This is a genomic window from Staphylococcus felis (assembly GCF_003012915.1).
GTDB lineage: Bacteria > Bacillota > Bacilli > Staphylococcales > Staphylococcaceae > Staphylococcus > Staphylococcus felis.
On sequence record NZ_CP027770.1, the window covers coordinates 2306856 to 2422198 of the forward strand.

The 115343-nt window shown below is 36.4% G+C and carries 117 protein-coding genes, 25 tRNA genes and 3 rRNA genes (2 of these 145 cut by a window edge); 28 read left to right on the top strand and 117 right to left on the bottom strand.

The genetic code is table 11. From position 1 onward, the window contains the following. The 3 genes in view from C7J90_RS10855 to C7J90_RS10865 are tightly spaced (at most 15 nt apart) and all read right to left on the bottom strand, a layout consistent with a single transcriptional unit that may run on beyond the window. Positions 1-911 carry the 5' portion of a phage portal protein gene (locus C7J90_RS10855; RefSeq protein WP_103207924.1) on the bottom strand. Its footprint begins 682 nt before the window's first position, so the window shows 911 of its 1593 coding nt (coding positions 1-911); its start codon is at positions 909-911; its stop codon lies off the left edge, out of view. A gap of 15 nt (positions 912-926) precedes the next feature. Continuing rightward, entirely contained in the window at positions 927-2726 is a 1800-nt protein-coding gene (terL, locus tag C7J90_RS10860) for a phage terminase large subunit (protein ID WP_103207926.1), read from the bottom strand. Then, a complete protein-coding gene (locus tag C7J90_RS10865; protein WP_158701927.1) occupies positions 2719-3201 on the bottom strand; it encodes a phBC6A51 family helix-turn-helix protein in 483 nt (160 codons plus the stop codon). Before C7J90_RS10865 ends, terL begins: the two co-directional genes overlap by 8 nt. Positions 3202-4472: 1271 nt before the next feature. Here C7J90_RS10865 and C7J90_RS10870 point away from each other — a divergent pair. Continuing rightward, on the top strand, positions 4473-5066 hold the full coding sequence (locus C7J90_RS10870; RefSeq protein WP_106465147.1) for a hypothetical protein: 594 nt from the start codon (positions 4473-4475) through the stop codon (positions 5064-5066). Next, positions 5059-5691 carry a hypothetical protein gene (locus C7J90_RS10875; protein ID WP_103207930.1) on the top strand — a complete coding sequence of 211 codons (633 nt, stop codon included), beginning with the start codon at positions 5059-5061 and terminating at the stop codon, positions 5689-5691. The genes C7J90_RS10870 and C7J90_RS10875 overlap by 8 nt, the downstream gene beginning before the upstream one ends. A 1659-nt stretch (positions 5692-7350) precedes the next feature. Here the strand turns inward: C7J90_RS10875 and C7J90_RS10880 are convergent. After that, complete coding sequence (locus C7J90_RS10880) at positions 7351-7887, bottom strand: hypothetical protein (RefSeq protein WP_103207931.1); 537 nt, start codon at positions 7885-7887, stop codon at positions 7351-7353. Between the two features lies 1 nt (position 7888). Beyond that, complete coding sequence (locus C7J90_RS10885; RefSeq protein WP_103207933.1) at positions 7889-8128, bottom strand: hypothetical protein; 240 nt, start codon at positions 8126-8128, stop codon at positions 7889-7891. A gap of 282 nt (positions 8129-8410) precedes the next feature. Between C7J90_RS10885 and C7J90_RS10890 the strand changes: the two genes are divergently transcribed. Then, a protein-coding gene (locus C7J90_RS10890; RefSeq protein WP_103209691.1) for an IS3 family transposase occupies positions 8411-9555 on the top strand; the annotation gives its coding sequence in 2 pieces (ribosomal slippage) (positions 8411-8657 and positions 8657-9555; 1146 coding nt in all). Here C7J90_RS10890 and C7J90_RS10895 read toward each other — a convergent pair. The 6 genes from C7J90_RS10895 to C7J90_RS10920 form a co-directional block, all read right to left on the bottom strand. Continuing rightward, positions 9528-9842, bottom strand: a complete 315-nt coding sequence (locus tag C7J90_RS10895) for a hypothetical protein (RefSeq protein WP_103208606.1) — start codon at positions 9840-9842, stop codon at positions 9528-9530. The genes C7J90_RS10890 and C7J90_RS10895 overlap by 28 nt on opposite strands. 93 nt (positions 9843-9935) lie before the next feature. Then, positions 9936-10460: an antirestriction protein ArdA gene (locus tag C7J90_RS10900; protein ID WP_103208604.1), complete on the bottom strand. Its 525-nt coding sequence runs from the start codon at positions 10458-10460 to the stop codon at positions 9936-9938. A 98-nt stretch (positions 10461-10558) separates the two neighbouring features. Further along, complete coding sequence (locus tag C7J90_RS10905; RefSeq protein ID WP_103208601.1) at positions 10559-10762, bottom strand: helix-turn-helix domain-containing protein; 204 nt, start codon at positions 10760-10762, stop codon at positions 10559-10561. 1193 nt (positions 10763-11955) lie between these two features. Further along, a complete protein-coding gene (locus C7J90_RS10910; protein WP_103208598.1) occupies positions 11956-12393 on the bottom strand; it encodes a hypothetical protein in 438 nt (145 codons plus the stop codon). Positions 12394-12395: 2 nt separating this feature from the next. After that, a complete protein-coding gene (locus tag C7J90_RS10915; protein ID WP_103208594.1) occupies positions 12396-12749 on the bottom strand; it encodes a hypothetical protein in 354 nt (117 codons plus the stop codon). 20 nt (positions 12750-12769) lie between these two features. Continuing rightward, positions 12770-13246, bottom strand: a complete 477-nt coding sequence (locus tag C7J90_RS10920; protein WP_103208592.1) for a DNA N-6-adenine-methyltransferase — start codon at positions 13244-13246, stop codon at positions 12770-12772. 232 nt (positions 13247-13478) lie between these two features. On the opposite strand from C7J90_RS10920, the gene C7J90_RS10925 reads away from it, so the two are divergent. Continuing rightward, a complete protein-coding gene (locus C7J90_RS10925) occupies positions 13479-13859 on the top strand; it encodes a hypothetical protein (RefSeq protein WP_103208590.1) in 381 nt (126 codons plus the stop codon). Here the strand turns inward: C7J90_RS10925 and dcm are convergent. The 26 genes from dcm to C7J90_RS11050 all read right to left on the bottom strand — a co-directional run bounded on the left by dcm (position 13856) and on the right by C7J90_RS11050 (position 31065). After that, complete coding sequence (dcm, locus tag C7J90_RS10930) at positions 13856-15139, bottom strand: DNA (cytosine-5-)-methyltransferase (RefSeq protein ID WP_232618824.1); 1284 nt, start codon at positions 15137-15139, stop codon at positions 13856-13858. The two genes, C7J90_RS10925 and dcm, sit on opposite strands and share 4 nt — an antisense overlap. 56 nt (positions 15140-15195) lie before the next feature. Further along, positions 15196-15837, bottom strand: a complete 642-nt coding sequence (locus C7J90_RS12215; RefSeq protein ID WP_232618822.1) for a DUF3310 domain-containing protein — start codon at positions 15835-15837, stop codon at positions 15196-15198. Next, entirely contained in the window at positions 15821-16027 is a 207-nt protein-coding gene (locus tag C7J90_RS10940; RefSeq protein ID WP_103208589.1) for a hypothetical protein, read from the bottom strand. The genes C7J90_RS12215 and C7J90_RS10940 overlap by 17 nt, the downstream gene beginning before the upstream one ends. Beyond that, positions 16020-16790 carry a nucleoside 2-deoxyribosyltransferase gene (locus tag C7J90_RS10945; RefSeq protein ID WP_198456228.1) on the bottom strand — a complete coding sequence of 257 codons (771 nt, stop codon included), beginning with the start codon at positions 16788-16790 and terminating at the stop codon, positions 16020-16022. The genes C7J90_RS10940 and C7J90_RS10945 overlap by 8 nt, the downstream gene beginning before the upstream one ends. Next, positions 16790-17026: a hypothetical protein gene (locus C7J90_RS10950; RefSeq protein WP_103208586.1), complete on the bottom strand. Its 237-nt coding sequence runs from the start codon at positions 17024-17026 to the stop codon at positions 16790-16792. Before C7J90_RS10950 ends, C7J90_RS10945 begins: the two co-directional genes overlap by 1 nt. Then, positions 17023-17280, bottom strand: coding sequence for a glutaredoxin family protein (locus C7J90_RS10955; protein WP_103208583.1), 258 nt, complete (start codon positions 17278-17280; stop codon positions 17023-17025). Before C7J90_RS10955 ends, C7J90_RS10950 begins: the two co-directional genes overlap by 4 nt. Before the next feature lie 24 nt (positions 17281-17304). Further along, a complete protein-coding gene (locus tag C7J90_RS12020) occupies positions 17305-17463 on the bottom strand; it encodes a hypothetical protein (protein WP_167389001.1) in 159 nt (52 codons plus the stop codon). Positions 17464-17480: 17 nt separating this feature from the next. Continuing rightward, positions 17481-17699: a hypothetical protein gene (locus tag C7J90_RS10960; protein ID WP_103208581.1), complete on the bottom strand. Its 219-nt coding sequence runs from the start codon at positions 17697-17699 to the stop codon at positions 17481-17483. A 72-nt stretch (positions 17700-17771) separates the two neighbouring features. Beyond that, positions 17772-18719 carry a class 1b ribonucleoside-diphosphate reductase subunit beta gene (gene nrdF / locus C7J90_RS10965; RefSeq protein WP_103208578.1) on the bottom strand — a complete coding sequence of 316 codons (948 nt, stop codon included), beginning with the start codon at positions 18717-18719 and terminating at the stop codon, positions 17772-17774. 35 nt (positions 18720-18754) lie between these two features. Then, the gene (gene nrdE / locus C7J90_RS10970) at positions 18755-20869 is read right to left on the bottom strand and encodes a class 1b ribonucleoside-diphosphate reductase subunit alpha (protein ID WP_103208576.1); all 2115 of its coding nucleotides are present in this window, start codon (positions 20867-20869) and stop codon (positions 18755-18757) included. Further along, positions 20866-21087 (bottom strand): hypothetical protein, encoded by a 222-nt coding sequence (locus tag C7J90_RS10975; protein WP_142380704.1) that lies wholly within the window; start codon positions 21085-21087, stop codon positions 20866-20868. The genes nrdE and C7J90_RS10975 overlap by 4 nt, the downstream gene beginning before the upstream one ends. After that, on the bottom strand, positions 21084-21449 hold the full coding sequence (gene nrdI / locus C7J90_RS10980) for a class Ib ribonucleoside-diphosphate reductase assembly flavoprotein NrdI (protein ID WP_103208572.1): 366 nt from the start codon (positions 21447-21449) through the stop codon (positions 21084-21086). Before nrdI ends, C7J90_RS10975 begins: the two co-directional genes overlap by 4 nt. Beyond that, the gene (locus tag C7J90_RS10985) at positions 21446-21706 is read right to left on the bottom strand and encodes a hypothetical protein (protein WP_103208569.1); all 261 of its coding nucleotides are present in this window, start codon (positions 21704-21706) and stop codon (positions 21446-21448) included. Before C7J90_RS10985 ends, nrdI begins: the two co-directional genes overlap by 4 nt. Then, a complete protein-coding gene (locus tag C7J90_RS10990; protein ID WP_103208566.1) occupies positions 21696-22223 on the bottom strand; it encodes a crossover junction endodeoxyribonuclease RuvC in 528 nt (175 codons plus the stop codon). The genes C7J90_RS10985 and C7J90_RS10990 overlap by 11 nt, the downstream gene beginning before the upstream one ends. A 127-nt stretch (positions 22224-22350) precedes the next feature. After that, positions 22351-22617: a hypothetical protein gene (locus C7J90_RS10995; RefSeq protein ID WP_103208564.1), complete on the bottom strand. Its 267-nt coding sequence runs from the start codon at positions 22615-22617 to the stop codon at positions 22351-22353. Further along, positions 22617-23612 (bottom strand): PD-(D/E)XK nuclease family protein, encoded by a 996-nt coding sequence (locus tag C7J90_RS11000; RefSeq protein WP_103208562.1) that lies wholly within the window; start codon positions 23610-23612, stop codon positions 22617-22619. Before C7J90_RS11000 ends, C7J90_RS10995 begins: the two co-directional genes overlap by 1 nt. 1 nt (position 23613) lies before the next feature. Then, a complete protein-coding gene (locus C7J90_RS11005; protein ID WP_103208560.1) occupies positions 23614-23871 on the bottom strand; it encodes a hypothetical protein in 258 nt (85 codons plus the stop codon). 30 nt (positions 23872-23901) lie between these two features. Next, entirely contained in the window at positions 23902-24990 is a 1089-nt protein-coding gene (locus tag C7J90_RS11010; RefSeq protein WP_103208559.1) for an AAA family ATPase, read from the bottom strand. 269 nt (positions 24991-25259) lie between these two features. Next, positions 25260-25529 carry a hypothetical protein gene (locus tag C7J90_RS11020; protein WP_103208555.1) on the bottom strand — a complete coding sequence of 90 codons (270 nt, stop codon included), beginning with the start codon at positions 25527-25529 and terminating at the stop codon, positions 25260-25262. Beyond that, positions 25530-27755 (bottom strand): DNA polymerase, encoded by a 2226-nt coding sequence (locus C7J90_RS11025; protein ID WP_103208554.1) that lies wholly within the window; start codon positions 27753-27755, stop codon positions 25530-25532. Positions 27756-27767: 12 nt separating this feature from the next. Beyond that, a complete protein-coding gene (locus C7J90_RS11030) occupies positions 27768-28325 on the bottom strand; it encodes a hypothetical protein (protein ID WP_103208552.1) in 558 nt (185 codons plus the stop codon). Between the two features lie 42 nt (positions 28326-28367). Continuing rightward, complete coding sequence (locus C7J90_RS11920; protein ID WP_158701928.1) at positions 28368-28514, bottom strand: hypothetical protein; 147 nt, start codon at positions 28512-28514, stop codon at positions 28368-28370. Further along, the gene (locus tag C7J90_RS11035; protein WP_103208550.1) at positions 28501-28899 is read right to left on the bottom strand and encodes a group I intron-associated PD-(D/E)XK endonuclease; all 399 of its coding nucleotides are present in this window, start codon (positions 28897-28899) and stop codon (positions 28501-28503) included. Before C7J90_RS11035 ends, C7J90_RS11920 begins: the two co-directional genes overlap by 14 nt. Positions 28900-28914: 15 nt before the next feature. Then, on the bottom strand, positions 28915-29652 hold the full coding sequence (locus C7J90_RS11040; RefSeq protein WP_103208549.1) for a hypothetical protein: 738 nt from the start codon (positions 29650-29652) through the stop codon (positions 28915-28917). Between the two features lie 125 nt (positions 29653-29777). Beyond that, entirely contained in the window at positions 29778-30263 is a 486-nt protein-coding gene (locus tag C7J90_RS11045; RefSeq protein ID WP_103208548.1) for a hypothetical protein, read from the bottom strand. 262 nt (positions 30264-30525) lie between these two features. Then, positions 30526-31065, bottom strand: coding sequence for a hypothetical protein (locus C7J90_RS11050; RefSeq protein WP_103208546.1), 540 nt, complete (start codon positions 31063-31065; stop codon positions 30526-30528). A 142-nt stretch (positions 31066-31207) separates the two neighbouring features. Between C7J90_RS11050 and C7J90_RS11055 the strand changes: the two genes are divergently transcribed. Then, complete coding sequence (locus tag C7J90_RS11055; RefSeq protein ID WP_103208544.1) at positions 31208-31438, top strand: helix-turn-helix domain-containing protein; 231 nt, start codon at positions 31208-31210, stop codon at positions 31436-31438. An 11-nt stretch (positions 31439-31449) separates the two neighbouring features. Here the strand turns inward: C7J90_RS11055 and C7J90_RS11060 are convergent, their stop codons facing one another. Genes C7J90_RS11060 through C7J90_RS11075 form a run of 4 tightly spaced genes read right to left on the bottom strand, consistent with a single transcriptional unit; the run spans position 31450 to position 34984 of the window. Continuing rightward, on the bottom strand, positions 31450-31914 hold the full coding sequence (locus C7J90_RS11060) for a hypothetical protein (protein WP_103208543.1): 465 nt from the start codon (positions 31912-31914) through the stop codon (positions 31450-31452). Positions 31915-31926: 12 nt separating this feature from the next. Then, positions 31927-32892: a toprim domain-containing protein gene (locus C7J90_RS11065; RefSeq protein ID WP_103208541.1), complete on the bottom strand. Its 966-nt coding sequence runs from the start codon at positions 32890-32892 to the stop codon at positions 31927-31929. A 14-nt stretch (positions 32893-32906) separates the two neighbouring features. Continuing rightward, positions 32907-34262 (bottom strand): DnaB-like helicase C-terminal domain-containing protein, encoded by a 1356-nt coding sequence (locus C7J90_RS11070; RefSeq protein ID WP_103208539.1) that lies wholly within the window; start codon positions 34260-34262, stop codon positions 32907-32909. Further along, the gene (locus tag C7J90_RS11075; RefSeq protein ID WP_103208537.1) at positions 34262-34984 is read right to left on the bottom strand and encodes an ATP-binding protein; all 723 of its coding nucleotides are present in this window, start codon (positions 34982-34984) and stop codon (positions 34262-34264) included. The genes C7J90_RS11070 and C7J90_RS11075 overlap by 1 nt, the downstream gene beginning before the upstream one ends. Before the next feature lie 217 nt (positions 34985-35201). On the opposite strand from C7J90_RS11075, the gene C7J90_RS11080 reads away from it, so the two are divergent. Continuing rightward, a protein-coding gene (locus C7J90_RS11080) for an IS3 family transposase (RefSeq protein ID WP_103209691.1) occupies positions 35202-36346 on the top strand; the annotation gives its coding sequence in 2 pieces (ribosomal slippage) (positions 35202-35448 and positions 35448-36346; 1146 coding nt in all). Between the two features lie 288 nt (positions 36347-36634). Here C7J90_RS11080 and C7J90_RS11085 read toward each other — a convergent pair. The 35 genes from C7J90_RS11085 to bcp all read right to left on the bottom strand — a co-directional run bounded on the left by C7J90_RS11085 (position 36635) and on the right by bcp (position 49615). Continuing rightward, the gene (locus C7J90_RS11085) at positions 36635-36880 is read right to left on the bottom strand and encodes a hypothetical protein (RefSeq protein WP_103210286.1); all 246 of its coding nucleotides are present in this window, start codon (positions 36878-36880) and stop codon (positions 36635-36637) included. Between the two features lie 386 nt (positions 36881-37266). After that, a complete protein-coding gene (locus tag C7J90_RS11095; RefSeq protein ID WP_103210282.1) occupies positions 37267-37665 on the bottom strand; it encodes a hypothetical protein in 399 nt (132 codons plus the stop codon). Between the two features lie 283 nt (positions 37666-37948). After that, on the bottom strand, positions 37949-38239 hold the full coding sequence (locus tag C7J90_RS11100; RefSeq protein ID WP_103210281.1) for a winged helix-turn-helix transcriptional regulator: 291 nt from the start codon (positions 38237-38239) through the stop codon (positions 37949-37951). Between the two features lie 101 nt (positions 38240-38340). Then, positions 38341-39309, bottom strand: coding sequence for a tyrosine-type recombinase/integrase (locus C7J90_RS11105; RefSeq protein WP_158701929.1), 969 nt, complete (start codon positions 39307-39309; stop codon positions 38341-38343). A 204-nt stretch (positions 39310-39513) separates the two neighbouring features. After that, positions 39514-39588: transfer RNA gene (locus tag C7J90_RS11110), tRNA-Gly, on the bottom strand. A gap of 26 nt (positions 39589-39614) precedes the next feature. Further along, positions 39615-39688: transfer RNA gene (locus C7J90_RS11925), tRNA-Gly, on the bottom strand. A gap of 13 nt (positions 39689-39701) precedes the next feature. Continuing rightward, positions 39702-39776: transfer RNA gene (locus C7J90_RS11115), tRNA-Cys, on the bottom strand. Between the two features lie 8 nt (positions 39777-39784). Beyond that, positions 39785-39856: transfer RNA gene (locus tag C7J90_RS11120), tRNA-Gln, on the bottom strand. Positions 39857-39872: 16 nt separating this feature from the next. Further along, positions 39873-39945: transfer RNA gene (locus C7J90_RS11125), tRNA-His, on the bottom strand. 2 nt (positions 39946-39947) lie between these two features. Next, positions 39948-40021, bottom strand: a tRNA-Trp gene (locus C7J90_RS11130). 7 nt (positions 40022-40028) lie between these two features. After that, positions 40029-40112: transfer RNA gene (locus C7J90_RS11135), tRNA-Tyr, on the bottom strand. A gap of 6 nt (positions 40113-40118) precedes the next feature. Then, positions 40119-40191 (bottom strand) — tRNA-Thr (locus C7J90_RS11140). Between the two features lie 8 nt (positions 40192-40199). After that, positions 40200-40275: transfer RNA gene (locus C7J90_RS11145), tRNA-Phe, on the bottom strand. 9 nt (positions 40276-40284) lie between these two features. Beyond that, positions 40285-40361 (bottom strand) — tRNA-Asp (locus C7J90_RS11150). An 8-nt stretch (positions 40362-40369) separates the two neighbouring features. Further along, positions 40370-40443, bottom strand: a tRNA-Met gene (locus tag C7J90_RS11155). Positions 40444-40461: 18 nt separating this feature from the next. Further along, positions 40462-40554: transfer RNA gene (locus C7J90_RS11160), tRNA-Ser, on the bottom strand. 6 nt (positions 40555-40560) lie between these two features. Then, positions 40561-40634: transfer RNA gene (locus tag C7J90_RS11165), tRNA-Ile, on the bottom strand. 26 nt (positions 40635-40660) lie between these two features. Continuing rightward, a tRNA-Met gene (locus C7J90_RS11170) sits at positions 40661-40734 on the bottom strand. 29 nt (positions 40735-40763) lie between these two features. Beyond that, a tRNA-Ala gene (locus tag C7J90_RS11175) sits at positions 40764-40839 on the bottom strand. A 17-nt stretch (positions 40840-40856) separates the two neighbouring features. Continuing rightward, a tRNA-Pro gene (locus tag C7J90_RS11180) sits at positions 40857-40930 on the bottom strand. Between the two features lie 15 nt (positions 40931-40945). Beyond that, positions 40946-41019 (bottom strand) — tRNA-Arg (locus C7J90_RS11185). Between the two features lie 6 nt (positions 41020-41025). Continuing rightward, positions 41026-41114: transfer RNA gene (locus C7J90_RS11190), tRNA-Leu, on the bottom strand. 8 nt (positions 41115-41122) lie between these two features. Next, a tRNA-Gly gene (locus tag C7J90_RS11195) sits at positions 41123-41197 on the bottom strand. Positions 41198-41200: 3 nt separating this feature from the next. Next, positions 41201-41282, bottom strand: a tRNA-Leu gene (locus C7J90_RS11200). Between the two features lie 12 nt (positions 41283-41294). Further along, positions 41295-41370, bottom strand: a tRNA-Lys gene (locus tag C7J90_RS11205). A gap of 4 nt (positions 41371-41374) precedes the next feature. Then, positions 41375-41450, bottom strand: a tRNA-Thr gene (locus C7J90_RS11210). A gap of 14 nt (positions 41451-41464) precedes the next feature. Next, positions 41465-41540, bottom strand: a tRNA-Val gene (locus C7J90_RS11215). A 12-nt stretch (positions 41541-41552) separates the two neighbouring features. Further along, positions 41553-41667 (bottom strand): 5S ribosomal RNA (gene rrf, locus C7J90_RS11220). A 72-nt stretch (positions 41668-41739) separates the two neighbouring features. After that, a 23S ribosomal RNA gene (locus tag C7J90_RS11225) occupies positions 41740-44661 on the bottom strand. A gap of 302 nt (positions 44662-44963) precedes the next feature. Next, positions 44964-45039: transfer RNA gene (locus C7J90_RS11230), tRNA-Ala, on the bottom strand. A 31-nt stretch (positions 45040-45070) separates the two neighbouring features. Beyond that, a tRNA-Ile gene (locus C7J90_RS11235) sits at positions 45071-45147 on the bottom strand. Between the two features lie 90 nt (positions 45148-45237). Further along, positions 45238-46788: ribosomal RNA gene (locus C7J90_RS11240) — 16S ribosomal RNA — on the bottom strand. Together the 16S, 23S and 5S rRNA genes with 25 tRNA genes alongside form the textbook arrangement of a ribosomal RNA operon. 872 nt (positions 46789-47660) lie before the next feature. After that, entirely contained in the window at positions 47661-48116 is a 456-nt protein-coding gene (gene perR / locus C7J90_RS11245) for a peroxide-responsive transcriptional repressor PerR (protein ID WP_103207653.1), read from the bottom strand. A gap of 84 nt (positions 48117-48200) precedes the next feature. Beyond that, a complete protein-coding gene (locus C7J90_RS11250) occupies positions 48201-49151 on the bottom strand; it encodes a phosphoglycerate dehydrogenase (RefSeq protein WP_103207652.1) in 951 nt (316 codons plus the stop codon). A 5-nt stretch (positions 49152-49156) separates the two neighbouring features. Next, positions 49157-49615, bottom strand: coding sequence for a thioredoxin-dependent thiol peroxidase (gene bcp / locus C7J90_RS11255; RefSeq protein WP_103207650.1), 459 nt, complete (start codon positions 49613-49615; stop codon positions 49157-49159). Between the two features lie 91 nt (positions 49616-49706). Between bcp and C7J90_RS11260 the strand changes: the two genes are divergently transcribed. Both C7J90_RS11260 and C7J90_RS11265 read left to right on the top strand, forming a co-directional pair. Then, complete coding sequence (locus C7J90_RS11260) at positions 49707-50993, top strand: glutamate-1-semialdehyde 2,1-aminomutase (RefSeq protein ID WP_103207648.1); 1287 nt, start codon at positions 49707-49709, stop codon at positions 50991-50993. A gap of 94 nt (positions 50994-51087) precedes the next feature. Further along, positions 51088-52182 (top strand): FUSC family protein, encoded by a 1095-nt coding sequence (locus C7J90_RS11265; RefSeq protein WP_103207646.1) that lies wholly within the window; start codon positions 51088-51090, stop codon positions 52180-52182. A 349-nt stretch (positions 52183-52531) separates the two neighbouring features. Here the strand turns inward: C7J90_RS11265 and C7J90_RS11270 are convergent, their stop codons facing one another. From C7J90_RS11270 to mutY, 4 genes are all read right to left on the bottom strand, one after another. After that, positions 52532-54109: an FMN-binding glutamate synthase family protein gene (locus tag C7J90_RS11270; protein WP_103207644.1), complete on the bottom strand. Its 1578-nt coding sequence runs from the start codon at positions 54107-54109 to the stop codon at positions 52532-52534. Between the two features lie 177 nt (positions 54110-54286). Then, complete coding sequence (locus tag C7J90_RS11275; protein ID WP_103207642.1) at positions 54287-56026, bottom strand: ABC transporter ATP-binding protein; 1740 nt, start codon at positions 56024-56026, stop codon at positions 54287-54289. 165 nt (positions 56027-56191) lie between these two features. After that, positions 56192-56734, bottom strand: coding sequence for a nucleoside tri-diphosphate phosphatase (ntdP, locus tag C7J90_RS11280; protein ID WP_103207640.1), 543 nt, complete (start codon positions 56732-56734; stop codon positions 56192-56194). Between the two features lie 71 nt (positions 56735-56805). After that, complete coding sequence (mutY, locus tag C7J90_RS11285) at positions 56806-57843, bottom strand: A/G-specific adenine glycosylase (protein WP_103207638.1); 1038 nt, start codon at positions 57841-57843, stop codon at positions 56806-56808. A gap of 92 nt (positions 57844-57935) precedes the next feature. On the opposite strand from mutY, the gene C7J90_RS11290 reads away from it, so the two are divergent. Continuing rightward, complete coding sequence (locus C7J90_RS11290) at positions 57936-58913, top strand: metal-dependent hydrolase (protein WP_103207636.1); 978 nt, start codon at positions 57936-57938, stop codon at positions 58911-58913. A gap of 90 nt (positions 58914-59003) precedes the next feature. Here the strand turns inward: C7J90_RS11290 and C7J90_RS11295 are convergent, their stop codons facing one another. The 5 genes from C7J90_RS11295 to sgtB form a co-directional block, all read right to left on the bottom strand. Beyond that, positions 59004-59720, bottom strand: coding sequence for a teichoic acid translocation permease (locus tag C7J90_RS11295; protein ID WP_238615229.1), 717 nt, complete (start codon positions 59718-59720; stop codon positions 59004-59006). Positions 59721-59801: 81 nt separating this feature from the next. After that, a complete protein-coding gene (locus C7J90_RS11300; protein ID WP_103207633.1) occupies positions 59802-61328 on the bottom strand; it encodes an ATP-binding cassette domain-containing protein in 1527 nt (508 codons plus the stop codon). Between the two features lie 13 nt (positions 61329-61341). After that, positions 61342-61656, bottom strand: a complete 315-nt coding sequence (locus tag C7J90_RS11305) for a YfhH family protein (protein WP_103207631.1) — start codon at positions 61654-61656, stop codon at positions 61342-61344. Continuing rightward, the gene (gene recX / locus C7J90_RS11310; RefSeq protein WP_103207629.1) at positions 61649-62452 is read right to left on the bottom strand and encodes a recombination regulator RecX; all 804 of its coding nucleotides are present in this window, start codon (positions 62450-62452) and stop codon (positions 61649-61651) included. Before recX ends, C7J90_RS11305 begins: the two co-directional genes overlap by 8 nt. 89 nt (positions 62453-62541) lie before the next feature. Continuing rightward, complete coding sequence (gene sgtB / locus C7J90_RS11315) at positions 62542-63342, bottom strand: monofunctional peptidoglycan glycosyltransferase SgtB (protein ID WP_103207627.1); 801 nt, start codon at positions 63340-63342, stop codon at positions 62542-62544. Between the two features lie 244 nt (positions 63343-63586). On the opposite strand from sgtB, the gene C7J90_RS11320 reads away from it, so the two are divergent. After that, complete coding sequence (locus C7J90_RS11320; RefSeq protein ID WP_103207625.1) at positions 63587-65332, top strand: pyruvate oxidase; 1746 nt, start codon at positions 63587-63589, stop codon at positions 65330-65332. Between the two features lie 267 nt (positions 65333-65599). After that, entirely contained in the window at positions 65600-66823 is a 1224-nt protein-coding gene (locus C7J90_RS11325; RefSeq protein ID WP_103207622.1) for an aminoacyltransferase, read from the top strand. Between the two features lie 148 nt (positions 66824-66971). Here the strand turns inward: C7J90_RS11325 and C7J90_RS11330 are convergent, their stop codons facing one another. Then, entirely contained in the window at positions 66972-67490 is a 519-nt protein-coding gene (locus tag C7J90_RS11330) for a type 1 glutamine amidotransferase domain-containing protein (RefSeq protein ID WP_103207621.1), read from the bottom strand. 102 nt (positions 67491-67592) lie between these two features. Next, positions 67593-67754: an SE1561 family protein gene (locus C7J90_RS12025; protein ID WP_167389002.1), complete on the bottom strand. Its 162-nt coding sequence runs from the start codon at positions 67752-67754 to the stop codon at positions 67593-67595. A gap of 113 nt (positions 67755-67867) precedes the next feature. Between C7J90_RS12025 and yfkAB the strand changes: the two genes are divergently transcribed. After that, complete coding sequence (gene yfkAB, locus C7J90_RS11335; RefSeq protein ID WP_103207618.1) at positions 67868-69016, top strand: radical SAM/CxCxxxxC motif protein YfkAB; 1149 nt, start codon at positions 67868-67870, stop codon at positions 69014-69016. 330 nt (positions 69017-69346) lie between these two features. Here the strand turns inward: yfkAB and C7J90_RS11340 are convergent, their stop codons facing one another. From C7J90_RS11340 to C7J90_RS11350, 3 genes are read right to left on the bottom strand one after another with little or no spacing between them, the layout of a single operon-like run. Continuing rightward, positions 69347-69868, bottom strand: coding sequence for an acyl-CoA thioesterase (locus C7J90_RS11340; RefSeq protein WP_103207616.1), 522 nt, complete (start codon positions 69866-69868; stop codon positions 69347-69349). A 13-nt stretch (positions 69869-69881) separates the two neighbouring features. Beyond that, positions 69882-71123, bottom strand: coding sequence for an aminopeptidase (locus C7J90_RS11345; protein WP_103207614.1), 1242 nt, complete (start codon positions 71121-71123; stop codon positions 69882-69884). A gap of 17 nt (positions 71124-71140) precedes the next feature. Next, positions 71141-71326: a DUF1128 family protein gene (locus tag C7J90_RS11350; RefSeq protein ID WP_103207656.1), complete on the bottom strand. Its 186-nt coding sequence runs from the start codon at positions 71324-71326 to the stop codon at positions 71141-71143. Positions 71327-71484: 158 nt separating this feature from the next. Between C7J90_RS11350 and C7J90_RS11355 the strand changes: the two genes are divergently transcribed. The 4 genes from C7J90_RS11355 to C7J90_RS11370 all read left to right on the top strand — a co-directional run bounded on the left by C7J90_RS11355 (position 71485) and on the right by C7J90_RS11370 (position 74427). After that, positions 71485-71949 (top strand): low molecular weight protein-tyrosine-phosphatase, encoded by a 465-nt coding sequence (locus C7J90_RS11355; RefSeq protein WP_103207612.1) that lies wholly within the window; start codon positions 71485-71487, stop codon positions 71947-71949. Between the two features lies 1 nt (position 71950). Then, positions 71951-72238: a YtxH domain-containing protein gene (locus C7J90_RS11360; protein ID WP_103207611.1), complete on the top strand. Its 288-nt coding sequence runs from the start codon at positions 71951-71953 to the stop codon at positions 72236-72238. Positions 72239-72600: 362 nt separating this feature from the next. Further along, positions 72601-73824 carry a YihY/virulence factor BrkB family protein gene (locus C7J90_RS11365; protein ID WP_103207609.1) on the top strand — a complete coding sequence of 408 codons (1224 nt, stop codon included), beginning with the start codon at positions 72601-72603 and terminating at the stop codon, positions 73822-73824. 30 nt (positions 73825-73854) lie between these two features. Continuing rightward, complete coding sequence (locus C7J90_RS11370; protein ID WP_103207607.1) at positions 73855-74427, top strand: beta-class carbonic anhydrase; 573 nt, start codon at positions 73855-73857, stop codon at positions 74425-74427. A gap of 86 nt (positions 74428-74513) precedes the next feature. Here the strand turns inward: C7J90_RS11370 and vraR are convergent, their stop codons facing one another. The 5 genes from vraR to map form a co-directional block, all read right to left on the bottom strand. Beyond that, entirely contained in the window at positions 74514-75143 is a 630-nt protein-coding gene (gene vraR / locus C7J90_RS11375; protein WP_103207605.1) for a response regulator transcription factor VraR, read from the bottom strand. Further along, positions 75133-76176, bottom strand: a complete 1044-nt coding sequence (vraS, locus tag C7J90_RS11380) for a sensor histidine kinase VraS (protein ID WP_103207603.1) — start codon at positions 76174-76176, stop codon at positions 75133-75135. The genes vraR and vraS overlap by 11 nt, the downstream gene beginning before the upstream one ends. Further along, a complete protein-coding gene (vraT, locus tag C7J90_RS11385) occupies positions 76173-76874 on the bottom strand; it encodes a cell wall-active antibiotics response protein VraT (protein WP_103207601.1) in 702 nt (233 codons plus the stop codon). The genes vraS and vraT overlap by 4 nt, the downstream gene beginning before the upstream one ends. 12 nt (positions 76875-76886) lie before the next feature. Further along, positions 76887-77276, bottom strand: coding sequence for a hypothetical protein (locus C7J90_RS11390; RefSeq protein WP_103207599.1), 390 nt, complete (start codon positions 77274-77276; stop codon positions 76887-76889). 94 nt (positions 77277-77370) lie between these two features. Further along, positions 77371-78132 (bottom strand): type I methionyl aminopeptidase, encoded by a 762-nt coding sequence (gene map / locus C7J90_RS11395; protein WP_103207598.1) that lies wholly within the window; start codon positions 78130-78132, stop codon positions 77371-77373. A 96-nt stretch (positions 78133-78228) separates the two neighbouring features. On the opposite strand from map, the gene C7J90_RS11400 reads away from it, so the two are divergent. Further along, complete coding sequence (locus tag C7J90_RS11400; RefSeq protein WP_103207596.1) at positions 78229-79227, top strand: FUSC family protein; 999 nt, start codon at positions 78229-78231, stop codon at positions 79225-79227. Between the two features lie 79 nt (positions 79228-79306). Here C7J90_RS11400 and gatD read toward each other — a convergent pair whose 3' ends face one another. Together gatD and murT are read right to left on the bottom strand one after the other, a co-directional pair. Next, positions 79307-80032, bottom strand: coding sequence for a lipid II isoglutaminyl synthase subunit GatD (gene gatD / locus C7J90_RS11405; RefSeq protein WP_103207595.1), 726 nt, complete (start codon positions 80030-80032; stop codon positions 79307-79309). Positions 80033-80034: 2 nt separating this feature from the next. Continuing rightward, positions 80035-81345, bottom strand: coding sequence for a lipid II isoglutaminyl synthase subunit MurT (gene murT / locus C7J90_RS11410; protein WP_103207593.1), 1311 nt, complete (start codon positions 81343-81345; stop codon positions 80035-80037). 163 nt (positions 81346-81508) lie between these two features. On the opposite strand from murT, the gene C7J90_RS11415 reads away from it, so the two are divergent. Together C7J90_RS11415 and C7J90_RS11420 are read left to right on the top strand one after the other, a co-directional pair. After that, positions 81509-82012: a ferritin gene (locus tag C7J90_RS11415; protein ID WP_103207591.1), complete on the top strand. Its 504-nt coding sequence runs from the start codon at positions 81509-81511 to the stop codon at positions 82010-82012. 189 nt (positions 82013-82201) lie between these two features. Beyond that, positions 82202-82762 carry a 3'-5' exonuclease gene (locus C7J90_RS11420; protein WP_103207589.1) on the top strand — a complete coding sequence of 187 codons (561 nt, stop codon included), beginning with the start codon at positions 82202-82204 and terminating at the stop codon, positions 82760-82762. On the opposite strand, the gene dinB is transcribed toward C7J90_RS11420, so the two are convergent. The 6 genes from dinB to gatC all read right to left on the bottom strand — a co-directional run bounded on the left by dinB (position 82757) and on the right by gatC (position 89915). Continuing rightward, positions 82757-83827, bottom strand: coding sequence for a DNA polymerase IV (gene dinB, locus C7J90_RS11425; protein ID WP_103207587.1), 1071 nt, complete (start codon positions 83825-83827; stop codon positions 82757-82759). The genes C7J90_RS11420 and dinB overlap by 6 nt on opposite strands. A 179-nt stretch (positions 83828-84006) precedes the next feature. Next, a complete protein-coding gene (rlmD, locus tag C7J90_RS11430) occupies positions 84007-85368 on the bottom strand; it encodes a 23S rRNA (uracil(1939)-C(5))-methyltransferase RlmD (RefSeq protein ID WP_103207586.1) in 1362 nt (453 codons plus the stop codon). A gap of 142 nt (positions 85369-85510) precedes the next feature. After that, positions 85511-86446: a diacylglycerol kinase gene (locus tag C7J90_RS11435; RefSeq protein ID WP_103207584.1), complete on the bottom strand. Its 936-nt coding sequence runs from the start codon at positions 86444-86446 to the stop codon at positions 85511-85513. A 262-nt stretch (positions 86447-86708) separates the two neighbouring features. Continuing rightward, positions 86709-88136, bottom strand: a complete 1428-nt coding sequence (gatB, locus tag C7J90_RS11440) for an Asp-tRNA(Asn)/Glu-tRNA(Gln) amidotransferase subunit GatB (RefSeq protein ID WP_103207582.1) — start codon at positions 88134-88136, stop codon at positions 86709-86711. 13 nt (positions 88137-88149) lie between these two features. Beyond that, positions 88150-89610, bottom strand: a complete 1461-nt coding sequence (gatA, locus tag C7J90_RS11445; protein WP_103207580.1) for an Asp-tRNA(Asn)/Glu-tRNA(Gln) amidotransferase subunit GatA — start codon at positions 89608-89610, stop codon at positions 88150-88152. A gap of 2 nt (positions 89611-89612) precedes the next feature. Next, entirely contained in the window at positions 89613-89915 is a 303-nt protein-coding gene (gatC, locus tag C7J90_RS11450) for an Asp-tRNA(Asn)/Glu-tRNA(Gln) amidotransferase subunit GatC (RefSeq protein ID WP_103207578.1), read from the bottom strand. 376 nt (positions 89916-90291) lie between these two features. Here gatC and putP point away from each other — a divergent pair, with 376 nt between their 5' ends. Then, entirely contained in the window at positions 90292-91779 is a 1488-nt protein-coding gene (gene putP, locus C7J90_RS11455) for a sodium/proline symporter PutP (protein ID WP_167389016.1), read from the top strand. A 371-nt stretch (positions 91780-92150) separates the two neighbouring features. Here putP and C7J90_RS11460 read toward each other — a convergent pair whose 3' ends face one another. The 10 genes from C7J90_RS11460 to C7J90_RS11505 all read right to left on the bottom strand — a co-directional run bounded on the left by C7J90_RS11460 (position 92151) and on the right by C7J90_RS11505 (position 104443). Beyond that, positions 92151-93347, bottom strand: a complete 1197-nt coding sequence (locus tag C7J90_RS11460; protein ID WP_103207575.1) for a CamS family sex pheromone protein — start codon at positions 93345-93347, stop codon at positions 92151-92153. 15 nt (positions 93348-93362) lie between these two features. Continuing rightward, entirely contained in the window at positions 93363-95363 is a 2001-nt protein-coding gene (gene ligA, locus C7J90_RS11465) for an NAD-dependent DNA ligase LigA (RefSeq protein ID WP_103207573.1), read from the bottom strand. Further along, positions 95364-97556, bottom strand: coding sequence for a DNA helicase PcrA (gene pcrA / locus C7J90_RS11470; RefSeq protein WP_103207571.1), 2193 nt, complete (start codon positions 97554-97556; stop codon positions 95364-95366). Then, positions 97556-98245, bottom strand: coding sequence for a heptaprenylglyceryl phosphate synthase (pcrB, locus tag C7J90_RS11475; protein ID WP_103207569.1), 690 nt, complete (start codon positions 98243-98245; stop codon positions 97556-97558). Before pcrB ends, pcrA begins: the two co-directional genes overlap by 1 nt. A gap of 833 nt (positions 98246-99078) precedes the next feature. Beyond that, on the bottom strand, positions 99079-99381 hold the full coding sequence (locus tag C7J90_RS11480; RefSeq protein WP_103207567.1) for a YerC/YecD family TrpR-related protein: 303 nt from the start codon (positions 99379-99381) through the stop codon (positions 99079-99081). Between the two features lie 67 nt (positions 99382-99448). Then, a complete protein-coding gene (gene purB / locus C7J90_RS11485) occupies positions 99449-100744 on the bottom strand; it encodes an adenylosuccinate lyase (RefSeq protein WP_103207565.1) in 1296 nt (431 codons plus the stop codon). A gap of 569 nt (positions 100745-101313) precedes the next feature. Beyond that, positions 101314-101490, bottom strand: a complete 177-nt coding sequence (locus C7J90_RS11490; protein WP_103207563.1) for an NETI motif-containing protein — start codon at positions 101488-101490, stop codon at positions 101314-101316. Continuing rightward, a complete protein-coding gene (locus C7J90_RS11495) occupies positions 101480-102049 on the bottom strand; it encodes a DUF2179 domain-containing protein (RefSeq protein ID WP_103207561.1) in 570 nt (189 codons plus the stop codon). The genes C7J90_RS11490 and C7J90_RS11495 overlap by 11 nt, the downstream gene beginning before the upstream one ends. Positions 102050-102159: 110 nt before the next feature. Beyond that, the gene (nadE, locus tag C7J90_RS11500) at positions 102160-102981 is read right to left on the bottom strand and encodes an NAD(+) synthase (RefSeq protein WP_103207559.1); all 822 of its coding nucleotides are present in this window, start codon (positions 102979-102981) and stop codon (positions 102160-102162) included. After that, positions 102974-104443, bottom strand: coding sequence for a nicotinate phosphoribosyltransferase (locus C7J90_RS11505; RefSeq protein WP_103207557.1), 1470 nt, complete (start codon positions 104441-104443; stop codon positions 102974-102976). The genes nadE and C7J90_RS11505 overlap by 8 nt, the downstream gene beginning before the upstream one ends. A gap of 171 nt (positions 104444-104614) precedes the next feature. On the opposite strand from C7J90_RS11505, the gene C7J90_RS11510 reads away from it, so the two are divergent. Both C7J90_RS11510 and C7J90_RS11515 read left to right on the top strand, forming a co-directional pair. Beyond that, entirely contained in the window at positions 104615-105685 is a 1071-nt protein-coding gene (locus C7J90_RS11510; protein ID WP_103207555.1) for a nitric oxide synthase oxygenase, read from the top strand. Positions 105686-105724: 39 nt separating this feature from the next. After that, positions 105725-106534, top strand: a complete 810-nt coding sequence (locus C7J90_RS11515) for a prephenate dehydratase (protein WP_103207553.1) — start codon at positions 105725-105727, stop codon at positions 106532-106534. Between the two features lie 102 nt (positions 106535-106636). Here the strand turns inward: C7J90_RS11515 and C7J90_RS11520 are convergent, their stop codons facing one another. Continuing rightward, complete coding sequence (locus C7J90_RS11520) at positions 106637-107740, bottom strand: glycosyl hydrolase family 28-related protein (RefSeq protein ID WP_416060869.1); 1104 nt, start codon at positions 107738-107740, stop codon at positions 106637-106639. Between the two features lie 87 nt (positions 107741-107827). On the opposite strand from C7J90_RS11520, the gene C7J90_RS11525 reads away from it, so the two are divergent. The 4 genes from C7J90_RS11525 (at position 107828) to C7J90_RS11540 (ending at position 111212) form a co-directional block, all read left to right on the top strand. Next, entirely contained in the window at positions 107828-108379 is a 552-nt protein-coding gene (locus C7J90_RS11525; protein ID WP_103207551.1) for a cysteine hydrolase family protein, read from the top strand. Positions 108380-108436: 57 nt separating this feature from the next. Beyond that, positions 108437-109363 (top strand): manganese-dependent inorganic pyrophosphatase, encoded by a 927-nt coding sequence (locus C7J90_RS11530; protein WP_174688371.1) that lies wholly within the window; start codon positions 108437-108439, stop codon positions 109361-109363. 34 nt (positions 109364-109397) lie between these two features. Continuing rightward, entirely contained in the window at positions 109398-109679 is a 282-nt protein-coding gene (locus tag C7J90_RS11535; protein ID WP_103207548.1) for a GNAT family N-acetyltransferase, read from the top strand. Positions 109680-109832: 153 nt separating this feature from the next. After that, positions 109833-111212 carry an aldehyde dehydrogenase gene (locus tag C7J90_RS11540; protein ID WP_103207546.1) on the top strand — a complete coding sequence of 460 codons (1380 nt, stop codon included), beginning with the start codon at positions 109833-109835 and terminating at the stop codon, positions 111210-111212. Positions 111213-111498: 286 nt separating this feature from the next. On the opposite strand, the gene pglS is transcribed toward C7J90_RS11540, so the two are convergent. The 3 genes from pglS to C7J90_RS12030 all read right to left on the bottom strand — a co-directional run bounded on the left by pglS (position 111499) and on the right by C7J90_RS12030 (position 113468). Beyond that, positions 111499-112536 (bottom strand): 6-phosphogluconolactonase, encoded by a 1038-nt coding sequence (gene pglS, locus C7J90_RS11545; RefSeq protein WP_103207544.1) that lies wholly within the window; start codon positions 112534-112536, stop codon positions 111499-111501. A gap of 63 nt (positions 112537-112599) precedes the next feature. Then, a complete protein-coding gene (locus C7J90_RS11550; protein WP_103207542.1) occupies positions 112600-113169 on the bottom strand; it encodes a hypothetical protein in 570 nt (189 codons plus the stop codon). Positions 113170-113297: 128 nt separating this feature from the next. Beyond that, the gene (locus C7J90_RS12030; RefSeq protein WP_167389003.1) at positions 113298-113468 is read right to left on the bottom strand and encodes a hypothetical protein; all 171 of its coding nucleotides are present in this window, start codon (positions 113466-113468) and stop codon (positions 113298-113300) included. Between the two features lie 169 nt (positions 113469-113637). Here C7J90_RS12030 and C7J90_RS11555 point away from each other — a divergent pair, with 169 nt between their 5' ends. Beyond that, positions 113638-114027 carry a hypothetical protein gene (locus C7J90_RS11555; RefSeq protein ID WP_103207540.1) on the top strand — a complete coding sequence of 130 codons (390 nt, stop codon included), beginning with the start codon at positions 113638-113640 and terminating at the stop codon, positions 114025-114027. A 288-nt stretch (positions 114028-114315) separates the two neighbouring features. Beyond that, positions 114316-115343 carry the 5' portion of a C45 family autoproteolytic acyltransferase/hydrolase gene (locus C7J90_RS11560; RefSeq protein ID WP_103207538.1) on the top strand. Its footprint extends 16 nt past the window's final position, so only the first 1028 of its 1044 coding nucleotides appear in the window; its start codon is at positions 114316-114318; its stop codon lies off the right edge, out of view.

The following is a 115343-nucleotide window of genomic DNA, read 5'->3' on the forward strand; positions in this document are numbered from 1 at the left end:
TCTTCCGATTCGGGAATCTCGGCGTTTTTTACAACTGTCATTCCAAACATTTCGAATTTAAGTGAATCGTTGGCGTCCTCCATCATGTTGTTTAATATTCGTGTTAATATCTTCATGTCTTCTAAATCGTCAAAATGAGTCGTTTCAGTTTTTAACGCATCTACATTGAAGATAACAATCGGAACAAAATCGAACCCAAGATATGTCTTTTTCGTCAATACGGTTTTAATTTCTAGCTTTTCATCGTACACGATTTCACTAAACCAACAATCGCTATAATCCTCTTCCAATCTAAACGACTGCCTCACGTACTCCGTCTTTTCTGGATCGTCCGAATCTTCTCTCGGAATGATAATATCGCAACCAATTAATTCGTCGAAGCCATCTCGTGAGTATATTGGGAATACCTCTGTTGCTTTATGCCATATCCAATGAACTCGCCCAGTACGCTTATTAAACGCTAGCTTAACTGCTATGCTTCCTGCAATCAGTCTATCACGAGCAATTTGCATTTTCTTAGCGTTCATGTCATTATCGTTCCACAACTGATGTAGAAGTCGTTCAGTATCTTGTGCTAGTTTTACATCTTTATCGTTGTCAGATGCAGGTTCAACATCTATTCCATGATCGCCAGCCATCTGCCAACGTGATTTACGCTTGATGAACGCTTTAAAGTAGTTCGTCCAGTATTTAGTTGGATCATAATCTAAGTCGCTAGGTTTCTTTTTATCGGTGGAGTAAATATAATTACCATCGTCGTCCAACTCTTGTTTACCGTTATAGTAATCGTAATTACCTCTTATCTTCTTTATACGTTCAATTTCCCGTTTTCCGGTCGAACCGCTTGGAGAATCTTCAAGTATCTTATCGATAACTTGCGGAGTCATAATATCGTAATTATTCATAGCCAATCGTTTTCCCCTCCTTTATCTAGCACGTTGTAACATACGTCCATACTTAGCGTATTTAAGTGTTCTCGTTTCGTCTAAGCCACTTCCATAATAATAGTTTCCGATAACAGAAACTTCTCCAGACAAACGCTTTGTAGCGATGTTATAGGCCATTTCACAAGCGTCTATCATATCGTCGTTAGGACTCATCGGGTACATTTCATATTGATCGATTAAGTCCGTTTGATCCTTCTTAAACCTTACTCTTCCGTTATTAACGTCAGGAGACATTGCCTCAATACGTAACGATTTTCTTGTTCTCTGCTTAACCGATACAAGTCTCAAATGTGCCGGATAACCAATGTCGATTAATTTATCGGACAACGTATCTGCAAAAAACTCTTGCGCCATTTGTGTCTCAACTGCAATGTTTTCGTATTGGTAATATTTCACTCGCTCGACTATAGCTTTGATAAAGTCTTTCGGATGTACCCTCTCGTTGTATACATCAACGACGTAACAAACGTCGCTTTCAGTATTTCTCGCCAGTGTGATTATCGAACTAAAATCGCCTTTTTCTTTTCCCATCGCAAAATCAATGCCGCAATAATATTCAAGATTCTTACCGTTAAGTTCGGATTCGTCATAGTAAGCGAATTGATCAACTTTGAATATTTGACGTTCCTCGTCTGTAGGCTCATTTTGATACTCTTGGTTGAACGATTTAGCACCCATGTTCGTCATTTGAATAACGAACCAATAGTAGTCGTAATATTCCGCCCACAATAACTTGACGCCTTTATCCATTTCAGCTTTGTTATCTTCGTAGAATGCTTCTGCTTTCTGCGTTGCGTCTGGCTCATCAGCTAAGTATATCTCACGCCATTTTGACCATAACTCCGTATTATCTGGAAAAGACTCAACCGCTCTATATCTCCGACTTTCAAATCGTTTATCTTTGCGGAGTGTTTTATCAAGCAAACTATCGTAACAAAGAACCGTTCCTAAGTATATGGCAGACCCATTCTTAGCTAAAGCCGGCAATGCAGCTTCGTTAAACCATGATTGAGTCTTACGCATTTGTTCTGGCGTTGATACGTTCTCCGCACCCTCTAAGTCGTCAAATACCATAAGTTCCGGACGACTTTTTCCGTACCTCATACCACGCATTTGTCCTCCAGCGCCTCGTGCCATTATTTTCACACCATTAAGCGTTACATACTCTTGCTTGTTATCAAGTTCGTTTTTCGAGGGACTTTCATGTAACAATCGTCCGAAATCATTTATCAGCTTCTCGTTGAATTTAAATTGGCGATTACCCCACGTAATAAAAGTTCCTGCCATGTCAGCCGTTTCTGAAACGATAACCATGAATTGTCGATGCTTATACACAGCTTGATGTACCGGGAAAATATTCGAACCATAAGCTGTTTTTGCATGTCGTCGAGGGCATGCCCAAGCGATGTTATCCTTTTTCTCTCCGCTTGCTACTTTCGATAACATTCCCGTCAATTCCTTATGGAACTGTGACATGTTATCGTAATTACTGCCGTTAGGGATTAAATTTTCATCATTTTCAGGGTTACCGTCGTCCGAAAAGTATTCTACCGAAAACCTTGCGACATCATATTCACAATCATTTATTCGGTGCAGCTGCTTTAATTGCTCGTCAACGATAAAGAAGCGCTCAACTTGACGCGTAGTAGCCGTTCCCTTCTCGACTAATTGCATAAGTAGTGTTAGTTCTTCCGTAAGCACCTCAACAAGTTTCAACCGCTCTTCCCGAGTCTTTAGGAATCCTTGATCGTTTAGCGCTACGTTTTGAACATTACTCATGTTTATGCTCCTCAACGTTTACTAATCGTCTTTCGCTAGGTATATAAGGAACTTCTTCGACTTGTTTAAGCTGTCTGACACGTTCTTGGGCATCACTAAGGTTAAAAGTTACATTGACGGAATCTTTGCTTGCAGAGCCTTGATCGCCAAGCACTCCTGATACCTTGGCATATAGGTCAAGCATCTTCGTGGATGGGTTTCGTTTGACTAGGTTAGCAATTAACGACGCAGCAAACTTCGGCATGTGTTTATTTAAGTGACGTATAGACAACGTGGCTACGTAGTCGAGGTATCTGTCGTCTTGATTCCACCGATAATATGTTGTTCTATTAACGCCTATCTCGTCCGCTATTTCTTGTGTTTTTAATCTCGGCACTTCTTCCGGGTCGAGCTGGCTTTCGATTAAGTTTTCTACGTACAGCTCGGCTGCTTTCTTCTGTTGTTCAGACAAGTCATCGAAATTGTCTTTTGCCACGCCGTCTGCCTCCTTTCGTTTTTGAATTACTTAGTTATGTATATCATCCGAAACATGGACCGCCTTGCTTATAGTGTCGACAGTTGTCTCGGACGAATTCGGCACAACCGAACATACTTCGATGCTTAACCCCTCCGTATGTTTGTGTTTTACCGATATGTATTTTAGTACTATTCCGAATATGTTATTTTTAAAATGTATATTTGGACAATACTTACTTCGTTATATAAAATATTACCGATAAGTAAGTAGGTACATGAGTGAACTTTAGTTCACGAATGTTTGTCGATAGACAAGTATATATCCGTCTATATATCGATAGACATATCTATCCTTAAACCTAAAATCTTTAATTTCGAGCAAGTCGAAATTGCGAGTAATTCTTAAACCGTTTAATTACTTTATCGAAGGAATATCTTTAACGTGTTAGATATGAACGAAATTAGCTTTAAAGCCAATTACGAATATATAACGTAAAGCCTCTAAAAAAGAGGTTTACTTTTCCGTATAAATGCACAAACTTTTTTCGGTAAAATTTTACACCACAGTCAAACTTCAACTCTCCCAACCAGTTTAGGACTTTTTAAAATAAAATTTAGGTTAACCTAAACTGTGCATAACTTTTTACACACCTTCAAAACAACTTTACAAATAACTCCAATGATTACATATTATCACTTTTATAGTAGCAGATTTAGGGTGCTCGAACTTCTAAAATTCAAATAAAACATCACAAAAAGTCGAGGAACTTTATTAAATATGTCTAAAATATGACGATTGTTTACGAATTTTCCTTTTTAAGATTAAGTTTTCATTACATTTTTATTAAAATTTATTCACAATTATTTGTGCAACATTTTGCCAACCATTCGGCATTAGATTTCCGTTCCGAACATACCTATGTATATTCGGAGAAAATCAATGCCAACGTTATCGGAACAACATTTGACGCAATCTTTATTGACCCATAAGCGCTTATAAAAAACGGACATTACTCTCCGTAACAAAACCTACCGAAATCTATTTTCGTTGCATAATAAGTCGAATTTTCATGTTTAAATACGTTAATTTACACAGAAATATGACCCCGAGTTATAGAAATTTACCGAAAATTTTTACCGTTAGGGAAGTTAAAGAGCTTTTTTCATCTTTTAATTTACGTTGGATTAAGCTAATCTTATTGATAAGGAGGGAGCAAAAGTGATAATTAGTGAATTTTTAAATATAGGGATGTGTTTAAGATAAGAATACGAGATAAAATTGACGATTTCATGCGTGAAAAAATACATTTAGCCATCTTTACCATGTTTTTCGGAGTAGTTTTCTTTATCGCCTATCATATTTTATATGGCAATATATCAATAGATGATTTAATCGCTTATTTACTGTCGCTAGTAAGCCTTATTTTTATACTTTATGTTCAATTTTTGCACTCTAACGATAAAGTGGTCGCTAGACAGCGTGAAATCCTCCGATTAGAGCGTAAATTCGAGCTCGAAAAACATAAAGAAGAGCGGATTCTACTTATTTTTGACGTATATACAGCTGTATTACGTTCAAATTTCGAAGAATTTGACGGTAAAAAGAGCGGAATTCCTCGTCTTTACGATGATATTTCCGATTATATTAGTGTGATACAGGATAATTTTACTGATGCAGTTATCGAATCTGACTCTACAAAAGTTTTTTCTATCGTTCAAAGACTTAATTTAGCTTTTTTATGCCGTAGTATAGCCGTTACAGCGCTTAAAAACTCCGATAACAATGAACTTTACTTCGAAAAAATACGTGAAGTTAAGACGATTCTACAAGAATTAGCAACACCGTTGAAGGAAAAGCGTGAGAGCAGGGAAAAAGATGATTAAAAAGCGCATAATATTCGCATTTGTAACCACGTTTCTTCTCATAGTAGTTCTTTCGGCATATTTTAGCTCTTTCTTAGTCGGTATTGTCGCTACATGGCTAACTGCTTTCGGAACTATTGGCGCAGTTATTCTAGCACTATGGCAGTCGCAGAAAGCAGAACGACGTGCTATCGAAGAGAAAGATCGTTTAGATAGGGACACAATTATGTTAATAGATACTATTTTAGCGTCTAAAGCAGATTATTTAATTGGAATAAAGCTACAAAGAGATAATATGCCTAATAGTACAGAACCATACAATAAGGCTTTATTCATAATTGAATGTGAGAAAAATCAATTTGTTAAGCGTTTAGAAGACTATAGCGATGAGTTAGTGTCACTATCGCGTACTTTCGGAAACAATTTAAATTCAAATAGCATTGCTAAAACCGCTACTATTCTCACGATGATCCAAAACGCTAAGCTATCGTTTTATAATGCCTTAGAGGCTATTGGCGATTTTAGATGCCAAGAAATAACAGACACTGAATTAATTAAGGAGCTTGATTATGATATTCAAATAATATCAAAGTCTTTAGAGCTCATAGACGAAGGACTACACAGAACTTCGCCCAAATCTCGATAAAACCATTTGATTTTCGTTATATTTTCGTTTATAATAACGTTAATGAAGACGATAATCTAACTACGACTGTTGTTTTTCGCATAAATTACAGCGAAATAAACTCGGTATAGGGTTAATTATATCGTAATCATACTATTTCGCCTGTATTTTTAACGATAATTGTATGTCGAGTGGATAGTTATCGGATAATTTACAACGAAATAAGTATGTGTCGATAGTATTTTACGCATATTAACTAACGTTTGACACGCATAGTCTCTGTCGATTATTGATTTTCGATATAATTTAACGAGATAGTATGTATTGATGAGGTTTTATCGTTTATTTATTCGGTATTTTATTGCATGCGGTAGTGGTTTGGCGTAGATTAGTGCGATATTTTTCCTTCGGTTTTGAAAATTGGCGGAAAATTTTACGGGTCAGGCGGCATGGTAGCGAAGACATCCCCCGCCCCCGTCCCGCTTGTATATTGCCGAATAATTATTCATAAATAACTTCCGATAAGATACATTATGTAAACTAAAATGAAATAGGAAATCGCATTATATCAATTATTAATGCTATTCGTTAACATTAACGCATATACATTCATTATACATTGTTGATATATCAACGTTTACATATATCTAAAAGTTATAAACGTTAGTGAATAATGTATATTGATGTCGTGTTAGTCTAACGTTAGACCCTTAGTTTTTAACGGTCGCACATCATAGACGCTTGACTTGATTCGACAAACACTATCGACACACACAAACGACAAACCCTAACATCACACACACACACAACGCTATACCTTCGCATACATACACCGTTGGTCCTTACGATACCCTAAACACAACGCAACTTACTAACGATACATACACACAACGAATACATCTAACGACATACACACAACGATAACTATAAACGATTAAATATACTAGCGATTAATGCACATAATCGATATAAACTATAAACGATATAAACACTCTATCGTTAGCACCATAAGCGCCAGCACCCTTAACGCCACATAAAATACGCCTCTAATAACGCCGTATATATCCGCTCATATATAGACAGCAATGCGTACGCAGCACATAACCGAAGCATACTATCGTACATATATAAATCAGCGATATAAAGGCGAAGTTATAAACGTTTAACACTTATAGCCATAATAAACGTCTATGATAAAACGTCGTATATAAACGCCATTATTAAATCGCTTTATAGAAACGCCATAAACATAGCGCCTTAAATAAACGCTATAGACAAGGCGCGTCAAATAGACGTGTAGGCTTAGCCGCATTAGTTTTTGGTGTGGATCGTGTACAGTATACGCTATGATTAACTATGCGATCTATTCTTTTACACGCTTATTCGTGATATAATTTAAACGATTATACTCTATGATTACGATTTCTGATGCATATCAGAAAGCTGATAACAAGCGTTAGGTAATTTTGCGAAAACTGCACAAAGATATTTTCACGAAGACTTAGAAAGTCTTTACGACGTTTTAGGGACGTCAGAGGAAATCGAGACAGACAGAAAAATGTTGAACGTTTATAGAAAGCTATTTCAAGATATCGCTTTGAGGAACGGTGGAGCACTGGAACTATTCCGTGAATATGAAAAAGGCGGTCAAAATTTATGACCACCTTATATATATATATATTAAGGGTATTCTATAACATCGACTAAATCTCTATACGAAGTAACTCCGTTAGCGTTTAAAACTGCTATTAATCCTTGTGCACTATCGACATAATCGACAATGAAGAAAGGCTGATCATAATTAACGTCAGGATAATCCTGTGCTAATTTTTCGATATAATCAGGCTCAAATTCCGAGTTATCCTCCACAAAGATAATGTCGTACTTATCAATATCGCTAACTTTGCGTATTTCGCTGTTAACGATTTGAAGGGCTGTCAAACGCATTTCTTCATGAGTTTCTGGCTCATCTTCGAGTAGCCCCGACGACTTTATTAAGTCGAACAAAGTATGTGTGTCATACTTATCGAATGAGTCGATGTCTACGTCGCAAATAGCCCCATTTTGCAGCTCATACTCAAAATCACTTAAATTTCTAAGCGTTAGCAAGTCCTTAAACTCGAATGAGCTTACCTCTAAACCGTCGTATGATTTATATACGACTTCGTAGTCAAAACCGTTTTTTCTAATCTGTATATATTTTTTAACGTTTTCCATTTTAATTACCTCCAAGTTTTTTATAAAACACTGATTTAGTCGCTTTTAAAAACGTTATATTCTGGCGATATTCATTTAGAACTTTTTCCCATCGTTCTAACTCCTTCGTGTGAATATCTATAACATCAACACAATCAACGCCGTTTTTTAAATACTCTCTGAACTGTTTTATTACGACTCTTGAGTAATTAACGTTTCCTCGTATTGCTATTAAGTTTAAAGTTGTCGTTATTTTCTTCATATTAAGTTCCTCTGGTCAAAATAGTTGTCTCATCGATATAAACTATATCGTCAGGCATAGTTACGTTAAAATAAATTAACGCAATCATAGCTAATATTATTAATATCGTTAACACTATGCGATAACTCATAAGCTTACCTCCAACTCTTCTATATATGTGAAGTCGTCAAAGTCTTCGCCATCTTCATGAACGATAAGAAATAGAGAATTGAATCGTCTACACTTAGTTGGACAAATTCTATGAGAATAGATATTGTTAAATTAAGAAAGTAGGCGATTTTTATGACAAGAGAAAGAAGAACTTTTAGTCCTGAATTTAAATTACAAATGGTAAAGCTTTATGAAAATGGTAAGCCTAGAAATGAAATTGCTCGTGAATATGATTTAACACCTTCGGCGTTAGGGAAATGGATTAAGCAACATCAAAATACTGGTTCATTTAACCATCAAGATAACTTAACTAATGAAGAAAAAGAACTAAGAAAATTACGTAAAGAAAATCAACAATTGAAAATGGAAAATGATATTTTAAAGCAAGCAGCGCTGATCATGGGACGAAAATAGATGTCATTCGAAAGAATGCCAATAAATATTCAGTATCAGCAATGTGCAAAGTCCTGCAAATCTCTAGAAGTAGTTACTATTACGAAATTAACAAATCACCCAACGTTGAAAAAGATGATCGAGATAAGGAAATTAGCGATAAAATTATCGAGATTTTCAATTCTAATCGCAAATGTTTTGGAACAAGAAGGATTAAAAATGAACTTATCAAAAATGGTTTAAATGTCTCAAGACGACGTATAGGACGCATTATGAAAGCAAATAAATTAGTATCTTCTTATACGACATCGAAGTATAAATCATTTCCTTCTCGCTCAAGTGAACGCGAAATCAATAATGAATTAAATCAAAGTTTCAATAGAAAAGAACCATTGGAAGTTCTTGTCAGTGATTTGACATATGTAAAAGTGGCTGGAAAATGGCATTACATATGTTTATTTATTGATCTTTTTAACCGTGAGATTGTTGGGCATAGCGCAGGCTCAAAGAAAGATAGCACGCTTGTATCCAAGGCACTTAGTAGCATTAGACACGATTTAAGAGACGTACAAATGTTTCACACTGACAGAGGAAAAGAGTTTGATAATCACATGATTGATGATGTACTAGATACCTTTGGTATCAAAAGATCTTTAAGCATGAAAGGATGTCCATATGACAACGCAGTAGCTGAAAGTACATTTAAAGCGTTAAAAACTGAATTCATTAAACAGTATGATTTTAAATCTATTAATCACTTAAAACTCGAATTGTTTGATTATGTTAATTGGTATAACAACATTCGACCTCATAGTGCATTAAATTATCTGACGCCGAAAGCGTACAAAGATAGTTTCTATAAAAACTGTCTAGAAATCTGTTGACATACCAAATCGTTATGCGCTAACTCTGTGTATTCATCGCAAGATAATGATGCGACGCTAGGCACAACATATACATACTCAAATAATCTGCTTATGTCGTCCTCATCGATTAGATCAGCATTATCGAAGTGAGACGCAACATCCTCGAATTTGAACCCGTTTGCGGACAGATATCCGACAAGTTCAAGCGCAGCATATTCTAGCGCTTGAACGTCTGTTACTTCTAGCAGATTTTCTTCGAAGTAATCGACAGCCTTTTTTAGTTCTTCTTCTTTTAATTTTTGCATTTTAGCAACCTCCGTTTTTTCGTTTTAATTTCGTTTGAATGTGTTTAACATTCTATCGAACGCACGACCGCAACGTCATGCGTTCTAACAACGTTAAACGTGTCTGACATAGATGTGTTCTAAATCGTTATTTTTTCCGGCATAAGAGTATCCCCCGCTTAGAATCGTATCATACCCAAATTGTTCTGTGTCGAAGTATCGATATACTATAGACGATAAGTCATACCCTAACGCATCTAGCTCATGCTCTCCTAGAGCTTGATATTCGTTTAACAAGCCATCTTCGCTTGAAATTAAAAGAAGAGAACTCTCTTCGATGATTGCTTTAATGTCACAGTTGCATGACGTCCAGTTTTTCAAAAGATTTGCAACATCCGTACCATATTCAAAGCCTTTAATATACTGTGCTAGCTCTTCTAACTCGTCTAGCACCATGTATTCACTTATATGAAATAAGTCACTCTCATGATCCGCTATAAACCATTCTGATTCAAGTGTATTAACATAGTCTGATAACTCGTCAAACTCCGCCAAAACATCGAACCAGTCCCCTTTCAGAGACCCTTTCACGTATTCCTCCAAGTTTGCTATATAAACATTTAATTTTACGTTATTCATAATAAATACCTCCAAAAATTTAGTTTTAATTTCGTTTTAAAAGTTAAACGTTGACACTAAAAACCTTTTAACCGCTTCTACTAAGTAATATAATAATCTTAGTTGCTGATGCGGTCATAAAGTTGCGCTAACTTTTCGACTGTTTCTAGTCGAAGGTTATCAATTGAGCGATAACCGTTTACTATACGACTAACTGTCGAACGGCTAACGCCTGACTCCTTTTCGATAAAGTAAGTAGTGAGATCAGCGTTATCGAAAAGAGCGATAACTTTTTCCCTCAATATTAAGTTTTCGTTTTTCATTTAAGTACCTCCGTCTTAATTTCGTTTTTTTCTAACTGACATAACTATATCATGATGCGTTATAAAACGTCAACACTTTTTAACGAAAAAATAACGAAATATTTACGCTTCATATAATACGTGTATGCGCGCATACAAAGAGCTATGCAAGGACGCCTAAGACAGCCGTCATATAATCAAAGGAGACCTCGTAAAATGCATATTCAGACGGACTTAAAGGCGGATCTCTTTAACGTATTCGGAGTTTGTGACATGCACTATAATAGCGACACAAAAATCGCTATATGCCCTTTAACGTATTCAGCGACTTCGGCATGTACTACGCGCACGTATGACGTACTCGCGAGAGTATTGAACGAGCATCTTTGAGTCAAAGTCCTTTAACGTATTCAGCAATCGTGACATGCATTACACGTGCGAGCGCGTGTGAGCCGTACATACTTACCATGCGTACGCACAAGCGAGCGTTATTTTTTTTTCATCTTATTATATTTCCGATAGACGCTATGTAATAAATTAGCCGATTGTAATTTCGGCATGTTGTACTCGAACTATGTAGTCATTTTGTATTATAATCAGTAAATAAGAGCCGAATTAGCTACGTCATATGTATTATCGTATAAAATAAGATAATTAAAGCTCTGTCAAGTCGATTCTCGTGCGTCGAGAGTTATTTTTACGGGTAAATATACGATAGCCACAATATAGACACCTGTATAGATTGACATGAGTCGTCAGTATGTGATATCGTTGACCCACCGTTATCAAAGCGATAGTTTCAGACGTGGAGCAATCGTTATTATGATACTCGGTACAATCCGTACGGAGATTCGTTACCTCCGTTTTAATTTCGTTTAGGCGTACGATTATGATCGTACGTCTTTTTTTATAACGAGTGGTGTGTAAGCCGCTAAATAAACCGCGCTTCCATCGCAGATAGGAGCGACTGCCTGACGTCCCCTCCCTATCCGTAAAAATAAACGCCGTAATATACCGTAATTCAAATGGTCATATCCCCCGCCGTCAAAAATAAACGTGCAGTACTTCCGGAATAAAAACGCCCACACCTCCCCCGTCAAAAAAAAATGCAACCTTTATTTCGAAATAAAACGCTAAGGGCCACCCCCATTTATGTAGACGAAAAAAATGACGGGATTCTCTCGGTAATAAATCCGATGAACCCCGCCCCATTTTTAAATACCTTTATTCGATTGTTCATGTTCGTTTAAACGCCATTTCTTAACATTCAACGCTTCCTCGACTTCTAACCGCTTTTTACGTGTCTTTGGCGATTGTGATCGGGATAATGTGTCGTGATTTTGTGCGAACTCTAATGACGTTTCTTTGCTATGAGCCATGCGTAATTGATAATCGGTTTGATATGGGTACTCATCCGTAAAATAAGATGAGCGATATCCTTTATCTAGACCACGATATAACAAATATTCGGCTATGCCGTCTCGTTCTTCATTTGGTAAGGGACATCCGGTAATATCGAAAAACCAACGCTCTAGCAAAGCACTATTGCCGACTCTTACCTCGTCTGTTACTTCTTTATCATTTATCGTTCTACACTTCCATAAAATATCAATAACTGATTTCGCTATACTTATAGCTTGTGCATAAATCATCGCTACATCCTTTCGTCGTAATTACGCAATTTTATATCTTCAAAACTATACAAGTTCGTTGTTAATTCGTTTAGGATACCTGCTAAAGCACGCCTAACGCCTCTCTCTACCGTATATCTAGACGTCCCATACTTTTTAGCGATACTTTTAAAGTCGTAGTAATTATCGAGTATGTAACACTCTTGTAAGTACCGCATATCTCTAGCCGTTATGTCTGCTCCCTGTATAGCGTCGTTTATATCGACCCATATTTCAACATATGATGGATCTCCTTTTTCGACGTATGATAGGAACTCGTGATAATTTTCAAAGAAATTCCGTACAATCATTGGCGTGTAATTCATCTGGAAAGACATTTGTTTGCCTCCTTACGCTGTTAGTTTATAACGTCCATTGCATCCAAAATCGGTGTGTGCGTGTGTGTGTGTGCCGGTTTAAACTCGACTATAGCAGACGGAAATGGGGCTGAATTTTTACCGTCTCCAAATTTCACACGCCCTTTTATCAACGTTATTTTATTCGCTTTCATACAGTAATCGTGCCAATATTTCGTATCAGTTCTTGACGGAATTAAAGCAATAACAGTTGCCCCTTTCTGTGACTCTCCATACGCTTTTTTAATCCAATCTTTTATCGCCCTGCCGTATGGCGGATTCATGAATACAATTTCGTTAGACCAATCTTGCGATAACCCATCATCCTTTTCAGTAAAATATTTAGAACACTTGGCGTTGATTCCATCGCTACATGGATCTAACGTAAACCCATAAATATCGTTTAGATAATCGAAGAGCTCCTGTGGTGTAGTCCATTCGTTTGATACACTACTATAATGTACCGATAAGTTTGTCATACCATTATCACTCCGTTCTAATTTCGTTTGAAATATTTTAAGGTACTTAAATTCGCCTGTATTATATGGGCTTGTTTACCGTATCTTCAAAGAAGTTTACCGCTAGTCGAGTCTCTCTTCAATCCTCTTGGTAGAACGTTATAATACTCCATATCATAACCCCATTCCGTTTGTAATTCGTTTTAAAATTTCGTATAATTATTACACAAATAAAAATAAGGAGGTAATCCTCGTGAATAATTCGTTTCAAAACAGCACCAACGATGATTGGCGTCAAAACTTGCCAGAAGGATATATGCCGATTTACAAGTATAGTAGACCGACAATATCGTTTGACGCCAAGCACAATCGATTCTATATGTCTAGTTCGTTATTAAAAGCAATAGGGCTTCGAAAGGGGTCTCGTGTAGGGATGGCGTATAACAAGGCAGAGGATTCACTAATAATCGTCACTAAAGGTGGCTCAATGTTTATCGACAAATCGTCATATATTACAAGCCGTCATTTTGCGGAAGAGACCGGTTATAAATCCGGACAGCACTATTACGAATACATCGAAGAAGAGTCGTCCGATGAATATAAAATGTTCCGAAAAGCATCATCAAAATATTAGTCAAGATATTTAAGCAATCGCTTGGTAATAGCGTATACAACATTAACAGTAACGGCGTTCCCAGCTTGCTTGTATCGCTGACTATTTGATACTCCAGCGTTCTCAACTGCGTCATGCTGTGCGTCAGAAAAACCTTGTAGCCTCCAACACTCTTTCGGAGTTAACTTTCGAATCCTGACACCATATCTCGATTTACTACTGCGTGATGCAGATGAGACCTCTGTATTATCATAAATGCTATCAAAACTCTGTGTATCATCCGTTATAATCCCATGTCTATCTTGTGCCGTAAGTGTAAACATCGGTTCTCCATCCTTCTTGAAGCGACGCCCATTTTGACTTTTGTTTACTCGGTCAGGCGATAATATTGGTATGGCTATCATCGGCTCTCTCCCACCACCCTGCATCGTGTCTAACGTCGGACTAACGCCTGCCGTGTCGTAAACAGACCCCGCTTGAGATTTTCCGTACATTCCGGCTATCTTGTTTGGGTTACCTAGCCTTATCGTTGAGCTTTCTCGTTCTTTCAATTGCGTGACTAACTTCGCTATTTTTTCTTCACTTAGGAAAAACCGTTCGTTAACTTCTTTTTCTAAGAAATCGGCAAGACTTTCCGAAATAGTAGTATTCGTTGGGTAGTCGAAGTTAAACGTTTTAACGCCGTCATATTGAGAAATTCGTTTCTTTCCTTTCGCTACTACATTCGTTCCTCTAATAATCCAATCGTCATTATCGACTAGATCTTCTCGAATGCATACAATAAATACACGCTCTCTATTCTGCGGGACACCGAAATATTTCGAGTTTAGAACCTCGAAGTCCAATCGATAACCGGCGTCATTGATTATTCTCATTATTGTATCTAGCGTTCTTCCCTTATCGTGACTTATTAATCCTTTTACATTCTCGAGAAGCAATACGCTAGGCTGCTTCACGGAAGCAATGCGTACAACATCGTATATCAATGTTCCACGGGTATCCTCAAAGCCTCCTCTTTTACCTGCTACGCTAAAACTTTGGCACGGAAATCCGCCGACTAGAACATCGTGATTTGGTATATCTTCTGCACGAATCTTTGTAATATCTCCTGACGGCTTCTGTCCGTATAGAGCTTCGTACGCTTTACGGGCAAATTTGTCGATCTCACTAGCAAAAACGCACTCGCCTCCTAACGCGTTTAGCGCTGTTTCAAACCCACCTATACCGGAAAATAATGAGGCATACTTAAATCTCTTAGTTACTAATCCGTTATTTATAATCTTATTGATATATTTGTCCAAATGAAACCTCCGTTTTATTTTCGTTTTAAAACTGCGAAATAACCCCTTATATATTATTAGCTAATGTCTTTCTCTTTTTCGATATAATTCAAGGCAAACTCTAAATACTTAGACGCCTTCTTTAAGTCGATAGAGCTATCGTCATGCTTGAACGGGCTTCTCGCTAGATATTTAATCGCATTACCAACGCACAAAGCTACAAAGCCATCGTCATAACCTTTCGTAATTTCCTCGATAATTTCTATTGTTTCTATATTACCGTTGGTATAATGCGACGGGTGTTCAACTTCAATCGTTTTATTTTCGTTATCAAACGGCTTAAAATCAAGCTGCTTATCGGTAATTCCTATACCATAATCAGCCGCAGTCTTTGTAGATTTATTTGCGTACTCGTTGGAAATAGCTTTCGTCATTCTTTCGTAAACAGTGTCTTCTGTTTCTAATAGTCCGTCATTGTTCATGACATATAAGTCGTTGCCTCCAAATAGCGTTACTTTCCTCATCGTAAGCCACACCTCCGATTGTACATACTTTAAAGATTTAATATTTTTATACGGTATGACATGATCATAAGCCGGGACATAAATCAAGTCATTTAACTCCTCGGAGGGTTCATAGTCAACGACGATATATTTATCGCCACAAAATTCAGTTGTAAATAACAATGCGTATCGTCTATCATCAATAGATAACGTCATTCCTTAGCGTCTCCTTTCGAATACCTATATCGCTTAAATAATTCGCTATATTAGACTCACTAACGTAGCACTGTTCGTTCTCGTCATAATATACATCCTCGTTTTCGAGCAAAGGGTCGCCATAAAAATCTTTGGCGATTACCTCCGCATCTCCAAAACGCCTTTCGAACTGTTCACTAAATCTACTCATTCGATCCGCTTCCTAAATCACTATATATCTCGTCTAACTCGTAGAACCCTTTTCCGTCAGTTAAATCGAGCGCCACACCGTACACATATTGATTGACGCCAAACTCTCGTCGGTCTCCTTGCTGTTCTGCAGTATTTTGCCGACGTATATCCGTGTTATGCGGGTATACCTTTTTCGACTTAATCTCTTCGCATACTTCTAATACTGCATCTACAACGGAATCATCAAATCCCGTATAAGTTTCGATTATTCGCTCTACCAAAGTTGCCATATCTCGCATTCCTTTTATTTGTCCTAGCTCAACTAACGTTCCTTTTCCGTTTTCATTACAATCAATAACAATTGCGTTGGATTTCATTATCCCATCCGTATCATTTTCTACAATTCTTTCAGCAAGTCTCTCATTATCAACATTTGCTTTATCGTTAATCGATTCGTCCTCGTGCGGCACATATAACTCTAAACCACGTTTACGAAGTTCTGCCGCCTCTTTCTTTCGTTGTAACTGTGCTCCGTAACTAAGCATATCTCCCGCAAGATAAATCATATTTACGTCATCGGAAGCTCTTTTGATGAACTCAACCTCGTCCTCGGTCGTGTTAATTGTATTAGCACCGTATATTTCAGGATATATCCCAAAAACTGTGTCGCTAAAAACGGCTGTTATCGTAGCTTCAACCGGATTAAATAATCTTACGTAGTCACGATTTTCTACTGTGTGAACGCCTTTTACTAATACTCTATCCCAAACATTAAACGCCATTATTTCGACACTCCTTTTCCACTCTTAAATTCGTTAGAGTACTTTCTCTTATACTCACTCTTTAAGATAACGTATAAATCTAACGCCGAAAATACCAACAATACCGTAATGAAATTATCGATAAGGAATATCGTCGGCACTAGATGACCGCTAAATACAGATATTTTCAACGCTAATAGTAATACTACAATTAACGTTAACTCGACGTTTTTCATTAATTTCGATAGATAGTTCATCGTCTTACCTCCGCCAAAATATCATCAATTTGTTTCTCTTTATATCCATCTACCCTACCTGCGATCGCCCCGTGTTCATCTAATAACATTAAAACTGGCACAGACATGATGCCGTAGTGTCCAGCGACAACCATGCCGCTATCGGTGGTTACGTCATATTCCTCATAATCAACTCCGTCTAATTTTCCGCTTAAATATCTAGTTACCATTCCACATGGCATACAATTCGGCTTTTTCAATGCGACTAATTTCATTCGTCTATAACCTCCGTTTTTTTTTTAATTTTCTAGTACCGATATAGATAAAACGTCTGACTCGAAGGGGATTTCCATCATAGCTGTATCCTGTGCTAAATCGTAAGCCTCTTCCGCTGTTTCTGCTTCAATAGGGATTTCTATCATCCCGTAATATTCAATTTCTACGCTATACTCTTTCATTCTATATCCCTCCGTTTTTAATGAACTTCTAAAGTTACGTTTTTACCGATGTGCGCCGACATAATAGGATCTTTTTCATACCCTAAGATAAGTGTTCTCTCTCCATCTAAACACTCTATTTCAAACATTGAATAGTTTATGTCAGTGTGAATAGTATCGACATTCATATAGGTCTCTTTCGACCATGCCCTATCAATTATTACCTCACGCGGTCCTATCGAGATTTCTGTTCTCAACGCCTATCCCTCCTAATATTAGATTCTAATCCATTAATATTTCTGTATAGTAATGCTTCTATTTCAAGTAGTTTATTCAAAAATAAAGTCATCATCAGAAATGGCCTCTACTGTCGCTTTTTTATACGTGGATGACTTCTCGCTAAAGAAATCGTGAGAATCTTGTCCAACATTTAACCCATTCAACACAATCGAACTTACCTTATCGTGTTCATAGCGATTCTCAAACCCAAGATTATTTAGCGCTTTGTTTGCGTTATACTTAACAAAATCGACAACCTCTAGTGTTAACCCAATATTGTCGTATATCTCACGAGTATACGCAATTTCGTTCTCCAACAACTCATCAAATAGTCCGAAAACAAAGTCTGACATATCCTCGCCCAAGTCATCAGCTAACTTACGGGCTAACAATCCGACGTATGTTCCGTGTATGCTCTCATCACGAATAATAAGTTGAATAATATTACCGCTTGCACGCAACTTTCCTTGTCCAGCAAGATATAACGGATAGAAGAACCCGCTATAAAACAAAAATGATTCCAAAGCAACTGATGCTACCATCGCCTTATATAACGATTTCTTGTCCGAAATATTATTATAAAATTCGTCAATCATTTCCGCTTTTTTCTGCAATCTGCCATTACGTTCCAGCCACTCGAATACACCGTCAATTTCCGCTTGACTGGCTAATGTCAAGAAAATATTCGAATAACTGCGTGCATGTACAGCGTTTTCCATACCACCCATAAACGTAAGAACTGCCTTTTGTTGATGACTCTCGACATGTTGCGCTATTTGACTCATTCCGTCATTACCTTGCAACGTATCTAGGAGCGTTAGCCCTCCTAAAACACGCATATAGACTTTTTGCTCTTCTTTCGACAACTCTTCCCACGTAAGAATATCGCTTGCTAATGCGACTTCTTCCGGTAACCAAAATTGCTTTAGGTTTTGTAGGATAAACATTTCCGAATAGTCATCATCTTTAACAGACCAATTTCCAGCTGTATAAGCCATACTTCAATCTCCTTTGTCGTTTTAATTTCGTTTGTTTAAACCGCACAACTTACGCACTCTTCGTTACTTGTGTCTTTTTGTCGGACATAATATAACGTTTTAATACCTTTATAATGCGCGTAAAGCTGAATTCGTGTTAAATCTCTCGTTGTAACAGCATCAGTGACAAACACTGTAAAAGAAATCCCTTGATCGACGTGCTTCTGTATCGTCGCTATTAAATCAATGACTTTCATCATATCCATGCTATACGCTTCTTTATAGAAGAACCAATTTCGGTTATCTAAATTCGGCATAGGATAGAACGTCTTACTATTTCCGTAAGTACGAACTTCGAGTTTCTCCATTATCGGCATTACACTTGCTGTTGCCGATTGTACATACGAAATAGATCCCGTAGGAGCAATTGCCAATGTCAACGAATTGTATAGTCCGTACTTCTCAACGTCTTTTTGAAGTTGTCTCCAATCACTTTTTGTTGGTAACTTAATACCGTTAAACAAGGCAGATACTTTCTCCGACGTAAAATTTCGTGGTAATTTATTCTCGACATAATCGTCGAAGAATGTCCCATCACTATAACCGCTATTCTCGAAGTCCATAAATGTCAACCCCGTTTTTTTAGCTGTTTCCATGGAACGTTTTAAAGCATAGAACCTTACCGAACTAAAGAAATGGTCTACAAATTCGATAGCCTCTTTCGACTCATACGATATTGAATTATTCGCCAAATAACCATGAAGATTCATAGCGCCTAACCCAACACTTCTCATTAGATCGTTCGCTTTTTTAACTCCGGGAGCATTTTTTACATCGCTAGTATTCGACACTCTATTAAGGGCATCGATTGATAGCGACACAGTGTTTTCGATGTCTCCACTTTCCATAGTATTAGCTATGTTAATCGAACCTAAGTTACACGAAATGTCCAATCCGATTTTATCATTGTCATCTCCATAATCTCCAAATTTTGAAACAATGCTCGGTTGCAAAATTTCGCTACATAGATTCGAAAATTTTATGTTACTAATGTTCGACAATTGATTTTCATTATTTACGTTATCATAAAACATAATATACGGGTAGCCAGACTCGATTTGCGTTATAGCTATTCGCTCTAATAAACCTCTAGGGTCAATCTTCTTTAAGCGCAATTCCGGATTAGTGATGAACTCATCATATCTTTCGGTCAAATTTACCTCGTCTAAATGCTCTCCTATAACATCGTAGAAGTTCTTCGGATAAAATAAATACATCGGCTCATTATTTCGAGCTAGCTCTATCATTTTATCCGGAATAACCACCCCAATATTCAAAGTCGGTGTCCTAACGTCATCATCAGCACTAATCTTTTTTGTTGCTAAAAAATCATAAATATCCGCATGAAACACATTTAAGTACGTACTTGCACTTCCTTGACGCTGTCCCATCTGATTAATGTGACGGAACGATTGGTCAAGGTTTTTCATGATTGGCACAACCCCGCTAGTCACTCCCTCGTAACCTTTGAGTGATTCGCCTTTCGCTCTTGTTTTTGTTAGATTGATAGAGACACCGCCACCAATTTTCGACAATTGTCTAGCAGTACTATTCATCTGATTAATATCGTTTAATGAGTCTCCGCATTCTAGAAGGAAACATGAAATAAACGCTCCTCGTCTTGCCTTACCGGCGTTTAAAAACGTTGGTGTTGCCGGTTGGTACTTTTGGCTCATCATTAGTTCAACAAAACGTAATGCGGACTCAAAATCTCCATTTCCGAAGAACAATGCCACAATACTCACTCGATCTTCGTATCGCTCTAGGTATGACTTTTTATCATTCGATTTCATAGCGTAGTTGTTGTAAAACTTAAACGCCGACATATAGGACGGGAATCGAAACTTAAAGCTATATGCTCGCTTAAATACCGTCTTTATTTCATCAAAAGTGTATTGCGATATTAATTCAATATCCCAATAATCATTGTCTACTAAATAATCAACCTTCTCTTTCAGGTTATGAAACCAACGCATATTAACGTTTACATGATCTATAAAATACGCTTTAACCGCTTCGGCATCCTTTTCAACATTAATTGTTGGATTACCATTCTCATCGTACTCCATAACCTCGTTATTTAGCTCAATGTGTGATTTCGGTTTACTCATTCGAAATAGTCCTCCTCAAACTCCTTTATTTTATCTTCTATATAATCTTCATCGTAGCCGTGGAGCAACTTCCTTAATTCTGATGCGCTACTTGCTACCCCTTTGAACATGTCACTGTCGCCACAAACCTCGCAGAACTCTAAATGTCTCTCATCGTAATGGTTATCAAAATAAATTCCGCCAGTGTGGCTACAGTATACGTAAACGGTGGGCATCATCTCAGCCTCCTTAACGACTCAATTATTCTATCCACGCTTTCGACATCTTCGTCAGTACCCCGAAGTTCAACTTTTGTTAAAACAGGCACTCCGAAACTTTCGCTTATTATGTCAGCTGCACGTCCGAAATATTTAGAACCCCAGTTTCGATTACCAAACCCGATAACTCCTATTAGTTTTAACTCATTCCGAGACAACCAATCGTCAACTTCTTCCGGAACTTGTCCAAAAAAGTATGTTGGTGTGAGTAATACGAACTGGTTATCAGGTTCTTTATCTGTAATCGAAAGACAGTCCGTCGAAAGTCTTTTAGCAAAAGACTCCGTATTCCCTGTTTTCGAAAAATAGAAGACGTCAATCATTGTTCGTCCTCCATGAAATCTATTTTTGTTTTGTTTGCGTCAGTAATATTTAGTACACGCTCAAAAAATCGAAATACTCCGTCTATCGTAAGAGTCAATAAAACCGCTAAAGTATATGTCTTTAATGAGAAGCTATATTCAGTAAGCATTACTACTGCTGTGAAAATGAAAAACGCTTTAATCATAGTCCACGCAAGCATAGCAAAGCCGTATTTCACATAATCGAATTTCGATGGTCCTGTAATTTCAATCTTCACTTTCATTCACTCCCTTTTCGATAATCTCTTCGCGTTCTAGAAACGCAGTTACACATGCAATAGCGTCGCCTATGTCGTCGATATATTTCCCCCTAGGCGTGTATAAGCCATCAACAGTGCCGTACTTTCTCTCGACAGCTTCTCCCACCATCTTCTTATCGTTATCCTTGACGTTAAGAACATTCCTAGCCCACTTCTTAATTGATGCGTTATGAAAATCGAATAGTTTATACCGACTATACATTCGAAGCTCATACGCACCGTGCGTCTTTAACACAGGCATAGCTGTAGACGATCTCCCTACTACCGATGCTTCTTTCACAATGACGTCTGGACGATATTGTGAAGCAAGAAAATCGATAGCTATCACATTGTACTCAATACGTTCCTGCTCCGTTTGATTTGGATCGTTTTTAATCAAGCCATAGTCCAGTAATTTCGGCTTGCCGTTTATAACTTCGACTACGGCATAACCGGTTTTAGCAAACGATAAATCTAATCCTATATAAATGCTCATCGCTTACCTCCCAAATTATCGTACGTACCGACATGAAGTTTAATTATAGTTGTTCCAATTGCGTACCAAACGGCTATTCGACCATCATCAAGCCACTTTACTTTTGCTTTAGTAAGAGAATCGTTCATCAAACCACCGATCCCTTTCTATGAAAAGTATCGAACGATTTACTATACGGATCAATGAAATCGTATTGGCCGACAATCATATACCCATCATCGAAAATGAGTAAATCAGTATTAAAAGGAACGATAATGCTGTTGTAATATCCCGATTTAAGTTCGATATGAAGCCCGTAGTCCTCAAAATCATGTAATCTAAGAGGTTCTGTCCATAAGTTCTCGTCATAATAGCTTTGGATATCTCTGTAACGCACATGCAATGGCTTACCCATTATATAATCCCCTTTCGCCTTTTTATGTCTACTAAAGCACTTTCCATGCTTCGCTTCATCCACGCCATATTTGTCGAAGGCTTAAACAATGATAGATGAATCTCGAGTTGATTAATCTCATCATCAGTGAGTGTCTTTGCTATCGCGCTTTTGTAGTCGTTAAACTGCCATTTCGCAAGATGCGGCAATGGAGGGCATTCGTCTAATACTGCTTTGGTTATGTCTGCGAAATAACTAAAAACATTTATTTTCATTTCTCCCGTAATGTCAACATCAAAGGCTCTTATATCAGGTGTTTTAGCTAACGTTTCTTCGTCCGCAAACCATTTCGGCTTGGCAGTATTAACATAGACTATAATTGCTTTGTCAACGCCATACATTTCCGAATAACACGTTACTTGATTGATGTGGTCAATCTTCGGCTCTTTCATCTGTGTATAATTCGTCTTAGCTGGCGTTTCTTGCTTCGACTTAATCTCTAGGATGACTCTCTCTCCGGTATGAGTGTCGATAAGAATTCCATCTGTTGTTCCATTGAGATTAAACTTCTGTCCGTCAAAATCTACCTCGTGAGAAACGTAAGCGAAATCTTCCATACGGGGCATTTTGTCTTCGGTTTTATCGAAAATAAATCTAGGTTTTTCTCCTGTGAATGCTTCGTAATGACGTTCCATCAGAAGTATTTCGTATTGCAACCAATCGCCAATTTTCGTCCCTTGAGCCGTTACTCGTCGTTGATGTGGTCTCCACTCCCGAGAATCTTTTCGGAATAACGGATAGCCTTTCTTATTACGGAGTGCTTTCGTATACAGTTCCCTAGGACATTTTGACGCTGATGATGGAGCGAAAAATGGCTTCGACCAGTCAACTTTTTTTTCTTGGCGGAGATATTTCGCTAGCCCCTCCGATATGTGAATATTTAATTCATCGTCGTACGGCTCTGGAAATGTGTGGAACTTGTTCAACTGTTCTAAAAACGCCTGTGCTAATGACATATTAGGACTCGCCTCCGTCAAAATTTTCTGCTACCGTAACTAGTCTTATTGCATTTTCAACTATTTCTCGAAGCTCATCAGAATGTAGCAGAAGTGTAGCTAATCCCGAAATTGATCCTCTGAATTGACAGGCTATTTCTTCGCTGTTATTGATTGCTATAAATGCTAAGTCAGTTGAATCATCGCTCTCCATCTTTCGATGCCTCTCTAGTATTTCCTCTACTAATTCTTCTAAAGTGTATTCTCTTAGCTCTTTCATTATATCAACTACCTTCGTTTTAATTTCGTTTTAAATAGCGTTGAAACTGTAGTTTCGGGGAGCTGTTTTTATAATCTCTAAGTCTCCAGCTTCTAAAGAGTTGTCGACGCCCTTAATACCTTCTGATACTCTCTCTACATCAATGTTTTCCGACTTAACAACCATTTTGCCTCCGATGTATTCTATACATGAAGATGAAAATGTCATATTAAAATATCCAAGATCAACATTGTGTATCCTTATTGTTGTTTCTTCGGTAAACAAGTCTAGTGGTTTTTCATAACTTTTAAGCGTTGCAAAAACTTCTTCCTCATTCTCGATGTATAGTGGAAGACTTATGTCATAATAGTTATCGTCTACATTGATAATATTTAAGTCTTTGATAGCCTCTTTAAATGCTAAACCATTTTCTATCTCGAAAGAAATCGCTCTTAAACAATCGTAATTTAACCCAACTCTTGCCCCGAATGCAGTCACTGCTTTTATTTCTCCGTGATACTCTTCGCTGACCTTATCCTTCATGTATTCTGTTATCTCGTACTCATTTAAGTGCCCGAACCTAATATGATAATGAAATCTACCGGGACGATTAATCATATATTCACTTACTCTATAGATATTGTTTACGGTTATAACAAACATTTTTTTCTTCTGCGACACACCGTCAAGAAGCCCAAGTAACTTGTCTTGCGATTCTTCGGCATCTTCGTTGAAAACCTTCTCAAACTCATCGAACATAACTAAAACCTCTTGATCGATACTTTCGATAAATTCTGCAATACCCGGAAATGCCTCGTCTACTATAATTACCGGTTTATGCTCCACGAACTTTTCTGCAAGCAATTGAACGAAAATAGACTTTCCTACTCCCTTATCCCCGCTTAGCATTACGCCAAGGCTGCGGTTAACTTTGTCGTAGGTTCTCAATACTTTGCTGACCTTCTTCGAATGATCGCCGTAAATCTTAGGCTCTTTTCGCTTGAAATTATCGACTTTCATTAATGAGAAGCCTGAAAAAGAATTAAATCGAATTTTATAGGTAGCCGCTGGAAGTTCCTCGTACGTTCTTAAATCATCGGGATAAATCTCATACCTGCTCCCTGTTCCAATAACTTTCATATCATAATACCTCCGTTTTATTTTCGTTTATAATGGTAATATATCCACACTTTTATATACCGTTTCAGGCTTATATCGGACAACCTATCGTAAAATTTTTTCTTGATTTTTGTAGAACTCCTCTTCCGAAATTGTTGGGAAGATATTTGGGTACTTCGATTTATACTCATCGAAGCTATATCGATAAATATTGTCTACTACTACCGCTTTCTCTTGCAATGGATAAGCATCGTCTGTGAACTCATCGATAGTTTCTGAAATACCAAACACTAAAGATCGCCCCTATCCAATGCCTCTAAATCGACAACACCCTCGTTCTCATAGCTAAGGATATACAAAACGTTATTGTCTGCTCTATATAGAACAGAATTTACCTCTCCATAATTTAGACCAATCTCTTCCGGAGTTTCGATGCTTCGACTTAGCAAAAATTCTCGTGCTAAAGCCTCGCTGTTAAACGTTAGGCATCCAATTTCATCTGACCCGTCCAGTCTACGAACATAAACACGGTGCTGTCTCCCTACAAATTTACTTCTCATCTAACCAACCTCCTCGCTCTCCCTAGAAAACCAGTCCTGCGGCGTCAATCCCTCTCCCCATCGGTTCATAAATTCTAAGTCAGTTTTATTATCTACTGAATCTCCCCATCTATAAGAATTAATCATTACATTCTCCAACTCACGAGTCTGATCCTTTGTAATCGAATCAGGAACTTCAACTAGAACCTCATCATGAACTGTACACCATAGTCTCCACCCGTCGTATCGATTGCACAACTCATGGAGTTTCAACATCGTCACTTTAGTTTGAATAGCCGAAGCACCCTGAACACACGCGTTAGGAGCTTGTCGCATAGCCTTATTTACTTTAGCGTTATGCGTTCTCTCTTTAGAGTATTGTGGGGCATTATACTTTCCGTATGGTATACCATACTTACGCATTGTCGCTTCCGGTAATCGTCGCTTACGCTGCTGTTTATCCAGCCACACGAAGCCGTGTCTCTGCGCAAACTCCTTCGTCTCATCAATCCACGCCTTTAACTTCGGCATGCTATCAAATAAGTCATCTTGCAACTTTATAGCTTCGTTCTTTTTAACTCCTAGCATCTCCGCTAAAGACATAGGACTCATACCGTATAAAGTCGCTAACCAAACAACTTTCATTTCCTTACGTTCTGCAGTATCGCTACCGTCAGAGTTTTTATACACTTCTTCATATGGCTTCCCGTAGAAGTTACTTGCCATCATAGCGTACGGATCGCGTTGTTTTTCAAAAGCGTTTATAAGTACTGGCTCTCCCGATAAATAAGCTACGCATCTAATCTCTTGTGCCGAAAAGTCTGCTCCGACTATGACTTTGCCTTTAGGCGCTATGAACAGCTTTCTTGCCTCATAAGGCTGATTTTGAAGATTAACAGACCCATTACCCGAACTAAACCGTCCAGTCTTCGCGCCATTCTGATTAAAGTTAGCATGTAATTTACCGTCATACTCGCTTACAAGCGTTGGTAATGTCTTTACGTACGTAGAGTACAATTTTACGTACTCCTTGTACAGAAGTAACTTCTCAACAACTACCCACGTTTTAGCCAATGGCTTCAACGTTTTCTTGGCGTCTGTGTTAGGTAGCTCTTTTCCGACATGTGCAGATAGCACCGCTTTGAGTTGCTGCGAGCTATTAAGGTTTAGTTCTTTCGACGCATCATCCCGTATTTTGATAAACGTTGGATAAAGTTCATCTAGTATCTCGTTCTTTAGACGAGCAATATCTTCTGTTAACTGCTCTCCATACTTTTCGGCATGATCCTTGTCGATAATGAACCCGGTTTTCTCCATATCGACAATAACTTTTATCAATGGCATTTCCACTTCTTCGCAATACTGTAGCATCTCCGGATATTGCGATAAGTGTTTCTTTTGGAATTCGTAAAGTTTAAACGTTATGTCTCCGTCTTTAGCTGCGTAACTCAACGCTACTTGAAGATCGTCAACTTCCCCGAATGATTTTTGGCCAAATAAATCTCCGTAAGTATGAGATTCGATTTTAAGGAACTTGGTTGCTAGTTTCTTTAAGGCATACGTCGGCTCATTCTCGTTAAGCAAACGCATTGCTTCCATCGTGTCCCACAGTCTCCCTTTAAGACAAATACCATCGCGATCGAGCATGTGGATGTCAAACTTGGAATTATGCGCTATATAAAGAACATCCTTACGCTCATACACTTTCTTTAATTTCTCTGTAACGAAGTCGTGATTTAACTGCTTTACGAGGGTGCTATGCCTCGTCGGAACATAATAATGCTTATCCGCTTTTGTTGCTGATAGTACATGTCCGACAATTTTGTCAGACCAGACGTCAGTACCAGTCGTCTCAACATCAAAGACTATCTTATTTTCAAGCAATAATTCGCTTACCATGTCGAATAATTGCTCCTCCGTAGTAACTAGCGCGTAGTTACTTGGCATGTTTTTTACCATGTCGCTCAAGATACGCTCTTGCTCTACTTCTTTAACTGAATTGTATAGACGCATTACTTCGGCTTTCGTTAATTTCTTGCCGTTATCAACGGCTTTCTGCTCCCTGCCGATTATGCCGTTATTCATAGCTTTTTCAACGGCTTTAATCCGCTTAATATCAGGATCGCTATTCTTCATCGAGTAAATTCTAGCGAAAGCGTCGGCAAGTGTTTCGCCAACGCCCGCATATTTACGTTTTGCAATAGCGTCTGACAAGTTATTTTGGCTATCGTTTAGACGCAAAGCCATTACGTTTCCCTCCTAATCTATACTTTTTGAAACGATTTGTAGCTTATCACTTTCATTAAAGTTCACATACACAGACGGCTCACGGACGTTCCACTTAACTATTATGATGCCAACGTCTTTTCTAACGTCTATTACTTGCCCGAAGTACCCCTCAATAAATCGATCGCCAGAGTTATCTAAGATAGTCTCTTTAGCTAAGACAATGTCCCCCTCATGAAATCCACTATCATATTTTTCTGTGATTTTCACTCCACGTAGATAACCAAAGTTAGCAGACCATAATGCTACCCCCCTATCGTCTTCTACCTCTCCGTCAGCTATAACCTCATACACTTTTCCGGGTGTAAATTCGAAAAGAACCCCATCAAAACCTTCTACCGTAAACTTATCCCCAACAGACAACGTTTCTGGGTCATCATATTCCTTTTCATGTTCCTCTTCTATCTTGTCGTATTCCATATTTGATTCCCCATCTTCGGTTATTAACATAAATTTTGTCGCTTCTTCCACCGTATCGAACTCAACTACGGTTTCATTTCCTTGTACTTTCGTTGTAATTTTAACTGTCATATCATAATACCTCCGCTTTAATTTCGTTTTATTCTTTCGATATTACTCATCGAACTTAATGTCGTTTATCATATGCAGAGAGCCGTCAGACGCAATTATAAAAGGCTCAACGACGCCGAAAACATACAATAATCGACCATCACTGGTCGTAAACTCCTTTCCAAGAAGTTCGTCCTTATGCGTCGCCATAAATATCGCCTCCTAACCGAAGCTCTGTCCACTTCCTCGAAGCTGTTTCGAAGTCTTTAGCCCAATACTCTTTCTGCTCCGTGTTTTCTATTAAATAGCCGATTCCAGCGTCGATGTTAATCGCTAGAATATAATCAACATCCGATTTCGAATATATTTGCGATTTACTTGTTGTTGCTTTAACGACTAAGGCGTTTTCGCGATCTGTTCTTACACGCAACGTCTTGACCTGTATTCTAAAACTATTTCTCGTCCCATTCTCATGCGCTACTAAGTCATAGGGTTCGTCCACTAGTGGGATATGCACCGAATAACCTTTGGCGATGAGGAGGGATTGAGCGATTAGTTCACTCGCCATCCCTTTCGCACTTGCAAAATTGGCCATTATATTTCCTCCCGATTAAAAGCTCTTCGTTGGATCTTCTTCCGCTTCATTATTTTTCGGAGGATCTATACCAAAATCCGAGAGATTATAGCCGATAGACACTAAATCTTTCTTCATTTCATCGTCAGACTTTTCGTAATATAGCCCGCTAAATGACTCGATCGGGAACTCTTTCGGAGCATTCTCTGCATTCTTAGCTTGCTCATCCGTTTCTTCTCCCGGAAAAACAACATCAAGCGCCACCTTTGTGTCCTTGCCTTTACCGGTTTTAGACAGTTTAAAAATACGCTGGTCAAGTTTTCCGCTATGCTTTTCGATTGTCTCATACAACGTCTTTGCTTGTGTCGCTGTAACATCAATCACAATAGGTTCGTTAGCCTCCAAATCAAAGAACCCAAAAGCGAATCTTGATTTACGTGCTAACTGTCCTGCTGCTTGGTGGTCATCGTCGAACTTTTTCTTCGAGCGTTCATATAACGCTTTAGAGATGATATCCCATGGTGTAGGATTCTCGTACACAAATTCCCCATCTTTTTTATAAATATTTGATGGATTTTGTGCCGTAAATGTAGCGATTTTTGGATTCTGGAAATGCGAATAAGTTTTCGCTTCCATAACATCCGCAGTTCCTAAAACTTTTACCGTGTATTCGGACCCGCTACCGAACTTTGAAAACTTATTGTCGGCAGTAGCATCAGCTGTACCTCCTGTGAAACGTTTTAATGCGTCTGCCCCTAATGCGTAATTACTCATACAATTACCTCCGTTAATTTCGTTTTACCAACTCGGAAACCCAAAATCGGTATTTGAACGCTTATGCGCTCAATCGAATACACCCTAACAAATGTACTCGATTGAAAGCCCGCTGTTGCGGACGTTCAAGTGAGTCCAAATTTCTTACTTACGTCTTTAGCTTGACGTAATTTGTCGTTAATGTTTGAAATCTCCGTCTTAATAAAATCGATTTTATTTTGTATAATCGACTGTGTTTCAGGATTAAAAACTTTTAACTTACGAATTTCAGCTTCATGCATTTCTATAAGTAAGGAACGTTTCTTACCGTTTAAATAGCGTTCTTCCTTATAGACTTCTCGTTTGACAATTTCGATAATATTCTCAAATAAATCGCAATCATCAAATCTAGTCTTGCGATATACAGTTAGTACATTGTAGCCATCTTCGGATACAACAATTGCCAATCCTTTAGCGTAATATGTTGTCTTACCAGTTTCATCTATTGAACGTTCTTTAGCTGTCGAAACCAACTGTGACAATTTATTCGCTGCTTCATGACGTTTTGACGAATCGGACACTCTCTCTAAATATCGCTGGTAGGCGTGGTTAGTTAGATTTAACTGACGCATATAATCGCCTCCAAACTTACGTAGTCCATCGGGTCGTCGTCTGACTTAAATCCTCCGTTGTATACTATGTCAGTATGTCGCTCATCTATTAGGGCGACTGTCTCGTTCAAACTTTCTATTTCGATATACATTTTAAACACTCTCTTTCGTTTTTTTATGTTTTAATTTCGTTTATTTCGGGTATATATTAATACGTTAATTGATAAATTATAATATATTGACGAAAATTACCTTTGTTGGTAACATTAAAAATGGAGTATAGCTATGCTGAAAGGCATTCCCTATAATCTCCGAACTGTTCGAAAGTATAATTACGCTTCAAGCGCTTTATACTTCTCTCAACAGTTTTGCTCGATAATCCTAATATTCGCCCGACTAAAGCGTAGCTAGGTTTATCGCATTCAAGCCACGATTGAACAATTGCCGTTGTTCTTTCGTCAGCTCCGTCAAGCAATCCTATAATCAGTTGCCGCTGATTGGAAAGCTTGGCGGACGCTTTTTCGTTGTAATCGTCATAAGGGATTACATCTATTAACATCGATTCGTCTCCCTCGAGATCATTCTTAGTTTTCGAGTTTAAGCTCGTGGGAGATATAGACTGCCAAGTCGCTAAATTTCGATACTCTTTTCTATCGTCAGAAAAGAATTTTAACGTTCGAAACTTAGCCGCTTTGTACTCGCGACCTTTTGCACTAGGGTCAAGGAGTACATCATGCGCTATTGTTTGCGCTATATCCGTATCCTTTATTCCTAAGAATTTTACGTAATTCGTTAGTTTTAATATTAAGTTTTGATTTAACATGAAGTACCTCCTACTTATTTATACCGGTCAGTTTAGAAATCGGACAAATAATATTTAATTAGTTATCGAATTGCCGTTCGAATAACTGATTATTACTATAAAGGACATTTTTGTCCGTTTCAATAACAGAGGTGTTACATTAATGTTACAAGAAGATTACAAAGAAAATTTAGTTGCCCGCTTATCTGACTTACTCGATGACTCTGGAATCACTCAAAAAGAACTTTCGGAAAAGATTAATGTTTCTTCTAAAACAATTCAAAGAGCTGTTAATAGCGGCGATCTCACGAATATACATACACTGATAGAAATCGCCAACTACTTCGATGTAACTGTCAGCTATCTGATAGGCGAATCAGACGAGCGCAATTAGCGCTCTTTTTTTTATTCTGTAAACTCTTTTATCGACTGTGGTTTTTCAGTGTCTAACCTTCCAGGATTATAATGACGTCTAATAAGCATCACGGTATCATCATCGTCAAACATATTCGAATAGTATGATTCGACAGCATTTCCAACGTTGTCCTTAGACGCCTCAATCGCTCCATCAATATCTTTTATCCCACGCAAAGCATCTTCATAAAATACTTTGCTATCATTCGACAACTCGTCCATATTTATGTCTGACTTGAATGCATCTACATACGGCTCTAACTGCGCAAACATACGCGTGTTTATCTCATCTTCACTTCTAATGACGTTAGATTTAACCGCATAATAATCAACCGCTTTTTCAAGTTCAAGCGAATATGTTTCTAGCTTCTCGTCCTCATTATTGTACTGACTACCGCATGCCGAAAGTAACACAGACGACAAAAACACAGTCGATATTATTTTTCGCTTCCTCATATTAGCACCTCGTTAAATGATTAATTCTTTAACAATTGGAATAGACTCGAATTCCAACCGCTTAACATTAATCGTACCAAACTCATTGACATCTTTGAACGGTATTTTGTCGGAATCTTTTATCTTTTTTATTGAGGGTATGTACATACGCAGTTTTTCGTATGCTATACTATTAAATCTCTCTCCAGCTTCGTCAAAATCTCCGCCCAGAATAACTTCATCGACACCACTTGACGCGATTAATTGCGCTTGAATATCGTTCAAGCTTGCTCCTCCTACTGCTACGGCAAAGATTCCAGCACTTTGCCATGTCATCGCATCGATTTCCGCTTCACACAACACAATACGTTTTAGATCACGATCCACGACGTGATTGATACCGTACACTAAACGATTAACAGGCGTTGCTTCTTTTTCGTACCAAAATATTTTGGACTGTTTATGGCGGTATTTTATCGTTGCTATTCTCCCGTTAATGTCCCTCCAAACAATACCTATGCTATTGCCATTATCAAATACGCCATTTAGTTCGACAATCTTCGGATGAATCCCACGACTATCTAAATACGTCTTATCTAATGGCTTTTTCGAAATTAAACTTTCGTCTAATGTAACGATACTTTTTCGAATATATAGGGGCTCTATGTCTAGCGATAACGAAGTGTCCATATACTCGTAGTCATATTTCGCTAGTAAATAGTCAACAGTTTCTTCATACGACTCGTTACGCAAAAACGATAACAATTTTTGAAAGTTACCACTTGCGTACTCGTCATCGTATGCACCGCTGTCTTTCCATGTTCCAGCGTAATCTCCTTCTTCTACATTCAAGAAAAACGACGGTGTACTATCATAACGAAAAGGAGAGCAAGCAGTCATTTTATCGCCTCTCCACGTAACCTTATCGAACTCAAACATTTCTATTTCTTCTCGAAGATTTACGTCTACTAGACGTCCTTTTATTTTTATTTTCGCCATGAAAGTCCCTCCGTTCAAAAATCTCCGAACATATCGCCATTAATGTTCATCTCTTTCACGATACCAACGTTAGGAATATATACGAATTCTTTTGTCGTACCCTCCCCACCGTTACGTCCTTTGTTGATGCCGATAACACCAGCTTTTTGACGGTAGTCAGTGTCTAAAGCTATTAATACGCTTGCGTCCTCTAATAACGATTTAGTCTTTTTTACTTCTCTTCTTTTCGGTAGTTTAAGCGCTCGACTTTCATCTTTATCTTGCTCCTTATCGTCTTCTTCGGCTTGGGTAATAGCGAATACAACAACGTCTTTTTGACCAGCTAATCGACGTAACTTTTTAGATGTTTCGGCTGCGTCCCCTCCTGCCGTCTTGCTTTTGTTCGCTTCATAATCTAGGTAGTAAAATGGATCGATAACAACGACATCTGCATTAACTGATTCAATATCTGACTCTAGTTGCCGTAAATTTCTCTCATAGAAGTCCTCGTCATCTACAGAACGTATAAATATGTTTCCTTTCATTGAAGAATTTAATTCATCTAACATATTCATGAAATCAGTCTCCATATCATCACTTAGTGAGCCATTTCTGATCAAGTCCGCACTATAGCCACTTTCATATTCTTCTAATGTCTCATCGTCGGTATATAAAGTTTTTCCCTCTAACGCAGACATGAATGTGAACATCCGAGTCATTACCTCGTAAGCCGACATTTCTAACGTCCAAAGCAGAACGTTTGCCCCTTCACGTGCTAAATGAACAGCGTCGTATGTTGTAATAACAGATTTACCTCTACCGCTTCGAGCATAGAATACGTAAACACTTCCACTCGACCACCCCCCTACTTCTTCGTTAATATAGCTGAATGAGCTATTCCAAACTTTTACTGAACCGCCTATCTTACGTTTCATGTACTCTGACTTAAATCTACCAACATCATGCTTGAGGTTTTTTCCGAACGTTTGTTCGTGTCTATTGTTATTATTAATCATTTGCAACTCATCTGTCAAGGAATCAATAAGATTTTGCATATTATTTTTTCCGCTATCAAAATTAGATTGTAGGCTATCAACAAAATCTTTGAATTCGAATTGAGCCTTCCGATTCTTAACCTCTTTCGCTAGATACTCAAAAGAATCGATAACACCAGGTACATACGTGAACCTATCGCCGAACTTATCAACAATAGTTGCATATGAAGGAACTTGTCCTCGATTATGTTCAGCGTATTCGATTAAAAATCTGTAGACGTCCTTATCTCCTTTATTTACGAACGTTCGTTCTGATACTCCGTTCTTATGCAACTCCGAAAGTGATTCGACATCGATAGCTTTCGACAGCATCATCGCTCCAAAATTATTACTCATTACCTGCGCCCCCTCTTACTTTCTCCATCGAATGGCATTTCGATACATTGGTCACGAACTCTGTCGTATAACCTAGAGTCAAAAATATTAGCCAGTTCTTTCATCGACACATTACTTGTAAAAACTGTGGGTCTACCGTTAGCTACTCTAGTGTTAATAATCGTATGAACATAGCCTCTAAAGGCTTCTGTCGATGATCGAACGCCAATATCATCGATAACTAGAAATTCTATACCTGAATATCGAATAATGTCGTCCTTTATACTTTCCATTGCATCTCCATCTTTCGACATAGTAGCGAGATTGTATTTATTTTGCCACTCCGTTAAGTCGAGAAATAACGCTAATTCCTGTGGCACTTCCAGCTTTTGTTTTACGTAATACATGAATCGTCGGCGTATATATTCATTGATTAAAGCAGCAGCCGTTGTCGTCTTACCAGTTCCCGGACTATCCGATACTAGATAAAGATTTTTAACTCGTACATTGTTCATCGTAAAAGATTTAACATAAATTCCTAATCTATCGTAAATATGCGATTGCTCTTCTTTTGCTGGCGAATTTGACAATGTTATGTTCTGATAATCAATCGGCAATCCTGTCGATGTATATCGCCTAGTAATAGCTATATATGGCGTGCACTGCGTTGTGCATTGAGGCAACTTCCCCGCTTGATTGCAAACGCTAGATAGCGGACATTTAGTTTCGTTAGTCTGTATCATCAGTTACTCCTTTTCGTTTTTATTTCGTTTAGAAAGTTATAACCTAGTGTCGTCATATTAACGAGCTTCTAACTTTCTTCAAGTGCTACAATTTTACTAGCTTCTAATAAGCCCTAACATCCTCAATCACTCCTTGTTGAGTACTGAATCGTCTACACTTAGTTGGACAAATTCTATGAGAATAGATATTGTTAAATTAAGAAAGTAGGCGATTTTTATGACAAGAGAAAGAAGAACTTTTAGTCCTGAATTTAAATTACAAATGGTAAAGCTTTATGAAAATGGTAAGCCTAGAAATGAAATTGCTCGTGAATATGATTTAACACCTTCGGCGTTAGGGAAATGGATTAAGCAACATCAAAATACTGGTTCATTTAACCATCAAGATAACTTAACTAATGAAGAAAAAGAACTAAGAAAATTACGTAAAGAAAATCAACAATTGAAAATGGAAAATGATATTTTAAAGCAAGCAGCGCTGATCATGGGACGAAAATAGATGTCATTCGAAAGAATGCCAATAAATATTCAGTATCAGCAATGTGCAAAGTCCTGCAAATCTCTAGAAGTAGTTACTATTACGAAATTAACAAATCACCCAACGTTGAAAAAGATGATCGAGATAAGGAAATTAGCGATAAAATTATCGAGATTTTCAATTCTAATCGCAAATGTTTTGGAACAAGAAGGATTAAAAATGAACTTATCAAAAATGGTTTAAATGTCTCAAGACGACGTATAGGACGCATTATGAAAGCAAATAAATTAGTATCTTCTTATACGACATCGAAGTATAAATCATTTCCTTCTCGCTCAAGTGAACGCGAAATCAATAATGAATTAAATCAAAGTTTCAATAGAAAAGAACCATTGGAAGTTCTTGTCAGTGATTTGACATATGTAAAAGTGGCTGGAAAATGGCATTACATATGTTTATTTATTGATCTTTTTAACCGTGAGATTGTTGGGCATAGCGCAGGCTCAAAGAAAGATAGCACGCTTGTATCCAAGGCACTTAGTAGCATTAGACACGATTTAAGAGACGTACAAATGTTTCACACTGACAGAGGAAAAGAGTTTGATAATCACATGATTGATGATGTACTAGATACCTTTGGTATCAAAAGATCTTTAAGCATGAAAGGATGTCCATATGACAACGCAGTAGCTGAAAGTACATTTAAAGCGTTAAAAACTGAATTCATTAAACAGTATGATTTTAAATCTATTAATCACTTAAAACTCGAATTGTTTGATTATGTTAATTGGTATAACAACATTCGACCTCATAGTGCATTAAATTATCTGACGCCGAAAGCGTACAAAGATAGTTTCTATAAAAACTGTCTAGAAATCTGTTGACATACCATTCTTTAAGAGTACGCCTATAAGACTCTATATCGCCTTCAAGTTCAAATATTCTATTCTTTTCATGTTTGCTTAAATTCATTTAACTACCTCCTAACTACCTTTCACTTAGTTCAGTATTTGCGTAATTTATTTACTCTTTCTATAAACTCTATTGTTTTCATAGCACCATCTCTTCCAATTTAGTAATTAAATCTTTTTGAGACCTGAAAGAGATGTCTGTATATTCCTTCAAATTCTGTACTTTTCATCTAATCTCCTTTTCTAAATAAAAGTTTAATTTTATTCAAATGGTTCATTTATTCCGTATCTTTTACAATCTTCAATAAATTCGTTTTGTACCTCATCATAATATTTTGACGCTTGCTCTTGATAATATCTATAAGTTGCTAAAGTTTCTTTAGCTGTGATATAGCCATACTCATGAAAATTTGACATTATTTCTTCGTACCTCTCACGCCATTCATATTCTGATTCTTGTAGTGTTTTATTTTCAATATGACACTTCTTTCTTTTCTCTTTTTCCATGTTATCCTCCGTACTTAGCTTCTCGAGCTCTAACACCCAAGTGGTTTTAAATTTATTCGTTCATTTTCATTATAAAAGCCTCTCTAAACACGTTCTATTTTCGTTTAAATTTCGTTTTAATGTTTATACCCTAAAATGAATTATCGGCGGTTATACATCGTCTATGTCGTTTTCAGGGTATTCTCGCTATTATATCTGGAATCTTTTAAATAAAGTCCTACTTCGATCGCTTTTAAGCGCTTAGAAATCTCCCTTGTCGATAAAATTATAACGAAAATTAAATACGCTTCGAACATCGATAGTCCAGAAACTCTTAATGTGACGAATAGCAAAAACATAACGCCAAAATCAACTATCCAATTTTTCATTTACGCTCTTCCTCCTGATTATGATAAAAACCAATCGTCAAGATCATTCGAATTATCATTCGAAATTAGCTCACGACTTTTTGACGCTTCTGCAACACTTCGAAGTTGTTTTTGAGCTCTCTGTAAATCTGATTGCCTATACGTCCATAAGAACCCGAAAGTAGGTGCTGGATATTGTTCCGTTGCCTTATACTCCGAAAATGTCAAGTCAATAAATGCTTTTATTAAGCGTCTTTCATGCGATCCTTGTTTCTTTTTAGTACCGACAATATTACCAATTAAACCTCTTTCGAAATTCCAAGACCGCATAGGTGCGTAATTAACCCCGAATTTCTTATCGGTTAAATCGTCCATATACCCAAAAAAATGGTTAACGTTCCACTCATCTACCGATATTTCATAATACTGCTTAGCCAATTCACTTACCTCCGTTATTAGTATTTATTTCGTTATATTAACTACGATAATAATAACGTCTTTAATATCGATATATTGAGACCGTTAATAGAAAACCTTTTCGGCTTTTCTTTTACAAGAACGCCGAACTTGACTATGGGTCAATTGAGAATCTTTAGATTCGAAATTAAGGTTTATTATTAATTATCGTTATTATTAATCGTTATTATTATTAATATATGTCCGTGGAATGAACATAGGGTACTACTCACTGACGACCATACCCCACTATCCAATGATGAAATTACACGTCATTTAGCGTGTACCTATTTGTAATTTTACAGCCGTCTTTTTTATCGAATCTTTGCTCGATTTTAATATAATTTTTGCGTTCGAGAATTTTCAAATGTCTCCCTAATGTTGAATTACTCACGCCTGCCAGTTCCGCTATTTTCTTACGAGACGGTCTACCGCTCTTAGTTTGATCATTACAGAGTAACGCTAAACAAAGATAAATGCCTTTCGTTTTACTGTCCACTGACGAGTCTCCAGCAAGCGTTTTTGGTATCATTACAAATGGCTTTCTTTCATTCACGTTATAACACCTCCCAATTCAACATACCGGTCATTTATATAAATCGGACACTTTTTCGTTAATTTTTTTTGAACAAAAAAAAGACGCTAATAAATAGCGCCTTAAATGTGTCCTAACGGATTATGTTTTCGGTGGTCATCATATAGATCTTTCGAAAATAAGCGAACATATACACGAACCATTTCCAACGTTTGGTGTCCGAGAATATCTTGTAAAACGAATATATTTCCGCCACTTCGCAAATACATTTTAGCGAAAGTATGCCTAAATGTATGAGGAGAAACGCGTACTTTATCGATACTTGCCCGTCTGCCATAAATAGATAGTCGATCTTGTATTGACCTTCTTTGGAATCGTCTATCTAAACTCGATATAAAAAGAGCATCCGTAGAACTTATGCCTCTTACTTTTACATATTTCTTTAGTGTCGGTTTTAGTTGAACCGATAGCGGGACATTTCTTAGATGGCCGTTCTTGCCTTTAACCGAAATGAAATTATCGGAGAAATTAACATCGTCTACATTTAGTGAAACTAATTCTCGTATCCTAATTCCGGTATCAAGCAACGTTAGAATTATTACATAATCACGCAAACCAACAAAGGTTTTAACGTTTGGCTGTGCTAATAGCTTTTTGACATCCGTAGAGCTAAACGTAACAATCGACTTTGTCTTAGGCTTTCGGATAACATAATCATCAAAAGCATTTTCACTTTCGATGCCTTCTTTTACGAGAAAAATTGAGTATGCTTTAAGCGCTCTAAGGAGCGGTTGTATACCCGATAACTTATTCTGACGTGTTAAGGTATGGAACGATACTAAATCGTCTATATGCTTGCGTAAAACTGCTCTTGGAGGGTATCTTCCGTAAATATCTTTAAATCGATTTTTATAATTCGAAAATCTTTCACGGTAAAATTTAATCGTTTCTGGAGAAATGTCTCGCGATCGTCTATCCGCGAGAAATCTTTCGACACAATCATCGAAAGTTAAATCTGTGGATTGTTCGGATTTTATATCATCACGACGAACTATGACGTCATCATCCGAAAGAAGTGTTCGTCTTTTCAAAATAAATAACCGTCCTTCTATGCACGGGATTTTTTGTCGTTGGCATATCGGTTCGGTTTACGTTCTATAAATAGCGTCATGACGGGATTTTGCTTGCGAAACCTCTAAAAACGATTTTGAGTCCCGCGCGTCTGCCAATTCCGCCACACCGGCAAATGTATATAAAAAAACTTCCAACTATTCAATACTATAAGGAAGTAAAAATGGAGCGGAAGATAGGGCTTGCACCTATATCTCTTTCCGGGAAGGAAAGTGTTCTAGGAATTGAACTACTCCCGCATATTATAAACTTATATAATTTAAAATGGAGCGGAAGATAGGACTTACACCTATACCTCTTTTCAGGAAGAAAAGTGTTCTAAAATTGAACTACTCCCGCATAAGAATATCAATGGAGGCGGCAACCGGATTTGAACCGGTGAATAGAGGTTTTGCAGACCTCGGCCTTACCACTTGGCTATGCCGCCAAAAGTAACTGGGCTAGCTGGATTCGAACCAGCGAGTGACGGAGTCAAAGTCCGTTGCCTTACCGCTTGGCTATAGCCCATTAATTTTAAATAAAGGGCGGTTGATGGGAATCGAACCCACGAATGTCGGAACCACAATCCGATGCGTTAACCACTTCGCCACAACCGCCATGGCAGGGGCAGTAGGAATCGAACCCACATCAAAGGTTTTGGAGACCTCTATTCTACCGTTGAACTATGCCCCTATTGATATGGTGGAGGGGGGCAGATTCGAACTGCCGAACCCGAAGGAGCGGATTTACAGTCCGCCGCGTTTAGCCACTTCGCTACCCCTCCAAATGATGCCGGCCAGAGGACTTGAACCCCCAACCTACTGATTACAAGTCAGTTGCTCTACCAATTGAGCTAGGCCGGCAAACACAATGGTGGTTCAGGACGGAATCGAACCGCCGACACAAGGATTTTCAGTCCTTTGCTCTACCGACTGAGCTACTGAACCATAAAATAATGGCGGTCCCGACGGGAATCGAACCCGCGATCTCCTGCGTGACAGGCAGGCGTGTTAAACCGCTCCACTACGGGACCTACTAAAATTGCGGGAGGCGGATTTGAACCACCGACCTCCGGGTTATGAGCCCGACGAGCTACCGAACTGCTCTATCCCGCGCTAATATTAATTAATAAATGGCGGAGGAAGAGGGATTCGAACCCCCGCGAGCCGTTAAGCCCCTGTCGGTTTTCAAGACCGATCCCTTCAGCCAGACTTGGGTATTCCTCCATAAAATGGACCTTGCAGGACTCGAACCTGCGACCGAACGGTTATGAGCCGTTAGCTCTAACCAACTGAGCTAAAGGTCCTAAAGTAAGTTTTATTAATTAAATAGTGGCGGCGGAGGGGATCGAACCCCCGACCTCACGGGTATGAACCGTACGCTCTAGCCAGCTGAGCTACGCCGCCATATTTTGATACATACTATTAAATTTTAATGGTGGAGACTAGCGGGATCGAACCGCTGACCTCCTGCGTGCAAAGCAGGCGCTCTCCCAGCTGAGCTAAGCCCCCATTTGATTATTAAGATATCGGGAAGACAGGATTTGAACCTACGACCCCTTGGTCCCAAACCAAGTGCTCTACCAAGCTGAGCTACTTCCCGTAAGGTAACAAGTAACGCGCCCGATAGGAGTCGAACCCATAACCTTTTGATCCGTAGTCAAACGCTCTATCCAGTTGAGCTACGGGCGCATATAATGGTGCCGAGGACCGGAATCGAACCGGTACGGTGATCTCTCACCGCAGGATTTTAAGTCCTGTGCGTCTGCCAGTTCCGCCACCCCGGCATTATTAATGGAGCAGAAGACGGGATTCGAACCCGCGACCCCAACCTTGGCAAGGTTGTATTCTACCGCTGAACTACTTCTGCATATGCGGGTGAAGGGAGTCGAACCCCCACGCCGTAAGGCGCTAGATCCTAAGTCTAGTGCGTCTGCCAATTCCGCCACACCCGCGAATATTTATCATGGTGAGCCATAGAGGATTCGAACCTCTGACCCTCTGATTAAAAGTCAGATGCTCTACCAACTGAGCTAATGGCTCAAAATGGTGCCGGCCAGAGGACTTGAACCCCCAACCTACTGATTACAAGTCAGTTGCTCTACCAGTTGAGCTAGGCCGGCTATTCAATTAAAAATGGTGGAGAATGACGGGTTCGAACCGCCGACCCTCTGCTTGTAAGGCAGATGCTCTCCCAGCTGAGCTAATTCTCCAATTATGTATTTACCTGGCACCGTCCTACTCTTGCGGAACGTAAGTCCGACTACCATCGGCGCTAAAGAGCTTAACTTCTGTGTTCGGCATGGGAACAGGTGTGACCTCTTTGCCATTGGCACCAGATAAACATTTGAATGCTTATACATTCAAAACTAGATAGTAAGTAACATCTCACAAGCAAACCTTGTTATGAATTTGATTAAGTCTTCGATCGATTAGTATTCGTCAGCTCCACGTATCGCTACGCTTCCACCTCGAACCTATTTACCTCATCATCTTTGAGGGATCTTATAACCGAAGTTGGGAAATCTCATCTCGAGGGGGGCTTCATGCTTAGATGCTTTCAGCACTTATCCCGTCCATACATAGCTACCCAGCTATGCCGTTGGCACGACAACTGGTACACCAGAGGTATGTCCATCCCGGTCCTCTCGTACTAAGGACAGCTCCTCTCAAATTTCCTACGCCCACGACGGATAGGGACCGAACCGTCTCACGACGTTCTGAACCCAGCTCGCGTACCGCTTTAATGGGCGAACAGCCCAACCCTTGGGACCGACTACAGCCCCAGGATGCGATGAGCCGACATCGAGGTGCCAAACCTCCCCGTCGATGTGAACTCTTGGGGGAGATAAGCCTGTTATCCCCGGGGTAGCTTTTATCCGTTGAGCGATGGCCCTTCCATGCGGAACCACCGGATCACTAAGTCCGTCTTTCGACCCTGCTCGACTTGTAGGTCTCGCAGTCAAGCTCCCTTATGCCTTTACACTCTATGAATGATTTCCAACCATTCTGAGGGAACCTTTGAGCGCCTCCGTTACACTTTAGGAGGCGACCGCCCCAGTCAAACTGCCCGCCTGACACTGTCTTCCAGCACGATAAGTGCTGCGAGTTAGAAATCCAATACAATTAGGGTAGTATCCCACCAATGCCTCCACGTAAGCTAGCGCTCACGCTTCAATGGCTCCTACCTATCCTGTACAAACTGTACCGAATTTCAATATCAGGCTACAGTAAAGCTCCACGGGGTCTTTCCGTCCTGTCGCGGGTAACCGGCATCTTCACCGGTACTATGATTTCACCGAGTCTCTCGTTGAGACAGTGCCCAAATCGTTACGCCTTTCGTGCGGGTCGGAACTTACCCGACAAGGAATTTCGCTACCTTAGGACCGTTATAGTTACGGCCGCCGTTTACTGGGGCTTCGATTCGTAGCTTCGCTGAAGCTAACCACTCCTCTTAACCTTCCAGCACCGGGCAGGCGTCAGCCCCTATACGTCACCTTACGGTTTAGCAGAGACCTGTGTTTTTGATAAACAGTCGCTTGGGCCTATTCACTGCGGCTCTTCAGAGCGTGAACCCTAAAGAGCACCCCTTCTCCCGAAGTTACGGGGTCATTTTGCCGAGTTCCTTAACGAGAGTTCGCTCGCTCACCTTAGAATTCTCATCTTGACTACCTGTGTCGGTTTGCGGTACGGGCACCAACTTTCTAGCTAGAGGCTTTTCTCGGCAGTGTGAAATCAACGACTCGAGGAAGCAATTTCCTCTCCCCATCACAGCTTGACCTTTTGAGTGCCGGATTTGCCTAACACTCAGTCTCACTGCTTGGACGTGCACTCCAACAGCACGCTTCGCCTATCCTACTGCGTCCCCCCATCGCTTAAAACGATTGTTGGTGGTACAGGAATATCAACCTGTTATCCATCGCCTACGCCTGTCGGCCTCAGCTTAGGACCCGACTAACCCAGAGCGGACGAGCCTTCCTCTGGAAACCTTAGTCAATCGGTGGACGGGATTCTCACCCGTCTTTCGCTACTCACACCGGCATTCTCACTTCTAAGCGCTCCACATGTCCTTGCGATCATGCTTCAACGCCCTTAGAACGCTCTCCTACCATTGTCCAAAGGACAATCCACAGCTTCGGTAATATGTTTAGCCCCGGTACATTTTCGGCGCAGTGTCACTCGACTAGTGAGCTATTACGCACTCTTTAAATGATGGCTGCTTCTAAGCCAACATCCTAGTTGTCTGGGCAACGCCACATCCTTTTCCACTTAACATATATTTTGGGACCTTAGCTGGTGGTCTGGGCTGTTTCCCTTTCGAACATGGACCTTATCACCCACGTTCTGACTCCCAAGTTAAATTATTTGGCATTCGGAGTTTGTCTGAATTCGGTAACCCGAGAGGGGCCCCTCGTCCAAACAGTGCTCTACCTCCAATAATCATCACTTGAGGCTAGCCCTAAAGCTATTTCGGAGAGAACCAGCTATCTCCAAGTTCGATTGGAATTTCTCCGCTACCCTCAGTTCATCCGCTCACTTTTCAACGTAAGTCGGTTCGGTCCTCCATTCAGTGTTACCTGAACTTCAACCTGACCAAGGGTAGATCACCTGGTTTCGGGTCTACGACCAAATACTCATTCGCCCTATTCAGACTCGCTTTCGCTACGGCTCCACATTTCCTGCTTAACCTTGCATCAGATCGTAACTCGCCGGTTCATTCTACAAAAGGCACGCCATCACCCCTTAACGGGCTCTGACTACTTGTAAGCACACGGTTTCAAGTTCTCTTTCACTCCCCTTCCGGGGTACTTTTCACCTTTCCCTCACGGTACTGGTTCACTATCGGTCACTAGAGAGTATTTAGCCTTAGGAGATGGTCCTCCCAGATTCCGACGGAATTTCACGTGCTCCGTCGTACTCAGGATCCACTCAAGAGAGAATCAGTTTTCGACTACAGGATTATTACCTTCTCTGATTAACCTTTCCAGGTTATTCGTCTAACTCATTCTTTTGTAACTCCATAAGAGTGTCCTACAACCCCAACAAGCAAGCTTGTTGGTTTGGGCTCTTCCCGTTTCGCTCGCCGCTACTCAGGGAATCGATTTTTCTTTCTCTTCCTCCGGGTACTAAGATGTTTCAGTTCTCCGGGTCTACCTTCTCACATGCTATGTATTCACATGCGGATAACACGACATAACTCGTGCTGGGTTCCCCCATTCGGAAATCTCTGGATCAAAGCTTACTTACAGCTCCCCAAAGCATATCGTCGTTAGTAACGTCCTTCATCGGCTTCTAGTGCCAAGGCATCCACCGTGCGCCCTTAATAACTTAATCTAGACGTGCTAATAAGCGCTCGCATTCTATCTCATTTCTTTCTTCGCTTGCTCATTTACAAGACGTAAACTTCGCTACACTCATCAAGAAATTCGCTGACTGACAAACGCTTTCATCACGTCAACGACGCAATTACATTTGTCTTGTCAATGCTTTCACACTTATCATCACCAGTTATTAATTATGTGAGTCGTCTGTTGACGACTAGCGATAATTGTTTGTTTCAAGCTTTTCGCTTGTTACTCGGTTTTGCTTGGTAAAATCTATTACTTACTTATCTAGTTTTCAATGTACAATTTAAATGGTGGAGACTAGCGGGATCGAACCGCTGACCTCCTGCGTGCAAAGCAGGCGCTCTCCCAGCTGAGCTAAGCCCCCATGTTATATTATTGCTGATGTTCAATTTAAATGGTGGGCCTAAGTGGACTCGAACCACCGACCTCACGCTTATCAGGCGTGCGCTCTAACCAGCTGAGCTATAGGCCCCTATGCTTAAAATGAGCATTCAAAACTGAATACAATATGTCACGTTAATCCGTCTATCACCTATGGTGATATTCCGTATATTATCCTTAGAAAGGAGGTGATCCAGCCGCACCTTCCGATACGGCTACCTTGTTACGACTTCACCCCAATCATTTGTCCCACCTTCGACGGCTAGCTCCAAATGGTTACTCCACCGGCTTCGGGTGTTACAAACTCTCGTGGTGTGACGGGCGGTGTGTACAAGACCCGGGAACGTATTCACCGTAGCATGCTGATCTACGATTACTAGCGATTCCAGCTTCATGTAGTCGAGTTGCAGACTACAATCCGAACTGAGAACAACTTTATGGGATTGGCTTGACCTCGCGGTTTCGCTGCCCTTTGTATTGTCCATTGTAGCACGTGTGTAGCCCAAATCATAAGGGGCATGATGATTTGACGTCATCCCCACCTTCCTCCGGTTTGTCACCGGCAGTCAGCCTAGAGTGCCCAACTTAATGATGGCAACTAAGCTTAAGGGTTGCGCTCGTTGCGGGACTTAACCCAACATCTCACGACACGAGCTGACGACAACCATGCACCACCTGTCACTTTGTCCTCCGAAGAGGAAAACTCTATCTCTAGAGCGGTCAAAGGATGTCAAGATTTGGTAAGGTTCTTCGCGTTGCTTCGAATTAAACCACATGCTCCACCGCTTGTGCGGGTCCCCGTCAATTCCTTTGAGTTTCAGTCTTGCGACCGTACTCCCCAGGCGGAGTGCTTAATGCGTTAGCTGCAGCACTAAGGGGCGGAAACCCCCTAACACTTAGCACTCATCGTTTACGGCGTGGACTACCAGGGTATCTAATCCTGTTTGATCCCCACGCTTTCGCACATCAGCGTCAGTTGCAGACCAGAAAGCCGCCTTCGCCACTGGTGTTCCTCCATATCTCTGCGCATTTCACCGCTACACATGGAATTCCACTTTCCTCTTCTGCACTCAAGTTTTCCAGTTTCCAATGACCCTCCACGGTTGAGCCGTGGGCTTTCACATCAGACTTAAAAAACCGCCTACGCGCGCTTTACGCCCAATAATTCCGGATAACGCTTGCCACCTACGTATTACCGCGGCTGCTGGCACGTAGTTAGCCGTGGCTTTCTGGTTAGGTACCGTCAAGATGTGCACAGTTACTTACACATTTGTTCTTCCCTAACAACAGAGCTTTACGATCCGAAGACCTTCATCACTCACGCGGCGTTGCTCCGTCAGACTTTCGTCCATTGCGGAAGATTCCCTACTGCTGCCTCCCGTAGGAGTCTGGACCGTGTCTCAGTTCCAGTGTGGCCGATCACCCTCTCAGGTCGGCTACGCATCGTCGCCTTGGTGAGCCGTTACCTCACCAACTAGCTAATGCGGCGCGGGTCCATCTATAAGTGACAGCAAAACCGTCTTTCACTGTTGAACCATGCGGTTCAACATATTATCCGGCATTAGCCCCGGTTTCCCGGAGTTATTCCAGTCTTATAGGTAGGTTACCCACGTGTTACTCACCCGTCCGCCGCTAACGTCAAAGGAGCAAGCTCCTCTTCAGTTCGCTCGACTTGCATGTATTAGGCACGCCGCCAGCGTTCATCCTGAGCCAGGATCAAACTCTCCATATTAGAGTATGCTTGATATAGCTCTTTGATTGTTTAAGTCAATCACTCTATCAGTACGTTAGTACTGTGTTTTATCGGAATTAACGTTGACATATTGTCATTCAGTTTTCAATGTTCATTTTTTGCCGTTACAAGTAATCATTATACTTCATTTAAAAACTTCTGTCAAGAAGTTTTTAAATCTTTTTGATTTAGTAACTTTCTTGATGTTTTGCAAATGTGTTGTTCATTTCAACATTAAATATCTTATAATGTTGAAACAAAACTTTCAAGAGTTAATTTTACACTTTTAAAACTAATTTAAAAATAATCATTTGCGATTAACATTCATCACTTCTTGTCTCAGCGACTTTTATATCTTATCAACTCATTTTACTATCGTCAATATATAATCAATCGTTTTTTTGTATAAAAATTACTTCATTAAAGAAAAGAAACACATTTATAGTTAAAAAGTATGTCAATGAATCTCTTTACTTGTTCTTAACTCTCTTAATACTCGTTTTTAAAGCTTAACTGATTAAACAAACTCCCCCCTATATTATATAGAACCTGAATAGTTCCATCGTTTATAACTCAAGATACACATTTTTTAATAGCTACTTTTCTCATTAAAAAAAGGCTAGGACATAAATATCCCGAAGTTTTCTTATAATGAGATAATTCATTCAATGATACGAAAGTGACTTTTTTAAAGGATTTTAATGTAAAATTACATGTATATCACATAGTATTGTTGGCTCGACCCATCCCCTAGGAAATGCGAGCCAAACAATGCGAATGATTGATAAAAGAAAAGCATAGAGGTGATTCAATCATGAACCATCTCTACGCTATTATTTTGGGATTGATGTCCCAGACTCTAATCTTATTGATTATTTATCATGAGTTTCTTTACATTCTTGACAGATGCCGTATATTTCCATGCGGTGGTGTGATACTTCAAAATCTGTAACGTGCTGTGCTAATTTTTCCACTTCATGTAGTAAAGGATAATGAAAATCCACTATTTTACCGCAACTTTCACAAATGACGTGATAGTGATTTTGTGTATCAAAATCAAATCGGCTAGATGCATCTCCATAACTAAGTTCTTTAACAATACCTGTATTTTTGAAAACCTTAAGATTATTGTATATCGTTGCCACACTTATATTAGGGAAATCAGGTGATAATGATTGGTATATTTCATCAGCAGTTGGATGTGTGTCCGATTTGATTAAGAAACTTAAAATCGCTTGCCTTTGAGGCGTAATACGCACACCTGCTTGGCGCAAAGTATTGATGGAATCACTCAGCATATGTTCATGCGATTCTATTTCTGCAGCCATATATTTCACCCGTCTTTCTAATTAATAATAATTCTTACTTAATAATAATATAATGCTTAAGTTCTCAAAATGTCAATGTTTAACTTAGTATCCTTTATTGATATCAACCAAATTCTCAATTAAAGGCTTTTTATTGAGAAAACTTTTGAGATTATTAATAAAAATATCTGTTGCTTTACTTTTATTATTTTCTCCATTACCAGTGATGTGACTCGTTAAATATACATTATCTATATCGTAAAGTTCTGAGTTATCATTCAATGGTTCTTTTTCAAATACATCTAAGTATGCTTTTCTAATCCATTTATTTTTTAACGCACTTACAATAGTATCTTCTTGTGTAATCGTTCCTCTACCTATATTAATAAATAATGTATGAGCATTCATCGCTTTAAAATCTTCACTTGTTAATAAGTGATATGTTTCCTTCGTTTCTGGCAAAAGGTTTACGATGATATCCGCTTCTTGATATATCGTTGCACGCTCACGCAACAAAAAGGTTTGATCAAATTGTTCGACTTTTCGGCCAGACGTATTAATTCCAATTGTTTTCATACCAAACACCTTGGCTACTTGAGCAGCTCTTTTCGCTATCACACCTGTTCCTAAAAATAAGATAACCTGATTTTCAATAGATTGTGTAGTGCGCTTCGAATTGTAAACCTGTTGTTCTTGTTCTTTATACACTTCTTTGAGTTGTTTATAATCATCCAATATGAATGCAAATAAAAACTCACTCAGTTGTTGGGCATGAACCCCTTTAGCATTTGTTACTTGAATCCCTTTTTGATTAATCAACTTAAATGGTAGTGTGTTAACACCTGTAGCATACCATGCAATCCATTTGAGATTTGGAGAAGATTCAATAAATTCTTCATCTACTTCTGCATGATATGATATCAAAACATCCATTTTTTCTTGTACTTCTCTCGATAGGACTGACGGGTGTTTATAAAATTCAAATGCTACATCTGGAAATTGTTTTCTTAACCGTTCTTCTTGATCACCTAAACGCATTAAACTTACCACTAACAATTAAGTCACCCCTCTAGTATTTCTTTTAATTGAGACATTTGCTCTTTAACCTTTACTTTTTCAATAACATCAATAACATAACCCTCTTCATCAATAACAAATGTCGTACGGACAATCCCCATTGACGTTTTGCCAAATGTTTTCTTTTCTTGATAAACTCCTACAGTATCTGATAATTGGTAATCTTCATCTACTAATAAATCAAAGTTTAAATTATGCTTTTGAGTAAAATTTTGATGCTTTCGTTTAGTATCGCCACTCACCCCGAGGACAGTTGTATTGAGCTGATTAAAATAGGATATGTTATCTCTAAAATCACATGCTTCTGTCGTACAAGTGGGTGTATTGTCTCTCGGATAAAAATAAATCACAGCTTTTCGTCCTTTTAATGATGCTTTCGTTATTTTTTCACCATTTTGGTTTTCTAATTCAAATTCTGGAAATTGATCTCCTTTTTTTAACATCATATCTCTTCCTTTCTTCATTCGCTAATAACTTTTTATTTTATGATACGATATATAATGACAATATAAAATTAAAAGAGGTTGATACACGATGAATTTTTCAGAAAGCGAAAAGCTTCAACAATTATCAAATGAATATATACTTGGAGGTGTCAATTCTCCTTCACGCTCATATAAAGCAGTTGGTGGAGGTGCTCCAGTTGTCATGAAATACGGGCAAGGTGCGTACCTTTATGATGTCGATGGCAATCAGTATATTGATTATTTACAAGCCTATGGGCCAATCATTACAGGACATGCTCACCCACATATTACAAAAGCTATTCAAGCACAAGCCTCTCTCGGTGTACTTTATGGAACACCTACAGAGTTAGAAATTCAATTTGCTCAAAAATTAAGAGCTGCTATACCATCACTTGAAAAAATGCGTTTTGTCAATTCAGGAACAGAAGCTGTGATGACAACGATTCGTGTTGCAAGAGCTTATACAGGACGTAATAAAATCATCAAATTTGCTGGCTGTTATCACGGACACTCTGACTTGGTATTAGTTGCAGCTGGTAGTGGCCCTTCACAATTAGGTTCTCCTGACTCTGCTGGCGTTCCTAAAAGTGTTGCTCAGGAAGTCATCACTGTTCCATTTAATGATATTGATTCGTTCAAAGAAGCCATGAAACATTGGGGTGATGACGTTGCTGGTGTTCTAGTCGAACCAATAGTCGGTAATTTCGGGATGGTTGAACCTAAAGAAGGTTTTTTAGAAGCAGTTAACACAATTACACATGAGTATGGCGGTTTAGTCATATATGATGAGGTTATTACAGCATTTCGTTTCCATTACGGTGGAGCTCAAGATTTACTAGGTGTTTATCCAGACTTAACTGCTTTTGGTAAAATTGTAGGCGGTGGTTTACCAATTGGAGGATACGGTGGTCGACAAGATATTATGGAACAAGTGGCTCCATTAGGCCCTGCCTATCAAGCTGGAACGATGGCTGGAAATCCCTTGTCTATGAAAGCAGGAATTGCATTATTAGAAGTTTTAGAACAAGAAGGTGTATATGAGGAATTAAACCGCTTAGGTCAAATGTTAGAAGAAGGTTTATTAAAATCTATCGAAAAATATAACATTAAAGCAACTATTAATCGTGTTTACGGTGCATTAACGGTTTACTTTACTGACGTTCATGTCACACACTACGAACAAGCTGATGCATCAGATGGAGACATGTTTGCTCGATTCTTTAAACTCATGCTCAATCAAGGGATTAACTTGGCACCTTCAAAATATGAAGCTTGGTTTTTAACAACAGAACATACTGAAAAAGATATTGAAAAAACCATTAAAGCAGCAGATTATGCATTTAGCCAACTTTAATCAACTTGAAAATTTCGATATAACGGTGTATAACTTTGTTTAAACCATTTTTTCACATAAATACAAATGATGACATAAGAAGGAGTGCAAATATTTGAAGTTAGGTGCACGTATATTAAAAACAGGGATTGCTATTATTCTCGCTGTTTCGATTGCTTCATTGCTACCTATTGATGCAGGTATGGTCACAGTCGCCGGAATCGCTGCTGTTGTTGCCATGCAGCCGAGTGTTTATAGAACATTTAAAACGATTGTTGATCAGTTTCAAGGTAATGTAATTGGGGCATTACTTGCTGTTGCCATGGTTACAGTATTCGGCAATCATATTCTCATTATGGGGGCAACTGTCATACTACTGATTGCCTTATTATTTAAAATGAATATTGCTCATGTTGCTACACTTGCAACAGTGACAGCACTAGTCATCATGGGACAACATGACGGTTCATTTTACATTTCAGCTTTTTATCGATTTTCACTAGTGATGATTGGTGTACTCAGTTCCTTTATCGTTAATTTGACGTTCTTGCCACCCAAATTTGAAACAAAAATTTATTATAACTCACTCAATATCTCAACTGATATTTTCAAATGGTTCAATCTTGTTTTAAATGATGCAACCGAGTTTAATTATGTCAAAAATGACTTGGAAAATTTAAGACAGCGTATTGTGAAGCTAGAACAGTTGCTTGAATTTTATAAAGAAGAACGGACATTAACAAAAAAACAAGTTTTCGCTCAAACACGAAAAAAAATCCTATTTAAAGAGATTGTTTTATCAACACGAGATGCATATGATGTTTTAAGGCGGATGAATCGATACCATAACAGTATGATTAATATGAGCGATGCATTTATATTACAATTAAAGCTCGAAGTGGACGAACTAGTGCAATTTCATGAACAAATTTTAATTAGTATTACTAAAAAAGCAAAGTTTTATAATAATGAAGAAACTCACACGATTGTTAATCCTTTAAAAAAAGATATTCTTATTGCTTTCAAAGAAGAACTTGCACACCAACACGATGAAAATGAAACATCTTATGCGAATGTCATGCATATTATTTCATCATTAGAAGAATACCGTTATAATTTAGAACATCTTAATCGTTTAAGACTCAGTTACTTCAAATATCACTCTACCGATCCAGACATAGAAATTATTGAAGAAGATTTTGATTTATAATTTAGTTAAATTGATACTCTGAATTTGCGACTTATGTTAACTTAAAGTATTAAGAGTATGGGTCATCAATCCCAAAATAATAGCGTAGAGATGGTTCAATGATTGAATCACCTCTACGCTTTTTCTTTATCAATCATTCGTATTGATTGGCTCGCATTTCCTAGGGGGATGGGTCGAGCCGCAGTCTCGACGCTCATCCTATTCCCTCAGGAGTCTCGCCAACAACACTACGTGATATACATGTAATTTTACATCAAAATACTTTAAAAAAGACATTTTCGTATCATTGAATGAATTATCTCATTATAAGAAAACTTCGAGATATTTATGTCCCATCTTGTTTCTATATTTATTCAATCAAATTAAGTTGATATTGTCGTACAGATTGAATGTGCCCATGTTTCTGTTTTAGCGTTACATGCTCAGGCCCAATTTCAGTTGGACTATTCACCCCCACTGCACTGGCAATATTAAACAAACCTTCATGAAGACTCGTGATATAGTTTGTGACCCGATATTGTTTTTCCTCAATCACTAATGCTTTTTCTTTTTTAGGATCTGTTGTCGCTACGCCTACTGGACATGTGTTTTTATGGCATTGACGACTCATTATGCATCCGACGCTAATCATCATAGCTCGTGCAACATTGACTAAGTCTGCTCCTAATGCAAGTGCTATTGCAATTTTATCTGGCGTCACTAACTTACCTGATGCAAAAATTTTGATACGTTGGCGAATGCCATGCTGCTTTAAAATACCGTCGACAATCGGTAATGCCGTAAACAATGGCAAACCTACACCATCTTGCAATTCTTGAAATGAAGCTCCGGTGCCACCTTCTCCTCCATCAACAGTAATAAAATCTGGATATACATTTAATGTTTTCATCGTTTCAACTAATTTGTGAATATCTGATTTTTGACCAACTACTATTTTAAATCCGACTGGTTTTTGACTCAATTGACGTAATGAATCAATCCACAATAATAAATCTTCGGCATTATTAATAAATTCAAAACGATTCGGTGAGTCAATTGTTTGATAAGGTGTGACATTTCGCATTTTAGCGACTTCTTCTGTGACTTTGTGACCTTCGATATGTCCCCCTCTCGTCTTGGCACCTTGCGCTAATTTAATCTCAAACGCTTTAATGCGTTCATTCCGCGCTTTTTCCATAAATAGGGCTTCACTAAAATGACCTTCAAGATTACGAACACCAAATAAACCCGGACCGATTTGAAAAATAATATCAGCCTCTCCAGCAAGATGATGCGGTGATAATCCACCTTCTCCCGTGTTCATCCAAGTTCCAGCTCTACCAAGTCCTTTAGATAATGCGGTAATTGCGTTACGCCCTAATGAACCATAACTCATTCCAGACTGGCCAACCAGACGCTTAGCATAGTATGGATATCTGATGTCTTCTCCAATTTTAACGTAATGCTCTTCTTTTAACATAAAAGGCTCGATTTCTTTTTTTATTAATGATTCTTTTCTATTGAATAAACTTTCTTGTTTAATTTTGTATATAAACGTTGAAATCAATTGTTGATTATCTATATGTAAATCACGTTTTTGAACAGGAAACATTGTATTATTAATCAAAAAGCCTTCTTCGTAATTTTTCTCAGTCCCAAAACTATCAGAACGACTATTATATTTACCAGCTATGACAATATGACGATACTGATCTCGTGTAAATGGTTTATCTTCATTATCATTTAAAAATAAATATTGACGCAGTTCTGGACCGATATGCTCTAAAAAATAACGTATTCTCGCTAAAACTGGATAATTCCTTAAAACACTGTGTTGCTTTTGCCTTTTGTCGAAAATTAAAAATGTAATCACTGTGACTAATAGTATCAAAATCGCACTTACTATGAGTATGTTCACAAACAATTGTAATACTGTTAAAAATTGCATCCCTATCCCCCCTTTTGACTTCTTATCTCTAATAGTATATCTCTTAATAGCTTCTGCCAAACTTTTAATACACAAAAATAGAAGTGAGCTAGAATGTGAAAGCGGCTTTCAAACTAAGGTGACATCACCTTACATTGCTATAACTTTCCAATCATTCATTAACTCACTTCAATGATATTAATTCAACTTTTGAATATTATAGAGTCTATGATATGCACCCTTTTGACGCATGAGTGATTCGTGATTCCCCTCTTCAACGATATTACCATTTTCAACTACAATAATTTTATCTGCATGTGTAATAGTTGAAAGTCGATGTGCCACTATTAAAGTTGTTCGATCATGACTTAATGTCTCTAATGCTTCTTGTATAATTGCCTCACTTTCTAAATCAAGCGCACTGGTAGCTTCGTCTAATATCAGTATAGGTGGATTATTTAGGAAAATTCGCGCTATTGACAGTCGCTGTTTTTGACCACCCGATAATTTAACGCCTCTTTCTCCAACTTCTGTATCATACCCGTTTGGTAAATTCATAATAAAATCGTGTGCGTTTGCCATTTTCGCAGCTTCCATTACTTCTTCAAATGTTGCATCAGGTCGTCCTAGCAAAATATTCTCTTTAACAGTATCTGAAAATAAGATATTGTCCTGTTGAACCATACCAATTTGACGGCGTAAACTAGAGGTTTCAAATGATTTGATGTTGTGACCATCGATTGTAATAGCGCCTTGAGTTACATCATAAAAACGTGGAATGAGACTAATTAAAGTTGACTTTCCTCCACCACTCATCCCGACAAAGGCAACAGTTTCACCATGATTTACTTTAAGATTAATATGTTGTAATACATCTTTTTCTTCCTTATTGTAGCGGAATGATACATCACGGAACTGAATATTCCCATTTTTAATATTTATAGGTTGAGCACCTTCGATATTTTTAATATCGTATGGCTCATCAAACAACTGAAAAACACGATCCATAGATGCAAAACTTTGCGTTAACGTTGTAAATGAGGAGACTAACCGTCTTAGTGGTCCGTACAACTGCTCTAAGTAACTTACAAAAGCAGCGAGTGTCCCAACTGTAATAGAACCATTAATTGCTAAGGATGCACCATATCCGATTACAATGAGTGGTCCAATGTCGGTTACCGTGTTTATCGCTGAAAATGAATATGCATTCCAACGCGTATGTTTAAACGCCTTATTAAGAAAGTTTCTGTTACGGATATCAAAGTTTCGGGCTTCATTATCTTCAATCGCAAAACTTTTAATAACTAACATACCATTGACCCGTTCATGCAAAAAGCCTTGTGTTTCGGCTAATTTTTGTGAACGTTGTCGTGTAATGGCTCTTAATCTTCCAAAAAAGAAATATACTGTCAAAATATAAAACGGCAAAATTATAATTGCAGCAACTGTTAATTGTACATCTAAAAAAAGCATAACCGACAGCGCAATGATAATGGTGATACAGTCTAGCCATATATTCATGAGCCCTGTCATTATAAAATCCTTCGTTTGCTCAACATCATTGATGACACGTGAAATAATTTCTCCAGCTTTATTATTTGCATAAAACCTTGAACTTAATGCTTGCAGGTGGTGATATAACTTTTTTCGTATATCATATAAAATTTGATTACTTGTCCACTGCGCCATGTATTGACGTAAGAATTCAATAGGTGGACGCAAAATCACAAAAATAAATGCAGCAATCAACATTGCTATCAGTAGATGATTCATTTTATCGTTAATACTCATCGCACCATTATTAATCACATCATCGATAACGTATTTGATTAATAATGGTATGAGTAGTGGTATACCAAATTTAAGGATACCTACAATAATTGTTCCAAAAATCAACCATTTATATGGTTTAACAAATTCTAGGTAACGTTTAATCATGTTCTTATAATCCCCCAGTCATACATCGACAATCGTTAAACACCAAAATACAGAGCGGAACTGAAATCAAAACATTTTTGTTTGAATTCATGGTTCCGCTCTTAGTAGCCCTATCTAGTTGTGAAATATTGGCATCTCATTGCACAGTTTATATGCCAAAATAAATTATTTAGTTCTTAGTTTATGGAAGCGATCGCGCCATACTTTGATGAAATCTGGTGCAAATGGTCCCTTTTTTTGCTCTATCCACTGTTGAAGGATATCTACACTTCTTCTTAAAATTAAATCTATGTCTTTAGGATAGTTCATTTGATTCATATGTTGTACATATTCATCTTCATCTAATAAATGATACTTCCCGTTCGGATATACTTTGATATCCAAATCATAGTCAATATACTTTAATGCTTCTTCATCACAAGCAAATGGTGAAGACAAGTTACAATAATAATAAACACCATCTTCGCGAAACATACAGATGACATTAAACCAATATTGTGAATGAAAATACACAATTGCAGGCTCGCGTGTTATCCACGTACGTCCATCGCTTTCAGTGACGAGTGTATGATCATTGCCTCCAATAATCACGTCTTCAGTACCTTTTAATATTAACGTTTCAGACCAAACACGATGAATATTTCCGTCATGCTTATAGGACTGAATTTTAATCGACTGTCCTTCTTTAGGAATGCACGATTTAACCACTTGTCACACCACCTTTTATATTTTCACCTGATTATTATAGCATACTACTTTACAACACTTAATTATAACGCTTATTGAATAGCATTGAATATCTTTGTCATAGGCACCGGAAACGTCAATGCTTGTTTTTCATCAAGTGACATCAAACGATATTGATTTGGCAACTGCTTTAGATCATCGTTGGATAACGTCGCAATATGCACTTTTAAATTCCAAGTCATATGTGTAAATTGATGCTTAAGTCGGTATATATTTTCACGCTCTATTTTAAAGGAATTACCTAATCTTTTTTTTACTGTATCGATGCCGTCACTCTTATTAAATAATGGAAACTGCCACATCCCATTTAATAGTCGTTCTTGGCGTTTTTCAATTAAGTAGTCTCCACTATCACCTTGTATAATATAAACATCCATATCTAACGATGCTTTTTTCATTTTTTTAGTTTTGACTGGTAGCTCTAAAACCGTACCTTCATGATATGCCTCACAATGAACTTGTACTGGACAGAATAAACAAAGGGGGGCTTTAGGTGTACAAATCAATGCACCTAATTCCATCATCGCTTGATTAAACGTTCCTGAATGCATCTTGACATACGGTTTGAGTTGTAGTTCGTAAGTTTTTCGGGTTTGTGGTAGTGCAGTATCAAGCCGGTCATTATTTAATCTAGACCATACCCGAAATACATTACCGTCAACAGTAGGAAGTGGTGTATCAAATGCAATACTTAAAACAGCCGCTTGTGTATATGGACCGACACCTTTGAGCGCTTTAAATTGTTGTGGGTCTTTTGGAATGACACCGCCGTAATGATTCACAACCTCTTTCGCAGCAATATGAAAATTTCGCGCTCGACTGTAATAGCCTAAGCCTTCCCAATATTTGAGCACTTCATCTTCTTGTGCCTCTGCCAATGACATAATATGAGGAAATCGATCCATAAAACGCTTATAATAATCTCTTACCGTATCAACTTGTGTTTGTTGAAGCATGACTTCGCTTACCCAAATCGCATAAGGGTCCGATGTTTCTCTCCACGGCATCTGACGTTGATTTTCATCAAACCAATCAATTAAATTTTCTTTAAAAGCTTCTTGTTTAAACATTCTAAATCTCCTTGCATAATAGCTAAATCATTTTGTTCATATCCATTTTAGCTTATAATGAATTTAAGTATTTTTTGAAAAGAGTGAGTAATATGGACACAGCTACACATATCGCAATAGGCGTGGGTCTCACTGCATTAGCTACGACTGACCCAGCGCTCTCACAAAACATGACAGCAAGTGCAACTGTTTTAATTGCAGGTTCATTGATTCCCGATATTGATACTGTACTAAAATTAAAAAATAATGCAACATATATCACTAATCATCGAGGCATTACACATTCAATACCTTTTACTTTGTTTTGGCCTCTCTTAATTACATTATTAACTTATGTTTTCTTCCAATCCGTCAATCCTTTTCATATATGGATTTGGGCACAATTGGCTGTTTTTTTACATGTTTTTGTAGATATATTCAATTCATATGGAACCCAAGCGTTACGCCCCATCTCTAATAAATGGATTCAACTGAGTGTGATTAACACATTTGATCCCATTATCTTTTTGCTTTTATTAATCGGCATTGCCGTGTGGTCATTAGGCATTCATCCATATATTGTTTTTCTACCATTAACATGTATACTTATTTTGTATTACATCCTACGTTTCCAAATGCGTAATTGGTTGAAAAAACAAGCTTTAAATCAAGTTCAGCATCTTGGGAAACCTATCAAAGTTTTTGTAGCCCCCACTATTCGTTTTATGCAGTGGCGTATCGCTATTCAAACTGAAGAATATGATTATGTTGGACGTAGTTTTGGTCGTAATATTGTTTTTAGTGATAAAGTAAAGCGGCAACCTTATCCAAATGAAGATATTATGAGATATGCGAAAAATGACCCGAATGTCCGTGCATTTTTAAATTTCTCATCCATTTATCGTTGGCATATTCGACACGACAGCAATGAGTTAACTGAATTAAGATTTATCGATTTAAGATATTTAAAAAATGGGCATTATCAATTTGTTGCGATCGTTCATCTTGATGAAGAGATGAAAGTCTTACATTCATATACAGGATGGGTGTTTAGCGAAGATAAGCTGATGAAAAAATTGTATGCGCATTAATTTGAAATTACAAAAAGCTAGAAGTTGAGCAATAGGCAAATAAACCTATTTGTTTTACTTCTAGCTTTTTTAATAAGTTAATCATACGTCCTATTGATTATCTTTATGGTGGACACCATGCTCATTCGGACGAAGTTGTGATACATAGTCTTTCAATGCAAAACAAAACACCACCATAAGTCCCATAAAACTATAAAAATAAAAATGATAACTCATGTGATTTAATGCATCATGCCCAACAATAACAGACTGTTGCATCCCATTAACTAAATAATAAACTGGATTCATCATCAAAATATGTGTCAGAATTGTATTGGAAACATTTGGAATATACACTATTGGCGCGAGTAAAAAGAGCAAAATTGTTACGAGCACATATAAACGATGTAGTTTTGAATACAATACATACACCATTCCGAGTAAAAATGAAAATGTAAGTATAAAAACAAAACTCATCAAACTGTAATACAACACGCCCCATATCGAAGTATCAGTATTGACAGGTTTTAACAATGAGAAAGTAAACATCAATAAAAGTAAAATCACACTATAAACAGCGCTCGATATTAAATGATATAAAAATGGACTTACATTATAATGACGGGTCACATAAAAATCTCTAGGATAAAAGCGATAGTTAATATATATCGCAATCCAAATCATTGCAAATGTAAAAAGCCCAACAAGTCTGTACTCAATCGCTGCTTGTTTTACATCAAGTGTTCCCATGATTTTAAACATCAGTACACATAATAGAATCAATGCAATACCAATACTAAATGTCAAAATGATCCATTTTTTTTGCATCCTTAATCGATAGATGCTATGTCGAATTAATTCGGGTATACTTTTGAAAAAGTTTATCATTCGTTCTATCAATTTGCTCACCTACAATTCTATGTACAACCATTGAGATTGTTTCATATCCGCAATAAAGTATCCACGCTCTGTTTTTACAATCCAATAATTTTCTTCAATATTAAATTTATCTTTTAATTTTTCTTTATTGTTTATTGGAAATGTATAGCCTTTAAGCTTATTTTGATCATCAAAAATCATAGCAATGGGTTGTTCAATAATCGTCTCTACAAATCGATTTTTCTTCTTAGGCACTAGCTTTTCATTAACATCAGAATGTTTATGCTGTAATTCTCCATTAAAGTAATCAATAGAGCTCATATAGTTATTATTTAAATAAGGTTCCAATTCACTGCGGTCAACTGTTTGATACAATGCAGCTGGATCGAAATAATTTAAGTCTTCTTTTCGTACTGTGTAACTTTTATCGTTTAGACTTACTTGGTAACGTGTCTTATTCTCACCAGTGATTGTTAAAAAGCTATACTTTGGAACATTGATATCTTTGTATGATGCGTGTGATGCGCTTACCTTTGCATTGTGGTTCGTTACAATACCATATGCTAACTTATCAATATACGGATCCTTTGATTGTTGAGCAAGTGTATTCGCTGTATTTTGACTCGGTTCAATTTTTCCAATATTATTAAAGATTAATATACCAAAAATCAACATACCTGTAATAAATACTGCCGTTAATGTCCAAATACGCGTTAAAAATGCAGGAGGTTGCGCATGGTGATATCGCTCAATCCGTTTAAAGTTGTACGTCAATTCAGGCATTTTTGAACGATTTCTCTTCCAATCTTCATCAAATTGCGCTTTCTCTTCTTCAGTTTTCAGTGTAGCACGATCTTTTTCATGTACGGTAAAAGCAGGTATGACATGTTTGACATAACCTTCTTTTCTTAATTGACCATGCGATATCCAAGCGACATAATTACTTACCGCTTCAATCCGTTCAACATGGTTATCAATTGCAATCCATGTTAAAGCTTGATTAACGTATTCAGACGCCATTATCTTAGCTTTTTCAAAAAATGAATCGTCCAAATAACTTAAAATATGACTTAATATCACGATATCTGCTTGGGATGAGCGAGCGAGACTAAATAAAAGATGTGCATATTGCGTATCGGTTAACTGATTTATCGTACTCTTTTCATATCCATCTAAATGGGCATACTTTAAAATTTGAATCGCTTTATGTTCAGGCACATCATATGTATATAACTGCATTACATCATTAATATAGTCGATCACTTTAATGTGCTCAACTGTTTTTTGGTTCATATTAGCATAAAATAACGAGCCTAACCGTACAACACGCCCCTTGTCAGGTTGAACAGTCCCAGCCAAAATCTCACCGACTAATGACTTTGACGACTCTGGCTCTCCTATGATACCAAGTGCTTCTCCTTGATAAATATGCAAAGTGATATTGTTTAATTCGATATCCTCAGGTTGATAGCTAAAAGGTTTAAGGACATTTTGTTTTTTTTGATTTCGATAATAATGAGTAACATTAATCATCTTTAATACGATAGCACTGCCCATTTGACTATCCCCCTTATATTTTTAATAATGACACGGGTATTCCCTCTTCTGTTGCCCTCTGACTTGAGCGATATCCCCAAGCAAACACACCTTTCAATCGTTCTACTTGAAAACGATCATGAGTGCCATCTTGTAATTGATAACTTTTGCCAAGTTCAATTGCAGACAAATCAACTAAGTAACTTTCTGCAATCACGACTTTATTTTGATAAACGTCGTATTCATTCATAATACCGTTCATCTCAGCTTTACGCATTTTTTCTTTATAAGTTTGTATCTCATGCAAAATTTCGTGTCGTTCCATCTCACTTAAACGTTTCTTATTCATCCTCAATACCACTTTCTGCTAATTTTCGTTTAATATCATCAAACGCATAGCCTTTTCTAAGCAATGCATCTGTCGTTTTTTGTATTAACTGAAATCCATCAAACTTCTTCTGGTATTTATTATAGACTTTCTCTAAATCTCGTTGCAATAAATTATCCACAAACTCTGGATTTTGATTAAAATCAAGTTCTTGTATTACAGATTCAATGGTTTCAAAATGATAGCCCTTTTGAAGAAGTGCTTGATAGACTTTTTGTTTAACTTTTACAGCCGGTCCCTTTTTTTGATTTGCAATTTTTCGTGCCACTTTCACAACATGTTGAAAAGGCTGTTCTACTACATATGACTGAACGGCTTTTTCAATGATTTGTTTGTCTATTCCAGCTTTAACTAGTTTTTGTCTATATATTTCAGGACCTTTATCAGTTGTATGAATCATCGTATTTTTAAGGCTTTCAGCATAATCATTATCGTCAATGAGTTGATGTTTATCACAATAATGCAAAGCAGAAGAAATCACTGTAGAGGCATATCCTTTTTGCTCAAGATGATGTTCTATTTCATGACCTGAACGTTTGCGATACGATAAAAATTGAATTGCTTCATTAATTGCGTGTTGTTCATACTCTTTCAGTTCAATTTCTTGTATCTTACTTTTGTCAATACAGTCTCCCTTTTTCAAATTAAAATGGACGAGTGTATCTATTGAGATTCCCATTGCAAACTGTTCATCTATATAAATATTAAAACGTTCAGTATGATTCTTTTGAACTTCTATTTTAGTAATGTTTGGCAAAATATCATCCCTTCTCATAAGAAAAACTGGAAGGTCCCATTGTGCACTTCCAGTCTTACTATATATATTCATTATGCCATAAATACGCTCTATGCTCCAAGTTGTTGTAATGCTTCTATATATTGAGATTCAGAGATATAGTTTTGTTGTTTCATTTTTTCGAGCGTCATTTTTGTTCGATTAATAAATGATGGCGACATATTGTTAACATCATAAGCTGATGGTGCATTCACTTTACTTGCTAATATTGCACTTTGTAAAACAGTAATCTGTGGTAGATTGGAGCTAGTCGTATCAACCGTTGTACCGAAATAATAATCAGCAGCGGACTCAATCGTATAGTTATGATTACCATAAAAAATGTTATTTAAATAATAACTCAAAATATGTTCCTTGTCATATTCTTTTTCAACTCGTTTTGCTACAAATATTTCTTTTAATTTTCTCGTAATCGTCTGCTGGTTATCATAATAAAAATTTTTGACCAATTGTTGTGTTATGGTACTTCCACCTTGTAAATTTTCCCGATCCCTTACAGATGAAAAAATAGCTCTTAAACTCCCTTTATAATCAACACCATTGTGTTTATAAAATCGCTTATCTTCTACTGCAATAAACGCCCCTACAGTGTAGTTAGGCATTGCGTTCGATGAAACGTAACTTTCCTTTTGCTCAATTGTTGCTAACTGACTCACATCTGCTTTTTCAGACAACACATACATGATTCCAGTAAAGATTAATAATAGTATGATTATACTTAAAATAACCGTTCTAAAAATACGCTTTGGTTTTTGTTTTTTCGGTGGTTGACCCACTGGTCTATAATACGTATTATAATGCGGTTCATTCACTGGTTCAGTATAGTGATGTGTTCGGTCGGATCTTTTCATGATATGTTGACCTACTTTCTCATTAATTTAACTTAGTACTGTGAGTTTACCAATTACATGTCGATAAATCTATATGTTATAGTAAAAATCAGTCCCTAGCATGAGTCCCGTTTTTCTTTATCCGCATAAGGCTAAATGTATAGCAATTAAGCAAATTTCTAATTATAAACAGCAGACTTGGGTATAATGTATAAGGTAAGTATAATTTTTAGTGTACTAAAAAAAGGAAAGGAAGAATGAAGTTATGGCAAAAGTAAAAGCAAATATGGGTGTCATTCGAGCACTAGAAGCATGGGGTATTGACCATGTATATGGTATCCCAGGTGACTCAATTGATGCTGTAGTAGATGGACTTAAAGCAGCAGAAGATAGCATTAAGTTTGTACATGTTCGTCATGAAGAAGTTGCAAGTCTAGCCGCTGCAGCATATACAAAATTAACAGGTAAAATTGGTGTTTCTTTAGCTATTGGTGGCCCTGGTGCTGTACATCTTCTTAACGGGATGTATGATGCAAAAATGGACAATGTGCCACAACTTGTTTTATCAGGACAAGCAGATAGCGATAAACTTGGAACGAAAGCTTTCCAAGAGATTGATTTGCCTAAACTATTTGAAGATGTCGCGGTGTACAATTATCAATTAACTGACGCGGATGCACCTAGAATATTTGATATTGTTGATGAAGCGATTCGTACAGCATATCAAGAAAGTGGTGTTGCTGTTTTAACTTTACCTAACAATATTCTCGGACAAAAAATTGACGACAACTTCCCTAAAGAAGTCAATCAAACCATCGCTTCCCCTCAAGCACCTTCTCAGCAATCTATTGAAGATGCTGCTCGATTATTTAACCAAAGTAAAAAGCCAGTCATTTTAGTTGGTAAAGGTGCTGAGCATGCTAAAGATGAAGTCAAGGCATTTATCGAAAAAGGTAAAGTACCAACAATGGTTACATTACCAGCTAAAACAACAGTTGCCGATGACCATCCATACAACTTAGGTAACATCGGTAAAATTGGTACAAAGCCATCATATCAAGCAATGCAAAATGCAGATTTACTCATTTTAGCTGGAACAAACTATCCTTATGTAGACTATCTGCCTAAAAAAGATATCCCAGCTATTCAAATTGATAAAGACTTTAAAGCTATTGGTCATCGATTTAACATTGATGCACCTATCGTTGGCGATAGCCAAATTGCTTTACAATCACTGACTGAAGCGATCGACCCTGTATCTGATCGTCCATTTTTAAATGAAATGCTTGATCACAAAGAAACATGGGATACATGGATGAAAGAAGACATGAAAAAAGAATCTAAACCTATTCGTCCAGAACGTTTAATGGATGCCATTAATAAAGTGATTCATAAAGATACTGTTATTGCAGCTGATGTAGGAACATCTACAGTTTGGTCAACACGTTATTTAAAACTTGGCGTAGAGAATAAATTTATTATTTCAAGTTGGCTAGGTACAATGGGGTGCGCATTACCAACAGCTATTGCATCACGTTTTGCTTTCCCAGGCCGCCAAGTCATTGGTATTACTGGCGACGGTGCATTCGAAATGGTAATGCAAGATTTTGCAACAGCTGTTCAATACAACTTGCCTATGGTACTTTTCGTATTGAACAATGAAGAATTATCATTTATCAAATATGAACAACAAGCAGCTGGGGAACTTGAATATGGCATTGATTTCAGTGATATGGACTTTGCTAAATTTGCTGAAATTTGTGGTGGTGTCGGTCTAACACTTAAAGATCCTGAAGATGTAGACGCGATTGTTCAAACTGCTGTTCAACAGCATAAACCAACTATTGTTAATGTGTATGTTGACCGTAATGCAGCACCACTTCCAGGTAAAATTGTACCAGAAGAAGCTAAAAATTATGCTAAATGGGCATATCGTAGCTTAACTGAAGAAGGTAAGTTTGTATTTGACGAAATGCCATCAATTTCAACAGCTATTAAACGCTTTTTCTAACACTTATTGCGTATAGTCCATAAATGACTTTAGAAACTTCAACCATTTTTTATCATATACTGTCGACACAGCTTTTCACTGTGTGGGCAGTTTTTTTGGTGCATTGAAATTCCACGATAGAGTCTGATATAGATTAAAGTCATTTTACAATAATGTACCTTTTCATATCATTTTTCTTTTCTAATATTCAACTTATTAATGTATTGCGCCTTAAAGTAAGGTACAATAAGATACAGTTAGTATATTTTTAATTTAAGGAGCATTATAATGAAATTTACACAACTGTCTTTAGATGAATTCCAAGCATTTGCAGACCATCATTTTAGTCATTATACACAATCTGATAAACTCTATCTATCTGAAAAAAATGCTCATCTCGTTGGAGTGAAGGATGAAAATAATAACGTTATAGCTGCTTGTTTACTTACAGAAGCACGTGCACTCAAGTTCTTCAAATATTTTTATACGCAGCGTGGCCCCATGATGGACTATCAAAATACACAGCTTGTACACTTCTTTTTTAATGCACTTACTCATTATCTAAAACGACACAAAGGATTATATGTTAGAGTAGACCCTTATATCCTATCACGCGTCCATCGCACAGATGGTGAGATCATAACTTCTAATCATAATCAAGCATGGATGCACACACTTGAACAATTAGGATATCGCCATCAAGGCTTTGATATCGGTTATTCTCAAATCAGTCAAATCAGATGGTTATCTGTTTTGAATTTAAAAGATAAAAGCGAAAATCAACTTTTAAAAGAAATGGACTATCAAACACGCAGGAATATTAAAAAGACTTATGAAATGGATGTTAAAATCAAAACGCTCTCAATTGATGAAACTGAACGTTTTTTCAAACTCAATCAAATGGCTGAAGAAAAGCATCATTTTAAATTTAGAGATTTAGAATATTTTAAACGTTTACAAACAATCTACAAAGACCAAATTATGCTTAAACTGGCTTATATAGATCTCGAGTCATATTTAGAAAAACTTCGGCATAAAATAACAGATCTTGAATCTAACTATACTCAAGTGCAACAAACGCTTTCAGAAAATCCAAATTCTAAGAAAAATAAAACGAAATTAATGCAACTTGAACAGCAAATATCAAGTACACGACGAAAATATGACGAGGTTGAATCTTTATATCACACTGATGGTCGAATACTTGATTTAGCAGCTGCAGTATTTATCTATAATTCGTGGGAAGTATATTATTTATCAAGCGGATCAAACCCTAAATATAATATGTTTATGGGCGCATATCGTCTGCAGTGGGAAATGATACAATTTGCGAAAGAAAAAGGTATCGATCGCTATAACTTTTATGGTGTTACAGGCGATTTTTCTGATACTGCTGAAGATTACGGTGTACAACAATTTAAAAAAGGCTTTAATGCTCACATTGAAGAATATGTAGGCGATTTTATTAAACCGATACGGCCTTTACTTTATAAAATCGCTCAAAAACGATAGTCATTTATTTCGATTAAGATACGGTTATTTATTAATTAAATCATGACTGTTAGTATTGTATTCAAATACAAAAGAGGGTAGGTTATCCTTAATCATAACCTACCCTCTTTTTTGCGATATTATCGCTATTATTTAATTGCTTCTATAATTAGCCGTTTAATTGCTTGCTAATTTCTCTATTGAAATCATCTAAATCATCTGGAACACGGCTTGTTACCAAATTACGGTCAACCACTACTGATTCGTCAACCACTTTTGCACCCGCATTTGATAAATCTTTGCGTACATTTAATACAGCTGTTAACGTACGACCTCCTAAGTCATCCGTATCAATTAACACTTGTGGTCCGTGGCAGATTGCAAATACTGGTAAATCTTCTTTTAAATAATGTTTTGCAAATGTACCGTAACGACCTTCTTCGTCCCCTCTTAAATGGTCAGGTGAAAATCCGCCAGGTAATAGTAAAGCATCGTAATCTTCAGGTTTTGCGTCTGCAATACTAACATCTACAGTGACTTTTTCACCATGTTTACCTACTACTTCATTATTAGCAGTATTACCAATAATCACTGTTTCGTGTCCTGCATTTTCGATTGCCTCTTTAGGACTTGTTAATTCGATATCTTCAAATTCATCTGCTAATAATACTGCAACTTTTTTTGCCATTTATAATCACCTTTCTTATTTATTAATTCATCTAGTCATTACTATAGCCAAGAAGTAGGTGTTTTAAACATTTTTGTTTATTAAATTTAGATACTGATATCATTACTTACGAAATTGACTTACTTTTTCCTCAAGTTGATCTAACAGTTTAATCCATTCATCAATTTCTGCCACATCAACATCATTAGGATTGACATGATCAATATCTTCTAAAAACTGCGATAATCTTTCTTTAACTTGTTTCATTGTTTGTGGCTCTTTCATACTTTGAGAATCTCCTTTATAATTACATTGTCATAGTTATATTAACATGATTTTGATATTCCTCAACTATAATATCAAATTATATACACTATCAAAATGAGGAGTTTTTATTAATGTCACACTTACGAAAATCACCCATTTCTATCCAAAACGACCCTTGGGAGGCATATTTAGATATTGACAAACATGGCCATTTGACATTAAGTAACGTTGAATTTACGACAACAAACTTATGTAATATGCGTTGTAGTCATTGTGCTGTCGGTTATACTTTGCAAACTAAAGACCCAAATACTTTACCAATGAAGCTCATTCTTCAACGATTAGATGAAATACCGACATTAAGAACTATTTCAATTACTGGCGGCGAACCGATGTTTTCAAAAAAATCCATACGTGAAGTCGTGAAACCCCTGATTAAATACGCTTACCAAAGAGGTATCTATGTTCAAATGAACTCAAATTTAACGTTACCTCTTGATCGTTATTTAGATATTGCAGAGTATATTGATGTGATGCATATTTCTCATAACTGGGGAACGCGTGATACATTCGCTAATATTGGATTTGGTGCAATGCAAAAGCAGCCTCCACTAAAAGCGAAAATGCAATTATATGAACAGATGATTACAAATGCAAATCACTTAAGTGAACAAGGGATGTTTGTATCAGCAGAGACCATGCTGAACAAAAGTACCCAGCCTCATCTCGAAAAAATTCATCATGAAGTGGTTTATGATATGAAATGTAGCCGTCATGAAATTCATCCAATGTATCCTGCAGACTTTGCAAGTCAACTTGAAGTACTATCATTAAGAGAGATTAAATCTACAATTGATTCATTGTTAGATCGACGAGATCCTAATACGTGGATGCTGTTTGGAACGCTTCCTATTTTCCCATGTATTGGCGATGAATATGATCAACAATTACTTTCTAAGCTTCAATCTGCTCCAAATGTCACGCTACGAAATGATCCTGATGGTCGAAGTCGATTAAATGTAAATGTTTTTACTGGAGATGTTATTGTTACAGACTTTGGAGATGAAACGGGGACGATTTCAAATATTCAAAGTGACAAGTTGACTGATGTTTTTAATCAATGGCTAAACAGCTCATTATCGCAGTCAATTAATTGTCACTGTCCTAAATTCAGATGTTTAGGCCCTAATTTATTAGTTAAAAATATGTATTATCCTGATAAAAACTTTAAAGTTCAGGAACAACTCATGCACGAAAAATACCATCAAGTTTTAATGTAGAATAAGATATCAACTTAGTGGTCGAGTAAAAGTATATAAACATATTGGGACATAAATATCTCGAAGTTTTCTTATAATGAGATGATTCATTCAATGATACGAAGTGTCTTTTTTAAAGGATTTCAATGTAAAATTACATGTATAACGTCGTATTGTTGGCGAGACTCCTGAGGGAATAGGATGAGCGTCGAGACCGGGGCTCGACCCATCCCCCTAGGAAATGCGAGCCAAACAATACAAATGATTGATAAAGGAAAAGCGTAGGGGTGATTCAACCATGAATCATCTCTACGCTATATTTTGGGATTGATGTCTCAGACTGTTTTATACTTAATCTTCATTTTTGATATTTGACAAAAAGTCTATCGTTTTTTTACTTTCTTCTCGTCGTTCTTTTCTTCTTTTAACTCGAACTTCTGCAGTATCATGAAACCATTTTTCTTCTTCAGTTTCTGGGTAAACTTCTGGGACTGCTGTTGGTTTACCTTCTTCATTTAGTGCCACGAACGTCAAGAAACTTAAACCTGCTAAATGACGATCGTTATTATAAATATCTTCTATTAATATTTGTATGCACACTTCCATAGAAGATTTGCCTGCGTATGACACCATTGCTACATAAGTCAAAATATCGCCATTTTTAATAGGCTTTAAAAAGTCTACTGAGTCTGTTGAAGCTGTAACAACAGTTGCTCCAGCATGCTTTTTAGCACAAATAGCCGCAATCTCATCAATATTAGCCATCATCGTACCACCAAACAATGTTCCTAAGTGATTGGTATCTTGTGGAAAGACTTGTCTTGATTTGAATGTCTTAGCGTCTTTCATAGACTTTTTCGTTAATTTTGTCATTTTCACTCTTCCTCTATTCTTTAATGTTAGCCCAATTCCCATTTTCGAAAATAAGTTCTTTCGTACCGTCAGAAGTCTCACCGTAAATCGTTAAATCAGAACTACCGATCATAAAATCAACATGTGTGAGCGAATCATTTAATCCATGCTTGAATCGTTCTTCATCTGACATATCAGTACCACCTTTAATATTAAACGAATAGGCAGCTCCTAATGCAAGATGGCACGATGCATTTTCATCAAATAACGTATTATAAAAAATCGTATTGCGATTTGAAATTGGAGAATCATCAGGAACGAGTGCCACTTCGCCTAATCGTTTAGCACCTTCATCTGTTTCTAGGAGAGATTTGAGTACTTCCTCTCCTTGTTTTGCTGTATAATCAACTACTTTGCCATCTTTAAATGTTAAAGTAAATCCATCGATAATTGTACCATTATAACTTAGTGGCAAAGTATTTGTAACATATCCATTGACTCGATGTGCATGTGGTGCTGTAAAAACTTCTTCAGTAGGAATATTAGCCACAAACGACTGGCCCTTTGGTGTATAACTAATTGGATGTTCCCATATATGATTTTGTGGCAGTCCTATTGTCAAATCAGTACCTTTTGCAATGTAGTGTAATGACTGATAGGCTTTTCGATTCAACAAATCAGTTTTCTCTTTCAGTTGCTGCGTATGTATTTCCCAATCTTTAATGGTGTCTTCACTATTCACACGTACAATAGCGAAAATATCTTCTAAAAAGCGATCAAATGCAGCCTTTTCATCGAGTTCAGGGTAAACACGTTTCGCCCATTCACTAGAAGGATAGCATGCAACAACCCATGGAAATGCGTTCTTTTGTGATTGCACCATGTATGGTTTGAACGCCTGACCTCTTGCAAATTGTGCCGCTCTTAATTTATCAGAGTCAATGCCATTTAATAAGTTTGGATCTTCTGTAATTAATGCAAGATTAGATGCGCCTCGCTTCGCATAATCCATGCGCTCATCTACATCATATGATTTGATATGACTTTCAAAATGAGATGCCGCTTCGTACTCAAAAGCATAACGCTTTAAGATAGCATCTTCATATTTAACACGAACATCAGAAGCTCCCCTTTTATATGCTTCTTTTACAATTAATCTTGTCAATTCAATCGCATCGACTGATGATCGTATAAATACAGGTTGACCTTTTTGAACGTTTAGTCCAACTTTAACTAATAATTCAGCATATTTACGTAATTTTTCTTGAGTTGTCATTTAAGATCCCCTCCCTTTTATGACTTACGAATTTGTCCGAGTGCTTCCGTAATGCCTGACATTTCACTAGGTGTAAAATTTGATTTAGACATTACAAATGCATAAATATCTTCAATTTCTTCTTGATTTGATTCACTAAAGTTTTCAGGATCTATAAGACCTTTATTGACTAAATTGAGTCGGTCTCGAATTTCTAATATCATATGTTCTATACTATGTGATGCCAAAATTATCACCCTTTCATATCAAGTATTCTAACAGAGTCTTTCAAGTTTTTGAAAAATTTTCATCAAAATTGCTTTAGAATTGTTTTAAAAAGGGCTAAAATGGGCATATACTCTACGACATGGAGGTAAAAGACATGACAACAGTTGCATTTGTATGTCTAGGAAATATTTGTCGTTCTCCTATGGCTGAAGCGATTATGCGTCAGCGTTTAGAAGATCGCAAAATTTCAGACATTGATGTTTACTCTCGTGGTACAGGTCGGTGGAACCTAGGTGAGCCACCACATGAGGGAACGCAAAAAATATTAAACACACATGGTATTTCATTTGATGGGATGATTAGCGAATTATTCACCGAAAATGATGATTTTGATTACATTATTGCAATGGACCAAAGTAATGTGGATAATATAAGATATATCAACCCAAATACTAATGGTAAGATATTTAAACTACTTGATTTTAGTAATATGGATGAAACGGATGTCCCAGATCCTTATTACACAAATAATTTTGAAGGTGTCTATGACATGATACAATCATCATGTGATAACTTAATAGATTTTATCATCGAAGACACGAGAAAGGGGTCGCATTAATATGCAAAACAAATTAGTACCGGGAATTGTAATTGGAGCTTTAGTAGGTGGCGCTATTACACTTATTGACAAAAATACGCGTCGCTCTCTTAAAGAATCAAAAAACAATATCAAAGCAAAGCAACATTCCAATCAGCCTTCTAAGCTTTCAAAACTGACTGATGAAATTATGTATTGGAAAAATACAATCGATGAAATTCGTCGTAACAATCCTGAGCTTGAGCGCTCTTTACGTAACGCAAAAGAGACTTTCGTTGAACGTAAAAATAACAAGCAAATTGGTCTTTAATTTGAATTAAGGTTTTAAGGCAATTTCAATGAGATTGAGATACCAAACTAATATTATAGGGATAAATTAAATCAATTTGTCACATTTCTTTGTTATAACTAATTTTTAAGACATATAGCTGGCCGGGGTTTAAGCATGCTTAATTCAAGCTGTCTTGACACCTTGTCAGCCTTGTTGATGTGAAAAGGAAACCAATTCAGATTAGTTTCCTTTCCCTAAATTAGAATTTGACATTACCAATCGAGCCGACACATTTGAACAACACTTTTGTATATCGCTTGCTTTTGTTTAAATTCTAACAGTTTAGTCTCAATCTCAAATCGAGATTGCTTTTTTAATATCTATCACTAGGAGGTTTACATATGTCAGAAAAAAAAGACGCATCAGAAAGTCTTAAAGATAAATTAAAAGATAAAGTAACAAATCACACAGATGATGAGACAGGGAATCATCCCGATCGTAAAGGGGACGGAACAGGAGAGATAGAAAAGGATCGAAACTACGTTAAACCACAGCCTTTTCAATCTAAAGATGCGCCGAAAGATAATCAAACCTTCTTCGTATCCCGTATCAATAAACCTGTAAAATACACAGATAGGCCTAATTTTTTTAGTTATTTAATCTATAGGATTGGTAAAGATGATGCATCAGGTCTTGCAGCACAATTAGCATATTACTTTATGTTATCACTTTTCCCAATGCTTATTTTTATATTATCATTAGTTCCATTATTCAAATTAGATACACAAGCCATTATTAGCCAAATCGAAAGTAATGCACCAGCCGATGCATCCTCAATTATTACAAGTATTATTAAAGATGTAATGGGCAATGCTAGCGGTGGTCTATTGTCTATCGGTTTGATTCTTGCATTATGGACTGCGTCAAATGGAATGACAGCTTTAATGAACTCATTTAACGTTGCCTATGATGTTGAAGATAGTCGCAATTTTTTCACTTCAAAAGCATTATCTATTTTCTTTACAATCTTAATCGGTATTACATTACCGCTAACAATGGTTTTATTTACATTCGGTGAACAAATTGGAAACCTCTTATTTGGGCCACTTGGATTAGATGATGAGATACGTTGGGTCTTTAGTATTGTTCGTACAGCATTACCTATTATTGTAATATTTATAGTATTTGTACTTCTATATACTGTTGCACCAAACGTCAAAATTAAAATGAAATCCGTTATTCCTGGCGCACTTTTCACGACAGTTGTTTGGATTTTAGGGACTATTGGATTTGGTTTTTACGTTTCTAACTTTGCAAACTACTCTAAAACGTATGGTAGTATCGGAGGCGTTATCGTCTTAATGCTTTGGTTATATATCACTGGATTTATATTAATTATTGGGGCAGAAATCAACGCTATCGTACATCAACGAAAAGTCGTTAAAGGTAAAACACCTGAAGAAAAAGTTTATGATAAATTAGAAGAGGAAGATTCAGAAGATTTAGCTGAGTCTTATAATAATTATAAAACTGATGAAGATAATCCTAGCACTCAACAAGCCAAAACGACCGAGCGTGAAAATGATGGATTATCCAAAAATATTAAAACGACAAAAGACTCATAATTTAATTATGCATTTTGGGAGGCCACGATAATGTCATTATTAGAAAACATTCTATCGTTTAATAAAGAATTCGTTCAAAATAAAGAATACGAAGCTTATACAACAAGTAAAACACCATCCAAAAAAGCAGTTCTTTTAACATGTATGGATACACGTTTACAAGATTTATCAACCAAAGCTTTAGGGTTCAACAATGGCGATTTAAAAGTAGTAAAAAATGCTGGTGCAACGATTAGTCATCCTTATGGTTCGACGATGCGTAGCTTACTCGTAGGTATTTACGCACTAGGTGCCGAAGAAATTATTATTATGGGCCATAAAGATTGTGGTATGGGGAATATTGATGAAGCTCAAGTCATGGAAACGATGAAATCACGCGGTGTTGATGAAAAAGTTTTCGATATACTGCAACATTCAGGCATCGATGTCCCTCAATTTTTAAAAGGATTTGATGACGTTTATGATAATGTACGTCAAAATATTGACATGATTTATGCTCATCCTTTGTTTGACAGTAAAGTGCCTGTTCACGGTCTCGTCATCGACCCGCACACAGGTGCATTAGAGCTCGTTCACGATGGCTATCAAAAACTTAATTCTTAAATGAACACTTTTTAAGAATAAGGTGCGCATTTAAAAGTAGACTGCAGCAAACACCCTACTTTTGGATACGCACCTTCTTTTGTATTTTATTCGATTAATCCGTGCTGAAATGCGTAAATGACTGCTTGAGTACGGTCTTGTACTTCCAACTTACTCAATATATTACTAACATGTGTTTTAACGGTCTTTATGGTAATATGTGATGCACTTGCTATCTCCTGATTAGAATATCCCTTGGCAATTAATAATAATATTTCCATTTCTCTTTCAGTTAACAATTCATACAATTCAGCTCTTTGTTTCATACGATTTCTCATTTTAACAAGGACTTCCGCTTCAAAAACAGATTCACCTTGACTCGTTTTACGAATAGCTGACGCAATATCACTTGCACTTGTCGTTTTTAGGATATAACTATCAACACCCGCATCAAGCGCGCGATACACCTCTTTATCCTCTATATAGCTTGTTAGCATGACTACTTTAATCTGCGGCATTTCCTTTTTAATATAAGTCGTTGCCTCGACACCATCCATGTCAGTCATCACTAAATCCATTAAGATCAAATCAGGCTTTAACAGTTTTGCTTTTTCGATAGCATCTTTGCCCGACTCCCCTTCACCAACTACTTCTATATCAGGTTGAGTTGATAAGTAACTTGATATCCCAATACGAACCATTTCATGATCATCTACAAATAATACTCTAATTGTCATGACTTTCCTCCTTTTCTAATGGTGCTTTAACCTCGATACGTGTTCCTGCATCAGGCAAAGAGACGATATGAAAAGTTGCACCAATTTCAATTGCTCTTTCACGCATATTTTTCAAACCATAACTTTGTTCAATTTTATCGTCCACATTAAAGCCGATACCATCATCTTGAATACGCAATAATAAATAGTCTTCTCTTTTTAACAATTCAACCGTCACTTGTTCACCCTTAGCATGACGTAACGTATTGGAGATTGCCTCTTGTGTGATTCTAAATAAGTGATCTTCTATACCCTTTGGAACATCAAACTCATCAATTTCTTGTATAACTTTCATAGGTACTTTCTTTTGTAATTCAGTCACTAACGATCGTATGCCTTCACCTAATGATTTATCCTTCAAACCTATTGGACGTAGGTGTAATAATAATGCTCTCATTTCAAGTTGTGAGTCTTGAATCATTTTTTCAAGTGTTGGTATCTGTTGATCAAGTGGTGGATTTAAGTTTGTTTCTTTAATAGCTGATAACATCATACTAGCTGCAAACAATTGCTGCGAAACGCTATCGTGAAGCTCTCTAGCTAACCGTTGACGTTCATCTTCAATTATTTTTTTTACTTTTATATCATTTAAGTTATAAGATTCATTTGTCAAATTTTGAGTTTTAATTCGCATTTTATGTAATTCTTGATTGAGCGGTACCAATGAACGGTAAATCTCTAATGTTTCATTATACAGCTCTAGTTGCTGATCGTTAACACCGACTGTTTCACCTTCAAATGCACGCTCAATCTGTTGTTGTAACCAATCATTTTGTTGATTAATCTTATACGCTATTACACTACCCACAATAATACACAAAAAAATGACAATTAAGTTAAGAAATAAAAATACAGGAATACCGAAGATTTGAGTGTAAAACATACCTTGAAAAAATATGATATTCACAAAAACTTTATCGATAAAAAAGAAAGCTGTAAACATACTGTAAACTAGTATGAGCATTGATCCAATCGTTCTGACATAGTGATTCATCGATAAATCACCTCAACATCACCTATAAATGTTGATACAAATATATTGACAGTATAACGATCGGCCTTTTGTTCTGATTTGAGTTGCAAATGATTGTTTTCAATTTTGCAAACTTGTTGGTTAAGGTTAACCTTGCCATAAAATGCAGCCACGTTCAATTTTACATTATAATTGAGTGGTACAATTACTTGTACTTTTCCAACTATATGTCGTACAACAATTGTATTTTCATATTTTAAATTGGCTGCTTTTGTCATATCGACAACAACATCACCAATAGCGTGTTGAATTTGTAAATCTTCCCACTTATATACATATACAGGCGTTTTTTGTTCTCCAAACCAACGTTGCTTTACAAATGCATTTGATTCTTGCACTTCTTCAGTTCCTAATACTTCTAACGGCTTTCTTTTATACATTATATAACGAATACTTACAAAAATAATGAACACAAATAATATAACAAGTGTATATTTGTTAGAAAGCAACGTAAATAGAATCATTAATGTCCCTATCCAAAAACATAATAATCCTCGCACTTTATGAAAATAAATGTAACCAACATACATTAAAATACTACCGAGTAATAAAACAAATAAAAAGCCTATTTTCTCAAAAAATATATAATAAAAATTTGCAATTATCATTAGTGCAGTAAAGATAATCAATAACTCGGTTGAAATATACTTTTGAGTCATATATCCACCTTTCTAGCATGCGTTAATCAGTGCTTGTAAAACATGACATTGTTCTTTTGTGTCAGCCTTATCTTCATTTAAACGTAATGCATATGTTTCAAGTTGCGCATACTCATTTTCAATTTCATTTAATTCTTCTTTAATTTGATTAATACCTATACAATAAATGTTTTGCGCTGTCTTAATTTGATATTCTTCCATGATTTCGATATATTTATTTTCTAATTCAACTGTTTGCTTGTCAATTATCAACTGTAACTGTTGCTTTTTAATTTGAATGTAACGAATAGCTTGGTTAATATTACACAACTGTACATCTAGTTTTTCCAAATAATGATTGAAAATTTGATAATACAGTTTATGAACATATTTTTCAATCAAAGTCTTTAATAATTGTACCATAATAGAATCACCTCAATGTTAATTCCATTATAAAATGGCCCCGATAGCCAAAAAATAGGCTTCGGGACCATTTTGTATTAAGACTTAAGTCCGATTATACTTCTTCATCGATTTGAGTTGTAAGCATTGGACCATCCTTTGTAACAATAATGGTATGTTCAATTTGTGCAACATAGCTTTTATCTCTTGTTTCAAAAGCCCATTCATTTTTGCCTTCTGTTACGAATGTGGCATTTGATGAAATAAATGGCTCTACTGCTAAGACCATGCCCTCTTTAAGTAAAGTTTTTTCTTGTGGGTCATAATAATTCATAATATGTGCAGGTGCTTCATGTAACGATTGACCTACGCCGTGACCTGTTAAATTTTTAATGACTTTTAAATCATTTTTTCGAGCCGTCGCATGTACCGCCTTACCAATTTGGCTTAATTTCGCACCTGGCTTAATTTTTTTCATAGCTGCTTCGAAAGCTTCTAATGCTACATCACATACCTTTTGTTTAATCTCTTCATTTGTTTCTCCAACTACAAAAGATATGCCTGTATCTGCATAATAACCATTTTTCAATGCAGAGACATCTATATTAACAAGATCTCCTTCTTTAATTACACGCTTACTTGGAATGCCATGTGCCACTTCTTCATTGACACTAATGCATGTTTGACCAGGAAAGTTTTCATCGTGAATTGGAGCGGAAAGCGCACCTGTTTCTTCAAATCTTTTTTTAGCAATCTGATCTAATTCCTTAGTTGTAATGCCAGGCTTTGTTGCTGCTTTCATCTCATCACGAATTTGTGCACATATTCTACCAATTTCTTTTAAAGCTTTTACGTCTTCTTCAGATTTTACAATCATAGTATCCCTTTCCTTTATCTTATTTTATACTCTACTTATTATAACAAAATTTTTTTGATATACTAGAGATGTTAGTATGTAACGGGAGAAATGGATATGAAGGTCAAACACTTTAAACACCTGATAGGGGCTCGCACGATAAAAACAGGATTAGCTACTTTTTTAACGGCTTTATTTTGCTTAATGTTAGATTTAAATCCTATTTTTGCAATACTTTCTGCAGTTGTAACCATTGAACCGACTGTAAAAGCATCTATTCGAAAAGGTTACAAAAGGCTACCAGCTACGGTTATGGGAGCGTTTATAGCTGTTGTTTGTACATATTTATTTGGCGATGAATCGCCTTGGACATATGGTTTAACGGCAACTATCACAATCATTTTATGTATACAATTTAATTTACATGTAGGTATATCAGTCGCAACATTAACTGCTCTAGCTATGATTCCAGATATTGATCATAATTATGCTTATAACTTTTTTTCGAGACTCTTAACAGCAATTATTGGCCTAGGAACAGCAGGACTCGTTAATTTTATCATATTACCACCAAAATACTACGACCAAATCGAATCATTAATTGATAAAACTGAAAGACACATTTATCATTTATTTGACTGTCGTATGAAAGAACTTATGATAGGACAATTTAAATCAAAAAAAAGCGACGACTCTGTTGAACAACTTCATTTATGGAATAGTCGAATAGAAGAGTTACTCGGATTCCAACGAGACGAGCTTAAGTTTCATAAAAGCAAAAGGCGTAGCGAAGAATGGTTAAGATTAAGAAAATTGACAAACCGAGCTCATGAAAACCGCCTACTCATCACACATTTATCTAACATTATATATTTGCCTGATGATGCGATGATGTTATTTAATGACAAAGAAAAACAAGCCATCATAGTAATCTCTCAACGCATTGATCAAATCATCAATTGTGGCACATTTAAGCCTGAACGAAAAGCGGCATCAACACTTAAAAATTCCGTAAAAGGGCTTAATGAATTCGATACCAATCAAGTGAAGAGCCATACAATATACGAAATTCTATTAATTTACCGTATTCTATCCTTACGCTATCGTGTTAAATAATTTAATAACATTATGTCATAAAAGTCGGCGCACCTTGTATGATGTTGAGGTGTGTCGACTTTTATGATCATTCCTATGATTAGGCTTTTTGATTTAGTGCTCGATTCACAAGTACTTGTTTCGCTGCTTCTTCTACTGTATTATCTAATTTCTGTGGTTCAAATGGGATACCTTTACGTTTGGCTGCTGCTTCTAAAAGATAGTCTGTCAACTCATGATTTTTCGGCAAGACCGGCCCATGTAAATACGTACCTAATAAATTTTTGTAGTGAATTCCTTCTTTTTGCTCCGTATCATTATTACCATAGCCATATTTCACATTACCTAATGTATCGTAGTGATGATATGTGCGACCACCATGGTTTTCAAAACCGACTATCGTTCCAAACTTCTCGCTTTCGATAACGATATCTCCTGTCAGTCGATCTTCTTTAGATTCAGTATAAAAATCTAATATATGCAGTCCTTCTAATTCTTGACCATCTGGCGTAATATATTTCTCACCTAAAAATTGATAACCGCCACAGACTGTTAAACCTGGCAATCCATCTTCTATCGCATCTTTTAATTGTTTTTTGATTTTAAGTAAGGCTTGTGTCGCTAACGCCTGTTCACGATCACTACCACCACCAATAAAGAAAATATCAGCTTTTGATAAGTCAATATTTTCAGTTTCGTTAATATCAACAACATTTAACTTAATATTTCGTTGTTTTGCACGAAATTTAAGGGCCATAATATTACCAATATCGCTATACAGATTCAATTTGTCTGGCATAAAATGATAAACCGTCAACTCATACATCGTTATTGTTCCTCCTTGAATAAACGCTCTAATTGATCAAGCATTGGTGTTAAAGAGGTGTAATTTGGAATAGCCACAATAAATGCATGATAATTCATTGCGAATGCCGTCGCTTTATAAATGTCCTTTTCAATTATAATAGGCACATTTACCTCAGCTAATTTGAGTCTAAGTTGAAGCTCTTCAGCACGGCTTCCAGTTACTATAATCGCCTCAATATCTTGATTGCTTAACTTTTCAAAATCAGCATCGTAAATCCATGATGTATCACGCCCATCAGCAGCAAAATCATTTAAACTCAATACGTAAACCTTTTTTTCTTTTAATTTTTCGCCCATTGCCATTGTTGCATTCATTCCAGCAGGATTTTTAGCTAAATTAATCAATGCTTTATGTTTTTGACCTTCAAAATATTGCATACGACCATTATTAGACGTATAACTTTCAAATCCTTTTCGAATAGACTCATCATTTAAACCAAGTTCTCGTAATGTCGCATATGCAGCTAACGCATTATACGCATTAAAATCCCCTGCAATTTTCATATCAAATGTATGACTATTTATAGTTAACTGAATAAATGGATTAATCGTAAAAGTTGAAATTTCATAATCTGGTGTATGTCTATTAAATCCACATTCACACTGATAATGACCGAGTTGATTATAATGTATATATGAGTAATTGAGTAATCTTCCACAATTCGGACAATATCGGCTCTCATTCATAGTTGATTGCTCAAAGGAATAGGCATTTTTTTGCATACCATAATATGTGATTCGAGAACTTGCTATTTTAAGTCGACTTACAAACGGATCATCTGCATTTAAAATAAGCTGTATTCCTTTATCTTCAATCGCTGAAATAATGCGATTAACCATAATATCTATTTCACCAAAGCGATCCATTTGATCTCTAAAGAAATTGGTAAATACCATCTTTGTAGGTGTCATTTCATTTAAGACACGAGGAATAGACCCTTCATCAATCTCGATGACAGCCATTTTAGTTTGAGGGGTTGTTTGCACGATAAACGCTGACGTTATTCCCGCAGCCATATTGGCACCTTCATTATTGTGAATAATGTCGATATGATTCGCTTTTAGTGTATGGCCAATTAAGTTCGATGTCGTTGTTTTGCCGTTTGTCCCACTAATAAAAACGACTTCATCCACTTTTGCTGCTAACTTTCTTAAAATACGATTATCAATTTTTCGTGCAACTTGGCCTGGTAAGTCTGTCCCTTTTTTGCCAACTGCACGACTCGCTTTCCTAGCTAATTTAGCCATCTGGGTTGCTGTCCATTGTCTCATTCCATACACTCCTCTAATTTCATCTCAATATTATAACATGGTCGACCACATTTCAAAAACTAAAATAAAAGACAATTCAAATTTTGATTGCATATTTACCGTCATTACGGGTAAAATGCAAGGAGAATACAAATTATATTATACATTTATGGAGGAATTACACATGCTTGATAAAGAACTACTAGATGCTTTAAACGATCAAATGAATTATGAGTTTTATGCTGCTCATGCTTATATGGCTATGGCTGCTTACTGTGACTATTGTTCATATGACGGTTTTGCAAACTTTTACATCCAGCAAGCTAAAGAAGAACGTTTTCATGGTCAAAAAATATATGCCTATATTAACGACCGCGGAGAAAAAGCTGTTTTCTCTGATTTAGATGCACCTAAAGTTGATTTTAGCTCAATTTTAGAAACATTTGAAGATGGATTAAAGCAAGAACGCAACGTCACAAAACGTTTCTATGATTTATCAGAAATTGCAAATCGTCAAAAAGATTATGCTACCGTTTCATTTTTAAATTGGTTTTTAGATGAACAAGTTGAAGAAGAATCAATGTTCGAAACACATATTGATTACTTAAAACGTATCGGTGATGATTCTAATGCGTTATACCTTTACGAAAAAGATTTAGCTCAACGCACATTCACACCTGAAAATTAAAACTTCATATTCATATTGATTGGGGGGACTTTATCTTGTTTCTCCCCTTTTATATCAATTGTATCTAAATACCTCTTTCGCTCCTCGATTTAACTCAGTTTCTGGTGCTTACTTTTCAAATATATTGTTTCACATTCCAATCTGTTTTGCTTATAATGTTGACATATCTATCATAATGAAAGGAAGATTATAGTGACAGACAGTTTTATTGCGATTGACTTCGAAACAGCTAATTATAAGCGTACAAGTATTTGTTCTGTAGGAATGGTCAAGGTGGTTAATCATGAGTTAACAGAAACATTTTATACATTGGTCAATCCAAATGATTATTTTTCAAATCGAAATATTGCTGTTCATGGTATACAACCTGCTGATGTTGTCACTGCTCCTACTTTTAATAAAGTGTTTCCCTATATGTTACAATTTATGGAGCAGCTTCCAGTTGTTGCACACAATGCTGCATTTGATATGTCAGTCCTTCATGCAAGCCTTAAAGCTGCTCACTTTCAAACGCCAGATATTTCGTACTTTTGTTCTTATCAACTCTCTCGACGAACTGTTGATGCACCGCGGTATGGATTAAATCATATGATGAACTTCTATAATTTGGATTTCAAAGGACATCACGATGCCTTAAATGATGCCAAAGCATGTGCCATGATTACGTATCGTCTATTACAACATTATCCAAGCCTGAATGATGTATTAAAAATATATGGCAAACAATTACAAGACAAAGATGTACTATAGAAAATCATATATTGTCATATTACGAAAGAAACGATCTTGCAGGCTTCCAATGGATATACCAATCAAACGAATTGGCACATTCGGGTCTTTAAGTTCATAGTATAACTCATAAGCAATTTGATAAATTTCCTGACTTTCTCGTACAGGCGTTATTAAACTTCGCTGCTTTGAAAAATTTTCAAACGCATCTGTTTTGATTTTAACGGTTACCGTTTGTCCCACTTGTCCCAACTGTTCAAGTCGTTCAGAGATTTTATGTGATAATTCTTCAATTTTCCTAAGTATTTCATCATCATCGTTTGTATCAATTGAAAATGTGCGCTCTGCACCTACACTTTTTCGTGTTCTTTCTGATTGAACAACTCGATTATCGTGCCCTCTCACACGTTGATATAAATGGTGTCCTTTTTTACCGAATAAGTGGACTAATGTTCGTTCTGTTTGATTATATAAATCTTGCCCAGTATAAATGTGATGCTTGTGCATTTTAATTTTTGATGCTTTACCCACTCCCGGAAAATCACCAATATCTAATTTCATTAAAATATCATGTGCATTTGAATAATTAATAACTGTTAGCCCATTCGGCTTATTCATTCCACTGGCAAGCTTTGCTAAAAACTTATTATAAGACACGCCAGCACTTGCAGTGAGCTGTGTTTTTTCAAATATATCTCTTCTTATAAATTGTGCAATCTGTGAGGCTGAAAGATCAGGTCTTACAAGTTCAGTGATATCCAGATAAGCTTCATCAAGTGATAATGGTTCAACTAAATCAGTATAACTTTTGAAAATGGCCATAATTTGATGAGACACTTCTCTATACAACTCAAAATGAGGCGTAATATAGTATCCATCTGGGCACAATTGATGTGCTCGAGCCATTGGCATTGCTGAATGTACACCATACTCACGAGCTTCATACGAAGCAGTCGAGACAACACCACGCCCACTTGCTTTCCCACCAACTATGACTGGTTTTCCTTTTAACTTAGGATTATTCCGAACCTCAACTTGTGCAAAAAAGTAATCCATATCGATATGAATAATACGGCGTGGCGTCATCAGTATTCACTCCTTCTCCTTTACATCATACTAACACTCAAACTTTAAAGAAAGTGTCTTTAACTCATCAAATTCAATTTCCACATTGTTTCTGATTACATAAATAAAGAACTACTCACTTATCAAAGCAGTTCTTTAACATCATACTATACGGTAATTATATTTCCTTCCAGCATCACTTACTTTTTGGTTAATAAAGCGACCGTTTCGACATGCGTTGTTTGAGGAAACATATCTACCGGTGTAATTTCCTTGATGACATATTTGTCCGAAAGAAGTTGTACATCTCTCAATTGCGTACTTGGATTACATGAAATATAGACAATCCGTTCTGGTTCAAGTTCTAGTAGCGTCTGAATAAATGTCTCATCACACCCTTTTCGAGGTGGATCGACTGTAACCACATCCGGTTTGATACCTTCTTCTTTCCAACGTAACATAACATCTTCCGCTGCTCCTACTTCAAATGTTGTATTGGCCATTTGATTATTTAAAGCGTTTCGTTTAGCATCTTCAATCGCTTCTTTTACGACTTCAACACCATAAACATGTTTAGCATATGGTGCCATCATTAGTCCAATTGTCCCTATACCGCAATACGTATCGAGAACAATTTCCTCTCCTGTCAATTGAGCGTAATTTTTGGCAATAGTATATAGCTTTTGTGTTTGTGTCACATTAATTTGATAAAATGATAAATCGCTAATTTCGAAAGTGACATCATTTAAATAATCAATGATTACCTCTTTTCCATATAATGTGTGTGAAGTTTTTCCCATAATGACATTTGATTTTTCTGTATTGATATTGATTTTAATACTTGTAATATGAGGAAATTGAGTGATTAAGTCCTGTATTAATGCTTCTTGATGAGGGAGTTTTGTCCCATTAAGTACGAAAATAACCATTACTTCATTAGTAAAATGTCCTTTTCTAATCACAACATGACGCAATAACCCCTTGTGCTTTTCCTCTTGATAAGGTTTAATATGATACTTCTGAATCGTCTGCTTTAAAAATCCCATGATTGCATCTTGTTCATCATATTGAATCAGACATTCATCAATATCGATAATATCGTGACTTCTCTGACGATAAAAACCCATCTTCACTTTTCCTTCTTTGTCGATGCCTACAGGTATTTGTGATTTATTTCGGTATGTCCATGGATTTTGCATACCGACTGTATCTTTAATTTTTATATTACTAAATTTTCCTTTTCGCTCAAATAAATTGATGACTTGTTCTCTTTTCATATCCAGTTGCGTTTCATAAGATATATGCTGCAACTGACAGCCTCCGCATTTGTAAAAATACTGACATGGTGGTTCAACGCGAGATGCGCTTCTCTCTTTAACTTCAACCAGCCGTCCAATTGCAAAGTTCTTTTTAACTTTTATAATTTTAAAAGACACCCATTCATTCACTAACACTCGAGGTACAAAAATGGGATATCGCTCCATTTTGATCACTCCGTGGCCCTCATGAGTAAAATCAACAACGCGCCCTTCATATACATTGTTCTTTTCAACTACTGACATAAAATACTCCCCACAATTCATATTATGCGTTTTAAAACAAAACAAAAAAGCGAGTCGTTGGAATAGCGCGAAGATGTTGTCTTTTTGTACTTATCGACGTTCTAGTCTCTGCTCTATTCTTGATTTGCGCTCGCTTAAGTTATTATTCAGACTGCTGTGGTTCATCAATCAATAACATATCATTATCTTCTTGTGAAGGTGAAAATACCTCAATATGCCTCTTTAAGTTAAAAAAATTAGCAGGTAATTGACCGCCATATTCTCCATCCACATTTAAAGGCATATCACTGAATGATGAAATGTTAATCGCTTGAGCTTTATAATAATGGACTTTAGGATGGTTGACATGCTCACCTCTAGACGCTAACGTCATAATATGTCCTAATTCAGCAATATTTGCTTTTTCGACAATCAATAATGAAAACATGCCGTCATCAAGTTTTGCATCGGGAACTAACTTTTCAAACCCAGCCATTGAATTGGTTAGCCCTAGTAAGAACAACATAATGTCCCTCTCAAAAATCTCACCATCATATTCAATCCTTACATTAACTGCGTTCATTTGAGGTAACATCTCAAAACCTTTGATATAGTATGCAAAAGGTCCAACTATTGATTTCAATTTACTTGGAGCTTCATATGAAACTTCAGTAATTTTACCGCCACCTGCAAGATTGATGAAATATCGACTATTCATTTTACCGATGTCAACTTCAACTGTCTTTCCAGTTAAAATCACTTTAACTGCTTCAAATATATCAGTCGGCAAATGAAGTGCTCGTCCAAAATCATTAACTGTCCCCATTGGAATGAGACCTATCTTTGGACGGTTAGGCTTTTCGGCAATTCCATTAATCACTTCATTGAGTGTACCATCACCGCCTGCAACTATGAGCAAGTCAAAATTTTGATTAATGACTCGTGCCGCTTCTTCTGTTGCATCTCCTATCCTTTGTGTAGCATAAGCACTCGTTTCATAACCTGCTTGTTCCATTTGAGCTAATACGTCAGGCAAAGCGCGTTTAAATAGTTCTTTTCCTGACGTTGGATTATAAATAATTCTTGCGCGTTTTCTCATTCATATCCCTCAATTTTAATGTACTCACAACTCATATTATAGCAAACCTCTTCTTCATTGAAAGTCATAACACTTAAGTTTTTAAGATAGTATTTGGGTTATAAAGCGCTATAAGTATGTGCATATGCCATTTCGATATCGCCCATAAAAATGACTTTTAAAATAAATAAGGTGAGACAAAAACCTAGACTAAATCAAGATTATACCGTCTCACCTTACATTCACTCAATTTGTTGTAAATACTATATATTTCATTGAGTTTTTATAACTTATCAAGTTCTTCTTTTAATAATTGATTAGCAAGTTGTGGGTTTGCTTGTCCTTTTGAAAGTTTCATAATTTGTCCAACTAAGAAGCCCATCGCTTTGCCTTTACCATTTTGATAGTCTTCAACAGATTGCGGATTATTTTCAATCGCTTCTTGGACGAATTTTAGGACTGCACCTTTATCAGAAATTTGAACTAAACCTTTATCTTTCATAATTTGTTGTGCATTCCCACCATTTTGAGCAAGTTCTGGGAATACTTTTTTAGCAATTTTACTGCTCATTGTTCCATCTTCAATCAGTTTAATCATTCCTGCTAAGTTTTCAGGTGTTAATGCTGTATCTTTCAATTCGATTTGGTTTTTATTCAAATATTCATTAACGCCACCCATTAACCAGTTAGATGTTAATTTAATATCTGCACCTTCTTTTACAGCACCTTCAAAGAAATCAGACATTTCTTTTGTTAAAGTTAAAACGTGTGCATCATATTCAGGCAAACCATATTCAGATACATATTTTGCTTTTCGTGCGTCAGGTAATTCTGGAATCGTTTGACGTACGCGTTCTTTCCATGCTTCATCAATGTATAAAGGTACGATGTCCGGCTCAGGGAAGTAACGATAATCATCTGAAGCTTCTTTCACACGCATTAAGATAGTCTTACCTGTTGCCTCATCAAAACGACGTGTTTCTTGTAGAATCTCTCCACCATTTAATAACTCTTCTTCTTGTCTTTTAACTTCATATTCAAGTCCTTTTCGAACGTTATTAAATGAGTTTAAGTTTTTAAGTTCTGCTTTAGTTCCAAATTCTTTTTGGCCATAAGGACGTAATGAAACATTGGCATCACAACGTAAAGAACCTTCTTCCATCTTACAATCCGATACACCAGTATATTGAATAATTGCTTTTAATTTTTCTAAATAAGCATAAGCTTCTTCTGGTGAGCGAATATCAGGTTCTGAAACGATTTCAACTAATGGCGTCCCTTGACGATTTAAGTCCACTAATGAATAACCATTTTTGTGCGTAGATTTACCAGCATCTTCTTCCATATGAAGACGTGTAATGCCGATGCGTTTTGTTTCACCGTTCACTTCAATATCAATATGACCGTGTTCACCAATAGGTTGGTCTAATTGTGAAATTTGGTATGCTTTTGGATTATCTGGATAAAAATAATTTTTTCGATCAAATTTAGACTCTGTTGCAATATCCATATTAAGCGCCATAGCAGCACGCATAGACCAATCTACTGCGCGTCTATTAACAGTAGGTAAGACACCTGGATAAGCTAAATCGATTACGCTTGTGTTTGTATTAGGTTCTGCACCATATCCAACAGGTGCATTTGAAAACATTTTAGAATCTGTTTTCAATTCAACGTGGACTTCAAGCCCTATTATTGTTTCAAAATGCATGGATTGCCACTCCTTATAAGTTTTGATATTGATCGTGTAGGTTGAACTTTGTTTCGTATTGATATGCTACGCGATATAATGTCTTTTCATCAAATGGTTTACCGATAAGTTGAAGCCCTATTGGACGTTTGTTTTCTGCCAAACCACATGGCAATGAGATACCAGGTAAACCTGCTAAGTTAACAGGTGTTGTTAACAAATCATTGGCATACATTGTTAATGGATCATTAATCTCACTTCCAAGATCAAATGCTACAGTCGGTGTCGTTGGTCCAATAATAACATCATAGTCTTCAAAAACTTTCTCAAAATCATTTTTGATTAACGTACGAACTTTTTGCGCTTTTTTATAGTAGGCATCAAAGTAACCCGAACTCAATACATATGTTCCTAAGAAAATACGGCGTTTAACTTCGTCTCCAAATCCTTCGCTACGTGACATTTTATATAATTCTTCAAGCGATTTTGCATCTTTAGAATGGTAACCATAACGAATCCCATCAAAACGCGCTAAGTTTGAAGACGCTTCTGCTGACGCAATAACATAATATGACGGAATACCAGCTGATGTACGCGGGAGACTCACTTCTTCAACTGTTGCTCCTAGAGTTTTTAAAGTTTCAGCCGCTTCTAATACAGCTGATTTCACTTCTTCGTCGACACCCTCACCAATATATTCTTTAGGTAAGGCAATTTTCATACCTTGAATATCGTTTCCAATTTCTGAAGTGAAGTCTGTTGCAACACCTGGTGCACTAGTTGAGTCCATTTCATCTTCACCAGAAATAGCTTCAAGAACAAGTGCATTGTCTTTTACATTACGTGTAATAGGACCAATCTGATCTAAAGAAGATGCAAACGCAACTAATCCAAAACGAGAAACACGTCCATATGTAGGTTTTAATCCAACTACGCCACAATACGCTGCCGGTTGACGAATCGAACCACCCGTATCAGTACCTAATGTAAATGGCACGAGACCTGCAGCCACTGCTGCTGCTGAACCACCTGATGATCCACCTGGTACAGCCTTGTGATCAAATGGGTTAACTGTTTTCTTAAAGTAAGATGTTTCAGTAGAACCACCCATTGCAAACTCATCTAAGTTTACTTTACCAATAAGAATACCATTTTCAGCATGTAATTTTTTCATTACAGTTGATTCATAAATAGGTACAAAGCCTTCTAGCATTTTACTTGCACATGTTGTTTCTAAACCTTCTGTAATAATGTTATCTTTAATCCCCATAGGAATCCCGAATAATTTTCCTTCAATCTGACCTTTCTCTTGTAATGCATCAAGCGCTTCTGCTTTTTTGATTGCATTGTCTTTATCTAATGCGAGAAATGATTGAATAGTTGGATCCGTTTCTTCAATAGCATTATAAATATCTTTTACAATTTCTGAAGGTTTAATTTCATTATTTTTTATCATTTTTTGTAGATTTTCAATTGATTCATAACGGATGCTCATCTTTATGCGTCCTCCTCATTCATGACTGCTGGCACTTTAAATTGACCTGCTTCTACCTCTTTCGCATTTGTTAATGCTTTTTCTTGTGGTAGTCCTGCAACTGCCACATCATCACGCAATACATTTTGTAAATCCAATACGTGATTCGTAGGTTTAACATTTTCTGTGTCAACATTGTCAATTTGATGACAAAAATCCAGTATACCAGCTAACGTGCCTTGCAATGATTTTGATTCTTCTTCAGTTACATTTAAGCGAGCAAGATTAGCAATATATTCGACTTGTTCGTGTGTAATTTCAGCCATTACAACAAAGCCTCCCTTAAAATTAGTCTTTTATCTATAAATTGTATCAAATTTCATAGTAAAAATCTAAACCTTTTCGACACTCCACTCATAATAAAGTCAATTAAAGACTATAGCCACTTAGCTTATTCCAACTTTTTCTTCAACAAAACGATAAACGTTTTGATTGTACCTTGTTATGATTAGCTTCTTAATTGTAACTCCCTTTTAACTACTAAATTATGTCTGAAATGTGAATTGCCGTTAAAAAACTTCTTTTTTTTATTTGACAATTCTGTATAATGAATTTAAGCACTCTAAATAGGGGGGATTTTATTTGTTTATATACGGAGCTACACTATCTAGCCAAGTCAATCCTGATTGGCAAACTTACATTATGATTGTTGCTTATTTCATTATACTACTCGGAATAGGATACTATGGCTATAAACAAGCTACAAGTAACCTAAGCGAATATATGTTAGGTGGACGTAATATCGGGCCATGGGTTACTGCACTTTCTGCAGGGGCATCTGATATGAGCGGATGGATGATTATGGGGTTGCCGGGTGAGGTCTACTCAACTGGATTATCAGCACTATGGTTAGCTATCGGTCTAACAATTGGTGCTTATATTAACTATCTTGTCGTGGCACCTCGTTTGCGTGTGCATACCGAATTAGCAGGTGATGCTATCACGTTGCCTGACTTTTTTAAAAATCGCTTAAACGATCAATCAAATATTATAAAAATTGTTTCAGGATTAATTATTGTTGTCTTTTTTACCCTATATACGCATTCAGGTCTTGTTTCAGGCGGAAAATTATTTCAGAGTGCATTCGGTCTAGATTATCGAATCGGTTTAATTGTTATTGCCGCTATTGTTATTTTGTATACTTTTTTTGGTGGCTATTTAGCTGTTTCAATTACAGATTTCTTCCAAGGGGTTATTATGTTAATTGCTATGATTATGGTGCCTATTGTGACAATGCTTAAGCTGAATGGTTTAGATACTTTTGGAACAATAGCAGAAATGAAACCCACTAACCTTGACCTCTTTAAAGGCACAACAGTGATTGGAATTATTTCGTTTCTCGCTTGGGGATTAGGTTACTTTGGCCAACCTCATATTTTAGTTCGTTTTATGTCCATTCGTTCAATTAAGCTCTTTCCATTCACTAGACGTATTGGAATTAGCTGGATGGCAGTTGGTCTATTAGGCGCTGTTTTAGTAGGTTTGTTAGGCATTGCATTTGTACCAGCACAAGGCGTTGTGATTAAAGATCCAGAAACCTTATTTATTTTAATGGGACAAGTCCTATTTCACCCATTAGTTGGTGGCTTCTTATTAGCAGCCATTTTAGCTGCAATTATGAGTACAATCTCTTCACAATTACTTGTGACATCAAGTTCTCTGACTGAAGATTTTTATAAGCTTATTCGGGGGTCACAAGCTAATACGTCAAAACACGAAAAAGAATTCGTACTTGTCGGTCGTATATCAGTTGTAGTGGTAGCCCTTGTAGCAATACTCATTGCTTGGACTCCAAATGATACAATTTTAAATTTAGTTGGTAATGCGTGGGCTGGTTTCGGTGCCTCATTTGGTCCACTTGTTATTTTATCTTTATATTGGAAAGGACTAACACGAACTGGTGCTATTAGCGGTATGATAGCAGGAGCATTGACAGTTATATTATGGATTGTCTTAATCTTGCCATTAGGTGATGTCAATGATTTCTTTAATCTATACGAAATTGTACCTGGCTTTATTGTAAGCTTAATCGTTACAATTGTCGTATCATTATTCACACAAAAACCAGGCTCTTTTGTATTAGATGAATTTAAACAAGTAGAACAACAATTAGCAGACGCAAAGAAATAAAACGTTAATCATTAAAAATGAGTCTGGAATATAAACATCTCAGTAATCGAAATGCTTCGAGGTTTTCGTAAGAATTTACGAAAAATCTCGAAGTTTTCTTATAATGAGGTGATTCATTCAATGATACGAAAGTGTCTTTTTTAAAAGTATTTTAATGTAAATTACATGTATATCACGTCGTATTGTTGGCGAGACTCCTGAGGGAATAGGATGAGCGTCGAGACCAAGGCTCGACCCATCCCCTAGGAAATGCGAGCCAAACAATACGAATGATTGATAACAGAAAAGCGTAGAGGTGATTCAATCATCTCTACGCTATTATTTTGGGATTGATGTCCTAGGCTCATTTTTAGATATTCTACAAACTGAAGTTAATTGTTATATATATGAATTTGTGGTGACTTGTCGTCTTCTTTTTTCACAATCAATGCTCTTGCCTGACTACCATCTTTAATATGAATTTCATATGAATCCATCTCTTTAAATTCTTTTTCAGACAGTTGCGTAACATACTGTGTAATCCCTATTAATTCCGCTTTACCATAATAATCAATCGGTAAGTCAACTACTAAATGACTCGCCTTTTTGTTCGTAAATGTGACTTTGCCCACAGCTTGAGTGAAATTAGAAAAATAAGATTGTAAGCTATCGTTGAAGTTTTGAAAATTATTATTTAAATGATCGCTATACTCTGCTGCTTCACTTGAAGGTAGCAATACTGTTTTTTCTTTAATCTTATGCCAATCATCTAAATTTGCTTCTCGCTCCTCAGACGAAGCATAACTTACGAAATGACCCGGTGTAATATCATCTTGTCCCGATTGAATATAGATTGCAAATGTGATCGGAATGTCTTTTAAGTCCTTATGTGCTCTTAAACGTGTTAAGATTTCTTCTGCCATTTCTTTCCCTTGTTCTTCTACTTTTTGAGCATCTAGGTTTTGACTATATGTTTCACCATACTTTTCTTTTTGATAGTAATATACACTATTCATGGCTAAACCAATAGTCATCCCTTTTATTTTGTTTCCTTTTGTATCTGAGTTATCATAAAAATCTTGTTCTAAAATATTTGATAATACAGCTGGAGATTTTTTAGCTATTTTTTCTTCATCTTTTTCTCCATTTGTTGATGGGTTCAATCCTAAATTTTCAGTAGCGTTACGATCTTCTTTTTCCTCATCACTCATTCCGTCAAGCTCTTTTTTTGTATATTTAGGTTTTAGATAAGCTCTAATCGTATCTTTATCTAAGTATTGACCATCTTGATACAAATAGTCATCTGTTGGATAAACACGCTTGCTAATCTCTAATAACCCATCTTCAAAATCTTCACCATTGTAACTATTAGCCATATTTTCTTGTACGAGTCCTCTCGCTTGGCTTTCTTTAAATGGTAGTATTGTACGATAATCTTCTCCTTGTACTGCTCTATCAGTGGCTATTTCTTTTACTTTATCTGAGCCTTGACCGCTTTGGTCTGCATCTTCAGGTTGTGAGTCTGATTTTGGTGCACAAGCTGTTAAAACGAGGGATAAACCTAAGATTGTGATAATCTTTTTTTTCATCGCTAAACCCCTTACTTAATTAATTTCGTTTTGTTTTTTGATAAGTTCTTGTTCATTCCAAATTGTTGTGCCAAAAGATTTTGCTTTAGTCAATTTTGATCCAGCATCTTCTCCTGCAATGACTAGGTCAGTGGATTTTGTTACACTACTCGTTACTTTTGCACCTTGAAGTTTCAACCAATTTGTAGCTTCCGAACGAGTCATTTGTTTAAGTTTTCCTGTTAAAACAATCGTTTTTCCACTCAATTCTGGGTGCCCTTCCACGTTAGACAATTTTTGTCCTTTAAAGGTCATATTTACATTTTGTTGTTGAAGTTTTTTAATTAGTGATTGTATATCCTCATTTTCTAAATATGTGATTAAAGATTGTGCTAGTTTTTCACCAATATCATGAATCTCAATAAGTTGTGCTTTAGTCACTTCGAATAATTGATCCATAGTTTCATACTCTTCAGCTAAAACACGACTTGCTTTAACTCCTAAATGACGTATACCTAATCCAAATAATAAATGCTCAAGTGATTGAGCTTTTGACTTTTCTATAGCGTTGATGATATTTTGAGCCTTTTTCTCACCCATACGTTCAAGCGGTAATAAATCTTCCTTTGTTAAATAAAAGATATCTGCCACATCTTTAATCAAATGATTATGATACAATTGCTCGATAATCTTCGTCCCTAATCCATCTATATTCATTGCCTGTCTTGATACAAAATGAATTAATCCTTCTACAAGTTGTGCTTGACACTTAGGATTTATACACCTTAAAGCGACTTCTCCTTCTATACGGACAAGCTCATGTTCACAACTTGGGCAATGTGTTGGCATGTGATACGTCTTAGCATCGTCTGGACGTCTATCTAATATGACACGTACAACTTCAGGTATGATATCGCCAGCTTTTTTAATAACTACATGATCGCCTATACGTATATCTTTTTCATGAATTAAGTCTTCATTATGAAGTGATGCACGGGATACAGTTGTTCCTGCTACACGGACAGGTTCTAAAATTGCGGTTGGGGTAACGACTCCAGTTCTTCCAATGCTCAATTCAATATCATGTAATTGAGATACCACTTCTTCTGCTGGGAATTTGTATGCTATGGCCCATCTTGGTGATTTTTGAGTAAATCCCATTTCTTCTTGTAATTCAATTTGATTCACTTTAATGACAATACCATCGATATCATACACTAAACTTTCTCGTTTTTCAGTCCAATATTCAATATAGTCAATCACATCGTTAATCGATCCAGCTTTTGAACGTTCTTGATTCGTTTTAAAACCAAGTTGGTCTAACTTATCCAACGCTTCACTTTGCGATGTTGCATCAAGTTCAGTGAAATCATTGATGCTATAAATAAAAATATCTAACTTTCTTGATGCAGCTAGTTTTGAATCAAGTTGACGTAGTGACCCAGCAGCTGCATTTCTCGGATTGGCAAAGGGTTGTTCTTCATTTTTTTCTTTCTGTTCATTTAACTTTAAGAATGATTGCCTTGGCATATAGGCTTCTCCACGTACTTCAAATGAAATGGATTCTTTTAATGTAAGCGGAATTGCCTGTATTGTTTTTAAGTTTTCAGTAATATCTTCACCAATTGTCCCATCTCCACGCGTTAAACCTTGTACAAATTTACCATCCACATACTTTAACGATACAGCTAACCCATCAATTTTAAGTTCACACATATATTCAACTTGTCCTACTACATCGCGTATACGTTGATCAAAGCGGCGTAAATCTTCTTCGCTGAAAGCATTTGAAAGACTTAACATCGGTGTGTCATGTCTTTTTTTCTCAAAAGAAGATTGTGCTTGTCCACCTATCCTCACTGTAGGAGAGTCTGCTGTTTTGAATTCTGGATGATTTTGCTCAATCTCAATAAGTTCGTGTAACAATTGATCATATTCACTGTCTGGTACTGACGGGTTATCTTGAACATGATATTCGTAGTTATATTGATGTAACAATCGATGCAATGTTTGTACTCTTGATTGAAGTTCACCCATTTATGAATCCCCCTTTTTTTCAATAGGCGCAAATTGTGCGAGCAAACGTTTAGGCCCTTCGCTTTTAAAGATAATATCTAACTCTATTGATCCATTTTTATCATTAACGTTAGAGACCATGCCTTCTCCCCATGCTTTATGAATCACTTTATCGCCTACTCGCCAATCAGTAGAGGATTGTAGCGATTTTGAATTCGTCATTCGCTTACTAAAGTCTCTTTTAACAGGTTTACGTTGACTTCCCATACTTCCCATTCGTTGATTAGATTGTGATTCTAATAAATCTGCTGGTATTTCGTTTAGAAATCTTGAGCGAGGATTAGATTGTGAGCGCCCAAAAAGCGTTCGTGAAGAAGCGTGAGTCAAGTATAAGACCTCTTCTGCTCGTGTAATCGCAACATAACTAATACGACGTTCTTCTTCCATTTCATGATCATCATCCGCTTTAATCGCGCGGATATGTGGGAAAATCGACTCTTCCATACCAATGATGAATACCACAGGAAACTCTAAACCTTTAGCAGAGTGCATCGTCATCAGCGTAACGCCATCTTCTAAGTTAGCCTCGTCAACATCCGCCACTAGTGACAAATCTGTTAAAAAGTTAATCAGAGATTGCTCTTCAAGCGGTGTATTTTCTTCGTAATCATGTGGAACTGACATAAACTCATCGATATTCTCAAGGCGACTTCGAGCTTCAATTGTTTGTTCACGCGATAACATTTCACGGTACCCTGATTTATCTAGCACTTCATTAACAATATCCGTTATTTCTAAAAATTCTTGTTCTTTCATTAAATGGCTCATTAATGTATAAAAATCGGCTGCAGCTTGTGTCACTTTTTTGGACAACCCAATAAAGTCGACTTCAGCTAGTGCATCAAACATACTCATTTGATGTGCATTAGCATAATTTGAAATTTTTTCAACTGATGACGGGCCAATACCACGCTTAGGTACATTAATAATACGTTGTAAACTGATATCATCGGCACTATTCGCAACAAGTCTCAGATAACTTAATACATCTTTGATTTCTTTTCGATCATAGAACTTTTGGCCGCCAACCATGACATATGGAATATTAGATTTCAAAAATGTCTCCTCAAGCACACGTGACTGCGCATTGGTGCGATAAAGCACTGCCATGTCCTTATATTTCTTACCTTTTTGTTGCTGTTTCATGATTTCTTTTACAACAAATTCTGTTTCATCACGTTCACTAAACGCTTCATAATAATGAATATTTTCACCTTGTTGATTTGCAGTCCATAGTCCTTTAGGCTTGCGCTCTGTGTTATGTCGTATGACTTCATTCGCAGCAGTTAAAATTGTTTTAGTTGAGCGATAATTTTGTTCTAAATAAATTGTTTTCGCTGAAGGATAGTCTTCTTCAAATGATAAAATATTTTGAATATCGGCTCCACGCCAACCGTATATTGATTGATCTGAGTCACCTACAACACATAAGTTTTTGAACTTTTTCGCAATTAAATTAACCAATGTATATTGTGCTTTATTGGTATCTTGATACTCATCAACATGAATATATTGAAATTTGTTTTGATAATAATCTAAGACTTCCGGAACACGCTCAAACAATTTAATTGTCGTCATAATCAAATCATCGAAATCTAATGCTTGATTTCGTAATAACTGATTTTGATACCCTTCGTATACTTTGGCTACCATTTGTGTATAAAAATCCTTAGCTTCTCCTAGCGCAATTTGAGGTGTTTTGAGTTCATTTTTCAACTGACTGATAGCCGCAATAAACATTCTTGGCTCATACTTTTTAGGATCTATATTTTCTCTCTTTAAAATATCTTTAATCACTGATTTTTGATCTGTGGGATCAATAATAGTGAAATTACGTTCAATACCTATACGATCAACATCTCGTCTTAAAATGCGTACACACATCGAATGGAATGTAGACATCCAAATCACTTCTGCTTCTTCCCCTACAAGCACTTGAACACGTTCTTTCATCTCTTTGGCTGCCTTATTTGTAAATGTGATGGCTAAGATGTTATAAGGAGAAACACCTTTTTCATCTAATAGATATGCGATACGGTGTGTTAAAACACGCGTTTTCCCTGAACCTGCTCCCGCCATAATTAAAAGTGGCCCTTCAGTTGTTCGTACCGCTTCACTTTGTTCAGCGTTCATATGTTGCACAAGTGAATTCATTATGTTCTCTCCTTTATTTTAGTCGTTTTAATCGCTTTTTTGATATCATCATAAATAATATTGCCAACAATGATAGTGTCAGCAATTTCTGAAACTTGTTGCGCACGTTCTAAACTATCGATGCCCCCGCCGTAAAAAAGTTGGGTCTCAGTTAACTCTGATTTCGCCGCTTTGATAATATCTAAATCACCAAAAGTGCCACTGTATTCTAAGTATAGGACAGGCAATCTATAAAATGCATTTGCCATTTGACTATATGCTATCACATCATCAACATCAAGTTTTGTATTCGCTTGCGTATGTTGACTGACTTTACTATCTGGATTCATAACGATGTATCCTTCAAATATAAATTCATCAAAATTAATCATATGTCCATACTCTTTTAACGCACGATGAAGCATACCATTATGAAATTCTGTATCATTACTGTTCAAAACAGTTGGTACAAAATAAAAATCAAAACCTGGCATCGTACTCTCTATATTTGAGATTTCTAATGTAAGTGGAAGAGGATATCGCCGTACTCGACTCATTAAATTAAGCACATTATCTTCTGTTACATTATCCGTACCACCAATCATAATAGCATCAGTATGAGACATACATATTTTATCTAAATCTTCATCTGATATTTCCTTTGCAGGATCTAGCTTAAAAACGTGTCGCCAGCTTTTAATATCATACATCGCTTTACGCTCCTTTAAAAATTTCATACCTCATATTATAGCACTTTTATATACTGATATCTAAAGTTCACAAAGACTTTACACGTTTATTTAATCACTTTTCATGCAGTTTACAAAGCGTCCTAACGAAAACTATTTTTAGAGTCAAAGTTACAAGCAATTTCTTTTCACTGCGCCAATCTAAAATCCATTCTTTCTTTGTTTTAATCGACTTTCGCTTTCATAAAAAAAGTCTAGGGCATAAATCCCAAATTAAATAGCACTAAGTTGATTTTTAATAAAAATACGTCTTAGTGCTTCTTTTTATGATAAAACTTTGTATGATATTCCTTCGCTTTCTGAGTGGACAACCTCACCTTGTACTATTCGGCTAGTCCTGTTCTCACGGGAGTCTCGTCATCAATACTTCGTTTATGCATGTAATCATTCACTATTATACTTAAAAAATAAGACACTTTCGTATCATTTAATTCATCATCATAAAAACTAAATTAACGAGTTGCCTTATGTATAAAAATTATAACATGACTAATTAACACTACAGAAACTTCCCTTTGGCTGCCTTATAATGATACCGTTAAATCAATACCTAAGAAGGTATTCAAACACCATCGTGGTGCGACTAAACATATCATTAAAGGAAAAACTTCGAGATTTTTCGTGAATTCGTACGAAAACCTCGAAGTTTTTCGATTACTGATATATATCAGACTCCTTATTTGTATATCAGTTTGACCTTCATCTTATTTTGGGGCAAAATAATGAAAGCTTGAAACTATGATAAATATAATCATACGTCCCATAAAAATTGATGAAATGCAAAAATGACTATATCAATCTTTTGTTTCGATATTCATACGCTCAAGTATCATTGTATATGCATCATTTCCCCATTGGAGCGATCGTTTAACTCGAGAAATGGTTGCTGTCGATGCACCTGATTCTTGTTCAATTGTGGCATAAGTATACCCTTGTTTGATCATTTTAGCGACTTGCAATCGTTGTGAAAGCGACTGAATCTCATTCACAGTACATAAATCATCAAAAAATTGATAACATTCTTCTCTTGTTTCTAATGTTAAAATTGCATCAAATAATTCATCTAATGCTTGTCCTCGTAATTTTTCAATTTGCATGCAAACAACCCCTAATTGATTAATCTATTATTATTTTAACGAATTAATAGATTAAAGTGTAGTAAAGTTATTCTAACCCCACCCTTTTAAATATTGTATCAACTTGATTAAGGTGATGTCTAGGGTCAAAACATGCATCTAATTCTTCTTTAGATAATTGGTCAGTAATTTTTGAATCGGCTTCAACAAGTTCTCTAAATGGCGTTTTTGTTTGCCATGATTCCATTGCTTTAGGTTGCACAGTATCATAAGCTTCTTCACGAACCATACCTTTATCGATTAATGCGAGCAATACACGTTGCGAATAAATTAAACCAAATGTCTTATTCATATTCTCAGTCATGTTCTCTTCATAGACTGTCAAGCGATCAATGATATTTGTAAAACGATTTAGGGCATAATCTAATGCAATCGTCACGTCTGGTAACATAATACGTTCTGCCGATGAGTGAGAAATATCTCTCTCATGCCATAGCGCTACATTTTCATATGCTGTTGTAATATAACCACGAATAACGCGAGCAATACCTGTGATGTTTTCAGAACCAATTGGATTACGTTTATGAGGCATAGCAGATGACCCTTTTTGACCTTTTGCAAACGCTTCTTCTACTTCACGTGTTTCAGTTTTTTGTAAATTTCTAACTTCTACGGCAAATTTTTCAAGAGATGTCGCTATTAAACTCATTGTAGCAATATAATATGCATGGCGATCACGTTGTAATGTTTGTGTCGAGATCGGTGCAGTCCCGATTCCTAAATGCTTGCATACATATGATTCAATCTCAGGTGGAATATTAGCGAATGTACCAACTGCTCCACTCATTTTTCCTACTTCAATTTCTTCACGCACACGTTTAAAACGCTCTAAATTACGCTTCATCTCCGCATACCAAAGTGCCATTTTCAAACCAAAAGTTGTTGGTTCTGCATGCACACCATGTGTTCTTCCCATCATCAATGTTGTTTTATACTTTTTAGCTTTTGCAGCTAAAACTTCTATAAAACGCTCTAAATCCTTTTCAATGATATCGTTGGCTTGTTTAATTTGAAAACTTAGCGCCGTATCAACGACATCTGTAGAAGTTAAACCATAATGTACCCATTTACGTTCATCACCTAGTGTTTCTGAAACTTGACGCGTAAATGCTACGACGTCATGGCGCGTTTCTTGTTCGATTTCTTTAGCTCGATTTACATCAACGCGTGCATGCTTTCTAATCTTTTCAACATCTTCTTTAGGGATATAACCTAGTTCGCTCCAAGCTTCACTTGCTAGAATTTCGACCTCTAACCATGCTTCATAACGATTTTGATCTGTCCAAATATTTGACATTTCTGCTCTTGAATAACGTTCAATCATTATTTACAAACTCCTAACATTTATAGTTAATTTTATTATAGCAAAGACTTAAAAGATATACATTTCTTATTCAACCAGATTTAACATTCGTGTTCAAGTAGTTTTTTTCTATATTTTTTAATTATAAAGACGGTTCTACACCCTTTTCACGAATTATATAGATTGAATATTCGTTAATATACGCTTATACTCTCAATCTGATGCATTCAAAACACTCAACTTTTATATTTTTAAGTCAATCGCATTGCATAAAACAGGCTGGGACATAAATATCTCGAATTTTTTTATATTTAAATGCTACGAAAGTGTCTTTTTTAAAAAGTATTTTAATATAAAATCACATGTATATGACGTAGTATCGTAGGCGAGACTTCTGAGGGAATAGGTTGAGCTTCGAGACCGGGGCTCGACCTATTCCCTAGGAAATGCGATCCAAACAATACGAATGATTGATAAAGGAATAGCGTAGAGATGATTCAATCATGAACCATCTCTACGCTATTATTTCGGGGTTTATGTTCCAAACTCTTATCATTAAATACTTTATCTACAATATCTAAATAAAGATGCTACTCTTTTATTTTTTGACCAGTAAAGATAATTTCTTGCTTTAACACTTCAACATGTCCATGCTCATCTTCTTTAAAGATGGGCTTTTCGTAGCGTCTCACAGGCATATAACCTTGTGATTTCATACGCTCTAAACATTCTTGGATGGATTCATGATCTTCAACTTTAAATTTCATCAGTATCATACGCCTTTACTTTCTTACTACGTACACCTTTAACCCAAAATCCGCCATGAATGGTCCGTGGCTCATACGCTATAACAAACGCTTTGGGATCTAACTGCTTAATCGTATCCATTAGCTTTAATTCATAACGTCTTGGTGTAAGAATTTGCATCACTAATCGGTCGCCATCACGCCCATGTGCACCAAAGTGTGTGACACCATATCCTAAGTCACGTAACTGCCTTGGCAAATCCAATTCATAGTCAGCTGTTGTCACATTCACAACCGAGTACCCTAACGCAAGTTTCTCCTCAATTCTCATACCTACTATAATACCTACTGAAAAACCTAACGCATACGCAATGATGTTTAAAAATTGATCTAAACTAGACATCACCATTCCTAATCCAATAACATATACTAAAACTTCTACAAAACTGACGACAGCCGCGACATATCGATAACCTTTCAGTGTTAGAATGACACGCATCGTCAAAGCAGTGACATAAGCTACGTTAATCATAAATATCGCAATAAGCATCATCCAAGGGTTATCATTAATAAAACTCATAGGCAACCTCATTTCTTATTCAATCTAGCTTGTGTTAAGCGGTCGCGTCAAAATTTTGAGCCCCTTCCTTCAAAACACAAATACTTTTGTCCCTACATTATTATAATTTCTTACTTTGGCCACGTAAAGCGTGTATATGCTAATTCTCGCTTATGTGCATTTCTCACATAATGTGATTCAATGACCTCTGCATCTTTTGCATCCACATGCTTCCCTTCAAGGTAGTCATCAATTGCTTGATAGGAGACACCTAATGCTTCTTCATCAGGGAGCTGCGGTTTTAAATCTTCAAGATCTGCAGTTGGTGTTTTTTCATAAAGGTGTGGACTTGCACCTAAACTTTTTAATAATTGACGTCCTTGTCTTTTATTAAGTCCAAATAGTGGCGCAATATCTGCTGCACCATCTCCATATTTAGTAAAAAAGCCCGTAACATTTTCTGCTGAGTGATCTGTACCAATGACAATACCACTCGTGTTGGAAGCAATTGAGTATTGTACTTTCATACGTTCTCTTGCTTTTTCATTCCCTTTTTGAAAATCAGTAAGTTCAATACCAGCCTCTTTAAGCGATTGAACACTTTGATCAACAGCTGCTTTGATATTTACTGTCACAACACGGTCTGGGTTAATGAATTGAATTGCATCATCTACTTCATTTGCATCTTTTTGAACACCATAAGGTAACTTCACTGCGATAAATTCATACCGCTCACTCTCTGATTCATTGAGTTCATTTACTGCTAATTGGGCGATTTTTCCAGCTAATGTTGAGTCTTGTCCTCCAGAAATACCTAGGACTAACGTCTTAATGAAACGGTGGCTTTTTACATAATTTTTAATGAAGTTTTTAATTTCATTAATTGTCGTTTCACTATTAATATGAGGCTGTACTTTCATTTCGTTTACAATTATAGATTGTAAGTCAGTCATGGTCTTCCTCCATCTCTTTAATCTTTTCTGCGACTTCAAATATGCGCTTATGTTTATTTTCCCAACAAGCTGTACTTAAATCTACTGGATATTCTTCTGGATTTAAATAACGTTTGTTTTCCTCCCATAAAAGCCCTAAATTACTTTGAAGATAATGTTTAGCTTCTATTTCAGATGGGAGGTCATATACAAGCTCACCATTGACGAAAATATCGCGATGAAGATCAACAGCTTTGAAATGCTTGATCCATTTCATTTTATAGGTATGAATCGGATGGAACATTTTAAGCTTTTCTTCAAGTTCTGGCTCTTCGTGATCTAGAGCAATATAGTCCCCTTCAGATTTGTTTGTTTTAGTGTTAATAATACGATATACTTTCTTCTTCCCTGGTGTTGTTACTTTTTCAGCATTATTGGATAATTTGATTCGATCAATGAGTTGTCCTGATTCATCTTCTACTGCCACTAGCTTATACACTGCACCTAAAGCAGGCTGTTGGTAAGCTGTAATCAATTTCGTCCCTACACCCCATGCATCGACAGTAGCTCCTTGTGCTTTTAGGCTTGTAATCGTTTGTTCGTCTAAATCATTTGATGCAATAATTTTCGCGTCTTTAAATCCCGCTTCGTCTAACATTTTACGTGCTGCTTTCGATAAATAAGCAATATCACCTGAATCTAAACGAATACCAATAAAGTTGATTTTATCTCCTAATTCTTTTGCCACTCGTATAGCATTTGGCACACCTGACTTTAATGTGTGGAATGTATCAACTAAAAAGACACAGTTTTGGTGTCTTTCAGCATATTTTTTGAACGCAGTATATTCATCTCCGTATGTTTGAACAAAGGCATGTGCATGTGTTCCGGACACTGGAATATCAAACAATTTACCAGCGCGCACATTACTTGTTGAATCAAAGCCACCAATAATTGCTGCCCGTGCGCCCCAAACAGCCGCATCTAACTCGTGTGCACGACGTGTTCCAAACTCCATGATTGTGTCATTTACTGCCACTTGTTTGATTAAACTCGCTTTCGTTGCGATTAATGTTTGAAAATTAACGATGTTAAGTAAGGCTGTTTCAATCAGTTGAGCTTGAATTAACGGCGCTTCAACACGAATTAACGGTTCGTTATTAAAGCATAATTCACCTTCTTGCATTGATCGGATATTCCCTGTGAACTTTAATTGGGCTAAATAGGATAAAAAATCCTCTTGATAACCAATTGACCGCAAATACTCAATATCTGATTCAGAAAAGTGAAGATTTTGAATAAAATCTATCACTCTTCGCAAACCATTAAAAACAGCATAACCACTTCCAAAAGGCATATTTCTAAAATACAAGTCAAATATCGCTTTACGTTCATGAATGTTGTCAAACCAATAAGACTCAGCCATATTGATTTGATATAAATCATTGTGCAACATTAAACTATCATCATTATACTGGTACATATTCTTCTCCTTTAATTAAGCTAGGCATTATAGTTATATTCATAGTATCATATTTATCCAATGACTTCTGTTGAAATTAATTATCAAAATAACTCCAACAAAAATATGACAATTAATTTTTTGATTACTATGTTTATGCAAAATTGCATATAATATATTGGAGGTGAAAAAATGTTTACTAAGGCTCGACTATTTATCGAACAAATGTATGGAGAACTCGGAAAACCAACTCATGAAGTCCAAAATAGACTTAAAGTCATCAAAGAAGAAATTGAATCAACTGGCACATATTACCACACTACAGAAGAACTCACATACGGTGCCAAAATGGCTTGGCGCAATTCAAATAAATGTATAGGTCGCTTATTTTGGGAGCGTTTAGCAATTAATGATGCAAGACATATCAAAGAAGAAAATGAGTTTATTGAATCGATAAATCACCATTTATCATATGCAACAAACAATGGACGTATTAAACCTTATATTACAATATATGCTCAGTCTGAAGCGCAAGGACCTAAAATTTTTAATCATCAACTCATACGGTATGCGGGATATGAACACGCTGGTGATCCGTCAGAACGTGAAATCACACAACTTGCTGAGCATTTAGGCTGGCGCGGTGAAGGGACTCATTTTGACGTATTACCACTGATTTATCAATTGCCAAATCATCAAGTGAAGTTTTACGAATATCCTAAAGACCTCATAAAAGAGGTTGACATTACACATGCACATTATCCAAATGTTGAGAAACTTGGCTACAAATGGTATGCGGTTCCCATCATTTCGAATATGGATTTAAAAATTGGAGGCATTACATACCCTACTGTGCCATTTAATGGATGGTATATGGTCAATGAAATTGCAGTACGTAACTTTACAGATACGTATCGGTATAACTTTCTTCCACAGTTTGCAGAAGCGATGGGATTTCATAACCTTAAGAATAGCACTTTTAATAAAGATCGGGTTTTAGTTGAGATTAATGCTGCAGTCTATCAATCATTCAAAAATGCGGGTGTTTCCATTGTCGATCACTTAACAGCATCTAAACAATTTGAACAATTTGAAAAAAATGAGCGAATCAACAATCGTTCGGTTACTGGAAAGTGGTCATGGCTTGCACCACCTTTATCACCAAGTCTAACACCTAATTACCATCATGGTTATGACAATACCATTCGTGAACCTAACTTTTTTTACAAAGAACAATCACATTCAGGGTGTCCATTTCATTAACATAGTGTAAAATGATAAAAAACTGTTAGGAGGATGCCCATGCATTTGTATTATCTCGGCCCAAAAGGCACTTTCTCATATTTAGCTGCTCAAAACTATATTCAACAGTCACAATATACCAAAAATTTGAAACTTGTATCTAAAGAAAGTCTATATGAAGTCATTATGGCATTAAATCATAAAGAGGATGCTTTAGCAATTGTTCCGATTGAAAATGCGATTGAGGGCACAATTAACATCGTTGCTGACACACTTGTGCATCAAAAATTATGTGTCATCGATGAAGTCACGTTAAAAGTTCAATTAGCTCTTTACGGAGAACATTCACAAACAGTAGATCATATTACTCATGTTTATTCTATTGACCCCGCAATTAGCCAGGCTCAACAATTTATACGTCGTCATCATTTCAATATCACCAACACAACAAGTACGATTGCTGCGTTATCCTATATTAATAGGCATTCCGCGGCTATCGCACCTCTAGGAAGTGGTGAATTGTACGGTTATAAAGCATTAGAAACGCATATAGAAGATTCACCTAATAATATGACTCGGTTTCTAGTTTTAAAGAACAATACAAACATTACACAACTAACTGGTAAAGAATGTTTAATGATTATCACGCCTACATATGATAAACCTGGGATATTGGCTAGTATCCTTAATACCTTCTATTTATTTGATATTAATTTAAAATGGGTCGCCTCTCGACCGCTCAAAACAAAATTAGGAAGATATCGATTTTTTGTACAAGCTGAGTCTATAGATGACCACACCTTACAAAAAGTTTGTACCATTCTTGATACTTTAGATTTTCAAACAACACTTCTCGGTCGCTTTAACTAATAGCTAAATTTTTATTGATTGATATGTGTAATAAGAGATGAGTCTAGTCAACCCAATTAATGGTTAGCTACACTCATCTCTTTTGATTTATATATTGAATTGTCACTCATTTAAAGCAATTTGTTGGTCTTTGACGTGTAACATCTGTAGAGGTGGTAACAAGTTATTCTGCACAACAGTGAGTCCCCTAATAGCAGTTAACTGAATCGCATTACATTCTTTTAAAAATGAATTGTTGATGATGCTTACATTTTGATGCGGTGCTTGTTTATGACTTCGTATGTGTATTGTATTAAGTTTACGACAGTTTACAAATGTATTATTTAATACATCTAATACTTGACCACCTTGTTTCCCCGATTTTTGGCCATCTAGACTATGCATATTTTTCCCTTTATACACACCTAAATAGCGTATCCCTCCAGCGCAATTGATAAATACATTATCATATATCATCATATTTATTCCCTTTAGAGGTGTTAATGCATAGTCTTTGGTATTTTCAAAAACATTATGTTGGATAACAACGTTTTCATAAAAGGCATCAAGACGACTTGCATGTGACCCTATCGCACGATTCCATGCATGCATTTTCCCTTCGTTTGAACTTCCAAAGTAGCAATGTTCAATTAAAATATTTTTAGTGATTGTTCCATCATTAGCGCCGAACTTTGGAAAAGCGCCTTTCACGAATAAATCGAGCTGAATTGCTTCTGAAAACGATCGGTCACCATTGATATCGTAAAAACCTAAAAACTGACAGTGATGAATATGAACATGATTTAAACCACATGCATCAATTCCATGACCTCCCACCACATTTTTGATCGTAACCGAATCAATCTCGATATGTTGCGCGTGACCCAAACACATTGCCGTATTATTGTAAGGGTAGTCGTTCCCATTCATATCAAATGTGCCACCCTTAATTTTAATGTGGCCATTCCCACTATACCTATAATATTTTTTTAAACTCGATCCATTTTTGATTAATGCATCTCTACTTTTCCTAAGAAAGATGGCTTCTTTATCTAAAATTAGTGTAGTACCTTCATATATTTTTAATGCTTTTCCAATGTAATAAGTGCCTTTAGGGATATAGATGGATATAGGCTCACGCTTTCCTTTATTCAATGCGTGTTGAATTTTTAACGTATCCCAAATCACGTCTTTAACTTGTATTAATAAATTCCATAATTTCATCATTTAAATGTAGAAACCTCCCTATTTTAGGTTATACTATTAATAATATTGCATTAAACTACTTAATTCCATATTTTTAGGAGGACAATTATGGTCAAAAAAGCTTTAATTATCGTCGACTATTCATATGATTTCGTAGCAACTGATGGAAAGCTCACATGTGGAGAACCTGCTCAAGCTATAGAGCCATTTATACTCAATCGAATTCAATCATATGACGAAGCGAATAGTCCTATATTTTTTATGATGGATTTACACTTTGAAAATGATCCATATCATCCAGAGTCTAAAACTTTCCCACCACATAATATCGAGCATAGTAAAGGTCGCGATTTATACGGAGAAGTTGGAAAGAAGTATGAAGAAATTAAACATAAATCACATATTTTCTTTTTAGATAAAAGACGCTTCGATTCTTTTTTTGGTACACCTTTAGATAGTCTGTTACGTGAAAGACAAATTGATACCCTTGAAATTTTAGGGGTATGTACTGATATTTGTGTACTTCACACAGCAACAAGTGCATATAATTTAGATTATCAATTAATCATACCTAAAAACGGGGTCGCCTCTTTTGATTTAACCGGTCATGAGTGGGCACTCACACATTTTAAAAATACATTAGGCGCAGAGGTAGAATAAACCTCAAAAGACGTGATAAAATAGAATTCAGTATAACTTTAAAAATAAGGAGATTTTATAATGTCAACATATATTTTCGGTCATAAAAATCCAGATACAGATGCAATATCATCAGCTATCATCATGGCTGATTTCGAACAATTACATGGAAACAAGGAAGCAAAAGCCTTCCGTTTAGGTGAAGTAGGACCTGAAACGCAATATGCGTTAGATTATTTCAAAGTCGAAAAACCTGAGCTATTAACAGATGATTTATCAAACCAAACCGTAATTCTAGTCGATCATAACGAATTCCAACAAAGTGCTGATACTATTGAAAATGCAACAATTAAACATGTTATCGATCACCACCGTATCGCTAACTTTGAAACAGCTGGGCCACTCTATTATCGTTCTGAACCAGTTGGTTGTACAGCTACTATTTTATTTAAAATGTACAATGAACGTAATTACGAAATCAAAAAGCATATTGCCGGTTTAATGTTGTCTGCAATTATTTCAGACAGTCTTTTATTCAAATCCCCAACATGTACTGAACAAGATGTTAAAGCGGCTAAAGCTTTAGCTGAAATTGCGGGTGTTGACGTAGAAGAGTATGGTCTAGCAATGCTAAAAGCAGGCGCTTCAACAACTAACAAATCAGAAAAACAACTATTAGAAACTGACGCTAAATCATTTAATATGGGTGAGCATACAGTTCGAATCGCACAAGTTAACACAGTGGACATCGATGAAGTTATTGCTCGTCAAGACGCATTAGAAAATGAAATGAACAAAGCAATCGCAGAAGAAGGTTATGACACATTTGTCCTTGTCATTACTGACATTTTAAACAGTGATTCTAAAATCTTAGTCGCTGGTTCAGATAAAGATAAAATCGGGCAAGCTTTTAATACAACATTAGAAAACAACACTGCTTTCTTACCAAATGTCGTTTCACGTAAAAAGCAAATCGTTCCACCAATCACTGAAGTCCTTTCATAATTCAAAACCCTTAAATTTAAAGGAAGTGATAATCATGACACGTAACATTCATGAAGGTTCAAATCATTTTTATATTGGAGATAATGCAAATCAGCCAATTGCAGAAATCACTTTTACGTACCGCGATGTGAATACGATAGATGTTAATCACACGTTTGTAGACCCCTCTTTAAGAGGTGAAGGCATCGCGAAACAGTTATTTGATAAAGTTATAGAAAAAGCACAAAACGAAAATTTAAAAATTATCCCTACTTGTTCGTATGTTTATAAACAATTTGAAAAAAATCCAGAATTAGCATCGTTAAGAGCTAAGTAGAACGGACTTTAATCTATAAGTAGGATACCTTTTCATAATGTGAATTGATGTTTTTACCCTGTCAGTTCATATTTGAGCGAGACTGATTGATTCAAGCTAGTTATTTTTGGACAATCGTCTCGCTTTTCATTAATGATAGAAAGGAAATCCAGAATGAACGAATACCAAACATTGTTTAATCAATCTCAAACATACTTCAAATCTCAAGAAACGAAATCAATCAAATTTCGTAAAAAGCAACTAAAACTACTAGCCAAAACAATCAAACAACATCAAGCTGAGTTGATAGACGCTTTAAATCAAGATCTTGGAAAAAGTGATGTTGAAGCATATGCAACAGAAATCGGCTTTGTGCTTCACAGCATTAAACAAGCTAGACAAAAAGTATCAAAGTGGGCTAAAAAGAAAGCTGTTGATACCCCTTTTTTCTTATTTCCTGCTAAAAGCTTTATGATTAAAGAACCTTTAGGCACCGTTTTAATAGTAGGACCCTTTAATTATCCATTTCAACTCATTTTTGAACCTTTAATTGGTGCAATTGCTGCTGGAAACACTGCCATACTTAAACCTTCTGAACTCACACCACACGTGAGTGACGTCATTGAAAAAATGATTCATAACACGTTTCCTAGCCATTATATTTCAGTAGTACAAGGTGATGCAGAAGTCTTACAATCTTTACTTGCTTTGCCATTTGATCATATTTTCTTTACAGGAAGTCAAAGAGTGGGCCAGATTGTATATGAAGCAGCGTCAAAACATCTAACTCCTGTGACTTTAGAGTTAGGCGGAAAATCTCCTACCATTATTGATAAAACTGCAAATTTAAAAGTCGCAAGTGAACGTATTTGTTTTGGAAAATTTTTAAATGCTGGGCAAACTTGCGTCGCTCCAGACTATATTTTAATTGATGAAAGTGTACGCGAAGATTTTATTAAATCTCTTCAAAATACAATTATCGAATTTTATGGGAAGAATCCTCAAATGAGCGAGGATTTAGGAAGAATTGTAAATACTAAACATTTTAAACGGTTAGAAAACCTTTTACTTAATCATAAATCTCAAATAGTACATGGTGGGCAAACTGACCCACAAACTCGATACATCGCACCTACTATTATCGATTGTGTCAAATCTACAGACTTGATTATGCAAGATGAAATTTTTGGACCTTTATTACCTATTATGTCTTATCAACAACTAGATGAGGCCATCGATTATATTCACAGTCAACCCAAACCATTATCTTTATATTTGTTTAGCGAAGACGAAAATGTATCAAATCGTGTTATAAATGAATTGTCATTCGGTAGTGGTGCAATTAATGACACTATCCTCCAACTCGCAAACCCTCATTTGCCTTTTGGTGGTGTTGGACAGTCCGGTATAGGTCGTTATCATGGAAGATATTCGTTTGATACTTTTACACATGAGAAGCCGTATATTTTTAAAACGACAAAGCTTGAATCGGCACTCTTATTCCCACCCTATAAAGGAAAACTTAAATATATCAAACAAATATTTAAACATTAGTATAAGAATCCCAAAATATAGCGTAGAGATGATTCATGATTGAATCACCTCTATGCTTTTATTTTATCAATCATTCGTATTATTTGGCTCGCATTTCCTTAGGGGATGGGTCGAGCCCCGGTCTCGATGCTCATCCTATTCCTCAGGCGTCTCGCCAACAATACGACGTGATATACATGTCATTTTACATTAAAATCCTTTAAAAAAGTCACTTTCGTATCATTGAATGAATTATCTCATTATAAGAAAACTTCGAGATATTACGTCCCAGCCTGTTCTTTATCATTTATTTTATAAATTGAACGCACACGCCTTCAGGTGCAACTTGTGATTGGTCTCTTAACGTCAGTGTGCCATTTTCGATATCACGTTCAAAAACTGACACTCTTGAATCCCCCTCTTGATGCGCAACGACTAAATATCGATCCGATTCACTAATATTGAAGTCCCGTGGAAATTCCCCTTGTGTTGATACTATATCCACAAGTTCTAAATGACGCCCATTATCTAATACCTTAAATATGGCAATACTATCATGGCCACGATTACTTATATATAAATATTTTTGATCTTTTGATAAATGTACAGCAGCTAACTTTGTAGGATGTAAAAAATCTTCAGGTATTGTTAAATGTCTTTCAATCGCATTGAATCGTCCATCTTCATAGGCCATTACAACTACTGTGTTGGAAAGTTCATTTACAACGTATGCATATTGACCATTTTGGTGATATTCAATATGTCTAGGACCATCGCCTGGCTCTAACGATGTACGGTGTGCAACTTCTAACCCTTTTTTACCATAATGATAAGTGACTAATAAATCTGCTCCTAAATCAACAGCGACAACGTACTTTTGTTCGGGTGTTACATCCATATAATGAACATGCGATTGTTCTTGTCTATCTACATTTGGACCATGATCATACTCATGATACACTTCTTTAATGAGCTTTTTAATCTGATGATTTTGCGCATCTAATTCGTAAATACGCGCAATACCATCTCCATATACCGCTTCAAATACGTACTGACCATCTGGCGATACTGAAACGTAACATCCAGACCCTTTAAAAGACTCTAAAGCTTCTCCAGTTTTTTCAAGAACACCTTCATCATTTATTTTAAATGTAGCTAAACCAGCACGTTCATCATTTTTGGTAATTGCAATTAACATATCCTCATACTGTGCTAGATATGTAGAAGCATTAATCTCATATCCCGTCTCTAACGTTTCGATAACGCCTTTATCTTCATCTAAATTGAATTGATAAATCCCCTTCCCATCTTTTTTAGTATAAGAACCAATAAATCCTTTTGTCATTATATTTAATACCTCCAACCTATTGATAAACCTATTTTAACAAATTAAAATAAATACCACATTCTATGAAGACTTAAGTTCAATATCACCTTGTGTCACTTGCCATTGAAATCCAATTGGTGAAATGCCTTTCATCCCTTCAAAATATTTATATCCTATTAATTGCATTAAATGATGTGAACAAAAATTACTCATACAAAATGTGTTTTCAGGTTGATATTTCGGATTTCTATATAGGCGTTTTAATAAGCGACTAAAACTCAAAGGCTTTGAAAAAACAATCCATAAATCAGGGTCATTATCCACAAAAGCACGTTCAAACTTTTGCATATTTTTACTGTATTCCTTCCAAACTACCATTTTTACAGTAAATGGTTCATTCCCTTTATGATTTAAGTACTGTTCAAGTTGATTTTTAAAATAGCTAGCACTCTCAATCATTAATTGATCGCTGCTTGCACCAATCATAATATGTCTTGCTTCATCATGTTTATCCATGAAATCACGAATCATCTCAATAGATAATCGATCATTTAAATGTTGATTGTCGATTTGTTGATTCAATTGATTCAGTTGATGTGTTATGCCTGAACTAAATTGATAGGATACTAAAATATTTTCATCTAAATACACGTATAATCACCTTTATTTTAGATTTTAAAGCATCACAAATGTCCATAAAAATCAAATTAATCCAACCAACTTTTAATTCATCTAAAAATTTAGGGTTGAGACACTGCACTTGTCTCAACCCATTCAAATTAATTATTCGATTCAATATCAGCAACGATTTCTTTAGTTTTATTTTCAATGTCTTCAAAATCTTTTTTGAAAACATATGCTAAAACAGCAGCACCAACACCTAATAATAAGCTAACGATCAGTATGAAGCTGAATACAAATTTAAAAAATCCTTTAATAAAATTACACATAAACATTTCACCTCTAAAATCAATATTTCTTTATTAGTATCATATCATAGAACTAATATAGCATTAAATATATACCCTAAATAATCATTTTCTAACATGACAACTATACAATTATTGTGTTAAGTATGATAACATTTATATTATCAAAATAACGAAAGAGGTATGTTTTATGCCATACATATCTTTATTAAATTCTTGGAAAAACCATGATATCAAAACGATAGAGAACATGTTAGATGATAACGTCGTCATTTACTATTTTAATGATTTAGGCGAAGCACAACAATTAAATAAATCTACATTGTTATCAATGTTAAAAAAACGTATGCAACAAGTTCAAACTAACGAACGTTTGCAATGGAATTTTGAAATTATTCATAGAGCTACACTCAATGATCAAAATATGATTATATTTTACACCTACTCATATGAGAATCCTGATTATTTTAAAACTAAAAAAACACTCATTACGATGACATTTAAAAATAACGGTGTTAATGAAAATCATCAAATCAAGACTATTTATATCACACCAAATGTTAAAGATATTACAGAATAAAAGGATTGCTACGACATTTTAAGTAAAACCTTATGCCGTAGCAATCCTTTTTTCTGTAATGGCAATTTCTTTTAAAAACACAGCAATTAGTTCATAAAGTTACGATATAACCATTGTTTTGTTTTGATAAGTGTATTAATCCACACATTTACCACTCCTTTATCATAAAACAACCCTACCTTAGTAGTTATTATTATAATGAGCTTTATGATTGTTTACCATTAACGAAAGGTTACAACATCGTAACAAATTATTTTAAAGTGATGTCAGAAAGGAAGCGTTCATACAATGCAATACGTTACTTCAGATATACTTACCTTTAGAGGTAACCATTATGATTACGGCGTGACTGTCGGAAAATGGCTACAACAAACTCAAATGCTTAAAAATAGAGCACGCGAATGGAAAAAGCGTATACCTCGATTCGATATCGACATTTCTGAGACACACACCATATTTCAACAATTTGCTCCATCCATATGGGAAGAAATACGAGGGATACAAGAGGTACTAAACATCCCCACTCGTCAAGCTATTCTTAATTTTGCGCATTACCGCTTTACTGATTTGCCAGACAGCGGATGCACTGTGTATGTAGGTGATAATTATCTCGTACGTAATTATGACTATCATCCTGCTACTTATGATGGTCGTTATCAACTGTTCCAACCAAATGACGGAGGGTATGCACAAATTGGACCAATGTCTCGAACGACAGGGCGGATGGATGGTATGAATGAACATGGTTTAGTGATGGCTTATAATTTTATGCATCGAAAAAAACCTGCAAATGGCTTTGTTTGTTATATGATTGGCCGTCTTGTATTAGAATTATGCAAAGATGTTGCAGAAGCGATACAATTTTTACAAACTGTGCCTCACAGAAGTTCATTTAGCTATATTTTAAAAGATAAATCAAACAATCACGCTATTGTTGAAGTAACACCTCGAGGTACTAAGGTTCGATATGATACAACTTGTACGAATCATTTTAAACTGCTTACGCATGAAAATAGAAATTATACCCAAGAATCGAAAACACGTTTAGAACATTTAGAATCATCACTTGCTAATAAAACACTCAATCGTTCTGACGTTTTTAAGCTTTTTAATGACCCTAGTTATCAGATTTACAGTAAATTATTTAAAAGTTGGAGTGGTACCATCCACACATCTATGTATGATGCTCATACTCTGACAGCTTGGATAGCATTAGGTGAAAATCAAGACCCTATTCGTATCCATTTTAAAGATTGGTTATTAGGCGCACCATTAGAACACTCACAATTTTCGGGTTATATCGATACTTCAATTAG

What these genes read in the sequence shown, in the direction of transcription:
- C7J90_RS11355 (WP_103207612.1), top strand. Translation starts at nt 71,485, where the DNA reads ATGACAACAGTTGCATTTGTATGTCTAGGAAATATTTGTCGTTCTCCT.
- C7J90_RS11320 (WP_103207625.1), top strand. Translation starts at nt 63,587, where the DNA reads ATGGCAAAAGTAAAAGCAAATATGGGTGTCATTCGAGCACTAGAAGCA.
- C7J90_RS10990 (WP_103208566.1), bottom strand. Translation starts at nt 22,223, where the DNA reads ATGAGCATTTATATAGGATTAGATTTATCGTTTGCTAAAACCGGTTAT.
- C7J90_RS11340 (WP_103207616.1), bottom strand. Translation starts at nt 69,868, where the DNA reads ATGACAAAATTAACGAAAAAGTCTATGAAAGACGCTAAGACATTCAAA.
- pglS (WP_103207544.1), bottom strand. Translation starts at nt 112,536, where the DNA reads ATGACAAAAGGATTTATTGGTTCTTATACTAAAAAAGATGGGAAGGGG.
- C7J90_RS10950 (WP_103208586.1), bottom strand. Translation starts at nt 17,026, where the DNA reads ATGAACTATCTATCGAAATTAATGAAAAACGTCGAGTTAACGTTAATT.
- C7J90_RS11050 (WP_103208546.1), bottom strand. Translation starts at nt 31,065, where the DNA reads ATGTTAAATCAAAACTTAATATTAAAACTAACGAATTACGTAAAATTC.
- purB (WP_103207565.1), bottom strand. Translation starts at nt 100,744, where the DNA reads ATGATTGAACGTTATTCAAGAGCAGAAATGTCAAATATTTGGACAGAT.
- C7J90_RS11065 (WP_103208541.1), bottom strand. Translation starts at nt 32,892, where the DNA reads ATGGCGAAAATAAAAATAAAAGGACGTCTAGTAGACGTAAATCTTCGA.
- C7J90_RS11490 (WP_103207563.1), bottom strand. Translation starts at nt 101,490, where the DNA reads ATGAAATTTAAAGTTGAAGATCATGAATCCATCCAAGAATGTTTAGAG.
- C7J90_RS11325 (WP_103207622.1), top strand. Translation starts at nt 65,600, where the DNA reads ATGAAATTTACACAACTGTCTTTAGATGAATTCCAAGCATTTGCAGAC.
- C7J90_RS11035 (WP_103208550.1), bottom strand. Translation starts at nt 28,899, where the DNA reads ATGGCCAATTTTGCAAGTGCGAAAGGGATGGCGAGTGAACTAATCGCT.
- C7J90_RS11270 (WP_103207644.1), bottom strand. Translation starts at nt 54,109, where the DNA reads ATGCAATTTTTAACAGTATTACAATTGTTTGTGAACATACTCATAGTA.
- nrdI (WP_103208572.1), bottom strand. Translation starts at nt 21,449, where the DNA reads ATGATTGACGTCTTCTATTTTTCGAAAACAGGGAATACGGAGTCTTTT.
- C7J90_RS10915 (WP_103208594.1), bottom strand. Translation starts at nt 12,749, where the DNA reads ATGTCTTTCCAGATGAATTACACGCCAATGATTGTACGGAATTTCTTT.
- ligA (WP_103207573.1), bottom strand. Translation starts at nt 95,363, where the DNA reads ATGGGTGAACTTCAATCAAGAGTACAAACATTGCATCGATTGTTACAT.
- C7J90_RS11415 (WP_103207591.1), top strand. Translation starts at nt 81,509, where the DNA reads ATGCTTGATAAAGAACTACTAGATGCTTTAAACGATCAAATGAATTAT.
- C7J90_RS10975 (WP_142380704.1), bottom strand. Translation starts at nt 21,087, where the DNA reads ATGATGCCCACCGTTTACGTATACTGTAGCCACACTGGCGGAATTTAT.
- C7J90_RS11535 (WP_103207548.1), top strand. Translation starts at nt 109,398, where the DNA reads ATGACACGTAACATTCATGAAGGTTCAAATCATTTTTATATTGGAGAT.
- C7J90_RS12020 (WP_167389001.1), bottom strand. Translation starts at nt 17,463, where the DNA reads ATGAAAGAGTATAGCGTAGAAATTGAATATTACGGGATGATAGAAATC.
- C7J90_RS10900 (WP_103208604.1), bottom strand. Translation starts at nt 10,460, where the DNA reads ATGAATAACGTAAAATTAAATGTTTATATAGCAAACTTGGAGGAATAC.
- C7J90_RS12030 (WP_167389003.1), bottom strand. Translation starts at nt 113,468, where the DNA reads ATGTGTAATTTTATTAAAGGATTTTTTAAATTTGTATTCAGCTTCATA.
- pcrB (WP_103207569.1), bottom strand. Translation starts at nt 98,245, where the DNA reads ATGTATGATATTAAAAGCTGGCGACACGTTTTTAAGCTAGATCCTGCA.
- C7J90_RS11055 (WP_103208544.1), top strand. Translation starts at nt 31,208, where the DNA reads ATGTTACAAGAAGATTACAAAGAAAATTTAGTTGCCCGCTTATCTGAC.
- C7J90_RS11400 (WP_103207596.1), top strand. Translation starts at nt 78,229, where the DNA reads ATGAAGGTCAAACACTTTAAACACCTGATAGGGGCTCGCACGATAAAA.
- C7J90_RS11060 (WP_103208543.1), bottom strand. Translation starts at nt 31,914, where the DNA reads ATGAGGAAGCGAAAAATAATATCGACTGTGTTTTTGTCGTCTGTGTTA.
- vraS (WP_103207603.1), bottom strand. Translation starts at nt 76,176, where the DNA reads ATGAATCACTATGTCAGAACGATTGGATCAATGCTCATACTAGTTTAC.
- C7J90_RS11000 (WP_103208562.1), bottom strand. Translation starts at nt 23,612, where the DNA reads ATGTCATTAGCACAGGCGTTTTTAGAACAGTTGAACAAGTTCCACACA.
- pcrA (WP_103207571.1), bottom strand. Translation starts at nt 97,556, where the DNA reads ATGAATTCACTTGTGCAACATATGAACGCTGAACAAAGTGAAGCGGTA.
- dinB (WP_103207587.1), bottom strand. Translation starts at nt 83,827, where the DNA reads ATGACGCCACGCCGTATTATTCATATCGATATGGATTACTTTTTTGCA.
- C7J90_RS11525 (WP_103207551.1), top strand. Translation starts at nt 107,828, where the DNA reads ATGGTCAAAAAAGCTTTAATTATCGTCGACTATTCATATGATTTCGTA.
- vraT (WP_103207601.1), bottom strand. Translation starts at nt 76,874, where the DNA reads ATGACTCAAAAGTATATTTCAACCGAGTTATTGATTATCTTTACTGCA.
- map (WP_103207598.1), bottom strand. Translation starts at nt 78,132, where the DNA reads ATGATTGTAAAATCTGAAGAAGACGTAAAAGCTTTAAAAGAAATTGGT.
- C7J90_RS11520 (WP_416060869.1), bottom strand. Translation starts at nt 107,740, where the DNA reads ATGATGAAATTATGGAATTTATTAATACAAGTTAAAGACGTGATTTGG.
- nadE (WP_103207559.1), bottom strand. Translation starts at nt 102,981, where the DNA reads ATGACTGACTTACAATCTATAATTGTAAACGAAATGAAAGTACAGCCT.
- C7J90_RS11040 (WP_103208549.1), bottom strand. Translation starts at nt 29,652, where the DNA reads ATGAGTAATTACGCATTAGGGGCAGACGCATTAAAACGTTTCACAGGA.
- C7J90_RS11290 (WP_103207636.1), top strand. Translation starts at nt 57,936, where the DNA reads ATGGACACAGCTACACATATCGCAATAGGCGTGGGTCTCACTGCATTA.
- C7J90_RS11260 (WP_103207648.1), top strand. Translation starts at nt 49,707, where the DNA reads ATGAATTTTTCAGAAAGCGAAAAGCTTCAACAATTATCAAATGAATAT.
- C7J90_RS10875 (WP_103207930.1), top strand. Translation starts at nt 5,059, where the DNA reads ATGATTAAAAAGCGCATAATATTCGCATTTGTAACCACGTTTCTTCTC.
- C7J90_RS11515 (WP_103207553.1), top strand. Translation starts at nt 105,725, where the DNA reads ATGCATTTGTATTATCTCGGCCCAAAAGGCACTTTCTCATATTTAGCT.
- C7J90_RS11075 (WP_103208537.1), bottom strand. Translation starts at nt 34,984, where the DNA reads ATGATACAGACTAACGAAACTAAATGTCCGCTATCTAGCGTTTGCAAT.
- C7J90_RS11555 (WP_103207540.1), top strand. Translation starts at nt 113,638, where the DNA reads ATGCCATACATATCTTTATTAAATTCTTGGAAAAACCATGATATCAAA.
- C7J90_RS11370 (WP_103207607.1), top strand. Translation starts at nt 73,855, where the DNA reads ATGTCATTATTAGAAAACATTCTATCGTTTAATAAAGAATTCGTTCAA.
- C7J90_RS10940 (WP_103208589.1), bottom strand. Translation starts at nt 16,027, where the DNA reads ATGAGTAGATTTAGTGAACAGTTCGAAAGGCGTTTTGGAGATGCGGAG.
- C7J90_RS11540 (WP_103207546.1), top strand. Translation starts at nt 109,833, where the DNA reads ATGAACGAATACCAAACATTGTTTAATCAATCTCAAACATACTTCAAA.
- gatC (WP_103207578.1), bottom strand. Translation starts at nt 89,915, where the DNA reads ATGGCTGAAATTACACACGAACAAGTCGAATATATTGCTAATCTTGCT.
- C7J90_RS10910 (WP_103208598.1), bottom strand. Translation starts at nt 12,393, where the DNA reads ATGATTTATGCACAAGCTATAAGTATAGCGAAATCAGTTATTGATATT.
- C7J90_RS11305 (WP_103207631.1), bottom strand. Translation starts at nt 61,656, where the DNA reads ATGAATAAGAAACGTTTAAGTGAGATGGAACGACACGAAATTTTGCAT.
- putP (WP_167389016.1), top strand. Translation starts at nt 90,292, where the DNA reads ATGATTGTTGCTTATTTCATTATACTACTCGGAATAGGATACTATGGC.
- C7J90_RS11300 (WP_103207633.1), bottom strand. Translation starts at nt 61,328, where the DNA reads ATGGGCAGTGCTATCGTATTAAAGATGATTAATGTTACTCATTATTAT.
- C7J90_RS10870 (WP_106465147.1), top strand. Translation starts at nt 4,473, where the DNA reads ATGCGTGAAAAAATACATTTAGCCATCTTTACCATGTTTTTCGGAGTA.
- C7J90_RS11330 (WP_103207621.1), bottom strand. Translation starts at nt 67,490, where the DNA reads ATGGCAAAAAAAGTTGCAGTATTATTAGCAGATGAATTTGAAGATATC.
- C7J90_RS10995 (WP_103208564.1), bottom strand. Translation starts at nt 22,617, where the DNA reads ATGGGTAAGCCATTGCATGTGCGTTACAGAGATATCCAAAGCTATTAT.
- nrdF (WP_103208578.1), bottom strand. Translation starts at nt 18,719, where the DNA reads ATGGCTTATACAGCTGGAAATTGGTCTGTTAAAGATGATGACTATTCG.
- C7J90_RS10945 (WP_198456228.1), bottom strand. Translation starts at nt 16,790, where the DNA reads ATGGCGTTTAATGTTTGGGATAGAGTATTAGTAAAAGGCGTTCACACA.
- gatD (WP_103207595.1), bottom strand. Translation starts at nt 80,032, where the DNA reads ATGTATGAGTTGACGGTTTATCATTTTATGCCAGACAAATTGAATCTG.
- C7J90_RS10895 (WP_103208606.1), bottom strand. Translation starts at nt 9,842, where the DNA reads ATGCAAAAATTAAAAGAAGAAGAACTAAAAAAGGCTGTCGATTACTTC.
- perR (WP_103207653.1), bottom strand. Translation starts at nt 48,116, where the DNA reads ATGGCTGCAGAAATAGAATCGCATGAACATATGCTGAGTGATTCCATC.
- C7J90_RS11020 (WP_103208555.1), bottom strand. Translation starts at nt 25,529, where the DNA reads ATGAGAAGTAAATTTGTAGGGAGACAGCACCGTGTTTATGTTCGTAGA.
- mutY (WP_103207638.1), bottom strand. Translation starts at nt 57,843, where the DNA reads ATGTTTAAACAAGAAGCTTTTAAAGAAAATTTAATTGATTGGTTTGAT.
- C7J90_RS11070 (WP_103208539.1), bottom strand. Translation starts at nt 34,262, where the DNA reads ATGAGTAATAATTTTGGAGCGATGATGCTGTCGAAAGCTATCGATGTC.
- C7J90_RS11505 (WP_103207557.1), bottom strand. Translation starts at nt 104,443, where the DNA reads ATGTACCAGTATAATGATGATAGTTTAATGTTGCACAATGATTTATAT.
- C7J90_RS10885 (WP_103207933.1), bottom strand. Translation starts at nt 8,128, where the DNA reads ATGAAGAAAATAACGACAACTTTAAACTTAATAGCAATACGAGGAAAC.
- C7J90_RS11025 (WP_103208554.1), bottom strand. Translation starts at nt 27,755, where the DNA reads ATGGCTTTGCGTCTAAACGATAGCCAAAATAACTTGTCAGACGCTATT.
- murT (WP_103207593.1), bottom strand. Translation starts at nt 81,345, where the DNA reads ATGAGACAATGGACAGCAACCCAGATGGCTAAATTAGCTAGGAAAGCG.
- C7J90_RS11045 (WP_103208548.1), bottom strand. Translation starts at nt 30,263, where the DNA reads ATGCGTCAGTTAAATCTAACTAACCACGCCTACCAGCGATATTTAGAG.
- C7J90_RS11005 (WP_103208560.1), bottom strand. Translation starts at nt 23,871, where the DNA reads ATGAAAGAGCTAAGAGAATACACTTTAGAAGAATTAGTAGAGGAAATA.
- C7J90_RS11510 (WP_103207555.1), top strand. Translation starts at nt 104,615, where the DNA reads ATGTTTACTAAGGCTCGACTATTTATCGAACAAATGTATGGAGAACTC.
- C7J90_RS11460 (WP_103207575.1), bottom strand. Translation starts at nt 93,347, where the DNA reads ATGAAAAAAAAGATTATCACAATCTTAGGTTTATCCCTCGTTTTAACA.
- nrdE (WP_103208576.1), bottom strand. Translation starts at nt 20,869, where the DNA reads ATGAGTAAACCGAAATCACACATTGAGCTAAATAACGAGGTTATGGAG.
- C7J90_RS10905 (WP_103208601.1), bottom strand. Translation starts at nt 10,762, where the DNA reads ATGAAAAACGAAAACTTAATATTGAGGGAAAAAGTTATCGCTCTTTTC.
- C7J90_RS11920 (WP_158701928.1), bottom strand. Translation starts at nt 28,514, where the DNA reads ATGGCGACGCATAAGGACGAACTTCTTGGAAAGGAGTTTACGACCAGT.
- yfkAB (WP_103207618.1), top strand. Translation starts at nt 67,868, where the DNA reads ATGTCACACTTACGAAAATCACCCATTTCTATCCAAAACGACCCTTGG.
- C7J90_RS11435 (WP_103207584.1), bottom strand. Translation starts at nt 86,446, where the DNA reads ATGAGAAAACGCGCAAGAATTATTTATAATCCAACGTCAGGAAAAGAA.
- C7J90_RS11350 (WP_103207656.1), bottom strand. Translation starts at nt 71,326, where the DNA reads ATGATATTAGAAATTCGAGACCGACTCAATTTAGTCAATAAAGGTCTT.
- C7J90_RS11345 (WP_103207614.1), bottom strand. Translation starts at nt 71,123, where the DNA reads ATGACAACTCAAGAAAAATTACGTAAATATGCTGAATTATTAGTTAAA.
- terL (WP_103207926.1), bottom strand. Translation starts at nt 2,726, where the DNA reads ATGAGTAATGTTCAAAACGTAGCGCTAAACGATCAAGGATTCCTAAAG.
- C7J90_RS11085 (WP_103210286.1), bottom strand. Translation starts at nt 36,880, where the DNA reads ATGGAAAAAGAGAAAAGAAAGAAGTGTCATATTGAAAATAAAACACTA.
- vraR (WP_103207605.1), bottom strand. Translation starts at nt 75,143, where the DNA reads ATGACAATTAGAGTATTATTTGTAGATGATCATGAAATGGTTCGTATT.
- C7J90_RS10920 (WP_103208592.1), bottom strand. Translation starts at nt 13,246, where the DNA reads ATGACAAACTTATCGGTACATTATAGTAGTGTATCAAACGAATGGACT.
- C7J90_RS11360 (WP_103207611.1), top strand. Translation starts at nt 71,951, where the DNA reads ATGCAAAACAAATTAGTACCGGGAATTGTAATTGGAGCTTTAGTAGGT.
- C7J90_RS11480 (WP_103207567.1), bottom strand. Translation starts at nt 99,381, where the DNA reads ATGCAAATTGAAAAATTACGAGGACAAGCATTAGATGAATTATTTGAT.
- C7J90_RS11010 (WP_103208559.1), bottom strand. Translation starts at nt 24,990, where the DNA reads ATGAAAGTTATTGGAACAGGGAGCAGGTATGAGATTTATCCCGATGAT.
- rlmD (WP_103207586.1), bottom strand. Translation starts at nt 85,368, where the DNA reads ATGTCAGTAGTTGAAAAGAACAATGTATATGAAGGGCGCGTTGTTGAT.
- sgtB (WP_103207627.1), bottom strand. Translation starts at nt 63,342, where the DNA reads ATGAAAAGATCCGACCGAACACATCACTATACTGAACCAGTGAATGAA.
- C7J90_RS11295 (WP_238615229.1), bottom strand. Translation starts at nt 59,720, where the DNA reads ATGCAAAAAAAATGGATCATTTTGACATTTAGTATTGGTATTGCATTG.
- C7J90_RS10880 (WP_103207931.1), bottom strand. Translation starts at nt 7,887, where the DNA reads ATGGAAAACGTTAAAAAATATATACAGATTAGAAAAAACGGTTTTGAC.
- C7J90_RS10955 (WP_103208583.1), bottom strand. Translation starts at nt 17,280, where the DNA reads ATGAAATTAGTCGCATTGAAAAAGCCGAATTGTATGCCATGTGGAATG.
- bcp (WP_103207650.1), bottom strand. Translation starts at nt 49,615, where the DNA reads ATGTTAAAAAAAGGAGATCAATTTCCAGAATTTGAATTAGAAAACCAA.
- gatB (WP_103207582.1), bottom strand. Translation starts at nt 88,136, where the DNA reads ATGCATTTTGAAACAATAATAGGGCTTGAAGTCCACGTTGAATTGAAA.
- C7J90_RS11275 (WP_103207642.1), bottom strand. Translation starts at nt 56,026, where the DNA reads ATGATTAAACGTTACCTAGAATTTGTTAAACCATATAAATGGTTGATT.
- C7J90_RS12215 (WP_232618822.1), bottom strand. Translation starts at nt 15,837, where the DNA reads ATGACGTTATCTATTGATGATAGACGATACGCATTGTTATTTACAACT.
- C7J90_RS11495 (WP_103207561.1), bottom strand. Translation starts at nt 102,049, where the DNA reads ATGAGTTTTATTAATGATAACCCTTGGATGATGCTTATTGCGATATTT.
- C7J90_RS11365 (WP_103207609.1), top strand. Translation starts at nt 72,601, where the DNA reads ATGTCAGAAAAAAAAGACGCATCAGAAAGTCTTAAAGATAAATTAAAA.
- C7J90_RS11030 (WP_103208552.1), bottom strand. Translation starts at nt 28,325, where the DNA reads ATGACAGTTAAAATTACAACGAAAGTACAAGGAAATGAAACCGTAGTT.
- C7J90_RS12025 (WP_167389002.1), bottom strand. Translation starts at nt 67,754, where the DNA reads ATGAAAGAGCCACAAACAATGAAACAAGTTAAAGAAAGATTATCGCAG.
- C7J90_RS11390 (WP_103207599.1), bottom strand. Translation starts at nt 77,276, where the DNA reads ATGGTACAATTATTAAAGACTTTGATTGAAAAATATGTTCATAAACTG.
- gatA (WP_103207580.1), bottom strand. Translation starts at nt 89,610, where the DNA reads ATGAGCATCCGTTATGAATCAATTGAAAATCTACAAAAAATGATAAAA.